Origin of the sequence: Spiribacter salilacus, assembly GCF_009649225.1 — a bacterium.
In the GTDB taxonomy this organism is placed as follows: Bacteria; Pseudomonadota; Gammaproteobacteria; order Nitrococcales; family Nitrococcaceae; genus Spiribacter; species Spiribacter salilacus.
Genome location: NZ_WJPP01000002.1, coordinates 57,672 through 170,160, shown reverse-complemented (window position 1 = coordinate 170,160; position 112,489 = coordinate 57,672). Strand labels below are relative to the sequence as shown.

Below are 112,489 nucleotides of genomic sequence, written 5' to 3'. Positions count from 1 at the left end.
CAGAAAGTTTGCTGACATCCGCATCCCAAGCAGGCAGGCGTAATGCCTCTGCGGCTTGGTCAAGCTTGCGCTCTAGGTCCCAAGCATCGGCAGCGTCAATCTTATCCTGCAACTTGGCTTGATCAGCCATTAATGCTTCAAAATCGGCATCTGGCTCGGCAAACTTGGCCGATATCTCATTAAACGCATCGAGCAGTGCCTTGGTTTCGGCAACGCCTTCTTCTACGTTGCCGCGCACATCTTTGTTGGCATCAAGCTCTGGCTCCTGCGCCAAGTAACCGATTTTGGTGCCAGCTTGCGGGCGCGCTTCCCCTTCAATATCTGTATCGATCCCCGCCATAATGCGCAGTAGCGTGGACTTACCAGAGCCATTCAGCCCCAGCACGCCAATTTTGGCCCCGGGAAAGAATGATAAGGAAATGTCTTTTAGTATATGTTTTTTGGGCGGGACGACTTTGCCGACCCGGTTCATTGTGTAGATATATTGTGCCATTCGCGTAGTTTACGGTGTCAGCGGGTGGGATTGAAGTTGTTGGCTGGGTTTTTTTAAGGGGAGGCAGCTAAATGGGAGACGCGTTTGCCGGCGCGGCCTGGTTAGTTCTTGCTGGTGACGCGGTGTTGCTCGGCATTGTGCAGCTGTCTCTGCAGGTCAGTCTGTCGGCTGTGTTTTTTGCCAGTTTGCTGGCGCTGCCCGTGGGTGCGGCGATTGCGCTGTATCACTTTCCGGGGCGGGGTGCCGTGATTGTTTTGCTTAATGCACTCATGGGGTTACCCCCCGTAGTGGCAGGTCTGTTGGTGTATTTAATGCTCTCGCGCGCGGGGCCGTTAGGCTCGCTGGGCTTGCTGTTTACGCCCGCGGCCATGGTGGTGGTGCAGGCATTATTAATCTTTCCTATTGTGGCGGCGCTTACCCGGCAGATGGTGAGTGATTTGTGGGATGAGTATCACGAGCAGCTCACCTCGTTGGGAACGAGCCGTTTGCGCGCCATTCCCACTTTGTTGTGGGATGGTCGATTTAGTCTGGTCACCACTTTGCTTGCTGGCTTTGGTCGTGCAACGGCTGAGGTTGGCGCCGTGTTGATTGTGGGAGGCAACATTGCCGGCGTGACCCGCGTGATGACAACCTCAATTGCGCTGGAAACCAGTAAGGGAAACCTTGAGCTTGCCCTTGCTCTAGGCGCTATTTTGATGACGCTCACGCTACTGATTAATGCGATGGCATTTGGCGTGGGCGAGCTGGCAAAAAGGCGGTACGAATAGTGGGTGTTCCACAAAAGACGCTGCCGATTGTATTTGAGGGCGTTACCTTTGCACCCTCGGGGGTGAGTTTACTGGGGCCGCTGGATTTTCAGCTCAACGCGGGCCAGCGCACCGTGATTGTTGGCCCAAACGGCGCAGGCAAAAGTCTTTTGCTGCGCCTTTGCCATGGGCTGCTTAAACCCACTGCCGGGCAGATTCGCTGTGGCGACGGGGCTGAAGCGAAAAGCCCTGAATATACGGCGGTGCGGCAACGGCAGGCGATGGTTTTTCAGCGCCCCATTTTGCTGCGACGCTCGGTGTGGGCAAATGCCCTCTACTCACTAAAACTTCGCGGTATACCAAAGGATCAGGCGCGTGTTGAAACTACAGCTGCTTTGTCTCTATTTGGCTTAGAGGCATTGGCAAAGCGGTCTGCCCGGCATCTTTCGGGTGGTGAGCAACAGCGGCTTGCGTTGGCGCGGGCTTGGGTTTTAAAGCCCGAGGTGCTGTTTTTAGACGAACCTACCTCTGCTCTAGACCCCGATGCCACGGTGGCAGTTGAGGCGGCGATTGATCAATTTCATGCCAACGGCAGTAAAGTGGTGATGGTAACGCACAGCGTAAGCCAAGCGCGCCGAATGGCGGATGAGTGTCTTTTACTTGAACGCGGGCAGATAGTTAAAAAAGGCCCAGTGGCAGAGGTTTTGTAGCGTGAGGCGGCGTATTTTAGGGGCGCTTGTGGGTCTTTTTTTAGCAGCTTCGGTGCCCGCCGACGATCAGAAATTTATTACCTTAGCGTCAACCACATCAACCGAGCATTCGGGGCTTTTTGAATTTATTGTGCCCATTTTTCAAGCGCAAACGGGTATTTCGGTGCGGGTTGTGGCCGTGGGTACCGGCCAGGCGTTGGCGATTGGCTGTAATGGTGATGCAGACGCAGTGCTTGTACATGCGCCGGCTGCAGAGCAGCAGTTTGTTGCAGACGGTTGTGGCATTGATCGCCGGGCAGTGATGTTTAACGATTTTGTGGTGGTAGGGCCAAAGGATGACCCCGCCGGGGTGCTAGGGGCAGACACTGTGGCAGAGGGTTTTGAGCGGATTGCTCAGGCTAAGGCGCCTTTTGCTTCTCGCGGTGATGACAGTGGTACCCATAAAAAAGAATTATTGCTCTGGGCTGACGTGGGTATTAAACCGACTGGCGCCTGGTATCGGGAATTGGGTGCCGGCATGGGCGCTGCATTGAACACCGCAGCAGCGATGCAAGCGTATACCCTAGCGGATCGTGCAACCTGGCTGAGCTTTTCAAACCGGCAAGGCCTGAGTATTGTTTTTCAGGGCGATCAGGCCCTGCATAACCCATATAGCAGCATCTTAGTGAATCCCAATCGGCACCCGGTAAAGGTTGACCTAGCAAGGGTGTGGCATGACTGGCTGGTAAGTGAGGCAGGGCAAACCGCAATTTCACAATACCAACTCAATGGTCATCAACTGTTCACACCAAACTGAATCCGCTATAATTTACGGTCTTTTCAGTACAGTTTTACTAAGGGGATAGCCAATGTTTCCGAGCAGCATGTCCGTTGCCGGGTTCGATGTCGAATTAGCCGAAGCGGTTGCCAACGAGCGCCGCCGGCAAGAAGCGCATATCGAGCTAATTGCCTCAGAGAACTACGCCAGCCCGCGCGTTTTAGAAATGCAGGGCAGCGTGCTGACCAATAAATACGCAGAAGGTTATCCTGGCAAACGCTACTACGGCGGTTGTGAATTTGTTGATGTGGCTGAGCAGCTGGCTATTGACCGGGCAAAAGCCCTATTCGGCGCAGCTTATGCCAATGTGCAGCCACATTCTGGCTCAGGGGCCAACTTAGCCGTGTTTATGGCCTTGGCAAAGCCGGGCGATACGTTGCTGGGCTTGAGTCTTGATCATGGCGGGCATTTAACGCACGGCGCGGCCCCCAATTTCTCCGGCAAACTGTACAACGCCGTGCAGTATGGCGTGACTTCGTCAACAGGCGAAATTGACTATGAAGAAGTTGAACGCCTTGCGCTTGAGCACAAGCCCAAAATTATTGTTGCAGGGTTTTCTGCCTATTCGCGGGTTATCGATTGGGCGCGTTTTAGGGCAATTGCGGATGCGGCCGGTGCTTGGTTAGTGGCTGATATGGCCCATGTGGCTGGCTTGGTGGCAGCCGGCGTTTATCCAAGCCCGGTGCCGCATGCTGATGTGGTCACAACCACCACTCACAAAAGCTTGCGGGGCCCGCGGGGCGGATTAATCCTAGCCCGCGAAAATCCTGATGTAACCAAAAAGCTGCAATCATTGATTTTCCCGGGTACGCAGGGCGGCCCGTTAATGCATGTTATTGCGGCCAAGGCCGTTGCCTTTTTAGAAGCGCAGGATCCAACGTTTAAGGCCTACCAAGAGCAGGTGATTAAAAACGCGCAGGCAATGGCCGCGGCAGTAATGGAGCGCGGTTACAAGGTCGTATCGGGTGGTACCGATAACCATCTGTTCTTAATGGACCTAATCGACAAAGGTTTAACCGGAAAAGCGGCAGATGCTGCGCTTGAAGATGCGCATATCACCGTCAATAAAAATACGGTGCCTAACGATCCGCAGTCACCCTTTGTGACCTCTGGCTTGCGCATCGGTACGCCGGCCATCACCACCCGCGGCTTTACGGAAGCAGAGAGCGCTGCCTTGGGCCACTGGATTTGCGATGTGCTCGATAACATCGACAATCCGGCGGTGATTGCCGAGGTGCGTAACCGAGTCACCGAAGTGTGTGGGCGCTTTCCAGTTTACGAGGCCTTGCAAGGGCAGTAACCGATATGCGTTGTCCTTTTTGTCAGGCCGATGATACCCGGGTTGTAGACTCTCGGCTGGCGGGTGAGGGCGATCAGGTTAGGCGGCGGCGCGAATGCACCGCCTGTGGAGAACGTTTTACGACGTACGAGGCAGCAGAGCTGGTAATGCCGCGCGTGGTTAAGCGTGATGGCACGCGGGTTTTATTTGATGATGCCAAATTGCGCACGGGCATGCTGCGCGCCCTAGAAAAACGCCCGGTTCCAACCGAGGTGGTAGAACAGGCGTTAGGTCGTATTCGGCAGCGTCTTCGCGCCTTTGGCGAGGGTGAAGTTCAGGCGAGTTTGCTCGGTGAATGGGTCATGCAAGAGCTCAGTGAGCTTGATCAGGTGGCCTACGTGCGCTTTGCCTCTGTTTACCGAAGCTTTCAGGATGTGAGCGCCTTTCGCGAGGTAATCGAAGGCCTCGAACATAGCAAATCATCGCCGCCCACCGATGATTCGGGGCGTTTGTGAGCGATTTTAGCGCGGAAGATCATGCCTGGATGGCTCAAGCCCTTGCGCTTGCGGCCCGGGGCATGTGCACAACCGATCCAAACCCACGGGTGGGTTGTGTGCTGGTGCGAGATGGGCAAAAGCTAGCTGAGGCCTGGCATCATCGCGCGGGTGAGCCGCATGCCGAAGTGTTGGCTATTGCGGCAGCGGGTGGTGATACCACCGGCGCCACCGCTTATGTGAGCCTAGAGCCATGTTGCCATTATGGTCGCACGCCCCCTTGCGCCGATGCCCTAATTGAAGCGGGTTTAGCAAGAGTGGTGGTGGCGGCTACAGACCCCAACCCTCGCGTGGGTGGGCGCGGGCTCGAGCGCTTGCGTGAAGCCGGTGTAGCGGTTGCGTTTGGGCTGTTGTCTGAGCAATCAGAGCAATTAAATCCCGGGTTTTTTAGACGGATGCGTGCCGGGTTGCCTTATGTGCGGGCCAAACTGGCGGCCAGCTTAGATGGCAGAACGGCAATGGCCTCTGGTGAAAGCCGATGGATTACCGGTGCGGCGGCGCGGGCAGATGTGCATCGTCTGCGGGCGCAGAGCAGTGCCATTGTGACTGGGGTTGATACCGTTTTAGCAGACGACCCTCAGCTAACCGTGCGTGATTTTACTGGCGATTTTTTGCCGCCGCGCCGGGTCATTATCGACTCGCAGCTCAGAACGCCACCGAGTGCAGGCATGTTAAGCGACCAGCAGGGCGTGACGATTATTCACGGTGGCACGATGCCGGGGCGTGAACCGGCATTAGTCAATGCAGGCGCAGAGCTGTGGGAGGCCACGCTGGAAGATAACGGTCATGTTGGCCCCACCGGTGTGCTGGAGGCGCTAGCCGCTGTAGAGACAAACGAGGTTCTTCTGGAGGCCGGTGCCAGATTGACGGGTGCCTGGGTACAGGCGGGCCGCGTTGATGAATTGATTATTTATTTGGCGCCGCACCTAATGGGTAACGAGGGGCGTCCGCTCCTTGAGCTGACGGGGCTTGAGCAAATGGCAGATCGCCTGCCATTAAAAATGTTAGATCAGCGAATGGTGGGCGATGATCTTCGATTAACCCTGCGGGTTGGCGATCGAGAAGAGGGCTAGACATGTTTACCGGCATCATTCAAACCATGGGCACGCTGATTGATACACAGGCGGTAGGCGGTGATCGGCGGCTACGGTTTAAAGCGCCCGACCTTAATTTAAGTACGGTTAACGCAGGCGATAGCATTGCTGTGAATGGCTGTTGTTTAACCGCGATTGATATTGATGACGACTCTTTTGCTGCCGATGTGTCTATCGAATCGTTGGAGCGCACCACGCTCGGTACGCTAAAGCCGGGGCAGGGTGTGAACTTAGAGACTTCACTAACCCTGTCAACGCCGCTTGGCGGGCATTTGGTTAGTGGGCATATTGATGGTGTGGGCCAAGTGATTAGCCGAGAGCCTGCGGGGCGCTCAGAGCGATGGGTTTTTGCCGTGCCTGCAGAACTGGCACATTACATTGCCGTTAAGGGTTCTGTGGCCGTTGATGGCATCAGTTTGACGGTTAATGAGGTAGATGGGCCGCAGTTTGCGGTTAACATCGTGCCGCATACCGCAGCGGTTACCAATTTAGGTCAGCGCCAAGTGGGTGAGCCCGTCAATATAGAAGTCGATTTAATTGCAAGATACCTCGAGCGTTTGCTCGACCGGGCGTAAGGGGCCCGCAGCACTATGGCATTTAATAGCATCGAAGAGATCGTAGCCGACTTCAGCGCTGGGCGAATGGTGTTGATGCTTGATGATGAAGATCGCGAGAACGAGGGCGATCTGATTATGGCCGCCTCGATGGTGCGGCCGGAAGATATCAATTTTATGGCCCGCTACGGGCGCGGGCTGATTTGCCTTACGCTAACGCGTGAGCGTTGCGCGCAGTTACGCCTGCCGTTAATGGTTAATCAGGCTGAAGATCAGCATGGCACCAATTTTACCCTATCGATCGAAGCGGCCAGGGGAGTGACTACCGGTATATCGGCCGCAGATCGCGCGCGCACGGTGCAGGCGGCCGTGGCACCCAATGCCGTGCCCGAAGACATTGTGCAACCGGGGCATATCTTTCCTTTAATGGCGCAGCCTGGCGGAGTTTTAACGCGAGCAGGGCATACCGAGGCCGGCTGCGATTTAGCCAGGTTGGCGGGGTTTGAGCCGGCGGCAGTTATTGTTGAGGTCTTGAATGAAGATGGCACCATGGCACGGCGTGATGACCTATTAGCCTTTGCCAAGGCCCATGACATTAAAATTGGAACAGTTGCCGATTTAATTGCCTATCGCGTGCGCAATGAGCGCACTGTAGAGCGTGTTGCAGACTGTGAATTACCCACCGAATTTGGTCAGTTCCATCTGTATGCCTATCAGGACACGGTAGATGGCGCGCTGCATTTTGCGCTGCTGCGGGGTAAGCCTGACCCAGAAAAGCCGGCCTTTGTGCGGGTGCAGGTAGAAAATACATTGTCCGACTTATTTGGTGCGGTGGCGCCAGATCAAACCTGGTCGCTAAGAGAATCGCTAAGCGAAATTTCAGAAAGCCAAGATGAAACCGTGTGTTTAGTGATGTTGCGTCGGGCCAGTAATCGCAGCGAAATTCTCATGCGGATGCGAGAATTTCAGACATTGGCGCAGACAGGGCAAGTGGCTGAAGATGTAAGCGAGCACGTTCAGTCTTTGCGGACCTATGGTGTGGGTGCGCAAATTTTGACCGATTTAGGCGTTCGCCGGATGCGTGTTCTGTCAAATCCGCGCATTATGTACGGATTGTCTGGATTTGGTATGGAAGTGGTGGACTACGTACAGTCTGCCTAAGAGAAACATCAACAAGATGGTAGAACAATGAAAATCCTTGAAGGTGACTTTACCGCCACCAATGCGCGGGTGGCGTTGGTAGCAACGCGATTTAACGACTTCATCGTAGATCGACTGGTTAGTGGAGCGCGCGATGCACTCGTTAGGCATGGGGTGGCAGAAGAAGCGCTCACCTTGGTGCGTGTGCCGGGCGCATGGGAGCTGCCGGTTGTGGCCCATCAATTAGCAGCCTCTAAAGACTACGATGCTATTGTGGCGCTAGGCTGCGTCATTCGGGGCGGCACCCCGCATTTTGAATATGTGGCGGGTGAATGCGCTAAGGGCTTGGGCCAGGTGGCAGCGCAAACCGGTGTGCCCGTGGCTTTTGGAGTGTTAACAACCGATACGATTGAACAAGCCATTGAGCGAGCCGGCACGAAGGCAGGCAACAAAGGTGCGGAGGCGGCGCTTTCTGCGCTTGAGATGATTAGCCTGCTGCGTCATTTGTGAGTAGCGCGCCTAGCCAACAACGTCGTGCCCGTGCGCGGCGGCGAGTTCTTCAGGCCCTGTATCAATGGCAACTCACTGAGGGTGATCCGCGCGCCATCGAAAAGCAGTTTTTGAATGAATATCGCTTGGGTCGAATTGATTTAGACTATTTCAGTGCCCTTTTGCGGGGTATTACTGACGGCGTTAGTGCCCTAGATGCGGTGTTTGATCCGTTTTTAGACCGCCCCGCCAAAACGCTCGACCCTGTAGAGCTTGCACTACTCAGACTGGGTACCTTTGAGCTGATGGAGCGCATTGATGTGCCTTATCGAGTGGTAATCGATCAAGCGGTTGAGCTTGCCCATGGATTTGGTGCAGAGCAGAGCCATCGCTTTATTAATGGGGTACTCGATAAGGTGGGCAAGTCACTTCCCTTACGCCAAGCTGAGCTACGTCATGCAGGGTTGCTCTGAATTCGACCTCATTGCTCGGCATTTAAGCCGCCTTGGGACTCATCGAGACGATGTTTTACAGGGTGTGGGCGATGATGCGGCCATTGTGGCCACTACCGGTGAGCCGCTGGCGATGGCGCTGGATACGATCGTGCAAGATGTGCATTTTCCGGCAGATTTACCAGCCCGCTGTGTCGGTTGGCGTGCACTTGCGGTTAATTTAAGTGATTTAGCCGCGATGGCAGCCAAGCCCTGCTGGGGGTTGCTGGGCCTCACATTGCCCGCCATGGATGAAGCCTGGGTTGAGCAGTTTGCTGCAGGTTTACACGCATTGGCCTGCCAGCATGAATTGGCGTTGATTGGTGGAGATATCACTCGCGGGCCTTTGAGCGTTACGGTGCAGGTAACAGGCCGGCTGCCTCATCAGCCGCTGCGGCGCGCGGGCGTGCAGCCTGGCGATCGAATTTGGGTATCGGGGCAACTCGGTGAGGCGGCGGCCGGCTTGGCAAGATGGCAAGCAGATGGCAGTGCCACCATTGATGAGCCCGTTGTACAGCGGTTTTTATATCCCACGCCAAGAGTTGCCCTCGGTTTAGCACTTCAGGGGTTGGCAACGGCTGCTATTGATATTTCAGATGGCTTGCTTGCTGATGCTGGGCATTTGGCAAGGCAAAGCGACGTTGCTTTGGTACTAGACTCTACTCGTTTGCTCGCACAGGTTAGCGATGCGGTGAGCTATGAAGCAGTTTTGCGGGGTGGTGATGACTATGAGCTTTGTTTTGCTGCGCCGCCGGATGCCGACAAAGCGGTTAAGCAGGCCGCGCAAGCTACCCAAACACTGGTAACCTGCATTGGTCAGGCAGATTTTGGTGCGGGTGTGTGGCTGGATAATGAGCGTGTTGATTTACGTACGGCGGGTTATCAGCACTTTTAACGAGCTTCCGGGGGTGGCGATGCCCTCTGAGGTCGCTTACCATACAGACATGCGCTTTGGTTTTTAGCAATAGGAGTGTCATGACTATCGCCGATTCCTCTGCATTCCGGGTCTCTAATCTTCGCCAAGCCTGTGCACACTGCGGTCTTAATCAGCTGTGTCTGCCGATGGCGCTGAGCGAGGCAGATATGGAGCAGCTCGACTCGATTGTAGAGCGGCGCAAGCCGCTAAAGCGCGGTAGCCATCTTTACCGCGCGGGGGATGGCTTTAAAGCGATTTATGCCGTGCGCTCAGGGTCTTTGAAAACCTTCTCTGTTACCGAAACGGGCGAAGAACAGGTCACGGGTTTTCACCTACCTGGCGAGCTGATTGGGCTCGATGCCATTAATAGCTGGGTTCATCCTTGTTCTGCATCAGCGCTAGAGACAACCAGCGTTTGTGCATTGCCGTTTGAGGAGCTTGAACAATTAGCGGCGCACATCCCCGGTTTGCAGCGCCAACTGTTGCGCTTGATGTCTAAAGAGATTTTCGCTGATCAGGAAATGCTGTTTGCCATGGCAAGAAGAAGCGCTGAAGAGCGCTTGGCGATGTTGTTATTGAGCTTTTCTGATCGATTCTCCCGCCGGGGGCTATCTGCCACGCGTTTTCGGTTGCCAATGGCGCGCAGTGATTTGGGTAACTACTTAGGTCTGGCACCGGAAACGATGAGCCGTTTGTTTCGGCGGTTTTCAGAGAATGGCTGGTTAAGCGCCGATGGGCGTGAGATACAGTTGCTTGATATTGCGGCGCTTACCGAGCTAAGCGGGCGGCCCACCGATGATGAGCCACCCGTGGGGAAGCTACATCATTCCAGTTTGTAAACGCGCGGCCTCTGACATCATTTCGAAATTCCATGGCGGGTCAAAAACCACCTCAACATTAACTTCTTCTACGGTGGGTACTTGGCGTACTTTCTCACGCACGTCGTAGGCAATAATATCGCCCATGCCGCAGCCGGGAGCGGTTAGCGTCATATCAATGTCTACGCGGCGATTGCCATCTTCCATTTCGCTGATGTCGCAGCGGTAGACTAAGCCAAGCTCGACTAAGTTAATTGGAATTTCGGGATCAAAACAGCGTCTTAACTGATCCCAAACCAGTTTTTCCACATCGCTATCTGAGGCATTGTCGGGTAGCACTGGTGTTGGCTCAGGTTCTTTGCCGATTGCATCGGCATCTTTGCCATCGATCCGAAATAGGTTGCCCTGAATGTAAACGGTATAGCTGCCACCCAGCGCCTGAGTGATCATCCCCTCCGCACCTTGCGGAATGATGCCCGTGTCTCCAGCCGGAATTAATGCCGCTTCGCAGTCCCGTTCAAAAACAACCGGTTCGTTACTTTGCATGGCCATAATGCTTATCTCTCTCAACTGCGATATCCCGATAGCATAGCATTTGGCATTGTGAATCCGTATCCTTGTAGTTGAATTCTTTTGCCAGGAGGTTTGGCATGACTGACAACGTCCACCATCTCTCACCGCTACTTCGCCAGTCCAGCGACATTGTTGTTGAACGGGCAGAAGGCGTTTACATCTATGCAGAAGGTGGCGGGAAGTACATGGATTTCTCTTCGGGTATTGGCGTGCTTAGCACAGGCCACTGTCACCCCCGCGTGGTAGAGGCTGCCAAGGCTCAAATTGACAAGGTGGTTCACGCGCAGTACGCAATTATGAAGCATCGGCCGATGATGGAATTATCAGATCGGCTATGTGAGATGTTGCCGGATGCGATTGATAGTGTGTTCTTTTCCAATGCGGGTACCGAGGCGGTAGAGGCCTCTATTCGCTTGGCAAGGCAGGCCACCGGCAAGCCCAACATCATTGCTTTTCGTGGTTGCTTTCACGGGCGGACGATGGGCTCGCTCTCAACCACTACCTCAAGCGCCGCAGTGCGCCAAGGTGTCTCACCCATGATGGGTGGCGTGGTAACAGCACCGTTTCCGGATACCTATTGGTATGGCATGAGCGAAGATGACGCGGCCGATTTTGCCCTTCGTGAGCTTGACTATATTTTGCAAGTGCAAAGCACGCCGATGGAAACCGCGGCAATGTTAATTGAGCCGATTCAGGGTGAAGCCGGCTACATTCCGGCCAATACTCGCTTTATGCAGGGTCTGCAGGAGCGGTGCAACAAGCACGGTATTTTATTGATTGCCGATGAGGTGCAGTGTGGTAATGGCCGCACGGGCCTTCAATGGGGCTATGAGCATTTTGGTGTAGAGCCCGATGTGGTGGTGTCTGCTAAGGGTGTGGCCAGCGGCTTTCAGCTCTCATTTATGGCAGCGCCTGCCGAACTAATGGCCAAGGCATTGCCAGGCTCTCAGGGTGGCACCTATGGTGGTAACGCCGTGGCGTGTGCTGCGGGCCTTGCTACGTTGGATGTGATGCGTGATGAGAAGCTCATCGAAAACGCAAAGGCTCGTGGAGAGCAACTCTGGAACCGCTTAAAAGTGCTGCAAGAGCAACATCCTGAGATTGGTAATATTTCCGGCAAGGGCCTGATGATCGGTACGCATTTGGTTGATGCGCATGGCAAGCCAGATGGTGATCGTGGTGCCAAAATGCTTAAAGCCTGTGAGCATCGTGGGTTGCTAATGATTCGTTGTGGCCCATGGGGTGGTAACGTGATTCGTTGGATCCCGCCGCTGATCGTCACGGCTGAGCAAATCGATTGGGCCGTCGATCGGTTTGAAGAGGCGCTTATTGAAACGGGCGGTGGCAGCGGCGTTCAGCCAATGCGCAGCACGGGTTAATTTAAGCTTAAATTAACCATTAACAGCGGGTAGGTTGCGCTAAGCGATCTACCCGCTGTTACGTTTTAATTGGTCCCAATAAATCCTTGCGCTTTATCTACCACATTCTGTAGCGGGTCACCGGCCTGCCAACGGTGAAAGTTCTCAATGAACTGCTCAGAGAGTGCCTTACGCCAGCCAAAAAAATCGCCGGCCATGTGCGCGGAGATGTGAACATTCTCAAAACCCCATAGTGGATGATCGGCCGGGAGTGGTTCTTGCTCAAAAACATCGAGCGCTGCGCCGTCAATCTCGCCATTTTCTAAAGCGGCCACCAGCGCTGTGGTTTGTACGATTGGCCCACGCCCAATGTTGATGAGTCGCGCACTCGGGTGCATGGCTTTAAATTCCGCCTGACCAAAGAGGCCTTCGGTTTGTGGGGTTAATGGTGCGGCAATCACCACAAAATCGTAGTCTGGCAAAATCGATAGTAGGTCTGCTTGGGCGTAAATTGCCCCAAATTCGTCATCACCCGAACGCGCGCGTCTGCCAACACCATCAACGGCCATGCCAACGGCTTTGCAAAGGCGGCCAATCTGCCGACCAATAGAACCCGCGCCAACCACCAGAACAGTACGGCCAGCCACCGGCTCGGTTTCGCGATGCACCCACTGTTGGGCCTGTTGTAAGCGCAGATTGCCGGCAAAATCCTTACAAAAACTAATGACCTGACCCAGAACATACTCTGCAATACACAGATCAAAAACCCCGCGAGCATTGGTTACGGGAATGTCACTTTCGCGCACAGGGGGGATGAGCAGAGCATCCACCCCGGCACTGGTGGCATGAATCCATTGCAGGTTATCGGCAGCAGCCCAAGCCTCGCTAAGCGCATCGGTACGAAAGTCGGTAACGCACAGCACAGCAGCGCCGGGAATGGCGTTACGCAGTGTTGAGCCATCTTCAGCCAAATGTACCTCAGCCTCTTTTTTTAGGGCTTCCATACCCTCGGGCAAGCCTTCGCCAGGCGCCGTGAGTACAACGATTTTTGCATCTGCAGTGGGCATTTTAGAGCGTTTCCTTTGGCCGGTGGCTTAATGAGTTAGACGGTACTGCTCAGCCCTACATAAAACAAGACTTGACCGGGTGGCAACGGCGGTCTAGCTTCGCGCTGTAATCGATCAATTTAACCTGTTTGTCATAGAGGAGAGGCGTTCATGGTGAATCCGGTAGAAATGGATCAGGGCGATCAGGCAGAGGCGCCGCTGTTCAGTCCGTCTTTGCAGGCTATTCCAATGCCGGGTATTCGGCGAATGATCAATACCGCTGCTGATCTTGAGGATGTGATCCATCTTTCGATTGGTCAGCCGGATTTTCCAACGCCGCCACATATCGTTGATGCGCATATTCAGGCCCTGCAAGATGGCCTGACCGGGTACACCATGGATGCGGGTTTGCCAGAGCTGTTAACAGAGCTTGCCCGCTATTACAGCAAGCGGTATGACCGTGAGTTAACAGAAGATAACTTTTTAGTTACCACTGGCGCTACCGAAGCGATGTACCTAGCGCTAACCGCTACCGCAGCCCCAGGGCGGCAGTTTATTGTGACTGACCCCACCTTTTTGCTGTATGCACCGCTCATTCGGATGAATGGGGGTGAGGTGAAAATTATTCCCACCCGCCCAGAGCATGGCCATCAGATTGACCCGCAAGAGGTGATAGACGCCATTGGTATGCGGACTTTTGCCATTGTGCTCAACTCGCCCAGTAACCCAAGCGGTGCGGTCTATCCAAAAGAGACCATCGAGGCGATTGTTCAAGAGGCGGCTTACCGCGGGGTTTATGTCTTTGCCGATGAGGTTTACGACCATATTTTGCTAGAAGAGGGGCTGGAGTTTCCGAGCGTGATTAGCTGCACCTCTGATCTTGATCATGTGATGTCAATTTCCAGCTTCTCCAAAACCTTCAGCATGGCAGGGCTGCGAATTGGTTGGCTCATTTCCAGCCAGGGTGCCATTAAAAAGCTACGCCGCTATCACATGTTTACCACCACGGTAGCCAGTACGCCCGCGCAGTGGGCCGGCGTGGCGGCCCTGCAGGGCGATATGGCCTGTGTGGATGAGATGAACGCGGAGTATCGTCGCCGCCGAGATCGGGTTGTGCAGCTGGTAAGTGAGACGCCGCATTTAACGGGCTATGTGCCACAAGGGGCGTTTTATCTCTTCCCGTCGCTACCTCCGCATACGGATGGTACGGATATCGCGCTGCGCATGTTGCAGGAAACGGGGGTATGTGTGATACCGGGTGATGCCTTTGGCGATACCTGCCGTAATGCCATTCGTATTAGCTTCTCTAACTCTATGGAGAATATCGAAGAGGCATTTGCCCGCATGCAGCCTTGGTTGGCAAAACAGAAGTTTTAACGAAGGCGGTTTAATCATCTAGCCACTGGACCCGGTAGAGGTCCAGTCGGCGGTCTTTGGCGTTCTGCACCGAGCCTTCGGCGCGGAGCTGTTTGATTTTGTCCATATCCAAATCAACAATCAGCGTCATTTCGGTATTGGGTGTTGATTCTGACACCGTTCCATCATGCGGGAAGGCAAAATCTGAGGGCGAAAATACGGCTGCCTGTGAGTACTGGATTTCGATGTTCTCAACGCGAGGCAGGTTGCCCACGCTGCCAGTAATGGCGACATAGCATTCATTTTCAATGGCTCGTGCCTGCGCGCATCGACGAACACGAAGATAAGCGTTTTTGGTATCTGTCCAAAAGGGCACAAAGAGGATTTGCATGCCCTGATCAGCCAGCAGGCGGCAGACTTCAGGGAATTCAACGTCGTAGCAGACGAGGATTCCAATTTTGCCAACATCGGTATCAAAGGCTTTAAGGACATCACCGCCCTGAACACCCCAATAAAAACGCTCATCGGGCGTGGGGTGGAGCTTGTAGTGATGATCAACATGGCCATTGCGGTGGCATAGGTAGGCCACGTTATACAACGCGTTGTCATCGTAAACCGGCATCGAGCCAGCAATAATATTGATGTTGTACGACACCGCCATATGGCTCATTTTGTCGACAATTTCGCTGGTGTATTGCGATAGCCCGCGCATGGCCTCGGCGGGGTCTTCCTGATTGAATTGAGCCAGTAACGGTGCGTTAAAGAATTCGGGAAATAGGATGAAGTCGCAGTTATAGCCTGCCATGGCGTCTACGAAGAACTCGATATTGGTCATGAGGTCTTCAAAATTGGTTACCCGGCGCATCTGCCATTGCACGGTACCAACGCGAACGGCAGATTTTCGTCCGCCAATCAGTGGCGTACGCTCACTTTCATAAAAGATGTTATCCCACTGCAAAAGCGTGGCATAAGAGCGAGAGTCTGTGTCTTCTGGCAGGTAGGCAGTAATGACGCGCCGCACATGAAAGTCGTTGGCCAGTTGAAACGAGAGAATCGGATCAAACAGCTCGCGGCGTTTGACCAGATCGATATAGTCCTCAGGCGGCATTTCGGCCGCGTGTTCTTTATAGCCGGGCATGCGGCCACCAGCCACAATGGCGCGTAAATTTAGGCTGCGGCAGAGTTCTTTGCGCGCATCATAAAGGCGGCGACCTAGGCGCATATGGCGGTAGTCAGGGTGCACAAATATATCAACACCGTAGAGTACATCACCATTGGGATCATGGTGTGTGAGGTAGCCATTGCTAGTGATATCGTTGTACTTATGCCGATCACCGAAACGATCATAGTCAACGATCATCGAGATAGCGCCGGCCACCACTTGCCCGTTGTCTTCAATGCAGATTTGGCCCTCAGCAAATCGATTGATTTGAGCGCTGAATTGTTTGCGCGTCCACGCGCCACCAAGATCTGGATAAACGGCATCCATGATCTTTTTAACATCTGAATAGTCAGACAGTTTGAGATGCCGTAACCGCAGCCGATGTTCTTCGCTAGTGTTATCGTGATCAGACATGGCGAAAGGATATCATGCGACGACCAATGGGAGAGTAGGGATGACGAATCAGCTAACCGAAGATCAACGACAAACGCTCAAGCAAGCACTTGAAGCTCATTCAGCCGCTTTGCAAGAAGAAATCCGCAGTGAACTGCGAGCAGCCGATCTGCATCGTGCCGAAGACATTATGGACCGCGTGCGAGACTCAGGGGATGAGTCAGTGGTTGATTTGCTGGCCGACATTGAATATGCCGATATCGATCGCCATGTTCGTGAATTGCAGGCTAATGAGGCGGCGTTACGCGCTTGGCACGATGGCAGATATGGCGTGTGCATAGACTGTGGTGAGCCCATTGATTATGAGCGATTGCAGGCCTACCCATCCGCGTTGCGTTGCATCCATTGTCAGGAGCGTGTTGAGCACGCAACTGGGCGTCCCCCTCAGCTCTGAGTGAAAGCAGCAGCAGCTCAATCGCGCATTGGCGGGGTGTTTCTGGCCTTTGTGTTAGTGCATGCGGCTGGAAGTGGGGTGGCGCAAGCCTCGCCGGTCACGATTGAGATCTCGGGGGTTGAGGGAGAAGCCCATAAAAATGTGCTTGCATGGCTTGATGATGGAACCGAAATTGAGTCTGCATTAGCAGCCCGGTTTTTTCGAGATCGGGCAAGGCAGCGGGTGCTTGATGCCCTGATGGCCGTGGGTTACTACCAGCCAGAAGTAGACATACAGCTCAGCCAAGAGGCAGACACATGGACGCTGCAAGTAGCCATCGAACCGGGCAATCGGGTTTCGTTGCGTGAGTTTCGCTGGCAATTGCTAGGCGATGGGGATAACGACGCTGAGTTGCTTGATCTGCTTGACGAGCTCCCCTTGCGCCCCGGCGAGGGGCTGCACCATGGCAACTATGATCAAAGCAAATCGGCCCTGCGTAATTTAGCGCAGAGCCGCGGTTATTTTGATCATGAATTTACTACCTCGCGACTAGCCATTAACCCCGATCAGGGTTGGGCGGATATCGATTGGGTGTTTGCAACCGGGCCGCGATATGCGCTGGGCGAGGTGGAGTTCTCTGCCGTTCCGTTTCAGGCGCAGTTTTTAGATCGTTTGGTGCCCTTTCAGCCTGGCACACCGTATACCTCAGAGGCCGTCGTCGATTTAAACCAACGCCTTTTAGAAAGTGGTTACTTTTCTGATGTGGTGGTTACCACGCGGCGGGATGCCGCGACCGACGGGCAAGTCCCCATCCAAGCGGAGTTAGAAACGCGCGAGCGCAATACGGTACTTACCGGTGCCGGCTATTCAACCGACGAGGGGCCGCGGGTTCGCGTGGGGTTTACGCGACATTACGTCAATAATCGGGGGCATCAATTTAACACCGATTTGCGCTTATCAGACTTGCGCCAGACGGTCAGTGCTCGCTACACCGTGCCCTTAGCAGATCCATTGCGCGATCAGTTGACCTTTGATGTGGGCTTGGAGGATGAAGCGATCGATGGCAATCGCAGTGAACGCGCACTATTGGGGGTTGGCCGGCGGCTTACCTTTCAATCAGGGTGGACACGCACACAAACCGTTCAGTTACTTGAGGAGAAATTTCGCGTTGGGCTGGATGAGGGGCGCGCCCGGCTTTTGCTGCCAGGGTTGAGCTTTGCTCGCACGCGCTCGCGTGGCGGGCTAGATCCTGACTGGGGGGATTATCAAAGTTATGAGCTGCAGCTTGCCTCACGCCAAGTGCTATCTGATATTGATATTGCCCGCTTGCAGATCACTCAGACTTGGCTGCGCAGCATTAACGAGCGACACCGCTTTCAGCTGCGTGCCCAATGGGGCGGCATTGCCACCAATAACTTTAGCGATGTGCCACTGTCACTACGCTTTTTTGCGGGTGGTGATCAAAGTGTGCGCGGCTTTGGGTTTAGGAGTCTGGGGCCACGGGATGCCAGTGGTGAGGTAACGGGCGGCCGGTATTTAGCGATCGGGAGCATGGAATACAGCCATGCGCTGCAGTCAGGCTGGCGGGCTGCGGTGTTTGCCGATGCAGGCAACGCATTTAACCGCCTCGAGGATATGGAAGTGGAGGTTGGCACTGGGTTTGGTCTGCGATGGAATACGCCCGTTGGGCCTCTGCGGATTGATTTGGCCTGGGGTGTGAGTCGGGAAGACGTGCCGATACGACTGCATCTATCAATTGGGCCTCCCTTTTAATGGCCGGGTTAGTTCGTTTGTTGATTGCACTGGTCATGCTCGGCGCATTGGCGCTGGCGTGGCTGATATCAACCACCGATGGCGCGCGCTGGTTAGCCAACCGGGCAATGGATCAGTTGCCGGCCTTGCAGGTTTCAGTGGATGCCGGCTCTGTTCTTGATGGGCTAACGCTCAGTCAAATTCGCTGGGTAGATGCTGAGCGTGATCTTGAAGTCAGCATTCAAAAAGCCTTGTTGCGGTGGCAGCCAGACTGCGTGCTCAAGCGCGAGTTTTGCCTAGATACCCTGTATTTATCAGCGGTGGATTTGCGTTTGGGTGAGCAGGCGGAGTCTATTGATTATTTAATTGCCGATGCGCACTTTAGTCTTGATGATCAGCAGATAAGTGCCGCCCTGCAAGCCGTTAAAGGTGATGAACTGGGTGCCATCCTGCAGCTGCAGGCAACGTATGACGAAGCGCTAACTTGGGAAGGCCAAATCGCCCAAGCAGAATTGATGTTGCCCTTTGGAACTTGGACTTTAGAGGGCACCCCTACGCTGCGCGTTGCAACGGCAGAACCAAGGATTGCGTTGGAGTCGCATTGTTGGGCTGGTCGGCCATTACGACTGTGTGCTGAGCCCATTGATATCACACCAGAGGCCGGTCAGGTTGATATCAGCATGGATGCGCTCCCGTTAGAGGTATTGCGCCCCTGGCTACCCGATACGCTTATTCTGCCGGGCATGATGGCAGGCTCGGCAAACCTTTCTTGGTCACCGACTGCCGCGCCGCGCGCACGGCTAACCATGGATAGTTCTGCCTCGCAGATCGAGGTGGATGTGGCTGATGATGAGCCGCCCATTACGCTTTCTTATCAGCGAGTTGTTGCTGATGTTGATATGACTGCCGCACGCGCAGGACTGCGCGTTGGTATTGCCTCACCCGATATCGGCACAGGTGGTTTTGCGTTTTATCTTAACGATCCGCTGACTGAAACAGCTGAGTTAAATGGCTCGGTTTGGTTGGATGGGGTAGATCTTTCACCGATTGCGGGCGCGCTGCCTACCGTGCGGGCGGCCTCTGGGCGATTACGGGCAACGGGAGAGCTAGGCGGCACGCCGGCAGAGCCCCAATTTAATGGGTTGTTGAGGGTGGATGATGCAACACTATTGCCGGCGCAAATCGTTAATCCGATCGAAGCGATTTCGGTGAATGTGGCATTAGAAGGTGATGTTGCGGTGCTGGATGGGCAGTTTGCAGCGGGCGCCGGGCAGGGGCAAGCCACTGGCGTGCTCGGCTGGTCTGATGGTTTGTTGCGAGGCGCAGTGCGCATTAGCGGACAGGCATTAGAAATTGATCAGGGAACGTTGGTGAAGTTATCGCTTACCCCAGATATCGCTATTCGGCTGGCGGAGGATTCGATTAGCGTGAGCGGTGAGCTATTGGTTCCGCAGGCGCGTATCGAGCTGGCGGCGCCCCCAGCTACCGCGGTTCGGGTGTCAGAAGATGCTGTTTTGGTGGATGACGCGGGCGAGCCCCTCACCCAAGCAGTGGCAACGCAGCGCACTCTTCGTAGTCATATTGAACTGCGTTTGGGCAACGATGTGCGTTTTTCAGGGTTTGGCGCAAATGGTGGGCTGACGGGGGCACTGCAGCTTCGCCAAGTGGGTGAGGCAGCCGCAGAGGCGGAAGGTATTCTTGAGCTCGTTGATGCGGCCTATGAAATTTATGGTCAGCGTTTACTCATTCGCCGTGGGCGATTGATTTTTGCCGGGCCGCTGACCGACCCGCGAGTTGACCTTGAAGCGGTGCGAGAGGCGGCCGATATTATGGCGGGCGTGCGTGTAACGGGCCAGCCATCTCAGCCGCGTATTACCCTATTTTCTGATCCGTATATGGAACAGGCCAGTATCCTGGCTTATTTGTTGACCGGGCGACCGCCGGGCGAGGCCAGTGCGAGTGAAGAGGCCTTATTGGGGCAGGCGGCATTGTCGTTGGGCATTTTTGGGGGTGGCAAATTAGGTTCAGCGCTGGCTGAGCAGTTGGGCATTCGAGACTTCCAGTTGGAAGCTCGCGGTCAGGGCGAAGACGCGCAAGTGGCCATCTCTGGCTATATTGCCCCGAATTTGCTGGTGCGCTATGGCGTGAATATGTTTCAGCCACAAAATACGTTAAGCCTGCGCTACTACCTCAACCGTCAGCTCTACCTGGAGGCGGTAACGGGCGGCGATAGCGCCGTGGATGTTATTTATTCGTTTAACTACGACTAGGCGTGGGGCGTGCGGCCAGATAAAGCCCAATCAAAATCAGCAGACCACCGCCGGCATGAAAGAGCGCGAGCGATTCGTTGAGTATTAAGCCACCGAGTAGCGCTGCAAACACGGGGATGAGATACAAAAACATGGCAGACCGCGCCGGCCCAACAGTTTGCACGCCGCGGTTCCAGAAGGCATACGCCAAAATGCCAGGAAAGATGGCAACAAATGGGAATATCCAGGCAACCTCTGTAGGGGGTAGGTACCACCCGTAGGCGGCTGACTCCCAAAGGAAAAAGGGCAAAATAAACGGCAGGCCCAAAGCAATTTGCAGTAGCAAAAAAGACATGGCAGGCAGCGGGATTTGATTACGCCGCAGCAAAATTGAAAAACTGGCCCAGCAGAGCACGGCAGCCAACATCACCAGATCACCGGTGGCAAAGTCGAGGCCCAGTAATCGTGCCGGCGTGGCTTCAGTAATAATCACCAGCATGCCGCAAAGGCCAAACAGAATGCCAATGCCCTTGCTGCGGTTGATCATATCGCCAAGAACTATCCAGGCCATCAATGCCACGGCAATGGGCAGGGTTGAATTAAACAGCGCAATATTTAGTGCGGTGGTGGTTTGGGCTGCCACATACAGTAGTGTGTTAAATGCGCCCACACTCAGTGCGGCAATGGGCAGCATGTTGCGCCAGTGCTTACGCACAATATCGCGATGCTGCAGCAGCCCCGGTAGTCCAATTGGCAATAAGATGATCAGGGCGATAATCCAGCGCCAAAACGCTAGGGTAACCGGTGGTATCTCACCGGCAGTACCCCTTGCCGCCACCGCATTGGCTGCCCAAAACAGCGGAGTTAAGGTTAGCCCCAAATAGGCTAACCAGAGCTCACGATGCGGATGCGCCATTACGCCGGGCGGGTCGTCGTCCTGGCATGCGTGCCGGTGGCTTAATGTCTGTTGCCAAAAGGCTTTCTGGCGCCATCTCTGAGGGAATTTTTTGATCGATGTACTGCTCGATATCTGGCAGCGAGTAGACATAGCTTTCGCAGGCAAAACTAATCGCATCGCCTGCTGCGCCGGCCCGTGCAGTACGCCCAATCCGATGTACGTAATCTTCAGGGTCTTGTGGCAGATCGTAGTTAATTACATGGCTGACTTCGGGAATGTGAAGCCCGCGTGCGGCCACATCGGTGGCAACCAGCACTGGCAGTTTGCCGTTTTGGAATTCACCGAGTAACTGCTCACGCTTATTTTGTGCAATATCACCAGAAATGACGGCCGCTTTGATGTCATTACCACGCAAATACCCGGTAACCTTATCGGCATCGCGTTTGGTGTTAACAAAGATCAGCGTACGCGTTGCCTCAAGCTGGCCCAAAATGCCCAGTAATAGCGGGATTTTATCGGTATTTTGCACATGATAGAGCTGCTGGCGTACCCGATCTGCGGTGATGGTCTCCGACTCAATCGTCACAGCCTCAGGCTCGTTCATATGCTCGTAAGCCAACTCACGCACGCGCTCTGATAATGTGGCCGAAAACAGCAGGTTGAGCCGCTTATCGGGTGGTGGCATACGACGAAGCAAATAACGGATATCGGCAATAAAGCCCATATCAAACATTCGATCTGCCTCATCAAGAATGCAAACCTCGATGTTATCTAACGAGAAAACGCCCTGCTTGTAAAAATCGATAATGCGCCCGGGGGTCCCAATTACAATATCGGCGCCGGCTTCCAGCGTTTTACGTTGACTCTCATAGCCAGTGCCGCCATAAATGCAAGCAAACTCCATACCGGTAAACCAGCCCAGACGCACCGCATCTTTATGGATCTGTAAAGCAAGCTCACGGGTGGGGGCCAGTGCAATGGCCCAAGGGCCTTTTTTATCGGCCGCCACGGGTGTAGTCATCAGTAAATGCATACAGGCCAGCAAAAAGGCTGCCGATTTACCGGTACCAGTTTGTGCTTGTCCGGCAATATCTTTGCGCTGTAGTGCAAGTGGCAGGGTGGCCGCCTGTATGGGGGTGCAGCGCTCAAAGCCAGCTTCTTTCAGGCCGGTGAGCAAAGACTCATGTAAGGCGAGTGATTCAAACGTTGTTTCAGAAAGATGATCTTGTTCCATGGGCGCGGAGCATACCGTATCTGGCAGAGTTTTGCCCCTCGCGTGTTTTTTTATCACCACGTACAATCAAAATAATTTTTTAAGAGGTAAGAAATTATGACGGACATCCAGCAGAGTATTCGTGAGCAAGTCGAAGGCAACCCAGTTATCTTGTACATGAAGGGCTCCCCGCAGTTTCCCCAGTGCGGTTTCTCAATGCGCGCCGCACAGGCATTGGCCGGCTGTGGAGTCGAGTTTGCTTACGTGAACGTGCTTGAGGACGAAGGCATCCGCCAGGGCATTAAAGATTATGGCAACTGGCCAACGATTCCGCAGCTTTACGTTGGCGGCGAGCTGCTGGGCGGCTGCGACATCATTATGGAGATGTACGAAAGCGGCGAGCTAAAAAAAGCGGTGCAAGCCGCAACAGAAAGCGCTGAGTAACCGTGCGCTTAACGGGGGTCGGCAGCGGGTCTGCCGGCCACCTGGTCCCATGTGTTGACGATGGTACAAAAGAGCTCTGCGGTTTTTTCTGCATCGTAAATGGCTGAGTGTGCCTCGCGTGCGTCCCACGGTAACCCCGCCGCAGCAACGGCTCTAGCCAATACGGTTTGGCCGTAGGCCAAGCCACCCAACGTAGCCGTGTCAAAGCAAGAAAATGGGTGGAATGGGTTGCGTTTAATCGGTACCCGATTAGCCGCGGCATTTAAAAAGCCCAAATCAAACCAAGCGTTATGCCCAACTAGCACCGCACGGGTGCAGCCAGTCGCACGGATTTCTTCGCGTATGGGCTGAAAAATTTGCCGCAAAGCCGCTTCTTCCGACACCGCCATTCGTAGAGGGTGATCGGGGTCAATGCCGTTAAACTCAAGCGATTTTGGATCGAGGTTGGCACCTTCAAAGGGCTCTACATGCGTGGTGTAGGTTTCGCCAGTACGCAGCAAACCGTCTTCATTCATGTGCACCATGACCGCGGCAATTTGCAACACGGCGTCTGTTGCCGCATTAACCCCGCCGGTTTCGATATCAACCACAACCGGTAGAAATCCGCGAAAACGTTGGGCGATATGGGGGGGCATTAGGAAAACTCCATTATTGAACTAATCGCCAGGCCACTTGCTCTCCGGCACGCATCGGAATGATTTGCTCGGCGCCGTAGGGAAGTGCCGCTGGAATGTTTTGTGGCACGCGCTCTAAAGTAACGGTGCTTTGATTACGCGGCAGACCATAAAAATCGGCGCCATGATGGCTGGCAAAGCCTTCTAGCCGCTCAATGGCGCCCACACGATCGAATGCCTCAGCATATAGCTCGATGGCGAGCGGGGCAGAAAATACGCCCGCACAGCCGCAGGCAGACTCTTTAGCGCCTTGTGCGTGTGGAGCACTGTCGGTGCCTAAGAAAAACCGCGGGTGCCCCGAGGTAGCAGCGGCAAGCAGTGCCTCACGATCGCGTTCTCTTTTTAAAATGGGCAAACAGTAATAATGCGGCCGAATGCCGCCGGCCAGCATGTCATTTCGATTCAGCAGTAAATGCTGTGGTGTAATCGTTGCGCCTAGTCGATCAGGACCATTGCGCACAAATTCAACGGCCGCTTGAGTAGTCAGATGCTCTAAGACCACGCGCAGATTGGGGTGATCTTCAAGCAAAGGCGCCAAGCGTTGCTCTAAAAACGCCGTTTCCCGATCAAAAATATCAGTGGTAGGCGTGGCAATTTCGCCATGAATGCAAAGCACTAAGTTATGCGCGGCGATGGCAGATAACGCGTCGTGACAGCGCTTAATATCAGTAACGCCCGAATCTGAATTAGTGGTTGCCCCAGCGGGATAAAGTTTGATGGCTTGAATGATTCCACTGGCTGCCGCTTTAGCAATTTCATCGGGCGATGTGTTATCGGTTAAATACAGCGTCATTAACGGCTCAAAAGGGCTCTGCGCCGGTAGGGCGGCCAGAATGCGCTCACGATAGGCCAGCGCGGCATCGGTGGTGGTAACGGGTGGAACCAGGTTGGGCATAATAATGGCCCGCCCAAAGCGAGCGGCACTGTAGCCCACGACATCCTGTAGCGCCGCGCCATCACGAAGATGCAGATGCCAATCATCCGGTTTTGTTAAGGTGATTCTGTCCATTTGCATAGTGTACCAGCCGGAGAGAGCTTGATTCTGCGCTTCGTGACGCCGATCATTAGGGCTTTGGGTTCGAGAGAGCATTAATGAGCGATATTAAAAAGGTGGTGCTGGCCTATTCTGGCGGCCTTGATACATCCGTAATCTTGCAGTGGCTGCGTGATCATTACCAATGCGAGGTGGTTACATTTACGGCTGATTTAGGCCAGGGCGAAGAGCTTGAGCCCGCACGGGCTAAAGCAAAGCAGCTGGGCGTGGATGAGATTTATATCGACGATTTGCGCGAAACATTCGTGCGCGATTACGTCTTTCCCATGTTTCGGGCCAATGCCATTTATGAAGGGGAGTATCTTTTAGGCACCTCTATTGCGCGGCCTTTAATTGCCAAGCGCCAGATCGAGATTGCCCGTGAAACCGGTGCTGATGCCGTTTGCCATGGCGCAACGGGCAAAGGCAATGATCAGGTGCGCTTTGAGCTTGGCTACTATGCGCTAGAGCCCGGTATCCAGGTGATTGCGCCATGGCGTGAGTGGGATTTGAACTCGCGCGAGCGACTGCTGGCGTACGCTGAAGAGCGGGGTATTCCTATTGAGGGTAAGCAGGAAGGCGGTGGATCGCCCTATTCAATGGATGCGAATTTGCTGCATATCTCTTATGAAGGCGGTGTATTAGAAGATACCTGGACGCCGGCGGAAGACAGTATGTGGCGCTGGAGCGTCAGCCCACAACAAGCCCCTGATAATCCCACGGAAATTGATATTGAGTTTAGTGGCGGTGATCCGATTGCCCTTGATGGGCAAGCCATGGCGCCGCATGACCTACTGGCCGCGTTGAATGCAATTGGTGGGGCAAACGGAATTGGGCGCATCGATATTGTGGAAAATCGCTATGTGGGGATGAAGTCGCGAGGGTGTTATGAAACACCCGGCGGTAGCATTTTGCTGCGAGCGCATCGGGCCATTGAATCGATCACGCTTGATCGGGAGTCGGCTCATTTAAAAGATGCCCTGATGCCGCGCTATGCCGAGCTGATTTATAACGGGTATTGGTGGAGCCCCGAGCGTGAAGCCCTGCAGGCGTTAATTGATCAAACCCAAACGCCGGTTAATGGCACGGTGCGCTTGCGCTTATACAAGGGCAATGTGGATGTGGTGGGGCGTCGATCTGATAATGACAACCTGTTTGATGCCAGCATCGCCACCTTTGAAGATGATGCCGGGGCGTATGACCAAAAAGATGCGGAAGGCTTTATTAAGCTGAACGCTTTGCGTTTGCGGGTGGCGGCGCGTCGTCGTCCGTCTTCTCGTTAAATTCGCAAAGGTCATAAATGGGGCAAGCACCGCAGCGTGGCTTACGAGCCACGCAAACATAGCGGCCATGCAGAATCAGCCAATGATGGGCATCCTTTAAGAAGGGTTTGGGCACAACGCGGAGCAAGCGATCTTCTACGGCACGCACGGTTTTGCCTTTGGCAATGCCGGTGCGGTTGGCAACGCGAAAAATATGGGTATCGACTGCCATCGTAGGCTCACCAAAGGCCGTGTTAAGCACGACATTGGCGGTTTTACGACCCACGCCGGGCAGCGCTTCAAGCGATGCGCGATCACGCGGAGTCTGGCCATCATGCTCGGTGAGTAATGCCTGACAGGTGGCAATAATGTTTTTCGCTTTGCTGTTAAAAAGCCCGATGGTTTTGATGTACTCACGTAAGCCAGCTTCGCCTAAGGCGTGAATGCTGGCAGGCGTATTGGCAACGGCAAACAGTTTGCGAGTGGCTTTATTGACCCCCCGATCTGTGGCTTGTGCCGATAAAATAACCGCTATCAGCAGCTCGAATGGGGTGTTGTATTCCAACTCGGTTGTGGGGCTGGGGTTAGCCGCCTGCAGGCGCTCAAAAATGGCTTGGCGCTTAGCTGCATTCATGATTGATCACGATCTGAGTTGTTATGCCGCGCTTGGCGGCGGGCGCGCACGCGTGCCAGCGCAGCTTTTGCCGTTGCTTGGCGCACCTCACGATCTGGCAGTGCCGGGCGGGCGTGACGCCCTCGGGTGGCCTCTCGGCGTTGTTTGCGCAGGCGTTGCTTGCGTGCATTAAACCGCGTTCTTGCACGATCTCGCCGGGCTTGTTGCTGCGCTTCAGATTCCTTTTCACGCTCGGTTGGGTGCATATAAATGCAATCTACCGGACAGGGTGCCAGACATAGATCACAACCCGTGCACTCTTCAGTGATCACGGTATGCATCAGCTTGCGAGCGCCTAAAATTGCATCAACAGGACAGGCCTGAATGCATTTGGTGCACCCAATACAGACCGCCTCGTCAATCCATGCCACCCGCGGGGGTTGGTGCTGGCCATGCACCGGGTTAAGTGGCTTACTGGGCAGCCCGAGTAACTCGGCCAGCGCATCGATGCCTTCCTGCCCACCGGGCGGGCATTGATTGATATCGGCACGCCCCCCAGCAATAGCCTCGGCATACGGGCGGCAACCCGGGTAGCCACATTGCTCGCACTGCGTTTGCGGCAGTAAGGCGTCAATTTGATCCGCTCGGGTCATGTGGCAACTAATGTTTCTTTCGAATCTTCGAGCATTGCCTGAATGGCGGCCGGGTCAACGCGCGTTGCCAACGGCTTGTAAGGGTTGATGGCATGCGATAGCAGCGGTTGACTGGCATCCTGCCATTGCATCGGCGGGGTGTTTAAAAAGGACTCTGCTTCTGCGCAAATGTTGGGCAATACCGGCTTGAGATACAGCATTAAAACGCGGAATAAGTTAATACCCGTAGTACAGACGGCAAGCACCTCATCTTGTTGCTCAGGGTCTTTAATGCCAACCCAAGGCTTTTGCTCGTCAATATACTGATTAGCCTCGTCTGCGAGTGCCATCACATCGCGAATGACGCGGGCATAAGCGCGGCCCTCATAAAAGCCGCCCAGCGTCTCAGCACTGGCACTAAAGTGGCGGAAGAGCTCAGGCGAATCGAGCCGCTCTCCAAGTTGGCCATCGAAATGTTTATGGATAAAGCCCGCGCATCGGCTGGCGATATTGACAAGCTTGCCAACCAGCTCGGCGTTAACCCGCTGCGTGAAGTCATCAAGGTTAAGGTCTAAATCATGAACCCCAGCCCCCAGCTTACCCGCAAAGTAATAGCGCAGGTATTCCGGGTTGAGATGCCGCAGATACGTATCCGCCATGATAAACGTGCCGCGCGATTTCGACATTTTTTGCCCATCAACGGTTAAAAACCCATGTGCGCAAACGCGAGTCGGCGTGCGAAAGCCAGCGCCTTTTAACATGGCGGGCCAAAACAGAGCATGGAAATACACAATGTCTTTGCCGATAAAGTGATACAGCTCGGCTTTGCTATCTGCACCCCAGTACGCATCAAAATCTAGTCCAATGCGATTACAGAGGTCTTTAAAGCTGGCCATGTAGCCAATTGGCGCATCCAGCCAAACATAAAAATACTTGCCCGGCGCATCCGGAATCTCAAAGCCAAAATAAGGCGCGTCACGAGAGATGTCCCAAGCACGTAGCCCGGCCTCAAACCACTCTTGCAGTTTGTTGCTGACCTCATCCTGCAACCCTTCGCTTGCGGCCCACTCACGCAGCATGGGTTCAAAGTCTTGCAGCCGAAAAAAGTAATGCTCAGATTCTTTTTGTACTGGCGTTTGACCCGAAACAACTGAAACCGGATTTTTAAGCTCATCAGGTGAGTAGCTTGCTCCGCAGGCTTCGCAATTATCCCCATACTGATCGTCAGCGCCGCAGCGCGGGCAGGTGCCTTTAATGTAGCGATCTGGCAGGAACATCCCTTCGCGCTCGTCATAGGCTTGGGTAATGGTTTGCCGCTCAATCCAACCGCCATCGCGCAGGCGGGTGTAAATGAGCTCAGCAAAATGCCGGTTTTCTTCTGAATGGGTGGTGTAGTAGTTATCAAAGCCAATGCCAAATCCGGCAAAATCGCGCTGATGCTCTTTGCCAATGCGCTCGATAAGCGCCTCAGGGGTTAGCCCGAGCTCTCGGGCTTTGAGCATAATCGGTGTGCCATGCGCATCGTCAGCGCAGACATACCAGCACTCATTGCCCCGAAGTTTTTGAAAGCGCACCCAAATATCCGTTTGGATATATTCCACAAGGTGGCCTAGGTGAATGGGCCCGTTGGCATAGGGCAGCGCACTGGTCACTAATATCTGTCGGCTCATAACGGGTATTATGCCAGAGCTGCGAGCACGGCGGTGACTGCACCTTCTTGATCGGTTTCGCCCACTGCCACGCTGATGTCTGCATAGTGCTGATAAAGCTGCTCACGCTCTTCGTAAAGATCCTCTAATGTCTGATTGGCCGCCCTTGCGATTCCGCGGGTGTCAAAGTCGGTAACGCGCTTTAGGATAACGGCCATGGGGACATGCAGATGCACGATGATGCCATTACTACCGAGTGCCGCCATTGCCTTGGCGCTGTAAACCGCGCTCCCACCCGTGGCGATAACTTGATCATGACAGTGCAATGCTGTGAGCACCTCGGCTTCTAGTTCACGCAATGCGGTATGCCCCTCACGATCAACAATATCCTGAAGGGTTTGTCCTGCCCGAGCCTGTATCAGTAAATCGGTATCGATAAACCCCTTGCCTAGACGGCGCGCAAGCAAAACACCCACGGTACTTTTGCCAGCACCGGGCATCCCAATCAGGACCACATTGGTTTTTTCTGCGGTATTCATTCGCCTAATCTGCCCGAGCAGCCCGGTGACGACAAGTCCTTGAGTATCAACCCCACAGCCTGCGTGTTTTCTGTTACGCGGCGCGCGGGTAGACTGCAGCGCTTATCCAATGGATGTTATGACAGTCGAAGGGGGTCAGGCATGGCAGCAATCACGCGTGAAACAGTTGAGGCCGCACTGGCAGAGTGGACAGAGCCAAGCTTAGGCACAGACTTGGTTAGCGCCGGGGCAGTGGAGTCCATCGAGGTTAGTGGTGAGCAAGTCAGCGTGGCGTTGCGATTGGGTTTTCCTGTTGATCGGTATCGTCCTGCTTTAATTGCCGCCGTGCAGACTGAGCTAGCACAACGTTGCGGTATCGAAAATGCCGCGGTTACGGTCGACTGGCAGGTATCAGCCCGACAAGTGCAGGGCGCGCTAAAACCACTTGAGAACATTCGCAACATTGTTGCCGTGGCATCGGCCAAAGGTGGTGTTGGTAAGTCGACAAGTGCAGTCAATTTAGCGCTCGCATTAGCGCAAGAGGGCGCGCGTGTTGGTATTTTGGATGCTGATATTTATGGCCCAAGCCAGCCTCGCATGATGGGGGTGTCTGGTAAAAAGCCAGATAGCCCAGATGGTAAAACGATTACGCCGCTTGATAATTATGGCGTGCAAGTTATGTCGATCGGTTTTCTGATTGAAGAAGACACGCCGATGGTGTGGCGTGGCCCGATGGTAACGCAAGCCCTTACGCAGTTGCTGAACGAAACGCGCTGGGAGGCCTTGGATTATTTGATTATCGACATGCCACCGGGCACAGGCGATATTCAGCTCACCCTGTCACAAAAAGTGCCGGTGGCCGGAGCCGTGGTGATCACTACCCCGCAGGACATCGCCACACTAGATGCGCGCAAGGGTGTCAAAATGTTCGAAAAGGTGAAAGTGCCCGTTTTAGGTATTCTTGAGAATATGAGCATTCATTGCTGCTCTCAGTGTGGGCATGAGGAGCATATTTTTGGCGCTGGTGGTGGGCAGCGCTTGGCCGATCAAGAGGGTGTGGAGCTAATTGGTTCGATGCCATTAGATATTTCTATTCGAGAGCAGGCGGATGCAGGGCGGCCTACGGTGGTATCAGATCCTGACTCGCGTGCGGCTGAAATGTACCGAGAGGCAGCGCGGCGCACCGCGGCGTTGCTTTCGCAACTCGACCCGGCGGGTGCAAGCCGGTTCCCTAAAATTGTGATCGATGATCAGTAAAGAGGCAGTAGGATGAGCATTAAATCGGATCGCTGGATTCGGGAAATGGCGGGCCAGGGCATGATTGAGCCCTTTGAGCCGGGGCAGGTGCGAGATGGTAAGGCGGGCCGTGCTATTTCGTATGGTACATCAAGCTATGGCTATGATGTGCGGTGTGCCGATCAGTTTAAAATTTTTACCAATATCAATTCGGCCGTTGTTGATCCGAAAAATTTTGATGAGTCGAGCTTTATTGATGTGCAGGCCGATGTCTGCATCATCCCGCCCAATAGCTTTGCACTGGCTAGCACCGTGGAATATTTCCGTATTCCGCGCAATGTGCTGACCATTTGTTTGGGTAAATCCACCTATGCTCGTTGCGGCATCATCGTAAATGTCACACCGCTTGAGCCAGAGTGGGAAGGACATGTCACGCTCGAATTTTCAAATACAACGACTCTGCCAGCCAAAATTTATGCCAACGAGGGCGTCGCGCAAATGCTCTTTTTGGAGTCTGATGAGGTATGTGAGGCGTCTTACAAAGACCGAGCTGGCAAGTACATGGGGCAGCGCGGCGTTACTCTTCCTCGGCCGTAAGGCCGGTTAAATCGCTGAGAACCAGGCGGAATCGGCGGGTGTCTGCATCCCATTGTTCTGCCTGAACCGCCAAATAGCGCAGCGCAGGTGCGGCCCAGAGGTGGGTTTCTCGCCCGGTGGTGGTGTCTTGCCGTCGCACGCGTATGGTTTCGTATTGGCCCATGGGCGTTTGTACGGTTTCTGTACCCTCAATGGTGACTTCCCAGGTTTTCAATCGCCCACCATCGGCAATTTTATAGCTAAATTGGGTGTCACCGGCTTGTCGATGATGCAAATCATGCATGACCTGTAGTGGGCCAGTCACCCGGTCGATCGTGTTGTTGGTGATGTCCATTTTCCATGGCCAGTCGGCAACATCGTTAGTAACGGTCATAGAGTAACGATCAAAAAATAGCTCACTGACACCCGCCCGAGAGTCTCCTTTGCGGTCGTAGCGGTAGTATTCTGGCTTAAAGCCCCCGTCTTCGATGCGCCCTTGGCTAATTTCCCGAATTTCTGTGTTGATAAAAAGCCGTGTGATGCCGCGCGCCCGGGTATATAAGCTGTAGCGATAGCCATTGGGCTCAACCGGCGTATAGCGCAGCGTTGCCGCTCCCACATTAATGCCGCCCTTGCGCACAAGGTATTGCGCCTCAAATTCCGGTAAATCAATTGGCTGAGCCGCTTGAGTGGCGCCGAGCAGGCCAGTTAGCAAAATAAATAATACAAACTTCATACGGTATGCGGCGCAGGCACTTGCAGCGGAGCGTGCAGCGGAGATTGATCGAACCAGACCTGATCTTCTTTCAATTCAACTCGCCCTGCGGCCAGCCAGGCCACTACCTGCGGATACAACCGATGTTCGGCCGCTTGCACCCGAGATTGCAAAGACTCAGAGGTGTCATGCGGTTGGATCGGAACTGTGGACTGAGCAATCACCGGGCCGGCATCAAGCTCTGGCGTTACAAAATGTACGCTACAGCCGTGCGTTGTGTCGCCCGCCGCCAACGCGCGAGCATGCGTATTTAAACCTCGATAGGCCGGTAGTAGCGAAGGGTGAATGTTAATTAGCCGTCCGGCAAATTGATGGGTGAATGCCGCGCCAAGTACCCGCATATAGCCGGCCAAAACAATCAATTGTGGGGCAAGATCCTGTAAATAGGCAGCGATGGCATCATCGCCCGATAACACAGCCTGCGCAATGCCAGCCTTGCGGGCGCGTTCCAGCCCAAAAGCCTCTTTTTTATTGCTAATAACCGCGCTGACTTGGCCCTGAATGCTCCCATTGTGGGTAGCATCGATAATGGCTTGTAAGTTGCTGCCATTGCCGGAAATTAAAACGGCAATGCCGTAGGCCGGGCTGCTCATGCAGCATCGCCTTTGCGGCCCACCTGACCGAGCACCCAGGCTGTTTCTCCCGCGGCCTCTAAGCAAGCTAATGCCGTTTCAACCGCGTGTGATGGAACAATGGCCACCATACCAACGCCGCAGTTAAAGGTACGTTGCATTTCTGCTGTTTCGATCTGCCCCTCTTTTTGTAGCCATTGAAAGACAGCAGGCCATTGCCAGCTGGCATGATCGATTTGTGCTTCGAGTGAATCAGGCAGTATGCGGGGTAGATTCTCGGGCAACCCGCCGCCGGTTACATGACACAGCCCGCGCACCGGTACTTGTTCGATAAGGCTGAGTAGCGCACTCACGTAAATACGCGTGGGCTGCATCAGGGCGTCGATTAGCGGTTTACCATCAAGTTCTATCGCCTCAGGATTTTCGCATTGGGCAAGTACACGGCGCACTAAAGAAAATCCGTTGGAATGCACACCCGAAGACGCAAGCCCAATCAGCTGATCGCCGGGTTGAATAGATTGCCCATTAATAATGGCGGCATGCTCAACAACCCCAACGCAGAAGCCCGCTAAGTCGTAGTCTCCATCTGTGTACAGGCCCGGCATTTCTGCGGTTTCTCCACCAATGAGCCCAGCCCCCGCTTGTTTGCAGCCTTCAGCAATGCCGCGAATCACCGAGGCCGCCACCTCAACATCGAGTTTGCCGGTGGCGTAATAATCGAGAAAAAACAACGGCTCAGCGCCGGTAACGATGACATCATTGACGCACATGGCCACCAAATCTATACCCACACTGTCGTGCCGGCCGGTTTCTATGGCGAGTTTAAGTTTGGTGCCAACCCCATCGGTACCGGAGACAAGCACGGGGCGCTGATAGCGGTTAATCGGCAGTTCAAAAAGCCCGCCAAACCCGCCAAGCCCGCCCAGCATCTCGGGCCGGCGCGTGGTTGCAACATCGTCACGAATACGCTCAATTAATGCGCTGCCGGCGTCAATATCAACACCAGCATCGCGGTAAGTTAGGCCCTGTGGTTGGGAAGATTCACTCAAAAGTGGCTACTCCAAAAATTCGGTTATCAGGTCATCACTTCGATGCACTCATGGTACCTTAAGGCAATGAATAGAGTGATGGATTTTGCCCGTAGAGGCATCTGGATCGTGCTGTTAATCGGCATTAGCTGGGGCAGTGCCACGCTTGCCGAGGTCAAAATACAGCAAGATCGGGTAGAGGTTGCCGTTGCCGATACCAGCGATGCCGAAAGACAGTCGGCCACTCAAACCGCCATTGGCGCTGTGTTAATGCATCTGACCGGCTTGCAAGGAATGGCCGAAAGCCCCTTGGCAGAGGTCATTGCGGCAGATGCCGAGCGGTACGTGCTGAATTTTAGCTACCTGACCGAAGACGATGATGAGTCGTTATGGCTTGCCTTGCGTTTAGATAGGCCGGCGCTGCGGCGTGCGCTGGTTGAACGTGGGATGCGGGTGTGGCCCGAGCGACGGCCTTTGGTTTTGGTGTGGTTAGCGGAGCAGCAGGGCGCGCGGCGCGAGTTGATTGCCGCTGAGCAGACACCCGCGTGGTTTGAGGCTCTGCAGAAGCAAAGTGATGCGTTGGGCATGCGGCTGATTTTTCCTTTGTTAGATTTAGAAGATCGCAATGCCATGAGCGCGGCAGATGTTGTGCTGGGCTTTCATGACCCGATTCGTGAGGCTTCTGATCGTTACGGGGCTGAGCGGATTTTGCTTGGCGTTATTCAAGCGGATGAAGACCCTCAGCAGGCCGCTATTCGCTGGACGTTACTCGACGAGACGATGGTCATTCAGCGCTGGCAAGATCGGGGTGCCGATGCTCTCATAACGCTCAATCGATTAATGCGCGATGATTTTGTCTATCGCCCCGATTTAGAGGCACATCAGCGGTTAGAAATTGCGATCACTAACGTGACCTCATTGGCTGACTATCAGCGTGCGGTAAGCCGCTTGAGCGATGTTGATGGGGTGGCGCAAATTCAGCCTATGGAGGTAGCGGGAGAGCAGGCGCGCTTTTCACTGGCCTTATCATTGGATCCTGCACGCGTGCGTGAAACGTTAGAGCGCGATCCGCAACTAACGGCGGAAGGTGATGACTACCGACTCCGCTGATTTGCGCACGCAGTTAGCCCTAGATTTTCGACGTGACCCCGGTGCCACCTTGGCGTCTTTTGTTGCCCTAGGCAACGAGCAGGTGGTGGCGCAAATTGCCAGCCTTGGCGCCGCACCGCGAGCGTCTTTTTATCTTTCCGGTGCACCAGAAAGCGGCAAAAGCCATCTGCTACAAGCGGCCTGTGAAGTGGTGGGTCGCCATGGAGATACGGCGGCTTACCTGCCACTCAAAGAGCGTGTTAATCGCTCTGCCGGCTGTTTGGAGGGCCTTGAGGCGCTTGGCCTGGTGGCGCTGGATGGGCTGGAGGTGATTGCAGGCAACTCAGAATGGGAAGAGGCGATATTCCATTGCTTTAATCGGCTACGTGATCGGGGTGGTGCGCTACTGGTGGCCGCAACCGGCGCACCGGAGACGCTGGGCATTAGCCTGCCCGACTTGGTTTCACGCCTGCAGGGGTTGTTGCGTTATCGGCTGCCCCCGCCTGATGATGAGCGTCGGCGCGCCATTCTCATGCATCAAGCACGCTTGCGGGGCCTTGAGCTACCCGGGGCAAGTGCAGATTATCTGCTACGGCATGAAGCGCGTGCGCTAAGGCACTTAATTACAATGCTTGATCGGCTCGATGCGGCATCGCTAGAGCAGGCGCGTCGCTTAACCGTGCCGTTTATTCGTGAGGTGTTGGCTCGTTAGGACTCGGTGGAGTTTTTGCCGCTTTATGGGCTTTTTTGCCGCGGCGTAAAAGCAACATCGTTGCGCACAGGTAAGTGAGCGCGAGAATCATTTCTAGGCTGCCAAGCCAAGCTGTGGTTTCAGGGCCGGTGGCGGCCATTATGCCGTAGACGAAATACAACAGGCTGAGCATGCCAGTCCACTGCAGTGTGTAGCGCCGGCGATGGAGAACGCCACGTAAGCCCAGTAGTAACGGCAGGAGCATGATCAGCAGCATCGGTGTTCGTAAGGCCGGCGGTGGTGGCGCAAGCCATAGGTACCAAAGCAGCAACAAGGCAATCAGCCCAACATAGCAGCCCAACGCCACCCGATAGGCGATGGAATTTGCAACGTGGGTGTCCGTTTCAAGCGAAGCATTCGGGTTGCTCATCAGTTATGCGCCCGCTGTAATTGAGTTGCTGCACGCGCCACGCGCTCGCCTAGCAAACGGCATAGCGCAGCTTCGGTTTCATCCACTTCACGTGTTGCTTCGCTGCCGGCCCAATGACTGGCACCGTAGGGTGTGCCGCCAGTTTGCGTTTCGGCAAGCGCGCTATCGGGATAGGGCAGCCCAACCAGATACATTCCATGGTGTAAAAGCGGCAGCATCATGCTTAGTAACGTAGTTTCTTGGCCGCCATGCAGGCTGGCAGTTGAGGTAAATACGCCTGCCGGCTTGCCATTAAGCGCGCCACTCATCCAAAGCCCGGCGGTTTGGTCAAGGAAGTACTTAAGTGGTGCTGCCATATTGCCAAAGCGTGTGGGGCTGCCAAGAATGAGCCCATTGCACTGCGCCAGCTCTTCTAGCGTGACATAGGGTGCACCAGATTCAGGCACTGAGGGTGCAACCGCTTCATCTACCGTTGAAACGGTGGGCACAGTACGAAGAAGCGCGCTTGCCCCATCAATCTGCTCGACGCCATGCGCAATTTGCCGCGCCATGGCGTGTGTTGCTCCATGGCGGGTGTAGTAAAGAATCAAGATTTCGCTGGCCATTCTTAATCATCCTCGCCAAAATTGATCGATGTCAACTTTACCGCATCGTCGATCCATGGAATTATATCGGCGAATTTGTCGGGCGATGGCCGACCCAGAGGAGCAACATGAAACGTTTCAGAATTGCGGCACTAGTGACCGTGTTGGCGCTGGCAGGAATGCCATTTCTTGCCATCGCAGAAGGGGAGATTGAAGCAGGGCGGATCAAGGCTTATACCTGCCTTGGCTGTCATGGTGTAGATGGATATCGCAATGCCTACCCGTCGTTTCGGGTGCCATTGCTCGGTGGCCAGCATGCCGCCTATATCGCTGATGCGCTGCGGGCCTATCAATCAGGTGATCGGCAGCATCCAACCATGCGTGCATTGGCGGCTACGTTAAGTGAGCAGGATATTCAGGATATCGCTGCATATTTTGAGTCGGCCGGAGCAAATCGATGAGTGGGCAGCATAAAATGAATCAACGCTGGTTTGTCGGTATCGCGGCAATGGTCGGTTTAGCGGTTGGTACGGCGTTTGCACAGCCAATTGGCGATGTCGATGCGGGTCGTGACAAATCTCAGGCTTGCATTGCGTGTCATAACGCCAATGGGGTGTCAGATAACCCGGCTTGGCCGATTTTAGCGGGGCAGCATGCCGATTACCTAGTGTATGCGCTTGAGGCCTACCGCAGTGGCGATCGGGTCAATGCAATCATGAATGGTCAGGCGCAGGGTTTGAGCGATGAAGACATTCGTGATTTGGCCGCGTTTTACGCAGCTCAGGATCCGGCGCTTAGTATCGTTCGTCGAGAGCGCAGTCGCCGTTAATTAAGCGCTCATAACCGCAACGAAAATCAGGATAGACCCATTGGTAGCCGCTGCGTTGCAGGCGGCTACTATCGCAGCGTCGTCCTGATTGTGCCCCGCTAACTGGGGTGGGGGCTGGGGCGCCTAATGTCTGCGCCAGCCATTGCATAACCTCGCATTGTGTAGCGGGGTCGTGATCACTGGCCAGATAACAGTCTTCAGGATGAGCCAAGTTACCAATATGCATCAGGATGCCGACGCAGTCGGTTTCGTGTATGCGATTGGTGTACAGAGGCGGTGTTGCCTGGCAGGTTGCTCCCGCTTTGACTTTTTCGATAAGCCGTTCTCGCCCTGGTCCATAAATGCCCGAAAACCGAATGCTGATAAATTCACCGGTATAGTCGTTGGCTAGTTGCTCGGCTTGCAGCAATCGCTGGCCGGAGAAGCGCTCAGGTTGGGTGGGGCTGTTTTCAGTTACCCATTCTCCGGCGCTTTGCCCATACACACTGGTGCTTGAAACAAATATCACCCTGGGTAGGCGTGTATTGCGTATTTGCATCAGGTTGAGCAGGTTGGCTAGCCCTTCAACATAGGCCGCGGCATAACCGGCATCAGTGTAGTCGCTAGGGGTCAGAATGTAGAAAATCTGATCAATCTGTTCAGGCACGACCATGCGAAGCGAGTCAGGTTGAAGTAAATCGGCCTGAATCAGTTGAATGTTTTTGGGCAAAGCGGCAGCGGTTCGCCGCAATCCAAAAACGCTATGGCCTTGTTGAGCCAGTGCTTTGCCCAGGCGTTGGCCAATACGGCCGCAGCCTGCAATGAGTATGCGTTTTTTCATCTTGCCCTTAGAATACCGGCTGCCAAGGGGATGAGGATAGGGTATTGAGCGCACAGAGATTAGCCCGCTGTCGGGCTGTGTTAAATCGGCGGCAGCCTGATTTAAGCGTTATTTTGGATCATGTGCATAAGCCGCATAATTTAAGTGCGATTATACGAACCTGTGATGCAGTGGGGGCTTATGGCGTGCATGCCGTGCAGAAAGGGCGGTCTGTGTCGGTGCATCAGCATTACGCCGCGGGCGCTGGGGAGTGGGTTGATTTAACCGCCTACGCTGACATTGAAGCGGCAATTGCGGCACAGCAAGCGCAGGGTGTTGCCGTTTATGCGGCGCATTTATCGAGTTCAGCGGTTGATTTTCGAGCCGTCGATTACATTCGACCGTGCTCGATTTTGTTAGGCGCAGAGCTTTGGGGGGTGAGTGAGGCTGCGGCTGCCGCGGTTGATCAGCACATCATCATTCCCATGGCAGGTTTTGTAGAATCGCTTAACGTGTCGGTAGCGGCTGCCGTTATTTTATTTGAGGCGCAGCGCCAGCGTTCAGCGGCGGGGCTGTATGATGCGCCGCGCATAAGCGCTCAAGACTATGAGCGCATTTTATTTGAGTGGCTGCACCCGCGGCTGGCAAAACATTTGAACGAACGTGGGGCCCCTTATCCGGCCTTAGACGAAGATGGAGATCCAATTTTTTCTAGCAACACGCCAAGCACCTCATCAACGGGTAGGTCTTGATTCTCGCTATCACATCGACCGCGGTATTCCAGGGTGCCGTTTTTTAAGCCGCGCTCCCCAATCACCACGCGATGCGGGATGCCGATTAGCTCCATATCGGCAAATTTCACGCCAGGGCGGGCATCGCGGTTATCCCAAAGAACCGAAAGACCAGCTGACTGCAGCTGATCATGAAGTTGGGTTGCTGCCTCAGATACCGCTGCTGAGCGGTCATCGCCAATGCTGATCAGGGCAACATCAAACGGTGCAAGCGGGGCGGGCCAAATAATGCCCTGTTCATCATGGTTCTGCTCAATGGCGGCAGCCACTACCCGGCTCACCCCAATCCCATAACAACCCATAATCAGTGGTTGTTGCTTGCCATCTTCATCAAGCACGCGGGCATTCATTGCTTCGCTGTACTTGGTGCCCAGCTGAAAGATATGACCCACCTCAATGCCCCGATGGATTTCAAGTTGGCCCTGATTACAGCGTGGGCAGCCTTCACCTGCTTTCACGGTGCGCAGATCGGCTTGTTTGGGTAGCGCAACATCTCGACCCCAGTTCAGGTTTACCCAGTGGTAATCTTGTCGCCCTGCGCCGGTTGAGAAGTTGATCAGCGTGGCTGCCCGGGTATCAACCCATTGGCGTAACCCGTCTGGTAAACCAATGGGGCCAATAAAGCCACGTGGCACACCGGTGGCCTGCAGTGCTTCTTCGGGCTCGGCTAGGCGAACCTCATCTGCGTTAAGCACCTTGGCCGCTTTAATCAGGTTAAGCTCGTCATCGCCAGCCACAAATAGCACTGCCGGTGAGTCATCTGCCATAACCACCACACTTTTTAGCACCTGCGCAGGCTCAATACCGAGTACCTTGCACTGCTCGGCCACGGTGTGAATACCCGGTGTAGGCTCTTCGGCAGCTGGCGCTGGAGCAACGGGGCTTTGTGGTGTGGCGAGACGGCTCGTGGCGAGTTCGGTGTTGGCCGCATACTGACACTGGCTGCAGCTGGCAATCTCATCTTCGCCAGAATCGGCAAGCACCATAAATTCTTCTGAAACACTGCCACCAATGGCACCACTATCGGCACCAACGGCACGAAAACGTAGCCCAAGCCGCTCAAAAATGCGGATATAGGCCTGCTGCATCGCATCGTAGGTGGCCTGTAATGAGGGCTGGTCTAAATGAAAGGAGTAGGCATCTTTCATGACAAACTCGCGTGAACGCATCACGCCAAAGCGCGGCCGGCGTTCATCGCGAAATTTAGTTTGAATTTGGTAAAACGTCAGCGGCAGCTGCCGATAGCTTCTTAGCTCTCGACGCAGGAAATCGGTAATGACCTCTTCGTGGGTGGGTCCAATGCAAAAGTCGCGGTCATGGCGGTCTTTTAAGCGCAGTAGCTCTGCGCCGTACAGTGACCAACGGCCAGACTCTTCCCACAGCTCAGCCGGTTGTACGGCAGGCATTAATACTTCAAGCCCACCGATGGCATCCATTTCCTCACGTACCACTTGCTCAACGCGGCGTAGCACCCGCAAACCGAGTGGCTGCCAGGTATAAAGACCTGAGCCCAGCCGTGCGATGAGCCCGGCCTTTAGCATGAGCTGATGGCTGGCGATTTCGGCGTCAGCGGGGGTCTCCTTGTTGGTGAACAAGGGAAATTGCGATGCTCGCATCAGTGTGGTTCCTGTCGCTTTTGTAAAAACTGTATTATAGGGTAGCGGACCCTGAGACCAGCGCACAGTCCTTGACGCGCCGAAGTGCGCGCGCTAGCTTTGAGCGCTTGATAAATCGGGTGCCGGGCGAAAGGGGCCATGCGACATATAATTTCCATTTTAGTCGAAAACGAGTTCGGCGCATTGTCCAGAATCGCTGGGCTATTTACTGCGCGTGGGTATAATATTGATTCGCTGACGGTCGCGCCGACTGATGATGCGACGCTTTCACGCATGACTCTGGTTACCCAGGGTGATGAGCGCATTGTTGAGCAAATTTTAAAACAGCTCAATAAACTGCTTGATGTGGTGAAAGTGGTAGACATTACCGAGGCAACGCATATTGAGCGAGAGCTCATGCTGGTCAAGGTAGAGGCGGTTTCAACAGAGTCCCGCGAGGAGTTTAAGCGCCTTGCGGATATTTTCGATGCACGAGTGGTAGATGTTACCGCAACCACCTACACCATCGAGGTGATTGGACGGGGTAGCAAGCTCGATGCATTTCTTGCGCTGCTCGAATCGAGCACTCCAATGGAAGTGGTGCGTTCGGGCGTTATAGGGATCGCGCGTGGCGATCAGTTAATTGAGGGGAGTCATGAAGGTTTATTACGATAAAGACGCCGATCTATCCATCATCCAAGGGATGAAGGTTGCCATTTTGGGCTATGGCTCGCAGGGGCATGCGCATGCCAACAACCTGAAAGAATCAGGTGTATCGGTTGTGGTTGGATTGCGTGCTGGCTCAGCCAGTGCTGAGAAGGCAAAAGGCGCGGGCCTTGAGGTGGCCGAGGTGGGTCAGGCCGTTGCCATGGCAGATCTGGTCATGCTGACATTGCCTGATGAGAATCAGGCGGCCGTGTATCGTGAGCATGTAGAGCCTAACCTTCGTGAGGGTGGTGCCATTGCGTTTGCCCACGGTTTCAACATTCACTACCAGCAAATTGAGCCGCGTCCAGACATGGATGTGATCATGATTGCACCGAAAGGGCCTGGGCATTTAGTGCGTTCCACCTATGTTGAAGGTGGTGGTGTGCCCAGTCTAATTGCTGTGCATCAGGACGCCACTGGGCGTGCGCGCGATGTGGCGCTGTCTTATGCAGCAGCCAATGGTGGTGCGCGCTCGGGCGTGATTGAAACTAGCTTCCGCGAAGAAACAGAGACTGACCTGTTCGGTGAGCAGACAGTGCTTTGCGGTGGTATTACCGCGCTGATTGAAGCAGGTTTTGAGACATTGGTTGAGGCAGGCTATGCGCCAGAAATGGCGTACTTTGAAGTGCTGCATGAAACCAAGCTGATTGTTGATCTGCTTTACGAGGGCGGCATTGCCAATATGCGTTACTCCATCAGTAACACAGCGGAATATGGCGACTTTACACGCGGTCCACGCGTTATTAACGACGAGTCGCGTCAAGCAATGCGTGAAATCCTCAAAGAAATTCAAAATGGCGAATTTGCCAAAGAATTTGTGCTGGAAAACCAGGCCAATGCGCCACGCCTTAAGGCGATGCGTCGGCAGGCACAGGCACATCAAATTGAGGAAGTGGGCGCACGTCTGCGTGGCATGATGCCGTGGATTAAAGCCAACCAGCTCGTAGACCGGGATCGCAACTAATTGCGATGCCGGCTGTGATGTTTCACTGATGAGTGAACAAACGCCAAAACCCCGCCCTCCGCGGCGGGGTATTTATTTCCTGCCCAATTTTATTACGACGCTGGCCCTGTTTTTTGGGTTCTATGCGGTTGTTGCTGCACAAAGCGGTGCCTATGACACAGCGGCCATCGCCATTTTTGTGGCAATGGTGATGGATGGCCTTGATGGGCGTGTCGCGCGGCTGACCAATACCCAAAGTGACTTTGGTGTTCAATACGATAGCTTGGCTGACATGGTGTCGTTTGGCCTAGCCCCCGCGTTAGTGGTTTACCTTTGGGCGTTAGAGGATTTATCGGCACTTGGCGTTTTTTGGGGCAAATTCGGCTGGTTGGGGGCATTTATTTATGCCGCTTGCGCTGGATTACGCTTGGCCCGGTTTAACGCACAAGCAGGCACAGCCGATAAGCGCCATTTTCAGGGGTTGCCTAGTCCAGCTGCCGCTGCTGCGTTAGCCGGTATGGTGTGGGCGGGCGATCAGCTCGATTTTGGCGGATGGCCTGCGGGGTTGCCGGCGTTGGCAATTACGTTAGTGGCGGCCATCTTAATGGTTAGCAATGTGCGCTATGAAAGCTTTAAGGATGTCGATTTTCGCTATCGCGTACCCTTTGTTTTTATGGTGCTGGGCGTGTTGGCGGTGGCATTAATGTCGGTGCACCCGCCTACGGTTTTATTTTTGCTGGCGTTGGGGTATTTGCTGTCTGGCCCCATATTTACGGTTATTCGGCGGCGACACCGCCGCAAACGACGGCAGGCAGGGTAGAATAAAGTTATCGGTTTTCTCTCCTGGAGGAGTACGCATGAGTAGCGGCGATCATTTGATCATCTTTGATACCACGCTTCGCGATGGCGAGCAGAGCCCAGGTGCGTCGATGACGCGCGAAGAAAAAGTGCGCATTGCCCGCGCCTTAGAGCGACTGCGTGTGGATATCATTGAAGCCGGTTTTCCGGCAGCAAGCCGCGGTGATTTTGAATCGGTGCGTGCTGTTGCCGAAACGATTCGTGACTCACGAGTCTGTGGCCTTGCGCGTGCAAACGAAGCCGATATTGATCGGGCAGGAGAGGCCGTGGCGCCCGCCGCAGCGGGGCGGATTCATACGTTTATTGCCACCTCGCCTGTACACATGGAAAAAAAGCTTCAGCTGACGCCGGATCAGGTGGTTGAGCGTGCGGTGGCAGCAGTGTCTCGAGCCCGTAATTTGTGCGACGACGTCGAGTTTTCGCCAGAAGATGCGGGCCGCTCCGAGCCCGACTTTTTGTGTCGGATTATTGAAGCGGCAATTGATGCTGGCGCCACCACGATTAATATCCCCGATACGGTCGGTTATAACTTGCCCGAGCAATTTGCTGGCCTAATTAAAGATCTGTTGCAGCGAATTCCAAATGCGCACCGTGCGGTATGGTCAGCACACTGCCATAACGACCTTGGGTTGGCAGTGGCTAACTCTCTGGCGGCGTTTGGTGAGGGAGTGCGGCAGATTGAGTGCACGATAAACGGCTTAGGCGAGCGCGCCGGTAATGCCGCGCTTGAAGAAATTGTGATGGCGGTGCGTACCCGTCAGGACGAATTTCCTTGTGATACCCGCATTGAGGCTAAAGAGCTTCTTCCCACCTCTCGTCTTGTGGCTAATATCACCGGCTTTCAGGTGCAGCCCAATAAAGCAATTGTGGGTGTAAACGCCTTTGCGCATGAGTCTGGCATTCATCAAGATGGTGTGCTTAAACACCGTGAGACCTATGAAATTATGCGTGCCGAAGATGTGGGCTGGGGCACCAATCGGATGGTGTTGGGTAAGCACTCGGGGCGAAATGCCTTTCGGGCTCGTTGCGAGGAGCTTGGCATTCGGTTTGATAGTGCCGGGCAGCTTAATGAAGCGTTTCAGCGCTTTAAAGAGCTGGCTGATAAAAAGCATGAAATCTTTGATGAAGACCTGCAGGCGCTTGCCACCGAAGCCGCTGTGGCGTTGGAAGAGGATCAGGCCGTTACATTGGTGGCCTTTCGTTGCTGTTCTGAAACAGGCGAGACACCGGTTGCCGATCTCACCTTGCTAGTGGACGGTAACGAGCAGCAGAATTCTGCCGCTGGCGATGGCCCGGTTGATGCAGCTTTTAAGGCCATTGACGGTATTCTTGGCGTGCGCGCTGAACTTCTGCTGTACTCGGTCAATAATATTACTTCGGGTACCGATGCACAGGGTGAAGTTACCGTTCGGTTGGAGCGCGGTGGTCGTGTGGTTAACGGGCAAGGCGCCGATACAGATATTGTGATTGCCTCTGCCAAGGCTTATCTCAATGCCCTCAATCGCCTGCGTAACACGGGCGAGCGCACTCACCCACAGGCGGAGGGCGTGTAACGCGCGCAAGAGCATGCAAGGGCTTAGCCACAGTCAGCAGGCCGCTTTAGATGCCATGGGGATTACGCGTTGGCAGCGGCAAATGGCGCCGGCGCCTGTGCCACTACAAGTTATCTCAGACGGAGTGTTAAAAGGGCCAGAGGCTAAGTTGTTAGACGCAATGCTCGCCGCTATTGGTTTGACTGTAGGCGCTGATGTGCAGATTGCCACTTCTACAGAAAAAGCGCTTGCGCAGACACCGCCCTCGCCCGTTTGGCTTGTTTTAGGTGAACAAGCCGCTGCATCGCTGCAGGGCCAAGGTCCTATTGTCTTAGTCACAAAAACACCGGCCGAACTACTGCGTGCGCCACTGGCTAAAGCGCGCGTTTGGGAGGATTTGCGTCGGCTTCGTCGAGCGTTACAGGAGGTTGCATGAGTTTGCGCCCCATGCGACTGACTGATCTCGACCGGGTGGCTGCGGTTGAGGCGGGTGCGTATCTGTTTCCATGGACTCGAAAGATCTTTAACGACTGCTTAAGGATGGGTTACGAGTGTTGGGTTGAGTTGGCCGAAGACGAGATTGTTGGGCATTTTGTTCTTTCGATGGGGCCCGGTGAAGCGCATGTCTTAAATCTCGCCGTACATCCAGATTGGCAAAATAACGGGTTAGGGCGATCTTTATTGCGTCGTGCTGTTGAGCGAGCTGATCGGCTAGGGGCGGAGTCGGTTTACTTGGAAGTCCGACCCAGCAATTTTCCGGCTGTGCATCTATATCGGACAGAGGGTTTTCGCAAAGTAGGGCGCCGGCCTGATTATTACCCGTGCGATGATGGTCGTGAGGATGCCCTGCTGATGCGTTATGACGTTCGTGAAACGGCCCCGATGGGGCGGCGATGAACGCGCAGGGCACCCGGCATGGTGCCCGGTCTTGGGCGTTTTATGACTGGGCTAATTCGGCTTTTGCCACCGTTGTGCTGGCAGGCTTTTTCCCATTGATGTTTCAAGACTTCTGGAGCCAGGGTGTTTCGGCGTCTATTGCTAATTTACGCTTGGGTTGGGCGAATGCCGCTGCGAGCCTATTAATTATTTTTATCGCGCCATTAGCTGGCTCCATTGCCGATCGGTTGGGAGCGCATAAGCGGCTGTTGTTGGGGTTTACCGCCTTAGGCGTGTTAGCAACGATTAGCTTGTCAGCCGTGGGCCCGGGTAACTGGCAGCTGGCGGCGGTGTTGTTTGTGTTGGCGAGCCTCGGGTTTTTAGCCGGCAACATCTTCTATGACGCTTTATTAGTGCACGTTGCGCCACGCGCAGAATGGGATGCCTTATCAGGTTTAGGCTTTGGTTTGGGTTATTTGGGCGGCGGACTTTTATACCTAGGTTGTGTTGTTGCGGTACTTAATCCGGCTTGGCTCGGTTTGGCATCAGCGGCGGATGCCGTTTTGCTGAGCTTTGTGGTAACGGGTGTTTGGTGGGCGGTGTTCAGTCTGCCATTGGCAGTTAATGTGACGGAGCCCGTTCGCCAAACCGCTGGTGAGTCTGCGCTTGCGGGCGGGGTAAAGCAGCTACGGGAAACCCTTAAGCACATTCGCCAGTATCGTGAGGTATGGGTGTTTTTGTTGGCGTATTGGCTTTATATCGACGCGCTGGGAACGACCATTCGCATGGCGGTGGCCTACGGTCGCTCGCTAGGCTTTGCGCAGGAATCATTAATTGTGGCGTTGCTGATTACGCAGTTTGTTGGGTTTCCGGCGGCCATTGCCATGGGTTGGTTAGGGGCGAGAATTGGCGCACGGAACGGAATTCTGCTGGGTATCGGAGTATACTTAATCATCTGCATTTGGGGCGCCTTTATTCAGGCGCCCTGGGAGTTTTATGCCATTGCTGCCTTAGTGGGTTTAGTGCAGGGCGGCGTTCAGTCACTCAGCCGATCTTATTATGCAAAACTCATCCCAGCGCATCGTGCTGGTGAGTTTTTTGGGTTTTACAATTTATTAGGTAAATTCGCCGCGCTAATTGGGCCTCCGTTGTTCGGTCTTTTTGGCGTTTGGTTTGGCGATGTGCGTTACTCGATGCTCGCGCTGATATTGATGTTTGTTGCGGGTGCAATCGTTTTAATGCGCGTAGAAAGTCAAGGAGCCACTACATGACAGAAAAGAAACTCACCACCTGGCAGGTGATTAAAAGCACATTGGCCGCCGCCTTTGGCGTACAGACAGAAGCCGCACGACAGCGTGATTTCTCTCAAGGCAGTGCGGGCACTTTTATTATTGCCGGGTTAGTTTTTACCGCCGCTTTTGTATTGATTTTGGTGGTGATTGTGCAGCTTGTCTTAAGGAGTTTGTGATGAAACAGGGATTGCGTTGGGGTTTAGGGCTTTTAGTGCTGATTATTGGCGGCGGCGTTGCGGGCATTCCTGTTTTTACCGGCAGTATGGCTGAAATGGCCTATCGATCCGGTATTGAAGATATGAATCAGCGTTTAGATGCAAACCCCGAGCTGAGCGGCCAAATTGAGATCACCCAATATGATCGCGGTTTGTATTCCTCGTCAGTGGTCACGCGCTACTCGCTGCAAAACCCCATGCTCGACTTTGATGTGGTGCAAGAGATGCAGCACGGCTTTGCCGGGGCGCGGTTTGAGGGGCATGCCATTCCTCGCGGCCGTACGCGCGAAGTGATGGAGCAGCTGGGTGGTGGCGACGACACCATTCGATTTAATGGGCGCTACGGCACAGAGGATGTCGAATTTGTTGTGATGATGGATGCGCTCAGTGGCGTTTTAGATGTTGAGCCTGATGTTCAGCTCAACCTTCAGCCGCTGCAAATTGATGGGCAGATGACGCATACCGGTGAGAGCGTTCGCGTTGACATGGATTGGGGTGGGCTGGCAATGCGCTCGCTCAGCACGCCTGATGTTATCGAGATGGGGCAAGCACGTGGGCAGCTCAATGCAAAATTGATTGCTGGTGATACCAGCTTAGGGGTGTGGGATGGCGATTTTGGTTTAGACATTGCCCGCCTTAACGCCAACGTTGATGAAGCTGAGTCTTTTGCAATAGAGGCTATTGCCTTGGCCGGTCGAACTGATGTGAATGAACAAGATCGCATTGATAGTCGATTTACACTCAGCTTTGAATCATTAACTTCCATGGGCATGGATCCCATTCGCGGTTCGGCAACGTTGCGATCTGAAGGGCTACTGGTTGAGCCGTTATTAGAGCTGGCTAATCAAGCGGAACAATTGGGTGATGATGCACCCTACGAGCGCTTACTTGCCGATGCGATTGCTCAGGGAGTTACCCTTTATTTAACGGAAGGAGAGTTGGCGGCCGGCCCGCAACGGCGGTTATCAGCAGATGCCGAGTTAGTGATTAAACCCGAGATGGCGGATCTGCTTAGAGCCGGCTTGATGAGCTTTGCCATGCTTGAGGCCATGGATTTTGAAATGAACGTTGGCCTTGATCAGGCGTTGGCAAATAGTCTGCCGCGTGAACTGGGCGTTTGGTTGGCGCAAATGCGGGCATTTGGCGTGTTACGCGCGCAGGATGACCGGCTTGAACTTAACATTCGTCTGCAAGATGGCGAGGTGTTGGTGCATGGAGAACCCTGGGGCTAAGTCGTGAGCTTACCTGCAAGTGGTTTGCCGTTATGGTTGCAGCTGGCCGGGCTGCTTGGGTTTGCGGCGGTGCTTTTGTGGGCCGGTTGGTTTGCTGGGTGGCGTGCGCTTAAAGATAATGGATTAGTGCCGGTTTGGTTTGCTGCCATCGCCTTAGTTGCGTTTCTTTGGAGCATGCAGATTGGTGTTCGTGATGGTCTGGTTTTGCATTTGCTAGGCACCGCATCATTGGTACTGATCTTTGGTCCTGCGCTGGCTATCTTGGCATTCGCGGGTGCATTGGCAATTAATATTGTGTCGGGCAATAGCGCATTGGCGCTTGCCGGTGTGCATGGTTTGTTGTTGATTGCCTTGCCAGTGTGGGTGGCCTATCAGGCACATCATCAATTACGCCGCTGGCTACCTTTGAACCCGTTTGTGTTCTTCTTAGGGAGTGGTTTTTTAGGCGGTATGCTTGCGCTGGCCGCGCCCATTTTAGTGTCTGCCGCGCTGTTATGGAGCTTTGATGTTCATCCCGGCTGGGTCATTTGGGAAGACTATTTAGCGCTACTGCCTCTAATGCTATTTCCCGAAGGTTTCATCAACGGGGCGGTCATGACCGCCCTTGCTGTTTGGCAGCCGCATTGGGTGCGTACTTTTGACGATGCAGAGTATCTGCGTTAAGCCATCTTTTGCTGCTGCTCTGCCACCCGTGTTAGGGCATCTTCAATATCCGCTAATTTTTCGCGCTCTCGTGTAACCACCTCGGCCGGTGCCTTGCTGACAAACGCCTCGTTTTGCAGCTTACCCTGAATGCGCTTAAGTTCAGATTCGAGCTTGCTTTGCTCACGGCTCAGTCTTTCAAGTTCAGCCGCTTTATCGATTAGTCCGGCAATGGGTACGCGCAGCTCAAGCTCGCCAATAAGAGCGAGTGCTGATTCTGGGGTGTCGGCGTTGGCATCAAGCACATCAACCGACTCAAGGCGGCCTAAGAAATCAAGCGCAACGCGATGCTGCTCAAGCCGCTCAAGATCCTTTGGAGAGGCATTTTTTAAGAGCACAGGCAGTGCGCGGCCGGGGGGGATGTCCATTTCTCCACGAATCCGTCGTAACCCGAGAATAAAACGCTGCACCCATTCAATCTCTGCCTCGGCTGTTTGGTCTTCAAGCTCAGCTGCTGGAATGGGATAGCGCTGGTGCATGATCGTAGGGCTATCAATGCCGGCTAGCGGTGCAATACGCTGCCAGATCTCCTCGGTAATAAAGGGCATGAACGGATGGGCAAGGCGCAAAACGGCCTCGAGCACGCGAACTAAGGTACGGCGCGTGCCGCGCTGCCGTTTGGCGTCCGTATCCTGTTGGAGTACCGGCTTGCAAAGCTCGAGGTACCAGTCACAGTATTCATCCCAAAGAAATTCATAAATGGCTTGGGCCGCTAAATCCATACGATAGGTTTCAAGCGCCTCTATGACCGTTTTTTCTGTTGTCTGCAGGCGGGAGATAATCCACCGATCTGCACTGCCAAGCATGACCGCTTCGTCATTGGCGCCACAGTCTTGCTCTTCAGTGTTCAGTAGCACATAGCGGGCCGCATTCCAGAGCTTATTGCAGAAGTTGCGATAACCATCAACCCGGCCCATATCAAACACCACATCTCTGCCGGTGGTTGCTAGGCTGGCAAAGGTAAAGCGCAGGGCATCGGTGCCATGCGGAGAAATCCCATTAGTAAATGCTTTGCGTGTTTGCTTTTCGATGGCGGGGGCCCGCTGCGGTTGCATAAGCCCTGTGGTGCGCTTTTGCACGAGTGACTCAAGATCAATGCCATCGATAATGTCAATTGGATCAAGGACATTGCCCTTCGATTTAGACATTTTGGCGCCTTCTGAATCGCGCACTAAGCCATGAATATAGACCTCTTTAAACGGCACCTCGCCGCCAAATTTCAGGCCCATCATGATCATTCGGGCAACCCAAAAGAAAATAATATCGAAACCGGTTACCAGCACATTAGTGGGGTAGAAAGTGCTTAGCTCTTGGGTGTTTTCTGGCCAGCCCAGTGTTGAAAATGGCCACAGTGCCGAAGAAAACCAAGTATCGAGTACATCAGGGTCTTGCTGTAGCGAATGGGTATCAGGTAATCCATGCTTCTTGCGCACCTCTGCTTCGCTACGACCCACATAAACCTGGCCATTATTGTCATACCAAGCGGGAATGCGATGGCCCCACCACAGCTGCCGACTGATGCACCAGTCTTGAATGTCCTCAAGCCAGTTGTAGTAGGTTTTAGTCCAATTTTCAGGCGTGAATTGGATTTGTCCTTGGCGCACGGCCTGTATGGCGGGGTCGGTAATTTCCGTCCATCCACCCGGGCGGCCATCGGGCTGGGTTTTACGCGTCAGATCAACAAACCATTGATGCGTTAGGTAGGGCTCTACAATGGCCCCGGTTCGCTCACAGCGCGGCACCATCAGCTTATGTGGGTCGATGCCATCGAGCAGGCCTGCCGCTTTTAAATCAGCAACAATGCGTTCACGCGCCTCAAATCGATCAAGCCCCTGATAGGCAGCGGGTGCGTTTTCGTTAATGGTGGCTTGGCCGGTGAAAATATTGATTGGCTCACAGCCATGCCGTTGGCCAACCTCATAGTCGTTAAAATCGTGGGCTGGCGTAATTTTCAGGCAGCCCGTGCCAAATTCCATGTCAACATACTCATCGGCAACAATGGGAATTTCCCGGCCAACGAGCGGTAGTTTGACTTTTTTGCCGATTAAATGCGCATAGCGAGGGTCGTTAGGATGAACGGCAACGGCCGTATCGCCAAGCATTGTTTCAGGGCGCGTCGTGGCAACAACCAACGACTCATCACTGTCAGCCAGTGGGTAGCGCAAACGCCAAATGGATCCTTGCTCTTCTGTTGACTCCACTTCTAGGTCAGACACGGCGGTTTCGAGCACAGGATCCCAGTTAACCAGACGCTGTCCGCGATAAATAAGCCCCTCTTCATGCAGCCGCACAAAAACCTCGCGAACGGCGGTTGAAAGCCCCTCGTCCATTGTGAAGCGCTCTCGCGACCAGTCGACCGATGCCCCGAGTCGGCGCATCTGGTTTTGAATCGTACCGCCCGACTTGTCTTTCCATTCCCAAATTTTTTCTACAAACGCCTCGCGCCCCATCTCAAGGCGGTCTTTGCCAGCCGCGTTGAGTTGCCGTTCAACCACCAGTTGGGTTGCGATGCCGGCATGATCGGTGCCCGGCTGCCAAAACGTGTTGTGACCGCGCATTCGATGAAAGCGAATCAGGATATCCATTAAGGTGTCTTGAAACGCATGGCCCATGTGCAAGGTGCCGGTCACATTAGGCGGGGGAATCATGATGCAGTAAGGCGTGCCCTGGCCGCTTGGCTCAAAATAGCCATTGTGCTCCCAACGCTCATACCAATAGGGCTCAATGCGGCTGGGGTCATACGTCTTCTGCATGGTCTATGCGTGCTCCTGATCTGCAATGTCATGAGTGTGTGGTTTTTTACCAGCACGGTGATATTCACGGTAGCGCTGGCGCCCTGCGTCTCTTATTTCAGGGTTAGCCGTAATAATTTCGGCAATACGTTGGCGCTGCTGCCAGTCCTCTGGCATATCCTGTGCCAAATTAATCAGTAAGTCACCGGGTTGGGGCGCTGTATCAATCACGATCGGGGTTTCTCCGTCGTGAGATTGTCGCCCATGCGGGATAAAACTGCTCGGTTGGGCGGTCCATAACAGCGCATCGATGGCGTCAGCCGTAGCCTCAGAGTCTGTTCTGATAAACACACGATGCCCATCGCGCCAGGCTTTGGTAGCCAGCCGGCAGCAAAAATGAGTTCTCGCCTCAGTTGTATCAGCAGCAAGAATGTAAAAATCGATGCGCGGCACTTTCGGCTCCGCAACTGTTAAAGTGATGGTCTAATGTTAAAGATTACCGCAGGCATAGGGCTGATGTCGTGGGGCTGAGTCGATTAACTCGATATTTATTACGTGAGGTCATGCTCGCATGGGCTGCTGTGACCATTGTGCTTGTCGTTGTGTTGCTCACAAATCGGCTAGTGCAATTTATGGCAGATGCTGCGCGCGGTGATATTCCGCCTGATGTCATTTTCCTGATGTTAGGGCTTAAAGCTGCCGCTAATCTATCGGTGGTACTGCCGGGCAGTTTCTTTTTGGGCGTTGTGTTAGCGCTCGGTCGTCTTTATCGCGACTCAGAGATGAGTGCGATGGCTGGCTGCGGGGTCAGTCCATTTCATGTTTACCGGGGCATTTTTGCATTGGCGATACCGCTTGCCATCGCCGTCGGCGCCTTGTCTTTATCGGTGGGTCCTGCCGCGGAGCGTCAGTCGGATGTGGTGCGAGCGAATGCGCAGCAAGAGGCGCGATTTTTGGGGGTTCAGGCGGGCCAGTTCACGCGGCTAGGCTCTGATGCCACGGTGTATGTGGCAGCGGTAGACGAGGGGGGTGGTATGGATGCCATCTTTGCTGAACGCAAAACACCGGATGGCCGAGAGATTCTGGTTGCCAACGGCGGGCGCCGCGTGATCGACGGGCTTGGGAGTGGTGAGTTTTTGGTGGTGAAGGAGGGCTTTCGCTACCGCGGCGTGCCGGGTGAGGGTGCATGGGAGATTATGCGCTATGCCGAACATGGGGTTAGGATTTCAGAGCCAAGCCCTGTGCAGCCCGGTATTGGCCGAGATGCCGTACCGCTTCAGCTACTGCTGCTCGATCGCAGTTTGGTGCATAACGCAGAACTTCAATGGCGTTTGTCTTTGCCCTTCATGATTGTCGTGCTTGCGCTCACGGCGCTTCCGCTGGCTAAGACGGATCCGCGAAGCGGGCGATACGGTCGCGTTGTTGTGGCTGTTATTTTATTTATGATCTACTTCAATCTGCTCTACGCCGCGCAAGACTGGATGATTGCGGGCGCCACGCCAGCTTGGCTGGGCCTTTATTGGGTACATGCAGTGGCCATTGGTTTGGCGTTGCTCTTTTTGCAACGGCGTTTTCAAGTCATACGACAGCGAGCAACTCGCTAATGTCTCGATTAGATCGCTACATCATGGCCACAGTGCTGAGCGGCGCGCTTGCGGGTCTGTTCATCCTGTTGTGCCTTAATTTTGTTTTTGAGTTTATTGATGAGGCGGGTGACATTGGGCAGGCCGATTATGGCTTGGGTACCGCGCTACTCTATGTGAGCTTGCAAATGGTGCATCGTGCCTACGAGGCATTTCCGATGGCAACACTCATTGGGGCGTTAGTTAGCTTAGGTGCCCTAGCGGCACGTAGCGAGTTGGTAGTTATGCGCGCAGTGGGTATGTCGGTTGCACAAATTGCACGCTCTGTGGTGTATGCCGGTTTATTACTCGCGCTGTTAGCGGCAGCGATTGGTGAGTGGTTTGCGCCGCCGGCGGTTCGTTTAGCACAGGCGGTGCAGGCAGAAGCCTTTGGGCGTTCTGTTGATGCGGGCGGCGGTGGCTTTTGGGTGAGAGATGGAGACTACTTTTTGCATGGTGAGCGTGCGCTCAGATCTGATGTTATCGAAGGCGTTGTGGCTTATGAGTTGGCTGGCAATCGCCTTGCCCGCGTAATTGCAGCGCCGCTGGCTGAGTACACCGCTGGGCGCTGGGTGCTATCGCCCGCCACAATAACCGCCTTTTTAGATGATCAAGTGATGGTCAGTGAGCAGGCAAGCGCTGCGATTGGTGGTGAGCTGAATCCAGACATGCTTGAAGTGGTGGTGGTCGATGCGGCCACACTGGCGGTTACCGAGCTGCTGCGATATATCCGTTACCTAGAAGTCAATGAGTTAGACAGCGAGGAATACCGCTTAGCATTTTGGGTCAAGCTATCGACCCCGTTGGCAACCATCGTGATGTTGTTGCTGACCGTGCCGTTGGTATTTGGCTCTCAGCGCAGCGCTGGCGTTGGGCAAAAAATCTTTTTAGGCGTGATCATTGGGCTTAGTTTTTTCTTATTAAACCGCTTTCTGAACAACGCTGGCGTTATTTACGGCCTGCCTGCGCCGGTTAGCGCGCTATCGCCAACTATTTTGTTCTTTATCATCGCTCTGATTGCGATGCGACGCGTACGCTAGCGGCGCTTTTCCTCAAGGTAGAGGTAGGTTTTTGACAGACGGTCGTGCCACGTTAGGTCGCCTTTGTCGAACATCGCCCATAAAAAACCGCCGCCCAGTGGCAGCCAAGAAAGAATAGCGGTTACAAACCGGTGGGTTGCGGCCACTAAGCTGATGCGCTTTCCATTTGCGTCAATCACCCGCAGCCGCCATGCCTGCATGCCTAGGGTTCGCCCCGCAAGGCGCCAGAAGCCCACAAAAAAAGCATAGGCCACTGCTAATAGGTAAAGGCGATAGAGCGCATCGCCAGCCGCTGCAGCTTGACCACCGCTAAAGGCAAGCCAAAGCGCGCTGGCTGCCATCCAAATGGCGATGAGCAGCATGCCGTCATACAAAATCGCCAGCAATCGGCGTAACAGGCTGGGTCTGTTCTTTGCGGGAATCGGTGATGACATTTAGGGATGGTTCCTGCGCTAGTTTGTCGTATCCTTGCCTCATAATCACTACAACAGGAATTATGCCCTATGAAACGCGTGTTAACAGCCATGGCTTTTTTGCTGGCCGGTTTTTTATTGATGGGAACAGCGCAGGCCCAACAGGCCCAACAAGCCCAAGAAGCACCAGAAGTTGAAACCACCACCGAAACTTATGGTGACTGGACGTTAGTTTGTATAGAAGCCACACCGCGGGCCTGCCGTATGGTGCAGCGGCTTGATGTACAAAATGATCAGGGCGGCGGGCGCTTGCTTGAGGTGACCTTACTGCGTAATCAGCAAGGGGTGCTGATTGTGCTAGATATGCCGTTTGGTTTGGATTTGCGCGCCGGCGTGGTCGTTCAGTTTGATGAGAATGACGAAATCACACTGCCGTTTAGCACGTGCTATCCATCCGGCTGCCAGGTTATCGCCTTGTTGGCCCCAGAGCATCTGGCCCAGTTTCGTGCCGGCACGCTCATGCGCGTTGGGTTCCGCGGCATGGGCCAGCAAGAAACGCTAGTGGCTGAAGTCTCGTTAGAAGGCAGCAGCCTTGCGTTAGCCGAGCTGCCCGAGCCCGTACAGCCGCCGACGAGTGGCGAGTGATTTTTTTGGCAACCTTGGGGATGATGCCAAAAAATATGAGATACGAGCGATAGAAAAGGCAATCCAGGAGTCCAAGCAATGAAAGAAAGTGCCTTTTACGCCAAGATTGTGGAGTGGTCTGAAGAAGACCAATGCTTTGTTGGAAGTGCCCCAGGGTTAATTTATGGAGGTTGTCACGGAACAGACGAAAAGGAGGTTTTTGCACACCTCTGCGAAATCGTAGATGAGGCTATCGACCTTTACCAAAGAGAAAAAAAGCCTCTGCCGCCCCCTACGTCTGGTCGAGATCTTGCCAACATCCTTCAGAAAATCGCATAAGCGGGTCTCGAAAAGCCTTAAAAGCGCCCCGATTGAAGTTCAGAAGCGATATGAGAAATGGAAAGACATCGTTTCCCTTTCTGGCCCCGCGGGGCTTCGTAAAATCAGAGGGTTACATGATGAGTCACTATCTGGAAAATGAGTCAGAATGACTTGGTCGAGTATGATTCAGCCGCATCTGTTGTGAAGTTTTAGACAATTGTTAGACAAGCTGGCCAGTTATATTTCGTAAGCTTTTGATTTCATTGGTGCTCCCACGGGGACTTGAACCCCGGTTTCCGCCTTGAGAGAGGTCTATTGGGGGGTTTTACTGTTCACTAATGTTCACCTAAGTATTTGTTTTTCTTGATGCGGTTTCCGCCTTGTTCTATACTGTTCGTCAATGTTCAGCGACGTATTCTCGACAGTTTTTAGACAACTTTTGGAGGCGCGCATCATGGCCAGAACAGTTAGAGACGCTAAGGTAGATAGTCGAGCGGCGCGGTCGTCGATTCCGGCTGACCTCAAAATCCGGTGGCGGGCGATCCATAGCGGGTTGCATGTTGGCTACCGCAAAGGGAGGAGAGGAGGCAAATGGCTTGCGAGGTTTTATGACCCGCAGACGCAGCGCTATGCATTGAAAAATATCGGCATCGCCGATGATATGTCAGATGCTGATGGCATTCGGGTGTTCAGTTGGTCGCAAGCCCAAGCGCAAGCCCGCACCCTTTCAACATCCCTTGCGGCAACCGCCAGCGGTAAGCATGTCGGCCCCTATACCGTCGCTGATGCAATGGACGATTACCACCGGCGGCTAGACAATGAGGGCCGTTCGTCAGGCGATAGCAGACGCCGCACAGAGCTTTATATCACGCCCGCGCTGGGTAACATCAAATTAAGCAATTTAAGCTCGGAGCGGTTGCGAGAGTGGCTTTTGAACATGGCTGAGCACCCCGGTTTTAACCAGCTTGGGCAACCAAAGCCAAAGCCGTCTTTCGACAAGCCCGAGGACGAAAAAGAGTATCAGCGCCGGCGGCGCGATTCGGCTAATCGAGTTTTGAGCGTTCTAAAAGCCGGTCTGAATGAGGCGTTTCTCGCTGGCAAGGTGCAGACCAATTCCGCATGGGCCGGAAAGCGAGTAAAGCCGTTTTCAGTTGTCTCAAAAGCCAGAGTCGCTTATTTGAACGGCGAAGAGGTTAGGCGGCTGGTAAACGCCTGCGAGCCGGGTTTTCGTGAGTTAGTGCAGGGCGCTATCTATACGGGCGCTCGATATGGCGACTTGGGCGCAATGAATGTTGGTGACTTCAATTTAGATCGCGGGCTGGTTATGTCCGGCAATTCAAAAGGCTCAAAACCGCATCCGGTCTACTTGAACAATGAAGGCATTGAGTTTTTCAAACGCCACACCGCCGGCCGCAACCCGCGTGAGCCGATGTTTGAGCACCCTGAAACCCAGAGGTGGAAAAAATCACAGCAGCTAAGGCCCATGAAAAGGGCCGCCAAGATTGCTGGCGTTGATATTACCTTTCATGGTCTGCGCCATACCTATGCCAGCCACGCGGTCATGAATGGTGTCCCCTTGCTGGTAGTGGCGCAAAACCTTGGGCATTCCGATACGCGAATGGTCGAGAAACATTATGGCCATTTAGCGGATAGTTATGTGCGAGATGCCGTACGCCAGTTGGGGCCAACTTGGGGCATTGATGCCGATGATAAAGTGGTGGCGATAAGATGAACAATGCGGATATTAAAACCCTGCTAACCAGCCGCACCCCTAGAGCGCGGCTCGAAGCCCATAAAGAGTATTGGGGCGATACTCCGCATCCTGAGATTCAGGGCCACCTAGAGACGGTCGAGCGGTTGTTAGCGTCCAAGCCCGCGTCGAGCAAAGCGATTTTGATATTAGCGAAGCTCGATAGTTTGCGACTTCTCAAGGGGTGGAATACTGACCCCGACACCATTCGAGGCGAGCGCCAGTTACAAGGTGCGAGCGCTGGCGGAAAAGCAAAAGCGTATTGGAGCCACCGCAAAGCTGAGCTTCAAGCGGCCGTTGATGCTGAGCACCGGAAAAACCCGAAATTAGGTATTAAAGAATTGAGAAAGCGAGTCGCAGAACAGGACGGCTACCCCAGCGAGTCAACTCTTAAGCGTCACACGGTAAACCCTCGAACAAAATAAAAGGGGTTCATTGCTAGCCAATGACCCCAACCCCGCTTGCGAGTCTTTCCACCGTATTCACTGACATACGCGAGGAAACGACATGAACCAAGCCGAAGTTATCGCATACAGCGTAAACGATGCCGCCCGGATTCTCGGAATCGGCCGCACCACCCTATACGGGGAGATCAAAGCCAAACGGCTGCCTGCAATCAAAGTTGGCCGGCGCACCCTGATACGTCGCAAAGATGCAGAGGCATGGATTGACCTGCATTCAGAGATGATTGAGCAGGAGGCCGTATGACTGACAAATATCAAAACGTGGTCACAATGGCTCAACGGGTTGCCCACCATGATGCGCGAAATCTGTTTAGCACTTTCCCGCAGGCTATCACGACGATAATCGAGCGCCGTTTATGGGCCGATCGCACGGACAAAAACGGCCAGCCTTTTACGTCTTTTCAGTCATTCGTTGAGCATCGGATGTGGCAGGGCTTGGAATTAACCATGCCCCGCCTGATTCGCTATTGCGAGGACGATGAAGAAGCCGTGCGGTTGATCAAGGGGGAGATGCAGCAGGCTGGAAATCGCGGAAATCCAACCGGAGCGAATCAGTACACACCGGCTGATGAGAGGAAAGCGGATAATATCCGGTTTCCAAACTCATATGGCACTAGCGTCGGCCACACCGTTGCCCGGCTCAAGCGCGACCGCCCCGATCTTGCGAAGGAAGTTATTGACGGAACGATGTCACCAAACGCCGCCGCTATTGAAGCCGGGTTCCGCAAGCGCAAGGTGCAGGTGGAGCCAACACCCGAGGCGGTTCAGAGGATGCTCGATAAGTATCTGCCCGGCTTTTCGTTGGTTTACAAAACGGGGGGCGCGTAATGAGGCAAAAAAAAAGCCCCGCCAATAGCGAGGCCAATGCAGTACACCAACAGAATACCACCTTGTCATTGGTTCAGAAACTTGAGTGGCTTCAGGCTCTGGCTAAAACTGACCCACCCCTGAGGCGATCTGAAATAACGGTGGCCATCACGCTGGCGAATATGGCTAATGCCAAAACTGGCGTCTGCTGGCCGTCGCTAAATACCTTGGCGCAATCCACGAATGCAGACCGGCGCAGCGTAGTTCGAGCCATCAACCAATTATCACGCGCTGGCTTCATTCAGGTAGAGCGCACCCAAGGGCGTTCCAATGTTTACCGGCTAAACCCCACTAGTGACACCGATGTCACCCCACTAGTGACACCCATGTCACCAACCAGTGACGCCAGTGTCACCCCACCAGTGACACCCATGTCACCCAAATCTATGAATGAATCGGATAAAGAATCGGTTAATCAATCCGAGCAACCGCAAAGTGATAAACATCCTCAGTTCTGGCAAGCAGGAGTTAAGCGGGCACAAGTTAGAGAATGTGAGCGCCGCATTGATGCCTTGGTGGCTTCCGGTGTTGAGTTGAAAACCATCGTTGATGGTGCAAACCGGTGGATGCGATATACCCGACAAAGCAATAGCCAGCCAATGACGCCATTGAAATGGCTAGATGCTGAAGGCTGGCGCGATCAATGGCAGACCGAGCCAGTGAAAAAGCGGCGAATGTTGTGATGATTTTTCATTCAAACCTGCATTCCGCTTTGTTTTTTTTCGTTTTGATTCGCCTTTTCAAGGCGGAAACGTAGACACTAACCTATTGTTCTGAAATAATAATGATTATTAGTTGTCTAAAAACAGTCAAAAAACCGAGGCGAGTTGATGGGTTTAGCGCCCTGATTCCGCCCCTGATACAGAGGGATTAAGAATGGCTAGACCGTTCGTAAAGTTGCCCCCCGGCGCACGCGCCCACCTTGAGGCAATGGCCGCAAGCGGAACCCTGACCGAGTCCAAAGCCGCCGATGCGCTGGGCATGCCCCTGACCCAGTTCCGCCGGGTGATTGTCGATGACCCGGGCAGCGCATCTATTTGGCGTGACGCGTTGGCCGTGGAGCGCGACCAGCTTTTAGCCGCCCTTTACGATCGAGCCATACAAGGCGATACAAAGGCCGCAACCACCCTGCTGGCAGTCAGGCACGGACTGAGCGAAAAAGGCTCGCAGGGGGCCGGTGAGCCGGTTCAGGTGGTGTTCAACTTGCCGGACTCGATGCCGGCGGAAAAATACATTAGTGCGCTAGGTGAGCGGCCGAAGGTTGGCACGGATGCCTAGAGAGTATGTCAGGCCCGACTCCGAGGCCTTTCGCAAATGGTGGGCGGCCCAGCAACGGAAAAGAGACCGCAAGCCGGCGGAGCAATCCGACGATGGCTGAGCAGCGTCCGGACGATCTTAGCGAGTGGCAGCGTCACGCGATGGCCGTCCCGGAATCCTTCGACTTGTGCCTAGCAGGCGGTCGCGGTGGCGGCAAAACATGGCTGTTGTTCGTTTTATTTCTTCGCCATTGTGAGAAATGGAAAGCAGCGGCTAAGTGCCTAGTAGTACGCCGTTCCTTCCCGGGCCTGTCAGAGCTTGAATCCGACCTGCACGCATTCCTGAGCGCCGTATACGGCCATCGAGGGTTTAATCATGACCGACGCACGCACAAGTTTACGCTCGGAAACGGCGCGACCATTCAACTCGACCAACTCGAATCCGAGCGGGATTTTCAAAAATACCAGGGCAAGGGTTTCTCACATATCGCGGTTGATGAAGCGGGGCAGTTTAGCAGTCCAGCGTTGGTTGATCGCTTGCGGAGTAGTCTAAGAGCACCAACCGGCATTCCGTTGCGTTTTATCATTTTGGCTAACCCCGGCGGTAGTGGCCACCATTGGCTGGCCAAGCGCTATGCAATGCGGCAATCGTGGGTTCCGTTTACGGATGCCGCCACCGGCGGGCAGTTCGTGACCATCGCCTCGACCTATCGAGATAATGATTTTATCGATCGTGACCGTTACGCGGCGAATCTAAAGGCATCCTGCGCGACTGACCCTGAGTTAGCCCGCGCATGGCTGGATGGCGATTGGAGCGTGATTAGGGGCGCGTATTTCGCCCATGTCCTCGATACAAACCGCAGCATGATCGAACCGTGGGCCTATCTGCCCAACCGCATCAACCATCGATTAAACAAACGATCCATTTACCATCATGATCCGTCGCTAGTTACAGACTGGCGGATTTTCCTCGCCCACGATTTTGGGGTAAGCGCCCCGAGCGTAACGTATTTGGTTGCGAAATCACCGGGGCACGCCGCGCCCGATGGTGTGGTGTACCCAAAAGACTCGATCATTCTGCTCGATGAAATCACCACCGCGCACCCAGATGACCAGACACAAGGCACCGGCCTCACCGTTCCAGAACAAGCCGCGGCCATCGTGGACATGTGCAAACAGTGGCAAGCGAAACCGCAAGGGGTAGCAGACGACGCGATATTTAATCGCACCGGCGGTGAGGCTGGCTCAATAGCGCAGGAATTCCAAAGAAACGGCGTGGTGTTTCAGAGAGCACACAAAGGCGGCCGTATTGCCGGCTGGCAGACGATGGCGCGGCTGTTGCAGGATGCTGGCAAGCCCGACAAGCCCGGCCTTTACGTTTCGCGTCGGTGCTCGTATTGGTGGGCCACCGTGCCAAACCTGCCCAGAGACCCACGCCGGCCTGAAGATATTGATACGACCGGCCCAGACCATGCAGCGGACGCTAGCCGGTATGCCGTGACAGCCGAGTTTCAACAATACCCACGCACCGTTATTAGGGGGGTGGCATGAGACGAGAAACCCGAACCATCCGATTTTGCATCGTCGACAGCCGAGGACAGGCAACCGGCGAGTCTTACACGTTTACCTATCAACACCCAGTGAGGACAGAAAATGAAAGCTGCACAACCTGCACTCCCAGACCTAAGCAAAGAGATACCGGCCGCACTACAAGTTCCTGAAAGTTGGGCGGAGTCATTCGGAGATGATGACCCCGACATCAATTACGCCCTGGGGAAACAGAAAAGGGTGTCAGAGGCGTTCGAGGGCCTGCTGTCGATGCGGAGCAACCGCAATCCCCACAGCACAGCCGCGGCGCATTTGCAGGAAATTGACCGCCACGCCAAGCGGGTAGCGGAGCAGTCGCAAAAACACGTTACCGAGGCCCGCGGCAAGCTGAGCGAGCGCATCGTTGCGTTGGACTCTAAGCTAACCGACGAGCTTGGCAAAGATGACCCGCACGGCCCTGAAACCCGGCAAGCGTTGCGAGAGATGGACGCGGCCCAGCGGACAGCCTATGTGCGTGAAGCGATATCAAGCGGAAACCGCCGAGTGATTTCCGCGGTTCTATCCGCCCCGGCGGTGGTGTCAGGGTTGCAGGATAAAGACCTGCCCGCGTTCAGGGCCTACGCCGCTAAGCAATTGTTCCCCAGTGTGGTGGCCGAGCGTGAGCGTCTGGAAAAGGCCGATACTTTCCTTCACGAGGTAGGCCAGCATGCGCTAGCCCTCGCAAGTAAAGCCGCGCCCAACGATGAGCAGAAAAAGGCTTTTGAAGCCGAGCAAAAGCAGCATGAGGCGAATTTGCTAAAGCTGAGCGGTCTCGACTAGTTCACAGCCGCAGGTGCTGGGCCGCGCCCGTTAAAAAGCCCGCGGGCGCGGTTTTTATCTAGGCGGGAAATATCACCCCCGCCAGCCGTTCTATTTTGTCAGGATCACCCGCCAGCATCACCGCTTCCGCAGTCTTATCACCCAGCGCCCCGTAGATCGGTGCGTCCGCATCACGGATTGAGTAACAAAAGCATGCCGCAGTCATAACCCGGGCATGCTGGGGTAACTGGCTGGGGTGGATTTTTTCAATACCAGCGTGGCTGGCTTTTAGGTATTTCATGGTTGCACCGTCGCGTTGAAATGGTGGCCCCATGCTACCGGTTAGCCCATCAAATGCCCGCTACCGTTGGTCGGAAATGTCCACAGCCGTTCAGGTTTATTCAGGGACGTATTTTAGACAGTTTTTAGACAACTTGGTCAGTCGTTTTTCGTAAGTTGTTGATTTTATTGGTGCTCCCACGGGGACTTGAACCCCGGTTTCCGCCTTGAGAGGGCAGCGTCCTAACCGCTAGACGATGGGAGCATAACTGTTGAGCGACAAGGGCTGGTATTATACGGGCTCGTTGAAGTCATACAAGAGGACTCGGCCGCTTAGTGAGCCAACTTCAAACACAGTCTATTGAGCCGACGATCGTGCCGCGTGATCGGCATGTTATCTCACGTAGTCGTATTAGCGATCATGCGCTAAAAGTGCTTTATCGTTTAAAAACAGCAGGCTACGGCGCCTACCTGGTTGGGGGCGGTGTCAGAGATCTTTCGCTCAATCGCGACCCTAAAGATTTTGATGTGGCAACGGATGCAACGCCCGAGCAGGTCAAAGCGCTATTTAGAAATTGCCGTTTGATTGGTCGGCGATTTCGCTTAGCGCATGTGCATTTCGGTCCAGAGATCATAGAAGTTGCCACGTTTCGCGCACTAACGCCGTCGGATGGCGAACAGAATAACGATCGCGTGATGGAAGATGGCATGATCCTTAGGGATAACGTGTACGGCGATATCGAAGAAGATGCGCTACGGCGCGACTTCACGGTTAACGCCTTGTATTACAACATCGCCGATTTTTCGATTGTTGATTATGCCGGTGGTATGGCAGATCTCGAGGCACGCCAGCTTCGCTTGATTGGTGAGCCAGAGGTTCGGTATCGAGAAGATCCGGTGCGAATGCTCCGCGCGGTGCGCTTTGCGGCCAAGCTTGATTTTGTGATCGATCCAGCAACGGCAGATCCTATCCCCCGGATGGCAGACTTACTGGCCGATATTCCGCCAGCTAGGCTTTTTGATGAAGTGCTCAAGCTTTTTATGGGTGGTCAGGGCGCCCAAACCATTGATGCCTTGCGGCATTATGGATTGTTTCGGTATTTGTTTCCTGCCACCGATTCAGCGCTGGATGATGACCCCAGCGGGGCTCGCTTAGCGTTTGTTAAGCAAGCGTTGGCCAATACCGATGCCAGAATTAATGATGGCCGGCCCGTAACACCGGCGTTTTTATTTGCCGCCTTGTTGTGGCCTGCCATTATGGCGCAACTACCGGGTGAGCAATTGGCCCCCGGCATTGATCCTGAATTGCTAGAGCAGGCGGTCACCGAAGCGCTAGAGCGGCAGCTACGCCGCGTTGCCATTCCAAAACGCTTCTCATTGCCAATGCGCGAAATTTGGAGTCTGCAGCCGCGGTTAGATACGCGCTCCCAGAGCAAGGCTCGGCGGTTATTTGGTCATCCGCGCTTTCGAGCGGCATACGATTTTTTACTGTTGCGCGCAGAGGCAGGCTTGGCTGATCCGGCATTAGCACAGTGGTGGACGGAGTTTCAGGCCAGTAGTGATGATGCGCCACCACCGGCACCGCCCCGCCGTCGGCGTCGTAATCGATCCCGATAAGCCGTGTGAGCAATCGCGTTTACATTGGCGTTGGCAGTAACTTGGCCGACCCTGTGTGGCAGGTGAAGGCAGGGTTTGCTGCCCTTGCAGCACTGCCTCAAACCACACTCGTGCAAACCTCTCGGCTCTATGGGAATCCACCCATGGGCCCAGTGCCACAGCCCGATTATGTGAACGCGGTGGCCGCTATCGATACAACCTATGAGCCAGAGCCTTTGCTGCAAGCCTTAAAGGCCATTGAGAATCAAGCCGGGCGAGATTTAAATGGGCAGCGCTGGGGGCCAAGGCCGCTTGATTTGGATATTCTTTTACATGGCAATAGTCAGTATCAAAGCGACACGCTGAACATACCGCATCCTGGCATGCCGGAGCGTGCCTTCGTGCTGTATCCTCTGGCAGAGATCTCAGCAGAGTTGGTTATTCCCGGTATGGGCTTGTTGAGCGATTTAATACAAAAAGTCGATGGCACTGGCATGGTGCCGATTGAGGGGTAAATGGCAGATCCGGTATTTAATCATTTGGTAGTTGAGGGCCCGATTGGTGTTGGGAAAAGCCGATTGGCCGCACAACTGGCTGAACGGCTAGATGCGGAGCTATTGCTTGAGCAAAGTACAACCAATCCGTTTCTGGAGCGGTTTTACCAGAATCCGCGTGAGGGCGCGCTGGCAACACAGTTGCATTTTTTATTGGAGCGCGCTGAAGAGCTAAGTCAAATCCGCCAAAGTGATCTTTTTGCTCCGCGGTATATCTCCGATTTTCTGTTTGCAAAAGATCGACTTTTTGCTGCCTTAAACCTGGATGATGCCGAGTTGGCGTTGTACGAACGGATATGGTCAGTGATGGCGCCGCAAGTCTCACCGCCCGATTTAGTGGTTTACCTGCAGGCCCCGGTTGATGTGCTGCAGGCGCGTCTGCGGCGTTATGGGGGCGCGCTAGAGGCACAACTTGATACGGTTTATTTAGAGCGGCTTGCCAATGCCTATATCGACTTTTTTCATGACTATGACGAATCGCCCGTTCTGATTGTTAATAGCACGGGGCTTAACCCGCTTGCCTCTGATCAACATTTGGATGTACTGGTTGAAGAGATGAGTCAGATAGGTCACGGTCGTCATTACTTTAATCCGGCAGAGTGAGTAGAGCCTTGAGAGTTACGCTAAGCACCTTACAAAAAATGCGTGCTGAACAGCAGCCAATTGTGGCGCTAACTGCCTACGATTATACGTTTGCCCAAGCCGTTGATAACGCGGGGGTAGATGTGGTGTTGGTGGGCGATTCCCTGGGCAACGTGATTCAGGGGCATGGCAGCACGGTACCGGTAACGGTGGAGGATATTGTTTACCATTGTCAGTGTGTTGCGCGCGGGTTAGACCGAGCTTTGTTGATGGCCGATCTGCCATTTCTAAGCTATGCCGACGAGGCAACCGCTATCGACAGCGCAGGGGCCTTAATGAAGCATGGCGGCGCACAGATGGTAAAGCTGGAGGGCACGCAGGACCAAGCGGCCATTGTGGAGGCACTGACAATAGCGGGCGTGCCTGTTTGTGCGCATATTGGGCTGCAACCTCAGTTAGTCGACAAGCTCGGCGGTTTTAAGGTGCAAGGTAAAGATGAGCAAAGCGCAAACCGAATTGTTGAGGATGCTTGCGCCTTAGAGGCTGCGGGCGCTGATTTGCTATTAGTAGAGTGCGTATCAGCACCGGTTGCCGAGCGTATTCGCGCTGCGGTGAACTTACCGTTAATTGGCATTGGGGCGGGTGTGAACTGTGATGGACAAGTGCTCGTGCTACAAGATGTATTGGGCATTACCCAAGGGCGGGTGCCGCGATTTAGCCGCAACTTTATGCCACAGGGCCAAAGCATACCGGGCGCACTGTCGGCTTATGCTGAGGCGGTTAGGGCGCGTACTTTTCCTGACGCTACCGAATGCTTTGAGTAAGTAGGCATGGAAGAGATCACCCAAACCGATGCATTACGTAAGCAGGTGTTGGCTTGGCGCAAAGCTGGTCTGCGCGTGGGTTTTGTGCCGACGATGGGCAATTTGCATGGCGGCCATCTAACATTGGTTGATGAGGCGCGTCGGCAAGCAGACCGCATTGTGGTTAGCATTTTTGTTAACCCAACTCAGTTTTCAGTAGGCGAGGATTTTGTTGATTATCCAAGGACTTACGAGGCCGATTGTGCCTTACTCGAAAGTAAATCGGTGGATGTGGTTTTTGCCCCAAGCGTAGAAACGCTCTATCCCAGTGGGCCAAGCTTGCAAACGCGGGTTGATGTGCCACGGCTCAACAACATCTTATGTGGGGTTAGTCGCCCCGGGCATTTTACTGGCGTGGCTACGGTGGTGGCTAAGCTCTTTAATGTGGTGCAACCTGACTTGGCTGTATTTGGACTGAAAGATTATCAGCAGTTAATGGTCATTCGGCAGATGGTAACCGACTTGGCTTGGCCTATTGAGATTGTGGGTGCTCCCGTGGCTCGGGAGCCGAGTGGGCTTGCGATGAGTAGCCGCAATGCTTATCTATCTGCAGAGCAAACTGAGCAGGCGGCAGTGATTTATCAGACACTCACGATGTTGGCAGACCGGATGACCCAGGGTGAGGCCAATTTAAACGCATTGGTGCAAGCGGGTCTAAGTCAGCTTATTGCTGGCGGTCTCAAGCCGGATTATTTAGAAATAAGACGCGCGGCGGATTTAGAAAAAGCCCAGCCGGGCGATCAGTCGCTCGTTATTTTGGTGGCGGCGCATTTGGGCCGGGCACGTTTGATTGATAATTTACCGGTGATGTTGCCCGCACCGGGCGTGGTGGAGGCGTAATGGAGAGTTTGCAAGCATGTCAGGCATGGCAGGTGCTCGCTGAAAAGCGCGAGGCCATCGCGGCGCAGTCGCTTAATGCACTGTTTGCTGCAGATCCACAGCGTTTTGAGCACTATTCGGTAGAAGCCGCTGGAATGTTGCTCGATTTCTCAAAGCAGCCAGTTGATTCGATACTGATGGCAGATTTGGTTGCGCTGGCTGAGGCACGCGAGCTTCCGCGGCATCGTGACGCTATGTTTGCCGGCCAGCGGGTTAACGAAACAGAAGGACGAGCTGCCTTACACACGGCGTTACGAGCTGCGGTTCAAGTGACCTTGCCTGAGGTCAAAGACGCGAGAGCGCGCATGGCAACGTTGGCCAAAGAGATTCGCAGCGGTGCCTACACAAGTATTACCGGTGAACCCATTAAAGATGTGATTAACATTGGTATTGGGGGCTCTGATCTTGGGCCACGACTTGCCGTTGATGCGTTAGCACCGCTTGCCGACGGGCCCCGGATCCATTTTGTTGCCAACATTGATGGCGTGGAAATGTCACGCACGCTGGCCCAGTGTGACCCACGTAGCACGTTAGTGCTGGTGGCTTCTAAGAGTTTTGGCACTAGTGAAACGCTTGCCAATGCGCATGAAGCCATGGCGTGGTTAAGACGAGACCTTGCCGATGATGCGGCTATTGCGCGTCAAGTGATCGGCATTACCGCTGACCCGGCGCATGTGCGCTCGTTGGGCTTGGATCCTGCCTCGGCTTTGCCTTTGTGGGACTGGGTTGGCGGGCGTTATTCGCTGTGGTCTGCCGTCGGTTTTTCAGTGATGCTAGCCATTGGGCCTGAGGCATTTGAAGAACTATTGGCGGGTGCCTCTGCCATGGATACGCATTTTTGCGAGGCGCCGTTAGCCCGCAATATGCCCGTCATTCAGGGTTTATTGGCGGTATTGCATGGCAGTTTATTGGGCCGACGTAGCCAGGTTGTAGTGCCCTATACCGAGCGCTTGCGTTATTTGCCTGCCTACTTGCAGCAGTTGGTGATGGAGAGCAACGGCAAATCGGTTGATCGAGCGGGGCAAGCCGTGACGGTGCCTACCGCAGCCGCCATTTGGGGGCAAACTGGTACACCGGGTCAGCATGCCTTTTTTCAAGCGCTTCATCAGGGCACAGAGGTGATGCCCGTCGATTTTATTGGTGTTGCCGCACCCGTGGCGGGTGAGCGTGGTGAACCGTTAGAGCTTGCGGCCAACTTGTTTGCCCAAAGTCAGGCATTAATGCAGGGTAATAGGGCTGATTCAGATCGACCGGCACTGCACTGCCCCGGGAATCGGCCGAGTAACACGTTGCTCTTGCATCGACTGGATCCGACAACCCTCGGCGCGCTGATTGCGTTGTATGAGCACCGAACGTTTGTGGAGGCAGTGATTTGGGGTGTTAACCCCTTCGATCAGTATGGTGTTGAGTTAGGTAAGCGATTGGCGCGGGACCTTCGCCCATTACTCAGCGGTGGTGATCCCTCGACAGAATTAGATGCTTCAACCGCAGGTTTAGTCCGCCAATTCTTGGCTTGGCGACACGGCTAAGAGCCGCTCTAACGCCCAGCGCACGTGTTCACGCACTAATTCAGAAGGGTGATCTAGGCGCTGCTGTAGCGCGTCAATGGCCTCTGAATCAGCGGGGCCATTGCCTAGCGCCACGGCAAGATTACGAAGCCATCGCTCATGGCCCAAGCGGCGTATTGCAGAACCTTCGGTTTTGTTAAGAAATTCCGCTTCGCTCCAATTAAACAGCGACACCAATGAGGCATGATCCAAGCCATGGCGCGGGTGAAAATCCTTCTCATCGGTAGGCTTAGCATAACGGTTCCATGGGCATACCATTTGGCAGTCATCACAGCCAAACACCCGATTGCCAATGGCAGGGCGCAGTGATTCAGGAATACTCCCCTGATGCTCGATGGTCAGATAAGAAATGCAACGCCGGGCATCTAGCTGTTGAGGCCCGGTAATTGCCGCGGTGGGGCAGATATCAATACAGGCACGACAGCTGCCACATAAATCATCAGGTGGGGCATCGGCGGGTAGCGGTAAATCGGTAAGCAGTTCGCCTAAGAAAAAATAGGACCCAACCTCTCGGTCAAGCAATAAGGTGTTTTTGCCAATCCAGCCCAGGCCGGCATTACGCCCCAGTGCTTTTTCAAGAATAGGGCCGCTGTCTACAAATACGCGGTAGCCAAAGGGGCCTGCAACGGCCTGTATTTTATCGGCAAGCTGCTGGAGTCGACGGCGCATCAGTTTGTGATAGTCACGCCCTAAGGCATAGCGTGCAATAAATGCGCGTCGCGAGTCATTAAGCACCGTTTCGGTGGGTTCTAAATTGGGGGGCAAGTAATTCATGCGCACGCTGATGATGCGCACGGTGCCCGGCACGAGTTGCGCGGGACGCGCGCGTTTGCGGCCATGACGGGGCATCCATGCCATGGTTCCATGGCGACCATCTTGTAGCCAGCGCAGTAAATGCGCCTCATCCGCGGCAAGCTCAGGCTTAGCGATACCGATGGAGTCAAAGCCAAGGGCTTTACTCCACTGCTTTAAATCAGTGGTAATTCGCGATAAGTCCATGATGCTCGATATACTAAGTGCATGTTGCAAGATTGTCTTCCAGTGTATACCCCCGCCCAAGTGCAGGCTCTAGATCGGCGTGCTATTCAGGAATTTGGTATTCCTGGGCATGTGCTTATGGCCCGTGCAGGCCGGGCAGCTTGGCAAAGCCTGCGTCAGCAAATGCCGCAATGTCGGCACCTGTTGGTGCTGTGCGGTGGCGGTAATAACGGCGGCGATGGGTATGTGATCGCTCGGCTGGCGGCCGACGCGGGCCTTGAGGTTACACTGTGTGCGTTAAGCCCCGTGGACCAGCTGCAGGGCGATGCGGCTGCGGCCGCGGAAGACGCGTTAGCGGTAATTCAACCGGTGGCGTTTTCAGCCGATGCGCTGGGCCAAGCCGATGTAGTCATCGATGCACTATTGGGTACGGGGTTAGACCGGCCGGTGACGGGTCATTGGGCCGATGTGATTCAGGCAGTAAATAACGCGGCTAAACCCGTATTTGCCGTCGATGTACCATCAGGCCTAAGCGCTCGCACCGGGCAGGTGTTGGGTTGTGCCATCCGCGCGCAATGGACAATGAGCTTTATTGGCCGCAAACAGGGGCTTTACACCGCTCAGGCTCCTGATTATGTGGGCCGCTTGTTATTTGATGATTTAGACGTGCCTGCTGGTGTTTTTGATCAGGCATCGAGTACAAAAGGCATCCTTCAGCAGGCGCAGTTAGCGCGTTTGCTGCCGAAAAGGCCGCCCACCGCACATAAGGGGCATTTTGGTCATGTGCTAGTAGTGGGCGGTGATTACGGTATGGGGGGTGCCGTACGTATAGCCGGTGAGGCCGCTGCCCGAACTGGTGCTGGATTGGTGAGCGTGGCAACTCGCTCAGCGCATATTGCGCCGGTGCTGGCGGCCCGGCCAGAGCTGATGGTGCATGGCATTGAGACCGAGGCGGATATGGCTGTGCTTTTCTCTCGGGCAAGTGTTGTGGCGCTGGGCCCTGGTTTAGGTCAGCAGCCTTGGGGGCAGGCGTTATTTGATGAAACTTTTGCAAGTACTGGAGCTCAGGCAACCTTAGTGATTGACGCAGATGGTTTGAATTTGTTGGCTGCTGCGCCGCGGCGTTGTGACAATGCGGTACTCACGCCGCACCCCGGTGAAGCCGCGCGTTTGCTGGGGTGCAGCGTGGCCGACATCGAGCAGGATCGGTTTGCTGCGGCTGATGCGCTGGTGGCGCGCTACGGCGGCGTGGTGGTGCTTAAAGGGGCCGGAACGGTCATTGGTGATGGAGCGCAGCAGTGTATTTGCGCAAGCTATAACCCAGGTATGGCCAGTGGTGGCATGGGTGATGCGCTGACCGGAGTAATTGCGGGGTTACTGGCGCAGGGTTTGTCGGCTTGGGAAGCGGCTAACGCGGGTGTTCTGCTACATTCACAGGCGGCCAATCAGGCTGCATTAGCGGGCGAACGTGGATTATTGGCTACCGATGTGTTGGCTCATTTACGTCAGGTGGTAAATCCTAATCATGCAACTGGTTGATGCTGCGGCAACCGAAGCACTAGGTGCTTCAATAGCGCAAGACTGCCCTGCATTTGCGTGTATTCATTTACATGGCGAGTTAGGCGCAGGTAAGACCACGCTCGTGCGTGGTTTTTTGCAGGCTATGGGGCATACAGGCGCTGTGCGTAGTCCAACCTACACGCTTATCGAGCCTTATGAGACCCCGGCCGGGAAATTTTTTCATCTTGATTTATACCGGCTGAGCGACCCTGAGGAGCTTGAGTTTATTGGCTTGCGAGATTGGGTGGACGCTGGGGTGCTGCTCATCGAGTGGCCTGAGCAAGCCGCGGGCGTGGTGCCAGCAGCTGATATTGATGTAGTGTTGCGCGTGCAGGGTAACGCTCGCGAAGCAACGCTCACTTATTTTCCTAAGAGATGACTCTATCTTGTTCTTCATGATACGCTTTTTTCTATGAAACGGCTGATCAGTATTGGGCTATTAATCGCATTAATGCCGGCAACTGTTTGGGCGCAGGCGCTGGTGGAGTCTGTGCGCTCGTTTAGCGAAGCAGAAAAAACGCGGATTGTCTTTGATCTGAATGCCGCCGCCGAGCATAGAATGTTCACGCTCGAGAATCCCGATCGAATTGTGCTTGACCTCAAGAACGCCAAACTAGCCAGTGGCGCTGTTGAACCGCCAGCCGATGCGGGGCCGGTTTCGCGCATTCGCAGTGCGCCGCGTGATGGTGGCTTGCGAGTAGTGTTTGACCTGGTTGCAAAGGCCGAGGTGAGTAGCTTTGAGCTGGCGCCATCCGGTAACCGAGGACATCGGGTGGTGTTGGATTTAGCACATTCGGGCGATGCTGCTCCAATTCCGACACCCACGCCAACCCGGCAGCGCGAAGAGTTCGTGGTTGCTATTGACGCAGGGCATGGCGGCAAAGATCCTGGCGCAATTGGCGCGGGTGGTACTCGAGAAAAAGATGTGGTGTTGGCGGTGGCCAAAAGACTGGCTAATCGCATCAATGCGGTGGATGGTCTGCGGGCAGTTTTAATTCGCGATGGGGATTATTTTATTGCACTGCGCGAGCGCACGCGCAGAGCGCGCGATGCGAATGCCGAATTGTTTATCTCTTTGCATGCCGATGCGTTTAACGATCGGCGTGTGAAGGGGTCTTCGGTTTTCATTTTGTCACAAACCGGCGCATCGAGTGAGATGGGCCGCATCTTGGCTCAGCGCGAAAACGCGGCCCATCGTATTGGCAGCGTCACCTTGCATGACAAAGATGAGCAGGTTGCCTCCGTAATAATGGATCTCTCCCGTGCAGTTACCATTGAAGAGAGCATGGGTGTTGCTGAGGTGATTCGGGGAGAGTTAGCGCGGGTTGGCGATGTACATGGCCAAAACGTAGAGCAAGCTGGCTTTGCAGTGTTGAAGTCGCTAGATATGCCTTCCATATTGGTTGAGTTGGCTTTTATCTCTAATCCTGATGAAGAGCGCCGGCTGCGCTCTACCGCTTATCAAGAGCAACTGGCAACGGGGCTTTTGCAAGGTATTCGCCGGCATGTTTCGCAGCAAAACCCAGCCTTCGCGATGGGTGATGGTCAGCATGTGGTGCAGCGGGGTGATACGCTATCGCAAATTGCGAATCGCTACCGCGTATCCATCGACGCGCTCCGTCAGGCAAATGGAATCGGTAATGACATGCTCACCGTGGGGCGTACGCTACAAATTCCTTGAATCAGGAAGCCTCCATGCCCATCCAACGTTTGTCGCCGGATTTAGTCAATCAGATCGCTGCTGGAGAAATCATCGAGCGGCCCGCATCCGTACTCAAAGAACTGCTCGAAAACGCGCTAGACGCGGGTGCACGCGCTATACATATTGAAGTGGAAACTGGCGGCGCTCGGCTCATTAAGGTGCGAGATGATGGGCGGGGCATGGATGCTGATGATCTTTTACTTGCGGTTGAATCCCACGCCACCAGCAAAATTGCCGCCTTGGCGGATCTTGAGCATATCGCAAGCCTAGGTTTTCGGGGCGAAGCCTTGGCGAGCATTGCTGTGGTGTCTAATTTGCAGATTACCTCTCGGTCTGCAGAAGCAGACCATGCATTAACACTAAAAGCCGGCCTCGGTGAAATGCCAGTGCCAGCGCCCCATCCGGTGGGTACCAGTGTTGAGGTGCGCGATTTGTTTCACTCCGTGCCCGCGCGCCGTAAATTTTTACGGGCAGAGAAAACCGAGTTGCGTCATATCCAGGGGCTTTTGCGACGTATTGCGTTAGGTCGGCCCGATGTGGGTTTTGAGCTGCTGAATAACGGAAAGCGGTTGATGCATTTTCCTGCTCAGGGCGATGGTTTGGCCGCAAATCGTATTAAAGACGTATTGGGTGATGCGTTTTTAAAAGAGTCGCTTGCGATTGATGTTGATGCGGCCGGGTTACGATTAAGTGGCTGGTTGGGCTTGCCTGTTGCCGCGCGGGGGCAGGCCGATCTGCAGTATGTGTATTTGAACGGGCGGATGATTCGCGACCGGTTGGTAACACAGGCGCTGCGGCGCGCTTATGCTGATGTATTGTTTAAAGACCGGTTTCCTGCCTATGTGCTGCAGTTGCAAATAGATCCGGCGCAGGTCGATGTGAATGTTCATCCGACAAAGCATGAGGTGCGATTTCGCGAATCAGGCTTGGTGTTTGACTTTCTGCATCGGCAAGTGGCCCGTGCATTGAGCCAGGGTGGAGCGTCTGCGGAGCAACCCGCCCTGGCATCGGCCCCAGCGCCGATGGCGAGTTCAGCATGGGCGGCGCCCCCGCCATCACGACCCGCAATGCGGCCGTTTCCGGTGCAAGAGGCGGCCGCTGTCTATTCCACCGCGCGTTTGGGGCATGCGGTAGCGCAAATTCATGGGGTTTATTTATTAGCTGAGTCGGCTGCCGGATTAATTTTGATCGATATGCATGCCGCGCATGAGCGCATCGTTTATGAAAAATTAAAAAAACAATATCTGGCTAGTGGTATTGCACTGCAGCCTTTGCTGGTGCCGGCGGTCGTTGAGGTAACGCCCGCCGAGGCGGATTTGGCTGAAGAGCAGCAGCAGACGCTGTCAGACCTTGGGCTGGATGTAGAGCGCAGTGGGCCGCAGGCGTTGCAGATTAGGGGTGTGCCCGCGTTGCTGGCCGATGCAGATCCGGCGGCATTGGTGCGCGACGTGTTGAGTGATCTGACAAAGTCGCAATCGGATGCACCGATTGAGTCGCGAATGTTAGCGCGCTTAGGAACCATGGGCTGTCATGGATCGGTTAGGGCAAATCGTCGGTTAATGCCAGCTGAGCAGGAGGCGCTGTTGCGCGAAATGGAGCAGACGCCGAATATTGATCAGTGTAATCATGGTCGACCAACATGGGTAGAGCTCCCGATGGCAGAGTTGGATCGGCTCTTTTTGCGAGGGCGTTAGTGAGTCAGGTGACGTTCTCTAAACCCCCTGTGGTCTGTCTGATGGGGGCAACGGCTACGGGTAAAACGGATCTGGCCGTGTGGCTGCATGATCAGGGGCCGTTTGACATCATTAGCGTAGATTCTGCAATGGTGTATCGAGGTATGGACATTGGCACGGCAAAGCCAACACCGGCATTGCAGCAGCAGGTACCGCACGCATTATTGGATGTTCGTGATCCAGATCAGCCCTATTCAGCGGCTGAGTTTGCCAAAGACGCGCAGGCGTTGATTATGCAAAGCCATGCGGCCGGCCGCATTCCCCTTTTAGTTGGTGGCACACGATTATATTTCTCGGCACTGCTTGAGGGATTGTCAGCCTTGCCTTCGGCAGATGTAACCACACGACAGGCGATTGATGCTGAGGCAGCGCAGGAAGGCTGGCCCGCATTGCATCAACAGTTAGCCGAGGTCGACCCTCAAACCGCAGCGCGTCTACATCCCAATGATGCACAGCGAATTCAGCGGGCTTTAGAAGTCTATCGACTCACAGGTCAGCCTCTGAGTGTGTTGCGAACTCAGATGAAGGGGGAACAAAACGCTTGGTCTTTAGTCAAAATCGGTATAGCAGCATCAGATAGGCAGCAGTTACACCAAAATATCGCCAATCGGTTTGAAACAATGCTTAAGGCCGGCTTAGTAGATGAGGTGAGAGCGTTACAAGAAAAGTATCAATTACATGCAGATTTGCCATCGATGCGCGCCGTAGGCTATCGCCAAGTATGGGATTATTTAGCCGGGGGCGTGACGAAAGAAGAGCTTAAGTTTCGGGGGGTTGCTGCCACCCGACAGCTCGCAAGACGGCAGCTGACATGGTTACGTCGTGAAGCCGATGTAAACTGGGTAGATGCGGTAGATGACGCGGTGCAAAAACAATGTCGGCAATATTTGTCTGGCATGCTAGTTTAGTGAAGAGAAATAACAATTAAGGAGCAGAATTAATGTCCAAAGGGCAATCGCTACAGGAGCCTTTCCTGAACGCCCTTCGCAAGGAAAAAATCCCGGTTTCGATTTTTCTTGTCAATGGAATTAAGTTACAGGGGCATGTTGAGTCGTTTGATCAATTTGTGATTTTACTGCGGAATACGATCAGCCAAATGGTTTATAAACACGCGATCTCAACGATCGTGCCAGCCCGCAACATTAGAACATTGTTGCAGGAGGAGCGAGATCACGACTCAGACGAAGACTGAGCCGGGGGTTGCAAACGCTGCGGCTACTACCAGCGCTGCCAATCTTTTTGAAAGGTTTGATGGCGGTGAGCGAGCCGTTCTAGTGCAGCTGGATGATGGCGTTGTTGATGTTGCTGAGGCGCTAGCGGAATTTGAGGCACTTGCCGAATCAGCGGGGGCTTGTATTGTTGATCGAGTAACTGGGCGTCGGCGCCGGCCAGACGCCCGCACCTATTTGGGTGCTGGCAAGGTCGAGGAGCTGCGAGATCAAGTGCAGGCGGCTGAGGCAAACTTGGTGCTGGTTAATCATCCCTTGAGCCCGGTACAAGAACGTAATCTTGAGCGAGCACTGCAGTGTCGTGTGCTCGATCGAACCGGCTTGATTTTAGATATCTTTGCGCAGCGCGCACGATCCCACGAAGGTAAATTGCAGGTAGAGCTAGCACAACTGCGGCATATTGCCAGCCGGTTGGTGCGGGGTTGGTCTCATTTAGAACGGCAAAAAGGCGGCATTGGCTTAAGGGGGCCTGGCGAAACACAGCTCGAGATGGATCGCCGCATGCTCAATATTCGAATTGGTCAGCTTGAGCGGCGTTTGGCACGCGTTCGAAGCCAGCGTGACCAGGGGCGCAAGGCGCGGCGGCGGCGTGATCTGCCAGCGGTTTCGTTAGTGGGATACACCAATGCGGGTAAATCAACTTTGTTTAATCGCATTGCAGACTCTGGCGTGTATGCGGCTGATCAATTGTTTGCCACGCTTGATACCACACTCAGACGTATTGAATTAGCGGGCGGTGAAGCGGCCATTTTGGCTGATACCGTCGGATTTATTCGAGATCTGCCGCCGCAGCTAGTTGCCGCATTTCGCTCGACGCTAGAAGAGGTGGTTGAGGCGAATTTGTTGATTCATGTTGTTGATGCGTCAGATCCAGCGCGAGAAGATAACGCGCGTGAGGTACAATCGGTATTAAAAGCGCTGGGCGCAGAATCTGTGCCGCAGCTGCGCGTCTATAATAAGATTGATCGACGTGATCTACCGCCTCGTATAGAGCGTGATGATGATGGTTGCATTATCGCTGTTTGGTTATCTGCGATAACGGGTGAGGGGCTTGATCTTCTGCTTCAAGCCATTGCAGAGCGGGTTAGCGATGATCAGGCAAGAGGCGTGATTGTGCTGCCTGCCACGGCGGGCCGTTTGCGTGCCAAATTCTACGAATTAGGTGATGTTTTAGGAGAGGAGCTCACAGCCGAGGGTCATATTCGGCTGGCTGTTGAGTTACCAAGGCGGGAGCTGGATCGTCTTTATCAGCACGAAGGACTTAATGCAGAGCTAATGCCGTTTGCAGCCTCCGGGTTGCCGGCAGGGGTGGCGGCTCTTTAGAATCTACCGGCTATCACACTGGAGAACACAATGGCGTGGAATGAACCTGGCGGGAATAATCGTGACCCATGGAGCGGCGGTGGCGCCGGCGGTGGGGGTCGCGGCAATCAAGGCCCGCCCGATTTAGACGAGGTTATCCGCAAATTAAAGGCAAGCCTTGCTGGATTATTTGGCGCGCGCGGTAAGCGCTCTGGCCAAGGCGGTGGCTTTGGTGGCAACAATGGCGAGCGCAGTGGCGGCGCTGGCGGCCCTAGCGCCAAGGGCGTGATGCTAATCGTCGGGCTGGTCGTTTTGGGCTGGCTTGCCTCCGGCATTTATATTGTTGATGAGGGTACACGCGGCGTTGTTACCCGATTTGGTGAATTTGAGCGTATCTCAATGCCCGGGCCGCATTGGCATATTCCCTATCCGGTGGAAGCAACAGAGCGGGTTGATGTGGCTACGCGCCGCACGGTTACAGTAGGTTATCAGGCCGTTACGGCTCAGCAGGCACGCCCCATTTTGAGCGAAGCACTGATGCTTACTCAAGATGAGAACATTGTTAACGTGCAGCTTGCGGTGCAGTATCAGGTATCAGACCCAGAAGATTTCTTGTTCAACTTTGTCGATCCTGAGCAAACGCTCAAGGAGCTGACCGAGAGTGCGCTTCGCGAAACGATTGGCAAGCGGGAGATGGATTTTATTCTGACCGAAGGCCGAGCTGATGTGGCGCAGAATACGCAGTCTCTAATTAACGAAGGCCTGGCGTTGTATCAGGCGGGCATCCAAGTGATTGAAGTAATCATTCAGGATGTGCAGCCACCCGAGCAGGTTCAGGGCGCCTTTGAAGACGCCATTCGTGCGCGAGAAGACCGGGAGCGGCTGATTAATCAGGCACAAGCCTACCGTAATGAAATTATCCCGCGTGCTGAAGGTGAGGCAGCGAGAATTCTTGAGGACTCTCTCGCCTATCAAGCGCGGATTGTGCAGGCAGCCGAGGGTGAATCTAGCCGATTTTCCCAACAATTGGCTGAGTACCTAAAGGCGCCGGCGGTAACGCGTGATCGGCTTTATCTCGATACGATGGAGCGTGTGTTGGGCCGCAGTGGCAAAGTCCTGATTGATGTCGAGGACAACGCGCCTCTGATGTACTTACCGCTGGAGCGGATGATTCGTCAGTCTGCGGCACCAAGCGGTGATGAGTCGACTCAAGGGATGTCGTCGAATAACGCCTCGAGCTTTAGTTCGAGCGGTGTTCAGGGCACCGATACAACGGCCAGTAGCCGTTTAAGAACACGGGAGACCCGCTAAATGAACCGGTTTACACCTTTAATTATCGTTTTTGTTGTACTAGCGGCGGTGGGCGTAACGTTCGGAACGTTTACCGTGCACGAAACCGAGCGGGCGATTAAATTCAGGCTTGGTGAAGTGGTGCGTGATGACTTCACACCGGGGCTGTATTTTCAGATTCCGTTTGTGAACAACGTGCGTAAAATTGACGCACGGGTGCAAACACTCGATGAGGATGCTCAACGCTTTTTGACCATAGAGCAGAAAAACTTGATCGTCGATTCGTTTGTTAAGTGGCGTGTGAATGATGTGTCTCAGTATTACATCACGGTAGGTGCAGACCCGCGCCAAGCGAATTTGCGCCTGTCTGAAATTATTCGTGATGGGTTGCGTAACGAGTTTGGTAAACGCCGGGTGGAAGATGTGATCTCAGGTGATCGCGCCGACATTATGACCATCCTCACCGAGGCAGCTGGTGAAGCAGGCCAGTCGTTGGGCATTCAGGTGCTCGATGTCAGAATCAAGCGCGTTGATTTGCCAGAGGGCGTGAGTGAGTCAGTCTTCAACCGCATGGTTGCGGCTCGTGAGCGGGTAGCACGTGAGTTCAGGGCCGAGGGGCAGGAAGAGGCAGAGCGTATTCGCTCCGCTGCCGATCGCCGGCGCTCTGAGATCTTAGCGGGTGCGCGTAGAGAGGCTGAAGAGCGTCGCGGTGAGGCAGATGCCCAGGCAACGGCAATTTACGCCCGCGCCTTTCAGGCAGAGCCCGAGTTCTATCGCTTTAAGCGCAGTCTTCAGGCTTATGAAAGTACCTTCAGCAGTAAAGAAGACCTGCTGGTGCTCTCGCCCAATTCAGAGTTTTTCCGTTACTTTGACCAGCTCGATGATTTGATTATCGAGTAGTATTGATGATTCAGGATCTCCTCACAGCCTTTGCGCTGCTGTTGATTATTGAGGGGATCCTCCCTTTTTTGAGCCCCCGAACAATGCGTAAAGCGCTGTTTAGTATTGTGCAAAACAACGATAAGGCCTTGCGCATGACCGGCCTTATGACCATGCTTGCCGGGCTTTTGCTGTTATACCTGGTTCGCTGAGTCGTTTAGGGGGGGTAAATAAAATGCATGTTGGTAAGCAAAGCGCATGGTTATTGCCGGATGCGATTGAAGAGGTACTGCCGCCTGCAGCTAAACAGCTTGAGCAGCTTCGGCAAGCCGTGCTTAAAATCTGTGCACTTTGGGGCTATGAACAAATCATGCCGCCCGCCATTGAGTTTCTTGAGTCTCTGCTTTCTGGGTCAGCCCACGATCTAGACCTCGATACCTTTAAACTGACCGATCAGCTTAGTGGGCGGATGATGGGGGTGCGCGCAGATATCACGCCGCAGGCAGCGCGTATTGACGCCCATCAGCTCAAATCAGACGGCCCAACTCGGCTGTGCTACACCGGTACTGTGCTTAAAACTCGCCCAGATGGGCTCGGTAACTCTCGCAACCCATTACAGATGGGGGCAGAGCTCTACGGGCATGCGGGGGTGGAAAGCGATGTGGAGGTGATTGCGCTGATGGTACAGGTGCTGCAGGCAGCCGGCGCTGAAAGTCTCCACATTGATTTAGGCCATGTGGGTATCTTTCGAGGGCTGGTTGAAGATGCTGGGCTTGAGGCTGATAGCGAAACACGGCTTTGGGATGCCTTGCAGCGTAAATCAGCGCCTGATTTACAGGAGTTGCTGAGCCAACTTTCCATTGGCGATCAGCAAAGAGACTGGATAACGGCATTGCCGGCACTCAATGGTGGGCCCGAGGTGCTTAAAGAGGCGAAAACCCGCCTAGCAGGTGCAGGATCCGCTGTGCAGCAGGCACTGAGCGATCTATCAGCGATCATAGATGCGCTATCGCGCTGGCTACCCAACGTGACCCTGCATTTCGATTTGGGAGAGTTGCGTGGCTATCGTTATCACACCGGTGTAGTTTTTGCTGCCTATGTTTCTGGTCGCGCACAAGAGCTAGCGCGGGGCGGGCGCTATGATGGCATTGGTGAGGTATTTGGTCGGGCGCGAGCAGCAACCGGATTTAGTACAGACCTGAAAGCCTTGCTATTACTTAGCGATGCGCCGCCGCCCAGTCAGAACGCAATCGCTGCGCCATGGCAGGATGATGCGCAGTTGCGACAAAAGGTGATGGATTTACGTGCAGAGGGCGAAGTGGTGATTTGGATGTTGCCAGATCACGAATTCACGCCAGACACACTGGGTTGTAACCGAAAGCTGATCCTAACAACCGATGCAGGCTGGCAAGTAAAGCCTGTTTGAAGAGAGATTTCTGATGGCAAAAAGCGTAGTGGTCATAGGCTCCCAGTGGGGCGATGAGGGTAAAGGCAAAGTCGTTGATTTGCTAACCGATCGGGTATCAACGGTGGTGCGGTTTCAGGGTGGTCATAACGCCGGCCATACACTGGTAATCGATGGGCAAAAAACGGTTTTGCATTTAATTCCATCGGGCATCCTGCGCCAGCATGTGTTGTGTTTGATTGGCAATGGTGTGGTGATTTCGCCTGAAGCATTACTTAAAGAAATTGCCGCGCTAGAGGCCTCAGGCGTACCTGCGCGTGAGCGCCTTCGTATTAGCCCGGCCTGCCCGGTAATTTTGAGCTCTCATATTGCGCTTGACCAAGCGCGTGAGAAGGCGCGGGGTAAAGCGGCAATTGGCACCACAGGCCGCGGCATCGGGCCGGCTTATGAAGATAAAGTCGCGCGCCGCGGGATCAGAATTGGCGATCTGTTTCATCGAGAGCGGCTTGCCGCAAAGCTCGGCGAGCTTGTCGATTATCACAACTGTGTGCTTGAGAAGTTCTATGGTGAGGCAAGGCAAGACTTTCAAGCCATCTTAGAAGAATGCCTTAAAGCGGCGGGGCAGCTCGAATCGATGGTGGCCGATATTAGTCGGCTACTGATCGAGCGGCGTAAAGCAAGCGATAACCTTTTGTTTGAGGGTGCTCAGGGCACCTTGCTGGATATTGACCAGGGTACTTACCCGTACGTGACCTCATCGAATACCACGGCCGGAGCTGCCGCTGTGGGTACCGGTATTGGGCCGCTAGAGCTCGACTATGTGTTGGGTATTACCAAAGCCTACACCACGCGGGTTGGCGCCGGCCCGTTCCCCACTGAGCTGCCTGATGGGGTTGGCGAGCATTTAGCTAAGCGAGGTCACGAGTTTGGTTCTACCACAGGCCGCCCAAGACGCTGTGGCTGGTTTGATGCGGTGGCGCTACGGCGTGCCGTAGAGATTAACAGCCTGTCTGGGTTATGTATGACAAAACTCGATGTGCTCGATGAGCTAGATGTTCTGCGAATTTGTATTGGCTATCGCTGTGGGGCACAGCGCAGCGATGTGCTGCCAACCGGTGCTGAAGCACTGGCCGAGTGTCAGCCAGAGTACGTTGAAATGCCAGGCTGGCAACGCTCAACGGTGGGCGTTCAAACCTATGAAGATTTACCCGCCGAAGCACGTGATTATTTAGAACGTATCGAAACGTTGTGTGGTGTATCAATCGATATTATCTCTACGGGCCCTGATAGAAACGAGACGATTATCAGGCGACATCCTTTCGCTTAAAATATTTACCATACTCATGGTAAGCTGACGAAAACTCACTACTTAATAGTAATGGTGGGTTAATCTAGGCTTCAAGGCGGTATACCGCTAGGTGAGATATGGAATCCTCTGAAAAACAAAACTTGATCGTTGGTGAAGGCGTGAGCCTAACCGGTGAAGTTGAAGCGCCCGGGCTTATTACTTTACACGGCACCATCCACGGTAATGCATTTGGCGATGATGTTCGCGTGGGGCCGACTGGCTGCGTTAAAGGCAGTATTGAGGGTCGAAATGTTGATATTGAAGGCCAAGTGAGTGAAAAAGTTGTCGCAAAAACACTGGCGTTGCGCTCAACCGCTGCCGTGCATGGTGATGTGGAGTACGAAACCATTGAGATTGAAGCGGGTGCAAGAATCGACGGGGTGTTAAGAAACTCCGCGCCGGCCACAGAAAATGCGCCCGCTGGATATATTGATGCCGAGCAGTTGATTGACCGTCTTTCAACATCGCAAGCAGAAGACACGGATGACAATGAGCCATAATTCCCATGATGCGGGTATCTGGCTTGCTGATATCCATAAGCAATTGCCAGAAGAAGGCTCGGTACAGCTTTTAATCCCTAGCGAAACAGGCGTTTCACACGTTTGGGTCGGCCGGCAGGATATTGATCGATACCAACAAGTGCAGGCTCAAAAAGTGCGACGGCAGCGGCGCATTTATACCCTCATTTCTGCATCTTTATTAGCGATTGCGCTAACGGTTTTTGGGCAAAGCCTGCAGCTCAATCAGCGTAATTCATCCCTTGGGGTGCGTTTAACGCAAACGCAAGACCAGCTTCAGCAGCTATCCCAAAGTGCAGACCAAGTGATAGCAGCGGCACAAACCGCAGGTGCTAACTCAACGCCAGACCTAAGCAGCGTAGCGGGTTTTATTGAAACGCAGGACGAGGCATTTTCCTTGTATGCCGAGTTTACTCGGCCATTAGCGGCGCTGCATTTAGAGTCGCTGGGAGAAGAGTTTGAGAATACCGGGATTGACTTGCCGGATATTATTACCAGCGTGGCCAGTGAGCCTAGAATTGGGTCCCCGATAGGAGCGGATGACGGCGTTAGCGCAGTCATTAATCGGTATGTCACCCAAGATGCAGCCGAACGGCTAGAGCAGATTGCACAACTTAATGTGTTTCGGGCTAACTTGCCTGATTTAGAACCCATGGTTGCTGCGCGCATGACCTCAGGATTTGGCATGCGCAAACACCCAATAACCGGTCAGGTGGTGCCGCATCGAGGCATTGATATGGTGTCTGATGAAGACAGAACCGTGTTAGCTGCGGGTGCAGGGCAAGTTACCTTTGCAGGCCGTCGTGGTCGCTACGGCAATTTTGTTGTAGTGGATCATGGGTTAGGCGTAGAAACCCGTTACGCTCATCTACAACGTATTGATGTAGCAGAGGGTGAATTTGTCGAAAAAGGGCAGGCACTTGGCGTGATGGGTGACACGGGCCGAACAACAGGGTTGCACCTGCACTACGAAGTGCGATTTGCAGGTCAGCATGTTGACCCGCGGTCAATGTTAGAGGTGGCCCGTAATGTTCAATAAAAGAAAAGATGAGCCACCTGTTCGAAGCCAAACAAGACCCTCCATTTTAAGCGAGGGTGTTGTGATTACTGGAGACATTCAGGTACCGGGCGCTATTCATTTACAGGGCACGGTCGAGGGCCGTGTTACTGCAGATCAGGTGGTGGTGGGGCAGCCTGGATTAGTTGAGGGAGAGATTGACGCGTTTTCTGTTTCATTGGCGGGTCGTTTTCGGGGCAGTCTTCGCTGTAACGAGCTCTCTATTACTCACAGCGCCAGTTTACGTGGCGATGTGAATTGCCAGTCGCTCAAGTTGCAGCCAGGTGCAATAATAGAGGGTGATATCTCGGTAGGCGAAAGCAGGGATTAACCTGAAGGCAACGATTTTTCCAAAACTCACCGGATTACTGCGGTTAGCAGGCTACTTAGGGCCGTACTGGAAGCAGGCGCTCATCGCTGGGGCAGCCCTGGTAATTGCGGCCGGCAGCGTGCTTGCCGTTGGGCAGGGGCTTCGTGTGGTCATCGATCGAGGTTTTGCCGATGGCACCGCCGCGGCCCTTGATCAGGCGCTATTGCTGGTGGGGGGCGTTGTTGTGGTAATGGCAGCTGCTGCGGCCCTGCGTTTTTATTGGGTGATGTGGATTGGCGAGCGGATGGCGGCCGATCTTAGGCAAGATGTATTTTCTCGCCTACTGACGCTAGAGCCTGGATTTTATTTACGCAACGGTGTGGCCGAGATTCAATCGCGGATGACCACCGATACCGCGTTGCTACAAAGTGTTCTGGGCTCAATTTTCTCGATGGCACTGCGCAATGTCCTGTTATTGATTGGCACTTTGGTTATGTTGATCATAACCAGCCCCGGGCTTAGCGCGATTGTGATTGCCGGCATTCCCGTGGTGGTAGCGCCCATGCTGTTTTATGGACGACGGGTGCGTCGACTTTCACGGCTCAGCCAAGACCGTATTGCCGATGTGGGGAGTTATGCCAGTGAAACGCTGGGTGGCATAGAGACCGTTCAAGCCTTCGTTCACGAAACCGAAGACCAAAGGGCGTTTCAGACGCGAGTGGAATCAGCGTTTAGCGCTGCGGTGCAGCGCATTCGTCAGCGCGCGGGGTTAAATGCGCTGGGCTTGTTGCTCGCATTTACTGGGGTTGCCTTTGTGCTATGGCGCGGGGGGCATGCGGTGTTGGCCGGCACAATGAGTGCAGGCGAGCTATCAGCGTTTATTTTTTATGCCGTGCTAGCTGCCGGTGCAGTTGGTGTTTTGTCTGAGGTTGCCGGCGAATTATTTCGCGCTTCAGGCGCGGCCGAGCGGCTATTTGAGTTACTGGATGCAGAACCAGCAATAAAAGCCCCGGCGCATCCGCTACCCCTACCACAGCCGGCCCGCGGCGAAGTGACCCTCAAGGGCGTCACCTATCGCTATCCCACCCGGCCAGAGCCCCCCGCGCTGGTGGACATCGAATTAACGGTCAAAGCGGGAGAGACGCTGGCGCTAGTGGGGCCATCAGGTGCCGGTAAGAGCACATTAATTAATTTGTTGCTGCGATTTTATGATCCAGACCAAGGTCAGGTGCTGTTTGACGGGGTAGATTTGCGAGAGATAGATCCAGCAGATCTGCGTCAAAGACTGGCACTGGTCGCACAAACTCCCGTGCTGTTTACCGGTACGGTGCGCGATAATATTCGATTTGCCGATCCTGATGCGAGTGATCAGCGCCTCCAAGCGGCTGCAGCTGATGCCAATTGCAGCGAATTCATTGCAGCGCTGCCGCAAGGAATGGACACCTATATTGGCCCAGGTGGTTTGCAGCTTTCTGGCGGTCAGCGACAGCGCATCGCCATTGCACGAGCGATATTGCGAGACCCGGCATTGTTGTTGCTTGATGAGGCAACCAGTAGTTTAGATGCCGAGAGTGAAGAGCATGTACAAATAGCACTCGCGCGCCTGATGGCGGGCCGCACTAGCGTGGTTATCGCACATCGGCTGGCAACTGTGCGTAATGCCGATCGGATTGCGGTGTTAGAAGCCGGCCGAATTCGTGCCATTGGTCCGCATGAGGCACTAACGCAATCCGATACCCTTTATGCGCACTTAGCTGCGCTTCAGTTTCAATAGCGGTAAACTACAAGTTGTTTGGTCTGTTATTTGCTGAGGTCTTATGTACCCCTTTTTGGCGCTTGCTGGTGCTCTCGGTTTGCTCTCCGTTGGCTTTGGTGCGTTTTCTGAGCATGCGCTGCAGCCGCGGGTTGATGCCGAGTCATTCCGTTATTTGATGACGGCTATTCGTTACAACCAGGTCCACGCGGTGGTGTTATTGGCTCTCTCGCTTGGCTTGGCTGCACCGATTGCATCCGACACGTGGCGTCGCCTGCGTCTGGCAGCATGGCTGATGTTTGCGGGTACGGTGTTGTTTAGCGTGAGTATTTATCTGTCGGTAATGCTCGGCATTCCCGCGCTTACCTATTTCACTCCAGTGGGCGGTGTCACGTTAATGTTGGCTTGGGCCGCTATTATTTGGGCAGGCTGGTCAGCAGCACGATAAGGTAACGGGCTCATGGGCTTTCTCAAAATTGGCGAGAAAGACAAAGACGGCCGCCAAAAACGCATTGAGCATACCGGACGATACCTGCGCGTCAGTCGTACAGGTGGTGTGGCCCTTCGTGCGCATGTTAAAGCCGGCGGTATCAACATTACCGGCAACACGCGGCATGGTCTGCGCCTGTCAACTCGGCTTGCAAAAAACACGCAAATTGCTATGCAGAATGGGCGATTTATTTTGCGTGGTCGCTACGGTTCCGATGCCGCACGCATTAACCTCTCTAAAACCGGCGTCACCGTCTCTACCAAAACACCTATTGGGGCCATTAACTGGGTAAAGCCGGGCCGCTCTTCGGTCAAAATCGCTGGCGTGCAGATGCGGGGCCAAAAAGCGGCTGTCATGCAGCTGATTTATTTGGTTTGGATGGCCGTTGCCTCGTCGCTACGCATGATTTTTGGCGGTCTCAATGCGGTAGTGCAAATGTTGCACAGCAAAGAGCGACTCGGTCTGGCATTGGATGAAGTCAAACCGGTTGGTGAGGCGCTGATACAGCAACTCAATGTTGATTTGACGCAGGAGCCAGCGCGCGATCTTTTTGCGGGGCTGGTTTTTATAGTCACAGCGCTAGGCCGCGGGCAAACGCAGTTCCAACCCAATGAATTAGGCATGCCTAAGCCGCAAACGGCTGTCGAGCATGCTTTGCTTGATGACATGACTGTTGCGGGCACGCAAATCGTGGGTTGGCTGAATGCGCGGGTTGATGATCCCTTGGCTGTCCTTGGGGTGATGCAGCAGCTTGCCGTGGCATTAGCAGCGCGCGCAGATACGGGGTTTAAAAGTGAGGCGCTGCTATCTTTAGATGACGCCTGTCTGGCCAGTGGCCCCCGCACCGTGCTGCAAGATGAAATGATCGATCTTCTTGCCGAGATTTTTGCTGTGGACTTCGCAATTGAGGGTGAGTGAGATGACACCGGGTTTTGATCAGGTGGTCTGGCTGCATGAGATGTTGATTCGTCAGGCAGATCCAGCCGCAAGCAGTGAGGCATCACACCCCGGGCGTTTAAAGCCAGCAACGGAGTGGCAGCCGCGGGTCAGTGCCATAACGCCTTATCATGCTGTTGATCCCGCACAGTTGGGCCTTTCTGGCTTTCGGGACTTTGCTGATATACCCGATGCTGCGTTAACGGCGGCTATCGAACAAGTGGTGGCTACTGAGGGGCCTGTGCATTTTGATGTGTTGGCCGACCGGCTGTTGGAGGCAGCCGGTATAAAGCGTCTGGGGCGACGTATTCGGGCAAGGATTCAAGCACAGCTGCAGGCTATTAATGAGATTAATTTCGATGGGGGCAGGGTGGCTTACGCAGAGCAAATGTTGGTGCCACCGTATCGTGATTGGCGCACAGCGCCAGATAAAACGCGTCAGCTTGAATACGTTAGTGATGCTGAGCTGATGCTCGCGCTGTTTCGCGCCGTGTTTGATGACAGGCTGACTGACGAAGATTCCATTATGAACACGGGACTTCATAACATTGGATTTATCCGCTTTACCGAGCGTGCGCGAAGCCAGCTGCAAAAACCACTTTCACGTTTGTATGCGCTTGAGATGCTGGTAATTGATAATGGCAACGTGGCGGTGGGTAAAAAGGCATTCCTTCGATGAGCACAACGGCAGGCTATCAACGGATCGTTTGCCTAACGGAAGAGACGACAGAAACCCTGTATTTGCTAGGGCAGGCCGATCGTATTGTGGGTATCTCTGGATTTACGGTGCGCCCGGCGCGCGCGCGTAAAGAAAAGCCTCGAGTATCGGCATTTACCTCGGCCAAACTTGATCGCATTCTTGATCTATCGCCTGATTTGGTTCTAGGTTTTTCTGATTTGCAGGCCGATATTGCCGCCGATTTGATTCGCGCAGGCATTGAGGTTCATGTCTTTAATCAGCGCACGGTGGCGGGCATCTTAACCATGATTCGCCATTTAGGTGCGATGGTAGAGGCCACGGTAGCGGCCGCTGAGCTTATCGAGTCGTTACAAGCTCATATTGAATCAGTTGCGGAAGCAGGGCGTGCATTGCCCTACCGCCCGTGGGTTTACTTCCAAGAATGGGATGATCCACAGATCTGCGGGATTCGCTGGGTGAGTGAGCTGATTGAAATAGCTGGCGGGCAGGATTGTTTTAGTGATCTTGCGCGCGCGCCTGATGCTGCCAGCCGAATTATTTCCGATTCAGGCGTTGTCGCCGCCCGATCACCAGAGGTTATTGTTGGGTCTTGGTGTGGTAAGAAATTTCGTCCTGAGCGGCTTTATTCTGATCCAATTCTTGCTGATGTGCCGGCGGTTCAGCGCGATGCGCTGTATGAAATCAAATCACCGTTAATTTTGCAGCCAGGGCCGGCTGCGTTAACCGACGGGCTTGATGCGTTGCAGTGCATCATTAAAGAGGTGGCGTTGCGTTTTGCCAGGTAGAGCAGTTACTCTAGAGACCTGACAGCGGGAGAGTTCTACGCATTAGCACACGGCTAAGGTAGGCGCCGAAGGAGCAACGACCCCGGAATCTCTCAGGCACACGGACCGCTGTCATGTTTGAAATTTCCGAAAAGCAGTCGCTTAGACGACTCGCCGAAGGAGCAAATAAAAGGCCGCTAGGTCTTTTATGAATCTCTCAGGCACCAGGACGGAAGGGGTACGACCCGTGCATGTGCACGGATAGTGCCATACGACCTAATTCGGAGATCAACGATGCAGAATATCGCAGTTATCGGTGGCGGCATTACGGGCGTGACCACCGCCTACGCATTAGCCAAGCGCGGCTTTACGGTTACCTTATTTGAGCGTCAACGCTACGCGGCAATGGAAACCTCCTACGCAAATGGGGGGCAAATCTCTGCCTCCAATGGTGAGGTTTGGAATCACTGGCCAACAATTTTTAAAGGGTTGCGCTGGATGCTTCGGGCAGATGCCCCATTGTTGGTTAACCCCAAACCCTCTTGGCACAAGCTAAGCTGGCTTGCCGAATTTGTGGCGGCAACAAGGCAGTACAAACAAAATACGACCGAAACGGCCCGGCTAGCCATTGCTGCCCGTGATCATTTGTATGGATGGGCGGCCGAAGAGGGTATTGATTTTAGCCTTGAGCGGCGTGGCATTTTGCATGTTTACCGAGATAAAAAAGGCTTCGATCATGCCGCAGAGGTCACCAAGCTTCTCGCAGATGGTGGGTTAGTCCGCGAGCCGGTTGGACCTGAGGAAATGCGTAAAATTGAGCCGAATTTGGCGGGTGAGTTTTACGGCGGGTTTTACACCGAAACAGACGCGACGGGTGATATTCATGAATTCACCATAGGCTTAGCCAAAGCGGCGGAGCAACGTGGCGCGCAGATGCGGTACAACACCGAAATTCTTGATGTTGGCGTCTCGGCCAGTGGTCCATGGATTAAAACCCAAGAAGGCCAAGAATCCTTTGATGGAGTTGTGGTGTCTGCTGGAGTAGGAAGTCGTGCGCTGGCAGCCAAGCTCGGCGATCGGCTGAACGTTTATCCGGTAAAAGGTTATTCGATTACCGTGGAGCTTGAAGATGAGGCATCTCAAGCAGGGGCCCCTTGGATGAGCCTTTTGGATGACGAAACCAAACTGGTCACCAGCCGTCTCGGAGCTAATCGCCTCAGGGTGGCGGGCACCGCAGAGTTTAATGGCTATAACCGCGATATACGTGCCGATCGTATTCAGCCGCTAGTTGATTGGGTGGCCGAGCTTTTCCCTCAGGTCAGCACCCGGCGCGTTATCCCTTGGGCGGGGCTGCGCCCGATGATGCCGGATATGATGCCGCGCGTGGGCAGTGGCCGCCGCAGTGGTGTTTTTTATAACACCGGGCATGGTCATTTAGGCTGGACGTTATCCGCAATTACCGCCGAGCAAATTGCCGAAACCATCGTTAGCCAAAGTGAGGCAGGGGACTCGGTAGTTGGGCAATCCAGCTTGAAGCGCGCGCACGGGTAATGGCGGTGTACAGCACCTCTCGGCGATGTTGAGGGGGCATGGTTTCAGGTAAAACAACGAGAACATCGTTAAATTCTGAGCCCTGCGACTTATGCACGGTCATTGCAAAAACGCTTTCCACCGTTTCAAGCTGACTGGGAAGAAAGAGCCGCACGCGATTATTGGATTGCTCAAAGGCAACGCGTAGACGCGGCTCTTTCTCATCAGGCAGCTGAACGGACAAGCAAATACCCACGTCACCATTCGTTAGCCCAAGCTCATAATCGTTTCGTGTGACCATAACGGGTCTGCCCTCAAACCAACCCTGGCCCTTACTAATAAGGCCTTCTGCGGCAAGGCGTTTTGCAATACGCTCATTCAGGCCGTTAACCCCCAGCGGGCCATTACGAATAACCGCTAGCACTTGATACTGATTAAAAGCATTCAGTACTTCACGAACCCATGCTGTTAGTTGCGCGTAGTCACTTTCACCGGGGCGCTTTTGAGCCAGCGTTTCTAAATAGCCGCGATAGCCCGCTAAGGCAGCAGTTTCAAGCCGGTTATCAAGGGGGTGACGGAGTTCGAGTAGCCCCGTGCTGGTGTCATCGTCTTGAAGCAGTTCAGTTAACCGTGCGCCTTGCTCGAGGCGAACTGCCTCGGCTAAGGCGCCAATACCGCTGCTGTGATTAAAGCGATGGCTTTTGCGCAGTTTGACAATGTGTTGTTGTAAATCGGTGCCGTTATCACTTTGCCATGGGCTAACATCATCGCCAGAGGCCTTAGTTAACCAAGCGCAAGTGGCCTTTGAATAGTTACCATCATCTGCGCCCTCACAAAGCTCTCCTAATACCGCCCCGGCCTCTACGGCCGCTAATTGGTCTTTATCACCGATTAAAATGAGGATGGTTTCCGCGCGCAATGCATCCAGTAACCGAGCGGTCATCTCCTGATCAATCATTGACGCTTCATCAACCACAACCACATCAGCATGCAAAGGATTTTGCCGATTGTGCTGAAACAACCGGCTATTTGGGCGTGGCCCTAGCAGTCGGTGCAAAGTCGTAGGCTCTTGTGGAATGGTTTGTCGCACCGCTTCGGGCAGCGGCAGGGCGTCAATCCCGGCGCTGATTGATTCGCCAAGCCGTGCGGCGGCCTTTCCGGTAGGGGCGGCAAGTCGGATGCGCAGCGGCTGGTTGGGGTGCGTGTCATAACGCACGGCCTGCAACAACCCTAAGATGCGCAGTACGGTATGCGTTTTGCCGGTACCCGGCCCTCCGGTAATGAGCGTAAAGCGAGAGCGGCTGGCTAAGGCACAGGCCACACGCTGCCAATCAGGCTGTTCATTCGTAAATGGGAATAAATGATCCAGCCGTTCGCGTAAATCGGATATTTCAATGGGCGGCGCCCGCAGTCGCTCATTAAGAGCGGCTTTAATCAGTTGTTCATTAGCCCAGTATCGGCGCAAATATAGGTAAGGCTTATCCCACACCAGCGGCTGTGTGCCGGTATTCAATGTTGTTTGCACGATTGATGATTCGGAAAGCTTTTTTTCTAAATCTGCCGGGTTAAGACTGGCAAGCCAGCTTAGAGGCGCTTCTCCCGTGGGCTGAATGTTTGTCAGATTTAAGCGGATATGGCCATCGCCTACTTGGCGGCTCACAATGGCTGCGAGGAGTAATACGGTCTCATCAGTTTCACCCCCTTGCTCGGCAAGTAGCGCGGCAAACGCTGCATCGGTACTGCGTACCGTTTCATTTTCAACCCATTCCTTAAGGCGCTCAGGCAACATCCGTGATTTCTCCTGTGAGCAGTTGATCTAACCCTTCGATGAGCGCGCGATCTGGTTGATCTTTAAAAACGCCGTGATCAGGGTGATTAATGCCGCGCAAAAAGAGACAGACTGCGCCCCCGATGTGTTTGTTGTAGTCATATTCCGTGCCAAGGCGTGCACGCAGCAATCGATGTAATGCCAAGAGGTAGAGGCTGTATTGTGCGTCGTAGCGTTTTCTGAGCACGGCGTCTTTTAATGAGGTTGGGTCATAATCCTGATCGCTGCTGCCCAGCACATTTGATTTATAGTCGAGCACGAAGTACTGGTCGTTATGCACGAAAATCAGATCGATATAGCCCTTTAACATCCCATGCAGTGTTGCTTCGCCCAACGCAGGCCGACTCACGCCGCCAACGGTATGCTGGCGTATCAGCTGATCAATTTGGCTAGCCCGTACAGCAGCCACGCTAATCAAGAATTCAAATTCAGCAATAAACTCACCCGAATTAAAGTCTACTAAACGGCATGGTGTATCAGTGCCAATGGATAATGGCGTGGTGGTGAGTTGTGCTAACCACTCAGTGATTAATGGATCGTGTTCCTGCCAGCGCCGGCTGCGCAGCTTCGGCCTAAGCGTGCGCTGAAAATCGGTCTGCTCCGGTGTGGGGAAGTTTGCCTCCGCTAAGCCCTGCAACAATTGGTGCATAAATGTGCCAGTGGCAGGCCCGCTGGGCAGTGAATGTATGCCTTCCTTTGGCCTATCACTCTTGGTTGTTGGTGCGGTGTTTTGTGTTTCTTCAATAAAGCGATCTTCCTCGGCGCTGCCCGGTGTCCACGCTCTTGGTCCATCTTCAATTAAGGCACTATAACTGGCAATCCACCAACGCTCTGCCTGTGGCGGGCTCGATTTAAACTCCCGTGCAATGGCCCTATTAGGGGTTTCTTCCGGCGTGGTAATGCCTGCATAAGCAGTAGGGGTAGGAGTTGCGTCAGGAACTGACTTCAGCTGAATGTTTGAATCTTTTGCTGCCAGCGCATCGAGCAGAGCCCTCAGATTTTCAGAGTCTGGCTCAGATTGGCAGCCGAGGATGTGCCCAATCGCGGTTTTTTGTAGTGATTTGACGGTGGCGAGACCAAGCCAGCAGGCATGCACTGCACGCGTGGTTGCCACGTATAACAGCCGTAATGCCTCAGCCTGCTCGGCGTCGTTAGCACTTTGTTTGTCGCCGCCGATTAAGGGCAGGAAAACGAGGGGGTATTCTAAGCCTTTGGATTTATGGATCGTTACCACCTGAATCAGGTTAGCATCGCTTTCTAAACGCAGAATTTGTTCATCGGCAGGCGTGGCTTGGTCGCTTTGGCTCATCTGTTCGTTAAGCCAACGAATTAGGGCGGCAGGTCCATCGAGGGTAACCGCCGCCTCTTGCAGTACCTCGCTAATTTGTAGAATGTTACTCAGTTGCCGCTCGCCATCGGGTTGGGAACCAAGCCGCTGAGCAACTTGATGGTCGTAAATTAAGCGGCGCAGCGCCGGTAGAACGCCGCGTTGTTGCCAAAGGCGGGAATAACCCCAAAAAGCCTCTAATAACGTCTCCCAACGAGCGTCGTTGGTAAACATGTCATGCAGCTCAGCCCAGCGGTAATTTAAAGAAGCCGTGCCGATGGCGGTACGAACGCGGCGCTCAGAGCCGGGTTGTGCCATCGCATTGAGCCAGCTCAACACATCATGCGCTTGCGGTGTTTTCAGCACATTGTCTCGATCTGACAGAAATACTGATCGATGCCCTCGGCGCTGCAGTGCCTGGCGCACAATATCTGCGTCAATGTGGTTGCGAACCAAAATCGCGATATCCGCCGCCTGCAGGGGTTTGAAAGCGCCTTGTTTCATAAACCCTGTCTGACCCGATGCCCCGGCGTTTAACAAATAATCGATTTGCTCGGCACAGTGCGCGGCCATGAGGTTTTTAAAATCTTTCTGGTTCAGCGCCGGTAAATGCTGCCAAATTGTCATAGCAGGGTGCGGTTGGCCGTTGACCTCAAATTGGGTTTTTTGCTCGGCGTGCTCCACCTCATAAAAACGGATCATTGGCTGAAGAAACTGATTGGGTGCGCTTGGCGATTGGTTAAACAAAGTATTGGTTGCCGATACCATTGCGGCCGAAGAGCGATAGTTACGGTTGAGGGTATGACGGCATTTTTCCGATACTTCGTCAGCGGCAGTCAGATAGGTTTCAAGGTCTGCACCCCGAAAGCTGTAGATGGCCTGTTTAGGGTCACCAATTAAAAATAAGCTGTGTGATGGCGAATCGGTTTGTGGATAAATTGCGCGAAAAATACCGTATTGCTCGGGGTCTGTATCCTGAAACTCATCAATGAGTGCCACCGGAAACTGCTCGCGAATGGTTTGCGCTAGATAGGTGCCCGCGGCGGGTTTTTCTAGCGCATCTAAGAGCCGCGTTAACATGTCGTTATAGCCAATGAGCCCGCGCTGTTCTTTGGTTTGTTGAATGCGGGTGTCAATCCACTGTATGGCATGGGCATAGAGACTGTCTGAGGTGGCTTTCAGGGCCTCACAGACTTCAATAAATCGATCAACGGCAGCCGGCAGCGGATGTTCGGCAATGCTGCGCGGCAGCGTTTGATTAACCCGCAGGCCATTGTTAAAGGTATCACGCGTTAGTCTGGAGAAATCAGGTTCCTTTTCTGGGGGCAGCAGCACATCGGGCTGTGCTTGCCATGCCTTTAGCGCAGGCAATGTTTTGTCTCGCCAGGTTTTTTGGTTTGGCGAGTTTTTCTTGAGCACGCCATCTTCCCACGCCTTTTCGAGAGCCACATTAAATTCGTCAAGCTGCTCAAGGGCATCGCGCACCCCTTGAATGGCCGAATGCCACTGCGCGGATTGTTTTACTAACGTGTTAGTAGGTGGCTCATTGGGAGCGGGCGGGAGGTCATCATCACCTATCATTAGCGCCTTTAGTGATTGGCGGAATACGTCTAATGAAAGTTTGGGTGCGTGCGGTTTGCGTGATACCGCCGCGCCCGCTGTCTCTAGTGCAGGCTCAGAGAGTGGGTAGAAATGTTCGCGCCAATAATCGGCTGTCGCTTCGTCCCGAATGAGTGCCTCATCTGGGCTTAGCGTTAGGTCAAACGGGCTGCCGGAACTGAATGCATGCTGAGTGAGCATGCGGTGGCAAAAGCCGTGAATGGTGTAAATGGCTGCTTCGTCCATCCAGTCTGCAGCCGCTTGTAGGTGTGCTGCGTATTGCTCGCGCGTTTTGCCGGCGGGATAGGCATCAAGCAATCCGTTAAGAACGGCATCTTGTGGGTTGGGCGTGGCATAGCCGGCAAAACAGGCGGCCGCTTCGGTTAATCGGCCACGAATGCGATCGCTCAGCTCTTTTGTGGCAGCGATAGTGAAGGTGACAACCAAAATATCGGGTGGCAGAAGCGGTTCACGGCTCGGGTTGGCGGGGTCATGCCCCAAAATGAATCGCAAATAAAGGGCCGTTAACGTATAGGTTTTCCCGGTGCCGGCACTGGCTTCAATTAAATGGCGGCCAGTGAGCGGAACTGCTAGCGGATCCAGCGGCTGTGGCTTATCCATGCTTCGCCCCCTCGGTGTTGAGATTGTCGATCAGCGGCTGAAAAAGACGCTCTCCCCAAAAAGCCAATAGCGTTTGCTCGTTCATCTTAGGTTGAAGTAACGCCGCGGCAGTTGGAAAGCTGCGCCGCCAAGCGCCGCTGTCGGCGTAGTCCACTTCGCCGGTGTTTTTAGGGCCACTCTCGTAAGTTTTGGCGAGCGCCTCTTCGGTGAGGGTAAGCGGCGCCGTTTGGCTGAGGTAGGCAAACACCGTTCTTATCGGCAGTGGCAGCGGCTGCTCTAAACCGACTATCCATGCCTGAAGTATTGAATCAAGATGGTTTAGTGCGGTGTCGATAGGCATTGGTAAAAGATGATGTTTCCCGTTATGCCCAACAATCCAACTGCTGACGTTCAAGCCACTGGCGTTGAGTACCAAATGTTGTACCCAGTCGTTAATTAGCTTTGGGTAGTGGGGGTTTTTGCCTTTTGTAACATCTCCGGCTTTGAGAACGAGTCGCGCCAGTTGCCCATCGGCGTTGCAAAATAACCCATCGGTCCAGTCTTCAATAATAAATACAGTTGAGTTGATGCAGCGCGATAAATTGAGTTCTTGGGGAGGCTTAGGGTTGGGGTATTCCTGACGTACCGTCTGCCAGCGCTCTGCAGCGCAAAGCGCTTGGCTGCGCAGGTTTTTTAATGTGAGCCGCCCGAGATTGGCGATGGGCAATTGGCCGCTACGCAACAATCGCTGCCCCGCCGCTTCAATGGCATCTGCGGGCTGGTCGGGCAAGTGTTGCCCTTGTAGTGGCATAAGCAGCGCGTTTTGAATGGCGTATGAGTCTAAGCCATCTAGGTCGAAAGGTTCATGCTCTGGCAGTGAGTTGCCGGCCTCATCAAATCGCAGCTTGAGGCGTTCACTGAAAAAATGCGCGGCTGTATTGCGTAAGAAATGGTGCAAATTGCCCATGCTAACGCTCTGCGCTGCGGAGAGCGTCGGCTGTGGCAGTGGTCTGTTGTTAGCCTGATCATCAGCGCCGACTTGCCACTCATCTGCATAAGTAAAGTACTCGTCTTGGTTAGTGTACCGACTGCTAAATGGTTGCAGGGGGTGATCGACGATAAGTGGATGATCGATTTTCCATCCACGATCAATATGGTCTTGTAACTGACTGACGAGCACTGAGGGCGGCTGCACCGTATTATCTCGCGCGCTACGGCCTACCCAGCTGATATGCAGATGCTCGCGAGCTGAGAGAAGTGCTTCGAGAAAGAGATAACGATCATCATCGCGGCGAGATCGATCGCCCGCACGGCGTTTTTTGCTGATGGCCATTAAGTCAAAATCTAACGGAGCCTGAGTGCGCGGATAATCACGATCGTTCATGCCCAGCAAACAAACAATACGAAAGGGGATGCTGCGCATCGGCATGAGTGTGCAAATATTCACTCGTCCAGCCAGAAAGCGCTGTGCTGGTCCTTCCTCTTCTAGGGCTTTAAGCCAGCTATCACGCGCAATGGTTAGCGGAATGGCGTCATTAAACTCGGCTTCGTCGCAGGCGGTAAGCCAGTTTTGCATTGCGGAAACAACTCGCCCCTCCAGTTCTAGCGCTTCGGTGTTTTGCAAATCAAAGCAATCGCTCAAAAGCGCTTCGATGCGTTGTACCCACTCCAGTGGCCGCCCCGGTTGCCTAAACGCGGTAAGGTGCGTATCAAGGGTGTCTAATAACTGCTTGAGGGGGCCGAGCAGCGCAGCATCTAGGCTGCCTATTTCTGAATAGGGTTCGATGCCCTCCCAAGCTTGTCCTGCGCCAACGGCATACCCCAACAGCATTCGCTGCAGGCCAAAACGCCAGGCGTTTTGCTCGAAAGCCGCGTTGAGATTCGCCGCCTGACGTTGTGTACTGTCTAGCCCCCAGCGTATGCCGGCATCTTCACACCAGCGCTTTAGAATGGGCAGATCATGTTCTTGAAGACCGAATTTCTGCCGAAACGCCGGGACTTCGAGTAAATCCAATACCTCACCAAGTGTCAGCCGCGCGTTGGGTAGATCGGTAAGTTTTTCGAATGCCGCGGCAATAGGTGCTTCAGCGCGGGTTCGGCGATCACCGATGCTATACGGGATATAGCGTGGATCTGTGGGCTCGAGTGTGCCGAAGACTGCTTCAATGGCCGGTGCGTATCGATCAATGTCAGGCACCATGACAATGATATCTCGCGGGCGTAGTGGTTTGCCTTTGCTTTGCGCATGTTCAAAGGCATCTAATAGCCGATCATGCAGAATCTCAACTTCCCGCTGCCGGCTGTGCGCGCGATGGAATCGAATGGATCGATCGGTATTTAATGGCCTTTTCTTATCAGGCTCCGGTAGCGGAGTTAAATCAAAAATATCCTGCTGAATTTGGGTTAGCAAAGGCATGGTTTGCCTGTCTTTATGTTCACTAACGGGCGGGTCGAAAGGGTCAATGGTTTCGAATTGGCCCCGATAGGCCTCAGGGGTGTCGTATTGCTCCAATAGCTGAATAAAGTCAGAACCTTGCTTGCCCCATGCCGCCAATAATGGATGGCTTACAGTGCCACTTTTGCGTGGGTGTCTCGGTGTGGCCACCTTTAGAAGTTCTCGTTCTTCAACAAGATCAGCCCAATACTGGTTTGACGGGTTTTGCACAAACTGCAAGATTTGGCAGTGGTTTGATAAGGCATGCAAAGCCTCTAGCACAGGGCGGGGCAAGGAGGTGATCCCAAAAACTACTAAGCGACGGGGCAGCGCAGAAAATTCTCCGGGTTCTGCTTGGTTTAACTGAGCAATAAACTGCTGTTGGATGGCTGGACGCGACAGGGTGCCTCCCGTCGCAGTAATCTCCTCATTCAAGGCAGCCCAAAGCGCAGCCTGCCATTGCTGGTCTGCTTCTAAGTCTTGCGTCATGCCCTTTGACCAATCGATTAACCAATCAGGGCGATAAACCTGATATTGGTCATACAGATCGGCCAGATGATAGGCCAGTTGATGTTGTTTGCGCTGATCGGGGTCTGTTTTTAAAAATTGCGTTAAGGGCGCAAAAACCGCTGGGTCGGTTTTTAATAATTCGGGCAGTAACCGAAAGATACGCCATTGCAGCCGTTGTTTCTCAAACGGTGATTTTTCTGGAATCAGATCAGAGCCTAAAACCGCGCGATAGGCTTGCCAAAGAAAAGACTGAGGCAGGCGTGTTTGCAGGCCAGCAGCAATACCGCAGCCTGGCGTTGCAGCCGTGGCCGGTGCTGCCAGCGCAAGTTTGAGCCACTGCGCCATGCCATTGGACTGCACCAAAACGGTTTCCTGCTCAAGGGGCGGCAGCGGATTTTGCGTGAGCCATGTCACCAAAACATCGCGCAACATCTCCATTCGGTTGCTGTGGATAACTGCCAGTCCCGTTTTGCTCATTCCATTCACTCTTATGACCCTCTTTTCACAATATACCGCGTCGCCCCGACAGCGTGTGTCGCTATCCAATCACAGGGGTTAATGTGACCCGCCTCTCAGTTTTCGTGGCGCCCGTCGCTTAAGCTTTCGCAATGACACACCACGGGCATGATCACGGTTATAAACGTTTATTTAGCCATCCGGCGATGATGGCTGATCTACTGCGGGGTTATGTTAAAGATCCTTGGGTTGAAAAGCTGGACCTTCAGACGTTGGAGCGCATGAATGGCAGTTATGTGCGGGGCGACTTGCGTGAGCGGGTTAGCGATATGGTTTGGCGGGTGCGCTGGTGTGACGACGACACGTTTATGTATGTCTATCTGCTTTTGGAGTTTCAGTCGACACCAGAGCGCTTTATGGCGCTGCGGATATTTAATTATCTAGGTCTGTTATATGAAGATTTAGCCAACCGCAATGAACTCACCGACAGTGGATTACTGCCGGCGGTATTGCCGATTGTGCTTTATCAGGGGACAAAACCCTGGAAAGCGCCCCAGGAAGTTGCTCGGTTAATTGCGCAAGTGCCGGGTGGATTAGAGGCCTATCAACCCAGATTGAGTTACCTTCTGCTTGATGCCAATCAGCCCGGCCGGACACCCTCATCAGCGCAGCAAAATTTGGTAGAGGCATTATTTTCGCTAGAGCAAAGTCGTGAACCTGCCGATATTGAGCGTATTCTAGAAAAACTCATTGATTGGTTGGCACTTGCAGACCAGCGTGAATTGCGGCGTAGTTTTACGGTCTGGATAAAACAGGTCTTGCTGCCCGCCCGGGTGCCAGGGGTAAACTTTGACCAGCTTAGTGACCTGAAGGAGGTACAAGGAATGTTGTCAGAACGCGTTAAGGAATGGACTGAAACTTGGAAAGAGCAAGGTTTGGCGCAAGGCCTCGAACAGGGCCGAGAGATTGGCCGAGAGATTGGCCGAGAGATTGGCCGAGAGATCGGCCTCGAGCAAGGCCGCCGCGAGGGTGAGGCCCTGCTGCTGTTGCGGTTGATTGAACGGCGGTTTGGCGTAGAGGCGAAAGAACACTATGAGGCACAGGTAAAGGCGGCAGACGCTGAGACTCTGGTTTTGTGGTTTGAGCGTGGCCTTGATGCCAGCGCCGTTGAGGATATCTTTTCTTAAGCCCGACCTCTTGAAAATCAGGCATGCCGCCTCCATCTCTTTAACATGGAGGTGGCAATGACTGACACAGAAACGCTTGAGCAAATGGAAGATCAGGAATCGCGCAGTTTGGTGCTGCAGCGGTTACCCGATGATGCGCTTATTATCTTACCGGTTCGGAATTTAGTGTTGTTTCCGCAGATGGTGATGCCTGTGGGACTTGGGCGCCCGCAATCTATTTTGGCGGCGCGTCAGGCGGTTCAGCAGGAACTACCCATGGGTATTGTGCTGCAGGAGCAAAGCGATGATGAAACGCCCTCGATAGCGGATCTTAAGCAGGTTGGCACCATTGCCAATGTGATGCGCTTGGTTGCAGGCAGTGGGCATCATCACTTGGTTTTGCAGGGCACTGAGCGATTTCGCATTGTCGAGCCAATCGAGGGATACCCCTTTTTGGTGGCGCGAGTTGAGCGGATTCCTGAAGTGCAGCCCGACGGGCCTGAAATTGATGCAGGTATGTTGGCGCTGCGCGACAAAGCGCTAGAGGCGCTGGAGCTCTTGCCACAGGCGCCACAGGAATTAGCAGGCGCAATAACCGCGATTCGCGAGCCCGGTGTGCTGGCCGATGCGGTAGCGGGTTATCTCGATTTGGCTGCTGCGGAGAGACAGGAGTTGCTTGAGCTAACAGATATTTCGGCACGACTAGAGCGAGTGCTCACGTTAATTGATTATCGCGTTGAGGTGCTAAAGCTCTCTCAAAAGATTACCGAACGCACCCATGAAACCATGTCTGAACGTCAGCGTGAGGCCCTACTGCGCGAGCAGTTGCGCTCAATTCAGGAAGAGCTGGGTGAGGGCGATGAAAAGGCCGAGGAACTGCGCGAATTAGAAAGCCGAATCGATGAAGCAAAAATGCCGGAGGAGGCGGAAAAGCAAGCACGTAAGGAGTTGCGCCGACTTGCACGGATGCCGGAAGGCGCGGGTGAGTACTCGATGGTGCGCACTTATATCGACTGGTTGCTTGAGCTTCCATGGTCTGTCGAGCGAGAGGAAGATATTGATATTGCTAAGGCCAGAGAAATTCTTGATGAGGATCATTTTGGTCTTGAGCCGGTTAAACAACGCATCCTAGAGCACTTGGCGGTGCGCAAACTTAATCCAGCGGGTAAAAGCCCGATTATTTGTTTTGTGGGGCCACCGGGTGTGGGCAAAACCTCATTAGGACAGAGCATTGCGCGGGCAACGGGTCGAGATTTTATGCGCGCCAGTTTAGGTGGCATGCATGATGAGGCCGAGATTCGTGGCCACCGGCGCACCTACCTAGGGGCATTGCCTGGAAAGATTATTCAGAGCATTCATAAAGCGGGATCGCGTAACCCTGTTTTGATGCTCGATGAAATGGATAAGCTTGGCGCGGGTATGCATGGTGATCCATCTGCAGCACTGCTAGAGGTCTTAGATCCGGCTCAAAATGGGAGTTTCCAGGATAACTACCTAGGGCTACCGTTTGATCTAGGTGCGGTCTTTTTTATTGCAACGGCGAATGTGCCCGATCAAATCCCGGGCCCCTTGCGTGATCGCATGGAGATGATTGAGATTCCGGGATACACGCAAGAAGAAAAAGTCCAAATTGCCCGGCGTTATTTGCTGAAACGGCAGCGAGAAAATACGGGATTAACCGAGGTGCAGTTCCAAGTCAGTGATGATGCTATTGCGGAGATTGTTGCCTCTTATACACGGGAGGCCGGTTGTCGGCAGCTTGAGCGAACGCTGGGTAAAGTGGCGCGACATGTAGCGGTGCGGATTGCGGATGGCAGTATCGAAAATGCATCAATTGAGGTAGAAGATCTGCAGGAGATCTTGGGAGCACCTCAGTTTGAAAGCGAGGTGGCCATGCGCACCAGTGTGCCCGGTGTTGCAACCGGGCTGGCCTGGACGCCGGTGGGTGGCGATATCCTATTCATTGAAGCATCACGCTCGCGAGGTAGTGGCCGTCTTGTCCTAACGGGGCAGTTAGGTGATGTCATGAAAGAAAGCGCACAAACGGCGCTCAGCTTGATTAAGTCAAATGCAGAAGCGCTGGGTGTTGACCTAGATGCCTTGCAAAGCGACGACATCCATATTCATGTGCCCGCCGGAGCCATACCAAAAGATGGTCCAAGCGCTGGCGTGGCGATGTACTCGGCGTTAGTGTCGCTGCTAACGGGGCAGTGTATTAGACAGGATGTTGCGATGACCGGAGAGATCACCTTGCGTGGACTGGTGCTTCCAGTGGGGGGTATTAAAGAAAAGGTCTTGGCCGCGCGTCGGGCAGGTATTACTACGGTTTTATTGCCAGCCCGTAATCGCAAAGACTTTGAAGAGATACCCGAGGCCGCTCGAGAGGCAATGCAGTTTCATTGGATCGAGCATGTCGATGAGCTTGCCGCTGTTAGTTTGCAGAACAGCTAACTGATGTTCGGCCCGCTGCTCTTATTGATCGGGCTGAATGTTTCGTTAGTGGGCATCTCATGGTGGTTGCCGGCAGGCGCAGCGCCCTCAGCGTTGCCCCTTCTAGCGGTTGAGATTCCGCTGTTGTGTGCTGGGCTCATGCTGCTGCGTGGCCCGCTTCAGCGTTACGGTATTGTGCTTATTGCCTGGATGCTGATGGTGGGTGTTTTGCTGGGTTTCTCTGAGCTTGGTGCTCAATGGGCCTTGGGTCGGGCGCTTGATCTATCGGTTGATTTGCCATTGCTGCTCTCTGTGATTCATTTGCTTGAAGGCGCAATGGGCTGGGTCTTTACGATAGTCGTTGTGCTATTGGGCGCGGCACTATTGCTGTTTTCTGCGTTGGCTTTGACGCGGGGGCTCAGCGGGTTGGTGCAAGGTGGGCGACCCATTTTTGCTGCGTCGTTACTACTCCTGTTCGGTGGGATTTGGTTCGTTCAAGCGAACTTAGGCGTTGGCCTGCTTGGGGCACCCATGGCGGCGCAGTTTTACAATCAGGCCAATGCGGTTATTGCCGCAGACCAAGACCGAGCACACTTCACAAAAACACTAGAAGAGCACACTGACCCCGCTGCGGATCTGTCTCAGTTAAATGGTCGCGACGTTGTGGTTGCGTTTGTTGAATCTTATGACGCCACTTCAGCGGGTACCCCGAGGGGCATTGAGTTACTGTCTGAGCAGCTGGAGGCCGCAGGTTTGGGGGTCGTCACCGCACGGTACCGATCACCGATTTCTGGGGGGCAGTCGTGGCTTGCTCACGCAACGTTTCTTAGTGGGCTAACCATTGATAGCCAGCGACGATATGAGCAGTTTCTTGATGGTAACACTCACTCTTTGATAACAGATTTTCAGCGTGCGGGCTATCAAACGGCAGCGGTTTTGCCCGCTATTGTGGGCGATTGGCCCGAAGGCGAGGCGTGGGGATTTGATGCCGTATTTGATGGTGCAAACATAGATTATGCGGGCCCCCCGTTAGGGTGGGTCACTATGCCAGATCAATTTACTTGGCATTTTTTTAGCGAATCGGTCCGTCAACCCACTTCAGCACCCCTTTTTACGCAAATTGCTTTAATTAGCAGTCATGCCCCATGGACGCCGGTTATAGAGTTAATGGACTGGGCCGAAATTGGTGATGGAAAGGGTTTCGATCGGTGGGCATCGGCAGGCCCTTCCGCACTGTCGGTGTGGAGCAACGCTGAAAAACGACGTGCTTACTACACCAAGTCGATTGATTATGCCCTCAATGCCGCTGTCGAATGGGCTATACAGGATTTAGACGATGGCGTGTTGATCTTAATGGGGGATCATCCGCCATCGCCACTGGTGGATGGCAAACGCCCCTCGCAGACGGTGCCTGTGCACATCATTAGCCAAGACGCCAGTTTGCTTGGCAAATTTGAACAAAAGGGATTTTCTGCTGGCGTGATGGCGCCTAAGCAGGCAATCGGTCAATTTTCTGATTTGCGTGGGTTGTTGCTCGAGGTGTTTTAGGGCCAAATGACGGATATGAAAGTACAACCGGTATTAGTAGTCGGCGGCGGCATGGTGGGTGCTGCACTTGCGCTCGATTTGGGGCGTCAGAATGTGCCAGTGCGCCTTTTAGAAGCTAAACCACCCGCGCCCATCGATGCCAATGAGCCACCTCGGTTGCGCGTCTCAGCGCTGAACCGTCGGTCCATTGATTATTTGCAACACATTGGCGCGTGGGAGGCGCTTAACACAGCGCGTTTGGCAGATTTTGACTCTTTGAGCGCCTGGGATATCTCTGGCAATGGCCGGCTTGAATTTTCGGCTAACGAAGTGGGGCTTGATCGGCTCGGTACTTTTGTGGAAAACGAGCATTTACAAGGTGCCTTGCTGACTAAGGCAGAGGAGCAGCCCACCGTGCAACTTGAAGCGCCGGCGCCTTCATTGACGGTTGAATGGGATGAGCATGATCTGATAGTTGCAGCGGATGGTGCCGCGTCACCTCTACGGGAAAAAGCCGGCATTGGAATATGGACGGGCGATTATGGCCAGCATGCGGTGGTAGCGACCGTGCTAACAGATCCGCCCGCTGCGCGAGAGACTTGGCAACGCTTCACCCCTGATGGGCCTCAGGCGTTACTACCCTTGGCGCAGGGGGCGGCCTCGTTAGTGTGGTACGTCAGCGCCACTAAGGCTCAGGAGTTACTCGATTTAACTGAAGCCGATTTTATTGCAGCGTTTGAGACGGCTTTTCCACCCGAATTAGGGCGCATTGATGTGCTTTACGGGCGAGGCGCTTTCCCAATCCGTCGTCTGCATGCCAAGCGATATTGGCAAGATAATGTAGTGCTGGTGGGGGATTCTGCGCATGTAATTCATCCTCTGGCAGGCCAAGGCGTAAACCTAGGGCTAAGAGATGCCCAGGCGCTGGCAGAGCAAATCATTAAAGCGCGCGATGCCGGATTGCCGCTGAGCCATCCTTCTGCTTTAGCTGCCTACGAGCAGGCTCGCCGGCCGGATAATCAGCTAATGCAATCGCTAATGACCGGTTTTCATATCGGCTTTACCGCATCGCTTGGGCCATTAGCGCCCGTGCGCAGCTGGGGGTTGAGCCTGGCGGGGCGTGGTGGGTGGTTAAAACGTGCTGTGTTGCGTTATGCGCTAAATGGCCGCACAGATGATCACCACCAGGTAGACAGGCACACGCCCACTCAGTAGAGCAGCAAAGGCCAGCAGCGCAACCGCTGCATCTTTCCAATCGTTAATGCCTTGTAAAAGCAAAGGATTAATTAGAACGGCCGCCAGCAGACCAACAACAGCGATATTAATTCCGGTGAGGGCTTGCTGAGCCCGTGGAAAATCCGTTAATCGTTGCCAAACAGGAAGCAGCGCCAGCACCAGCAATAGGCCCGGTGCAAAAATACAAATTAAAGCAAGGCCACCGGCCAAAATGGCAAGTTCGGGGTGAATTTGCGCACCAAGATAACCAGCAAATGTAAATAGGGGGCCGGGAATGGCCTGCGCAGCACCATAGCCTGCAAGAAATGCCTCTGTATCGATCAAGCCAGTCGGTACCAGGCCACTTTCAAGGAGCGGAAGCACCACATGCCCGCCACCAAAAACCAGCGCGCCGCTTTGAAAAAGCACAGACCAAAGGCCGCCATGGATTCCTGGCAGACCGAGTGTTAGCAGAAAGCCAATAATAAAAAGCAAAAAAGCACTCACGGCTAACGTTCGGCTAACCGGAATGTTAATAGCCTGGTGAGGTGTTGCGGTTGGTTTTAGTAACATCAAAGCAGCAATCGCCCCCAGTAGGAGCATGCTGATTTGCCCGAAAATGCCGGGAATCACGCTGGCCCCGATGGCACAGACCATCGCAATGGCGCCCCGTTGCCAATCGACGCAAATAGATTTGGCCATGCCATAGAGTGCGTGTGCAACCACCGCAATAGCGGCAAGCTTAAGTCCGCTGATAAAGCCCTGCGTATAGACCGTGCCAAATCCAATCATGATTACCGCAGCAGGCAGTGTGAAACCGATCCAAGCCGCAATGCCGCCGACAAGCCCACCACGATGTAAGCCAATGGCAAAGCCCGCCTGACTGCTGGCGGGGCCTGGTATGACCTGCGCTAGAGCAACAATTTGGGTATAGGCCGTATCGCTGAGCCAGCGTCGTTGTTCAACAAACCAGCGCCGAAAAAACACCAAATGGGCAATCGGGCCGCCAAAGGCAATCAGTCCCAGCCGCAGAAAGGCCCAAAATATCTCTAACGCCCGATGCACGTTGCCCCCTGAACTGTTAGCATTTGAGATGCGGAGGCGCTGGTCCCCTCGCGACGACAGACCGTGAACCCCGTCAGGCCCGGAAGGGAGCAGCGGCAGCGGTGGACTCGGGCGCCGGGGTGTGGCTGGCGCTTCCGCCTTTCCTTATACTGCACGTATGACCTATCAGGTATTGGCCCGAAAATGGCGCCCTCACAATTTTGCCCAAATGGTTGGCCAGAGTCATGTGCTACGTGCACTAGCGAATGGCCTTGCTGCAGATCGGCTGCACCACGCGTATTTGTTTACGGGAACAAGAGGCGTGGGAAAGACAACCGTGGCGCGGATTTTGGCGAAATGTCTTAACTGCGAAGCGGCAGGCGTAACCGCTGAGCCTTGCGGGCAGTGCGCTGCCTGTCAAGACATTGACGCTGGCCGTTTTGTCGATTTGATTGAAGTTGATGCCGCTTCGCGGACCAAAGTCGAAGACACGCGAGATTTGTTGGATAACGTTCAATATGCCCCCAGCCGCGGTCGATACAAAATCTATTTGATCGACGAGGTGCATATGCTCTCCAGCCACAGCTTCAATGCGCTGTTAAAAACGCTGGAAGAGCCACCTGAGCACGTCAAGTTCTTGCTTGCCACCACCGATCCTCAAAAACTGCCGGTTACCGTTTTGTCGCGCTGTTTGCAGTTTAATCTTAAGCCACTATCCCCAGCGCTTATTGCAAACCAATTACAAACCATCGCACAGGCCGAGGGAATTACTGCTGATACCGAAGCGCTGGAGCAAATTGCGGTGGCTGCCGATGGCAGTATGCGCGATGCGTTAAGTTTGACGGATCAGGCCGTGGCGTATGGCAACGGTGTGCTTAACGCAGCCGATGTGCAGGAAATGCTCGGTAGTGTCGATAAAACACTGATTAAAACCTTAGTTGAGCATTTGGCGGTTAATGATGGGCCTGCGCTTTTAGACTGTGCAAAGCAGCTTGCAGAGCGCAGCCCTAACTATGCAAGTGCACTGGCAGATTTGCAGGCAATTTTTCATGCGTTAACACTTCACCAAGTGGTGGGTGGTGGTGATGAATGGCAGGCTAAACTAGCCGAGCAGCTCTCGCCAGAAACCATTCAGCTGTATTACCAAATTGCGCTGCATGGTCGGCATGATTTGTCTATGGCCCCGGATCCATTCGTTGGATTTGAGATGACGTTACTGCGTATGTTGGCATTTACGCCTGCCGAGGCCGCAGCGCCTGCACCCTCACCCACGCCCGCGGCACCGGCGTCAAAGCCCGAGCCAAAGCCTGCGCCAAAGCCCGCGGCACCGGCGCCAAAGCCCGAGCCAAAGCCTGCGCCCCCGGCAGACACTGACTGGCACGCCCTTGCTGCGGCATTGCCGGTTAGCGGAATAGCGCGGGCGTTAGTCAACCATTGTGATTGGGTGGGGCGTGAGGCGGGTAAGGTCACGCTGCGCATTGAGCCAGGGCATGATCATTTGCTAGCAGAGGCGGCCATAACTCGGCTAACCGAAGCACTATCAGCGCATTTCGGAGAACCGGTTAAACTCGATTTACAAGTGGGGAAGCCGAAGGCAGAGACACCGGCGGCGGCCGCAGAACGTACACTGGCCGAGCGTGAAGCAGCGGCGGTTGAAGCCATTGAAAAGGATCCAACCGTTGCAGCCCTGCGTAAAACATTCGATGCAGAAATTATTCCTGATTCGATTCGACCACAGCAGTCAGATGACAATCAGCTCTAAAGGAGATCAGCGATGAAAGGTGGACTGGGTAACATGATGAAGCAGGCGCAGCGCATGCAAGAGGAAATGCAGCGCGTGCAGACTGAGCTTGCAGAAATGGAAGTCACTGGGCAGGCCGGTGGCGGTATGGTTTCGGTGGTGATGACGGGGCGACATGAAATTCGCCGCGTGACCATTGATGAAACGGTGTATGACGATCGCGAAATGGTTGAAGATCTAGTGGCGGCGGCGTTTAACGACGCGGCTCAACGCCTTGAAAAGACAACTCAGGAGCGTATGGCCGGGCTAACGGAAGGTTTGAACTTGCCTGCCGGCATGAAGATGCCGTTTTAGGCGCTGACGATGAGCGGTTCTCGACGTGTTCAACAGTTGATGGAGGCTTTTCGGTGCTTGCCTGGCGTCGGCCCTAAGTCTGCCCAACGCATGACATACACCTTGCTGCAAAGAGACCGTGAAGGGGCAAGCCGACTAGCGGATGCCCTGCTGACGGCAATTGCCGAAGTTGGTGAATGTCAGCAATGCCGAAGCCTAAGCGAAACGGCAATATGTGCACTGTGCGATAGCGAGCGGCGTGACCGGTCTGTCCTTTGTGTCGTTGAAAACCCCTCAGATGTGCAGATGATTGAGGAAGCCACAGACTTTCAGGGCCTGTACTTTGTTCTCCAAGGTCGCTTATCGCCGCTGGATGGGATTGGGCCTGCTGAACTGGGATTAGATCGGCTTGAGGCCCGTTTTGTGGCGGGCGAAGTGCAGGAAGTGATTCTTGCCATCAATCCCACGGTAGAGGGAGAGGCAACGGCGCACTACGTCGCCTCAATGGCGCGCGAAGCGCAATTATCCGTGTCGCGTATTGCACACGGTGTGCCGTTGGGAGGTGACTTGGAGTTTGTTGATAGCGGCACACTGTCGCACGCTTTTGCGGGGCGCATGCCTCTAGTCTAGCAGCTTAAACAGCGCCTGACGTTCTTCATCTGACTGGGCGGCTATGCCTTGTTCAACCACCGCTGGGGTTAAATGCGAGGCAAACGTTTGGATAAAATCGAGCATGTAGCCGCGTAAAAACGCGCCTCGACGGAATGCGATGCCTGTCGTGCTGGGTTCAAACAAATGGCTGGCATCGAGTGCAACGAGGCCATGATCACGCTCAGCCTCAAATGCCATGCTGGCCATAATGCCAACGCCCAGACCAAGCTGAACGTAGGTTTTAATAACCTCTGAGTCGGTCGCAGTAAATACGACATCGGGCTGCAAGCCAACTTTTGCGAACGCCTCATCTAGCTTAGAGCGGCCGGTAAATCCAAAGACATAGGTGACAATCGGGTAGTCGGCAATTGCCTCTAGTGTGAGCGGCTTGACCTGGCATAAAGCATGCCCCTCTGGCACAACAATACTGCGATTCCAGCGATAACAGGGCAGCATCACCAAATCTTCATAAAGGCCGAGCGCCTCGGTGGCGATGGCAAAGTCTACTTCGCCAGAGGTTGCCATTTCTGCAATTTGTACCGGTGTACCCTGATGAAAATGCAAGGTCACAGCCGGGTAGCGTTTACGAAAAGAGGATACGGCCTGGGGCAAAGCATGGCGTGCTTGTGTATGCGTGGTTGCAATAGAAAGGCTGCCACGACGCTCGTCAGAGTGTTCCTCGGCGATTGCCGCAATATCGCGGGTTTCCCCTAAGATTTTTTCGGCCACCGCCATAATTTCTCGGCCGGCCGGTGTTAGCTGAGTGAAGTGTTTGCCGCTGCGCTCAAAGATCTGTACGCCGAGCTCTTCTTCAAGCAAGCGAATTTGCTTGCTTACGCCGGGCTGCGAGGTAAATAGTGCATCGGCGGCGGCAGAGACGCTCAGCCCCCGTCGATTGACTTCGACGATGTAGCGCAGTTGGGATAATTTCATTCAGGCGGGTAGAGGGAGGGAGAGCGCCTTAGCGCTCTCCAGAAAAAGCTGCCAGCAGATGCAGCAAGCTGGTGAACAGGTTATAGATCGATACATACAGCGTAATGGTTGCCATGATGTAGTTCGTCTCGCCCCCGTTAATGATCTCTGAGGTCTGGTAGAGAATCAGCGCGCTCATTAGCACCACGAATGCAGCGCTCATGGCAAGCGAGAGGGCTGGAATGGAAAACACAATCGCAACGATAGCGCCTACAAACGCAACCAAAATACCTGCTAGCAAAAAGCCGCGTAAAAAGCTGAAGTCTTTTTGGGTGGTTAACGCATAAGCAGACAGCCCTAAAAACATTACGCCGGTACCACCAAGGGCCATCATCACTAGCTCTGCGCCGTTAGAAAATGCGCCGATGTAGAAGCTTAGAATTGGGCCGAGGGTAAATCCCATAAAGCCTGTTAAGGCAAAAACGCTGAGAATACCCCATGCACTATTGCGTAGCGCAAAAGTGGTGAAGAGCAAGCCAAAGTAGCCAACCAGTACAACCATCCAGTTTAGTGGTGGTGCCTGGGTAACCATGGCAAAGCCTGCCATTAGTGCGCTGAATAAAAGCGTTAGAGAAAGTAACGCATAGGTGTTGCGCAGTACCTTATTGGTTGAAAGGACCGAGCTTGCAGCACTAGTGGAGCGTGCTGAGGGGGCTACCCGTGTGTTCTGATCCATCGATATCCTCCGCAGATAACCATTAGGTTGAGATTCTGTTCATTAATGTGCCATTAGAGCGCGGTAATGTCACGAAGGTTCAATGAGGTTAAATCTTGCAGCCTTGGCAGAAACCTCGTAGTGTCCGCTTCCCCTGCAACTGTGCTGGAGTTGATTTGTGAAACTTGTCTGCCTAGATCTTGAAGGCGTCTTAGTCCCGGAAATCTGGATCGATTTTGCCCATCGAACCGGCATTGAAGCGCTGCGTGCCACAACGCGTGATATTGCTGATTACGATGAGCTTATGGCGATGCGCTTAGCGGAGCTTGATCGGCATAAACTCGGGCTGCCTGATATCGAGGCTGTGATTAGTGAAATGACGCCACTGCCAGGTGCCAAAGCCTTTTTAGAAGCGCTTCGTGCGAAATATCAATTAGTGATTTTATCAGACACATTTCGTGAGTTTGCCCGCCCATTAATGCGTCAGCTCGGGTGGCCCACGTTGTTTTGTCATGGCCTCCAGGTAGAGCCAACGGGGCAAATTAGCGCCTATCATTTGCGGATGCCGGATCATAAACGCGCTGCCGTCAACGCATTCCGCCAACTCAATTTTGAGGTGGTTGCTGCGGGTGATTCATACAACGACACCAATATGCTCGACGCCGCGCACGCCGGGTTTTTGTTTAATGCGCCTGATAATGTGGTGGCTGAATTTCCTCAATTCACCCAGTGCGACAGCTACGACGCGCTTGCGCAGGCCATTGAGCACGCCTAATGACTAAAACACCGTTAAAAGTGGCATTGCTTGCCGATACCCATGGTTTCCTTGATCCACGCGTGGCTGAGGTGGTGGGTGAGTGTGACATTGCCATTCATGCAGGCGATGTGGGCGGAGCGGATATTTTATTTGCATTAAACCCACGGCAAGAGGTTGTTGCGATTCGTGGCAATAACGACGACGCCGCTCATTGGCCTGAAAATGAACAAGATATCTTGGCAAATTTAGCTGCAGAGGCCAGTGTTGATTTGCCAGGGGGGCGGCTGAAAGTCGTTCATGGAGACGATGGCGGTACGGTCGAGCAGCGACATCGGCGCTATCGACGGCAGTATGCCGACTATCGTGCAGTGGTTTATGGTCATAGTCATCGCCAAAAACTCTCGTGCGATGAGGATCCATGGTTACTTAACCCGGGTGCTGCTGGTAGAACACGCACTCAGGGTGGTCCAAGCTGTCTTGTTTTAACCTGTGATGAACAGAACTGGCAGGTCGAAGCCAAACACTTCCCCAAACGGAGTTATCGGGCGCATCGCCCACGCGCGAATGACTGATCGGCAAATGCTTCCGATTCTCGAGCAGGCCGAGGCCATTCAGGAGGCGGTTGCCACGCATCAGGTGGTGGTTGTTTGCGGTGAAACGGGCTCAGGGAAAAGCACGCAATTGCCGCAGTTGATGCGGGCAATTGGGCGTGGCGTTGATGGCATAATCGGGCACACGCAGCCACGGCGTATTGCTGCCCGCGCGCTGGCAACCCGCATTGCGGAGGAAACCGGCAGCCCGTTAGGCCAACTGGTTGGCTACCGTGTTCGCTTTAGCGATCAGACAAGTCAACAAACCCGAATTAAGCTGCTAACCGATGGCATGTTGTTGGCCGAAACGTCGCATGACCCACAGCTAAAGCAGTACGACACCCTGATTATTGATGAAGCGCATGAGCGCAGCTTAAATATTGATTTTCTGTTGGGTTATCTAAAACGCCTGCTGCCTGCGCGCCCTGATTTGCGGGTGATTATTACCTCAGCCACCATCGATCCACAGCGGTTTTCAGCGCATTTTAATCAGGCACCGATTATTGAAGTATCTGGGCGCACATGGCCGGTTGAAGTGCGCTATCGCCCCCCGACAAACTTACGCGATGGGGTAATCGACGCGGTGGATGAGTTAGCCCGCTGCGGCCCCGGCGATATCTTAGTTTTCTTGCCGGGTGAGCGAGAGATTCGGCAATGCACCGATGCGCTGCGCAAGCAGCATCCACCGCATACCGAGGTTGT

General features: G+C 54.0%; 114 protein-coding genes, 1 tRNA gene, 1 other RNA gene, 1 pseudogene and 1 riboswitch (2 of these 118 only partly in view). Of the genes and pseudogenes, 86 read left to right on the top strand and 31 right to left on the bottom strand.

The features are described from left to right. Positions 1–493 carry the beginning of an energy-dependent translational throttle protein EttA gene (ettA, locus tag GH984_RS04025; RefSeq protein ID WP_153718925.1) on the bottom strand. The gene continues 1,175 nt to the left of window position 1, outside the view, so the window shows 493 of its 1,668 coding nt (coding positions 1–493); its start codon is at positions 491–493; the stop codon falls past the left edge of the window. 71 nt (positions 494–564) lie between these two features. On the opposite strand from ettA, the gene GH984_RS04020 reads away from it, so the two are divergent. The 12 genes from GH984_RS04020 to fnr all read left to right on the top strand — a co-directional run bounded on the left by GH984_RS04020 (position 565) and on the right by fnr (position 10,122). Then, positions 565–1,260, top strand: a complete 696-nt coding sequence (locus tag GH984_RS04020) for an ABC transporter permease (RefSeq protein ID WP_153718924.1) — start codon at positions 565–567, stop codon at positions 1,258–1,260. Then, positions 1,260–1,949 carry an energy-coupling factor ABC transporter ATP-binding protein gene (locus tag GH984_RS04015; protein WP_369691931.1) on the top strand — a complete coding sequence of 230 codons (690 nt, stop codon included), beginning with the start codon at positions 1,260–1,262 and terminating at the stop codon, positions 1,947–1,949. Before GH984_RS04020 ends, GH984_RS04015 begins: the two co-directional genes overlap by 1 nt. A gap of 1 nt (position 1,950) precedes the next feature. Next, the gene (locus tag GH984_RS04010) at positions 1,951–2,745 is read left to right on the top strand and encodes an ABC transporter substrate-binding protein (RefSeq protein ID WP_369691930.1); all 795 of its coding nucleotides are present in this window, start codon (positions 1,951–1,953) and stop codon (positions 2,743–2,745) included. Between the two features lie 52 nt (positions 2,746–2,797). Further along, positions 2,798–4,066, top strand: coding sequence for a serine hydroxymethyltransferase (glyA, locus tag GH984_RS04005; protein WP_153718923.1), 1,269 nt, complete (start codon positions 2,798–2,800; stop codon positions 4,064–4,066). Positions 4,067–4,071: 5 nt separating this feature from the next. Continuing rightward, complete coding sequence (gene nrdR, locus GH984_RS04000) at positions 4,072–4,560, top strand: transcriptional regulator NrdR (RefSeq protein WP_153718922.1); 489 nt, start codon at positions 4,072–4,074, stop codon at positions 4,558–4,560. Continuing rightward, complete coding sequence (gene ribD / locus GH984_RS03995) at positions 4,557–5,672, top strand: bifunctional diaminohydroxyphosphoribosylaminopyrimidine deaminase/5-amino-6-(5-phosphoribosylamino)uracil reductase RibD (RefSeq protein WP_369691929.1); 1,116 nt, start codon at positions 4,557–4,559, stop codon at positions 5,670–5,672. The genes nrdR and ribD overlap by 4 nt, the downstream gene beginning before the upstream one ends. Positions 5,673–5,674: 2 nt before the next feature. Next, entirely contained in the window at positions 5,675–6,268 is a 594-nt protein-coding gene (locus tag GH984_RS03990) for a riboflavin synthase (RefSeq protein WP_153718921.1), read from the top strand. A gap of 15 nt (positions 6,269–6,283) precedes the next feature. Next, positions 6,284–7,408, top strand: a complete 1,125-nt coding sequence (ribBA, locus tag GH984_RS03985) for a bifunctional 3,4-dihydroxy-2-butanone-4-phosphate synthase/GTP cyclohydrolase II (protein ID WP_153718920.1) — start codon at positions 6,284–6,286, stop codon at positions 7,406–7,408. A 27-nt stretch (positions 7,409–7,435) separates the two neighbouring features. Next, a complete protein-coding gene (gene ribH, locus GH984_RS03980) occupies positions 7,436–7,897 on the top strand; it encodes a 6,7-dimethyl-8-ribityllumazine synthase (protein ID WP_153718919.1) in 462 nt (153 codons plus the stop codon). Next, positions 7,894–8,349, top strand: coding sequence for a transcription antitermination factor NusB (gene nusB, locus GH984_RS03975; RefSeq protein ID WP_369691928.1), 456 nt, complete (start codon positions 7,894–7,896; stop codon positions 8,347–8,349). Before ribH ends, nusB begins: the two co-directional genes overlap by 4 nt. Next, positions 8,333–9,262 carry a thiamine-phosphate kinase gene (gene thiL, locus GH984_RS03970; protein WP_153718918.1) on the top strand — a complete coding sequence of 310 codons (930 nt, stop codon included), beginning with the start codon at positions 8,333–8,335 and terminating at the stop codon, positions 9,260–9,262. The genes nusB and thiL overlap by 17 nt, the downstream gene beginning before the upstream one ends. Positions 9,263–9,342: 80 nt before the next feature. Beyond that, entirely contained in the window at positions 9,343–10,122 is a 780-nt protein-coding gene (fnr, locus tag GH984_RS03965; protein ID WP_153718917.1) for a fumarate/nitrate reduction transcriptional regulator Fnr, read from the top strand. Here the strand turns inward: fnr and sufT are convergent. After that, positions 10,102–10,653 carry a putative Fe-S cluster assembly protein SufT gene (gene sufT / locus GH984_RS03960; RefSeq protein WP_153718916.1) on the bottom strand — a complete coding sequence of 184 codons (552 nt, stop codon included), beginning with the start codon at positions 10,651–10,653 and terminating at the stop codon, positions 10,102–10,104. The two genes, fnr and sufT, sit on opposite strands and share 21 nt — an antisense overlap. A 98-nt stretch (positions 10,654–10,751) precedes the next feature. Between sufT and GH984_RS03955 the strand changes: the two genes are divergently transcribed. Then, a complete protein-coding gene (locus GH984_RS03955) occupies positions 10,752–12,053 on the top strand; it encodes an aspartate aminotransferase family protein (protein ID WP_153718915.1) in 1,302 nt (433 codons plus the stop codon). A gap of 65 nt (positions 12,054–12,118) precedes the next feature. On the opposite strand, the gene GH984_RS03950 is transcribed toward GH984_RS03955, so the two are convergent. Beyond that, a complete protein-coding gene (locus GH984_RS03950) occupies positions 12,119–13,099 on the bottom strand; it encodes a D-2-hydroxyacid dehydrogenase (RefSeq protein ID WP_153718914.1) in 981 nt (326 codons plus the stop codon). A 150-nt stretch (positions 13,100–13,249) separates the two neighbouring features. Here GH984_RS03950 and GH984_RS03945 point away from each other — a divergent pair, with 150 nt between their 5' ends. After that, the gene (locus tag GH984_RS03945) at positions 13,250–14,455 is read left to right on the top strand and encodes a pyridoxal phosphate-dependent aminotransferase (protein WP_153718913.1); all 1,206 of its coding nucleotides are present in this window, start codon (positions 13,250–13,252) and stop codon (positions 14,453–14,455) included. 10 nt (positions 14,456–14,465) lie between these two features. Here GH984_RS03945 and GH984_RS03940 read toward each other — a convergent pair whose 3' ends face one another. Further along, entirely contained in the window at positions 14,466–16,010 is a 1,545-nt protein-coding gene (locus GH984_RS03940; RefSeq protein ID WP_153718912.1) for a bifunctional GNAT family N-acetyltransferase/carbon-nitrogen hydrolase family protein, read from the bottom strand. A 40-nt stretch (positions 16,011–16,050) separates the two neighbouring features. Here GH984_RS03940 and GH984_RS03935 point away from each other — a divergent pair, with 40 nt between their 5' ends. The 3 genes from GH984_RS03935 to GH984_RS03925 are packed head-to-tail and all read left to right on the top strand — an operon-like array spanning position 16,051 to position 20,444. Then, positions 16,051–16,443 (top strand): TraR/DksA family transcriptional regulator, encoded by a 393-nt coding sequence (locus GH984_RS03935; RefSeq protein WP_153718911.1) that lies wholly within the window; start codon positions 16,051–16,053, stop codon positions 16,441–16,443. Continuing rightward, positions 16,444–18,195: an autotransporter assembly complex protein TamA gene (locus GH984_RS03930; RefSeq protein ID WP_153718910.1), complete on the top strand. Its 1,752-nt coding sequence runs from the start codon at positions 16,444–16,446 to the stop codon at positions 18,193–18,195. Next, positions 18,195–20,444 (top strand): translocation/assembly module TamB domain-containing protein, encoded by a 2,250-nt coding sequence (locus tag GH984_RS03925; RefSeq protein ID WP_153718909.1) that lies wholly within the window; start codon positions 18,195–18,197, stop codon positions 20,442–20,444. Before GH984_RS03930 ends, GH984_RS03925 begins: the two co-directional genes overlap by 1 nt. On the opposite strand, the gene GH984_RS03920 is transcribed toward GH984_RS03925, so the two are convergent. Further along, positions 20,431–21,339 (bottom strand): DMT family transporter, encoded by a 909-nt coding sequence (locus GH984_RS03920; RefSeq protein ID WP_153718908.1) that lies wholly within the window; start codon positions 21,337–21,339, stop codon positions 20,431–20,433. The genes GH984_RS03925 and GH984_RS03920 overlap by 14 nt on opposite strands. Next, the gene (locus tag GH984_RS03915; protein ID WP_153718907.1) at positions 21,320–22,555 is read right to left on the bottom strand and encodes a DEAD/DEAH box helicase; all 1,236 of its coding nucleotides are present in this window, start codon (positions 22,553–22,555) and stop codon (positions 21,320–21,322) included. Before GH984_RS03915 ends, GH984_RS03920 begins: the two co-directional genes overlap by 20 nt. Positions 22,556–22,651: 96 nt before the next feature. Here GH984_RS03915 and grxD point away from each other — a divergent pair, with 96 nt between their 5' ends. Beyond that, positions 22,652–22,978, top strand: a complete 327-nt coding sequence (gene grxD, locus GH984_RS03910; RefSeq protein WP_153718906.1) for a Grx4 family monothiol glutaredoxin — start codon at positions 22,652–22,654, stop codon at positions 22,976–22,978. Positions 22,979–22,986: 8 nt separating this feature from the next. Here the strand turns inward: grxD and rnt are convergent, their stop codons facing one another. Beyond that, positions 22,987–23,613, bottom strand: coding sequence for a ribonuclease T (gene rnt / locus GH984_RS03905; protein WP_153718905.1), 627 nt, complete (start codon positions 23,611–23,613; stop codon positions 22,987–22,989). Positions 23,614–23,626: 13 nt separating this feature from the next. Beyond that, positions 23,627–24,661, bottom strand: a complete 1,035-nt coding sequence (gene pyrC / locus GH984_RS03900; RefSeq protein WP_153718904.1) for a dihydroorotase — start codon at positions 24,659–24,661, stop codon at positions 23,627–23,629. 83 nt (positions 24,662–24,744) lie between these two features. Here pyrC and GH984_RS03895 point away from each other — a divergent pair, with 83 nt between their 5' ends. Continuing rightward, positions 24,745–25,968: an argininosuccinate synthase gene (locus tag GH984_RS03895; protein ID WP_153718903.1), complete on the top strand. Its 1,224-nt coding sequence runs from the start codon at positions 24,745–24,747 to the stop codon at positions 25,966–25,968. Here the strand turns inward: GH984_RS03895 and nth are convergent. The 4 genes and pseudogenes from nth to GH984_RS03875 all read right to left on the bottom strand — a co-directional run bounded on the left by nth (position 25,910) and on the right by GH984_RS03875 (position 29,380). Continuing rightward, on the bottom strand, positions 25,910–26,581 hold the full coding sequence (gene nth, locus GH984_RS03890; protein ID WP_153718902.1) for an endonuclease III: 672 nt from the start codon (positions 26,579–26,581) through the stop codon (positions 25,910–25,912). The two genes, GH984_RS03895 and nth, sit on opposite strands and share 59 nt — an antisense overlap. Before the next feature lie 224 nt (positions 26,582–26,805). Further along, positions 26,806–27,201: pseudogene (gene rsxB, locus GH984_RS11130) on the bottom strand (electron transport complex subunit RsxB); the annotation flags it as partial. 8 nt (positions 27,202–27,209) lie between these two features. Then, positions 27,210–28,862 (bottom strand): methionine--tRNA ligase, encoded by a 1,653-nt coding sequence (gene metG / locus GH984_RS03880; protein ID WP_153718900.1) that lies wholly within the window; start codon positions 28,860–28,862, stop codon positions 27,210–27,212. An 8-nt stretch (positions 28,863–28,870) separates the two neighbouring features. Continuing rightward, a complete protein-coding gene (locus GH984_RS03875) occupies positions 28,871–29,380 on the bottom strand; it encodes a shikimate kinase (protein ID WP_153718899.1) in 510 nt (169 codons plus the stop codon). Between the two features lie 141 nt (positions 29,381–29,521). On the opposite strand from GH984_RS03875, the gene apbC reads away from it, so the two are divergent. Continuing rightward, positions 29,522–30,616, top strand: a complete 1,095-nt coding sequence (gene apbC, locus GH984_RS03870; RefSeq protein ID WP_153718898.1) for an iron-sulfur cluster carrier protein ApbC — start codon at positions 29,522–29,524, stop codon at positions 30,614–30,616. Between the two features lie 12 nt (positions 30,617–30,628). Beyond that, positions 30,629–31,192: a dCTP deaminase gene (gene dcd / locus GH984_RS03865; RefSeq protein ID WP_153718897.1), complete on the top strand. Its 564-nt coding sequence runs from the start codon at positions 30,629–30,631 to the stop codon at positions 31,190–31,192. On the opposite strand, the gene GH984_RS03860 is transcribed toward dcd, so the two are convergent. From GH984_RS03860 to purM, 3 genes are read right to left on the bottom strand one after another with little or no spacing between them, the layout of a single operon-like run. Then, the gene (locus GH984_RS03860; RefSeq protein WP_153718896.1) at positions 31,173–31,907 is read right to left on the bottom strand and encodes a DUF3108 domain-containing protein; all 735 of its coding nucleotides are present in this window, start codon (positions 31,905–31,907) and stop codon (positions 31,173–31,175) included. The genes dcd and GH984_RS03860 overlap by 20 nt on opposite strands. After that, positions 31,904–32,539, bottom strand: coding sequence for a phosphoribosylglycinamide formyltransferase (gene purN / locus GH984_RS03855; RefSeq protein ID WP_153718895.1), 636 nt, complete (start codon positions 32,537–32,539; stop codon positions 31,904–31,906). Before purN ends, GH984_RS03860 begins: the two co-directional genes overlap by 4 nt. Continuing rightward, positions 32,536–33,567, bottom strand: coding sequence for a phosphoribosylformylglycinamidine cyclo-ligase (purM, locus tag GH984_RS03850; RefSeq protein ID WP_153718894.1), 1,032 nt, complete (start codon positions 33,565–33,567; stop codon positions 32,536–32,538). The genes purN and purM overlap by 4 nt, the downstream gene beginning before the upstream one ends. A gap of 66 nt (positions 33,568–33,633) precedes the next feature. Between purM and GH984_RS03845 the strand changes: the two genes are divergently transcribed. Together GH984_RS03845 and hda are read left to right on the top strand one after the other, a co-directional pair. Beyond that, the gene (locus GH984_RS03845; protein ID WP_172973161.1) at positions 33,634–34,656 is read left to right on the top strand and encodes a DUF2066 domain-containing protein; all 1,023 of its coding nucleotides are present in this window, start codon (positions 33,634–33,636) and stop codon (positions 34,654–34,656) included. Next, entirely contained in the window at positions 34,637–35,347 is a 711-nt protein-coding gene (gene hda, locus GH984_RS03840; protein ID WP_153718892.1) for a DnaA regulatory inactivator Hda, read from the top strand. The genes GH984_RS03845 and hda overlap by 20 nt, the downstream gene beginning before the upstream one ends. On the opposite strand, the gene GH984_RS03835 is transcribed toward hda, so the two are convergent. Together GH984_RS03835 and wrbA are read right to left on the bottom strand one after the other, a co-directional pair. Further along, complete coding sequence (locus GH984_RS03835; RefSeq protein ID WP_153718891.1) at positions 35,322–35,756, bottom strand: DUF2069 domain-containing protein; 435 nt, start codon at positions 35,754–35,756, stop codon at positions 35,322–35,324. The genes hda and GH984_RS03835 overlap by 26 nt on opposite strands. Continuing rightward, positions 35,756–36,361, bottom strand: coding sequence for an NAD(P)H:quinone oxidoreductase (wrbA, locus tag GH984_RS03830; RefSeq protein WP_153718890.1), 606 nt, complete (start codon positions 36,359–36,361; stop codon positions 35,756–35,758). Before wrbA ends, GH984_RS03835 begins: the two co-directional genes overlap by 1 nt. 107 nt (positions 36,362–36,468) lie before the next feature. Here wrbA and GH984_RS03825 point away from each other — a divergent pair, with 107 nt between their 5' ends. Continuing rightward, entirely contained in the window at positions 36,469–36,801 is a 333-nt protein-coding gene (locus GH984_RS03825; protein WP_153718889.1) for a c-type cytochrome, read from the top strand. After that, positions 36,798–37,169: a c-type cytochrome gene (locus GH984_RS03820; protein ID WP_253939113.1), complete on the top strand. Its 372-nt coding sequence runs from the start codon at positions 36,798–36,800 to the stop codon at positions 37,167–37,169. Before GH984_RS03825 ends, GH984_RS03820 begins: the two co-directional genes overlap by 4 nt. Here the strand turns inward: GH984_RS03820 and GH984_RS03815 are convergent. Then, positions 37,135–37,989: an SDR family oxidoreductase gene (locus GH984_RS03815; protein ID WP_153718888.1), complete on the bottom strand. Its 855-nt coding sequence runs from the start codon at positions 37,987–37,989 to the stop codon at positions 37,135–37,137. The genes GH984_RS03820 and GH984_RS03815 overlap by 35 nt on opposite strands. 44 nt (positions 37,990–38,033) lie before the next feature. On the opposite strand from GH984_RS03815, the gene trmH reads away from it, so the two are divergent. Beyond that, a complete protein-coding gene (gene trmH / locus GH984_RS03810; protein WP_153718887.1) occupies positions 38,034–38,720 on the top strand; it encodes a tRNA (guanosine(18)-2'-O)-methyltransferase TrmH in 687 nt (228 codons plus the stop codon). On the opposite strand, the gene GH984_RS03805 is transcribed toward trmH, so the two are convergent. Further along, positions 38,642–40,375, bottom strand: a complete 1,734-nt coding sequence (locus GH984_RS03805) for a proline--tRNA ligase (RefSeq protein ID WP_153718886.1) — start codon at positions 40,373–40,375, stop codon at positions 38,642–38,644. The two genes, trmH and GH984_RS03805, sit on opposite strands and share 79 nt — an antisense overlap. 138 nt (positions 40,376–40,513) lie before the next feature. Between GH984_RS03805 and ilvN the strand changes: the two genes are divergently transcribed. From ilvN to GH984_RS03755, 10 genes are read left to right on the top strand one after another with little or no spacing between them, the layout of a single operon-like run. Next, positions 40,514–41,029: an acetolactate synthase small subunit gene (ilvN, locus tag GH984_RS03800; protein WP_153718885.1), complete on the top strand. Its 516-nt coding sequence runs from the start codon at positions 40,514–40,516 to the stop codon at positions 41,027–41,029. After that, positions 41,010–42,026 carry a ketol-acid reductoisomerase gene (gene ilvC / locus GH984_RS03795; protein WP_153718884.1) on the top strand — a complete coding sequence of 339 codons (1,017 nt, stop codon included), beginning with the start codon at positions 41,010–41,012 and terminating at the stop codon, positions 42,024–42,026. Before ilvN ends, ilvC begins: the two co-directional genes overlap by 20 nt. A 28-nt stretch (positions 42,027–42,054) precedes the next feature. Then, the gene (gene pssA / locus GH984_RS03790) at positions 42,055–42,825 is read left to right on the top strand and encodes a CDP-diacylglycerol--serine O-phosphatidyltransferase (RefSeq protein ID WP_153718883.1); all 771 of its coding nucleotides are present in this window, start codon (positions 42,055–42,057) and stop codon (positions 42,823–42,825) included. A 37-nt stretch (positions 42,826–42,862) separates the two neighbouring features. Next, on the top strand, positions 42,863–44,416 hold the full coding sequence (locus GH984_RS03785; RefSeq protein ID WP_153718882.1) for a 2-isopropylmalate synthase: 1,554 nt from the start codon (positions 42,863–42,865) through the stop codon (positions 44,414–44,416). A gap of 13 nt (positions 44,417–44,429) precedes the next feature. Further along, positions 44,430–44,831: a uracil-DNA glycosylase family protein gene (locus tag GH984_RS03780; protein WP_153718881.1), complete on the top strand. Its 402-nt coding sequence runs from the start codon at positions 44,430–44,432 to the stop codon at positions 44,829–44,831. Next, complete coding sequence (gene rimI / locus GH984_RS03775; protein ID WP_172973160.1) at positions 44,828–45,292, top strand: ribosomal protein S18-alanine N-acetyltransferase; 465 nt, start codon at positions 44,828–44,830, stop codon at positions 45,290–45,292. Before GH984_RS03780 ends, rimI begins: the two co-directional genes overlap by 4 nt. Beyond that, positions 45,289–46,542, top strand: a complete 1,254-nt coding sequence (locus tag GH984_RS03770; protein WP_153718880.1) for an MFS transporter — start codon at positions 45,289–45,291, stop codon at positions 46,540–46,542. The genes rimI and GH984_RS03770 overlap by 4 nt, the downstream gene beginning before the upstream one ends. Continuing rightward, on the top strand, positions 46,539–46,739 hold the full coding sequence (locus tag GH984_RS03765) for a DUF2970 domain-containing protein (protein WP_153718879.1): 201 nt from the start codon (positions 46,539–46,541) through the stop codon (positions 46,737–46,739). The genes GH984_RS03770 and GH984_RS03765 overlap by 4 nt, the downstream gene beginning before the upstream one ends. Further along, positions 46,739–48,010 carry a DUF945 family protein gene (locus GH984_RS03760; RefSeq protein ID WP_153718878.1) on the top strand — a complete coding sequence of 424 codons (1,272 nt, stop codon included), beginning with the start codon at positions 46,739–46,741 and terminating at the stop codon, positions 48,008–48,010. Before GH984_RS03765 ends, GH984_RS03760 begins: the two co-directional genes overlap by 1 nt. A gap of 3 nt (positions 48,011–48,013) precedes the next feature. After that, entirely contained in the window at positions 48,014–48,673 is a 660-nt protein-coding gene (locus GH984_RS03755; RefSeq protein ID WP_153718877.1) for an energy-coupling factor ABC transporter permease, read from the top strand. Here GH984_RS03755 and GH984_RS03750 read toward each other — a convergent pair. Both GH984_RS03750 and GH984_RS03745 read right to left on the bottom strand, forming a co-directional pair. Then, the gene (locus GH984_RS03750) at positions 48,670–51,465 is read right to left on the bottom strand and encodes a valine--tRNA ligase (protein WP_153718876.1); all 2,796 of its coding nucleotides are present in this window, start codon (positions 51,463–51,465) and stop codon (positions 48,670–48,672) included. The genes GH984_RS03755 and GH984_RS03750 overlap by 4 nt on opposite strands. Positions 51,466–51,468: 3 nt before the next feature. Beyond that, positions 51,469–51,897, bottom strand: a complete 429-nt coding sequence (locus GH984_RS03745) for a DNA polymerase III subunit chi (RefSeq protein ID WP_153718875.1) — start codon at positions 51,895–51,897, stop codon at positions 51,469–51,471. 68 nt (positions 51,898–51,965) lie between these two features. On the opposite strand from GH984_RS03745, the gene lptF reads away from it, so the two are divergent. Both lptF and lptG read left to right on the top strand, forming a co-directional pair. After that, positions 51,966–53,048 (top strand): LPS export ABC transporter permease LptF, encoded by a 1,083-nt coding sequence (lptF, locus tag GH984_RS03740; protein ID WP_153718874.1) that lies wholly within the window; start codon positions 51,966–51,968, stop codon positions 53,046–53,048. Further along, entirely contained in the window at positions 53,048–54,106 is a 1,059-nt protein-coding gene (gene lptG / locus GH984_RS03735; RefSeq protein ID WP_153718873.1) for an LPS export ABC transporter permease LptG, read from the top strand. The genes lptF and lptG overlap by 1 nt, the downstream gene beginning before the upstream one ends. Here lptG and GH984_RS03730 read toward each other — a convergent pair. Next, entirely contained in the window at positions 54,103–54,540 is a 438-nt protein-coding gene (locus GH984_RS03730; protein ID WP_153718872.1) for an RDD family protein, read from the bottom strand. The two genes, lptG and GH984_RS03730, sit on opposite strands and share 4 nt — an antisense overlap. Positions 54,541–54,609: 69 nt before the next feature. On the opposite strand from GH984_RS03730, the gene GH984_RS03725 reads away from it, so the two are divergent. From GH984_RS03725 to GH984_RS03675, 10 genes are all read left to right on the top strand, one after another. Beyond that, positions 54,610–55,164 (top strand): invasion associated locus B family protein, encoded by a 555-nt coding sequence (locus GH984_RS03725; RefSeq protein WP_153718871.1) that lies wholly within the window; start codon positions 54,610–54,612, stop codon positions 55,162–55,164. A gap of 78 nt (positions 55,165–55,242) precedes the next feature. Next, complete coding sequence (locus tag GH984_RS03720) at positions 55,243–55,482, top strand: hypothetical protein (RefSeq protein ID WP_153718870.1); 240 nt, start codon at positions 55,243–55,245, stop codon at positions 55,480–55,482. 436 nt (positions 55,483–55,918) lie between these two features. Beyond that, the gene (locus tag GH984_RS03710) at positions 55,919–57,196 is read left to right on the top strand and encodes a tyrosine-type recombinase/integrase (protein WP_172973159.1); all 1,278 of its coding nucleotides are present in this window, start codon (positions 55,919–55,921) and stop codon (positions 57,194–57,196) included. Continuing rightward, positions 57,193–57,639, top strand: coding sequence for a hypothetical protein (locus GH984_RS03705; RefSeq protein WP_153718867.1), 447 nt, complete (start codon positions 57,193–57,195; stop codon positions 57,637–57,639). The genes GH984_RS03710 and GH984_RS03705 overlap by 4 nt, the downstream gene beginning before the upstream one ends. Positions 57,640–57,721: 82 nt before the next feature. Beyond that, positions 57,722–57,922, top strand: coding sequence for a helix-turn-helix domain-containing protein (locus tag GH984_RS03700; protein WP_153718866.1), 201 nt, complete (start codon positions 57,722–57,724; stop codon positions 57,920–57,922). Then, positions 57,919–58,506, top strand: a complete 588-nt coding sequence (locus GH984_RS03695) for a hypothetical protein (protein WP_153718865.1) — start codon at positions 57,919–57,921, stop codon at positions 58,504–58,506. Before GH984_RS03700 ends, GH984_RS03695 begins: the two co-directional genes overlap by 4 nt. After that, positions 58,506–59,228, top strand: coding sequence for a helix-turn-helix domain-containing protein (locus tag GH984_RS03690; RefSeq protein ID WP_153718864.1), 723 nt, complete (start codon positions 58,506–58,508; stop codon positions 59,226–59,228). The genes GH984_RS03695 and GH984_RS03690 overlap by 1 nt, the downstream gene beginning before the upstream one ends. Before the next feature lie 193 nt (positions 59,229–59,421). Further along, positions 59,422–59,823, top strand: a complete 402-nt coding sequence (locus GH984_RS03685) for a hypothetical protein (protein ID WP_153718863.1) — start codon at positions 59,422–59,424, stop codon at positions 59,821–59,823. Between the two features lie 92 nt (positions 59,824–59,915). Then, the gene (locus GH984_RS03680; RefSeq protein WP_172973158.1) at positions 59,916–61,352 is read left to right on the top strand and encodes a phage terminase large subunit; all 1,437 of its coding nucleotides are present in this window, start codon (positions 59,916–59,918) and stop codon (positions 61,350–61,352) included. A gap of 102 nt (positions 61,353–61,454) precedes the next feature. Beyond that, positions 61,455–62,168: a hypothetical protein gene (locus GH984_RS03675; RefSeq protein WP_153718861.1), complete on the top strand. Its 714-nt coding sequence runs from the start codon at positions 61,455–61,457 to the stop codon at positions 62,166–62,168. A gap of 58 nt (positions 62,169–62,226) precedes the next feature. On the opposite strand, the gene GH984_RS03670 is transcribed toward GH984_RS03675, so the two are convergent. Both GH984_RS03670 and GH984_RS03665 read right to left on the bottom strand, forming a co-directional pair. Continuing rightward, positions 62,227–62,481: a hypothetical protein gene (locus GH984_RS03670; RefSeq protein ID WP_153718860.1), complete on the bottom strand. Its 255-nt coding sequence runs from the start codon at positions 62,479–62,481 to the stop codon at positions 62,227–62,229. 135 nt (positions 62,482–62,616) lie between these two features. Further along, positions 62,617–62,691: transfer RNA gene (locus tag GH984_RS03665), tRNA-Glu, on the bottom strand. Positions 62,692–62,762: 71 nt separating this feature from the next. Between GH984_RS03665 and pcnB the strand changes: the two genes are divergently transcribed. Genes pcnB through pgi form a run of 6 tightly spaced genes read left to right on the top strand, consistent with a single transcriptional unit; the run spans position 62,763 to position 68,429 of the window. After that, entirely contained in the window at positions 62,763–64,043 is a 1,281-nt protein-coding gene (pcnB, locus tag GH984_RS03660; protein WP_369691926.1) for a polynucleotide adenylyltransferase PcnB, read from the top strand. Beyond that, positions 64,040–64,537, top strand: a complete 498-nt coding sequence (gene folK, locus GH984_RS03655) for a 2-amino-4-hydroxy-6-hydroxymethyldihydropteridine diphosphokinase (protein WP_369691955.1) — start codon at positions 64,040–64,042, stop codon at positions 64,535–64,537. The genes pcnB and folK overlap by 4 nt, the downstream gene beginning before the upstream one ends. Then, entirely contained in the window at positions 64,538–65,179 is a 642-nt protein-coding gene (locus tag GH984_RS03650) for a deoxynucleoside kinase (protein WP_153718859.1), read from the top strand. Positions 65,180–65,187: 8 nt separating this feature from the next. Further along, on the top strand, positions 65,188–65,982 hold the full coding sequence (gene panB, locus GH984_RS03645) for a 3-methyl-2-oxobutanoate hydroxymethyltransferase (protein WP_256365595.1): 795 nt from the start codon (positions 65,188–65,190) through the stop codon (positions 65,980–65,982). 6 nt (positions 65,983–65,988) lie between these two features. Continuing rightward, positions 65,989–66,861 carry a pantoate--beta-alanine ligase gene (panC, locus tag GH984_RS03640; protein WP_153718857.1) on the top strand — a complete coding sequence of 291 codons (873 nt, stop codon included), beginning with the start codon at positions 65,989–65,991 and terminating at the stop codon, positions 66,859–66,861. Continuing rightward, positions 66,861–68,429 (top strand): glucose-6-phosphate isomerase, encoded by a 1,569-nt coding sequence (pgi, locus tag GH984_RS03635; RefSeq protein ID WP_153718856.1) that lies wholly within the window; start codon positions 66,861–66,863, stop codon positions 68,427–68,429. Before panC ends, pgi begins: the two co-directional genes overlap by 1 nt. Here the strand turns inward: pgi and queG are convergent. After that, positions 68,394–69,467: a tRNA epoxyqueuosine(34) reductase QueG gene (gene queG, locus GH984_RS03630; RefSeq protein WP_153718855.1), complete on the bottom strand. Its 1,074-nt coding sequence runs from the start codon at positions 69,465–69,467 to the stop codon at positions 68,394–68,396. The genes pgi and queG overlap by 36 nt on opposite strands. Before the next feature lie 21 nt (positions 69,468–69,488). Between queG and GH984_RS03625 the strand changes: the two genes are divergently transcribed. The 21 genes from GH984_RS03625 to GH984_RS03525 all read left to right on the top strand — a co-directional run bounded on the left by GH984_RS03625 (position 69,489) and on the right by GH984_RS03525 (position 89,973). Beyond that, positions 69,489–70,985 carry an NAD(P)H-hydrate dehydratase gene (locus GH984_RS03625; RefSeq protein ID WP_153718854.1) on the top strand — a complete coding sequence of 499 codons (1,497 nt, stop codon included), beginning with the start codon at positions 69,489–69,491 and terminating at the stop codon, positions 70,983–70,985. Further along, the gene (gene tsaE / locus GH984_RS03620) at positions 70,972–71,385 is read left to right on the top strand and encodes a tRNA (adenosine(37)-N6)-threonylcarbamoyltransferase complex ATPase subunit type 1 TsaE (protein ID WP_153718853.1); all 414 of its coding nucleotides are present in this window, start codon (positions 70,972–70,974) and stop codon (positions 71,383–71,385) included. The genes GH984_RS03625 and tsaE overlap by 14 nt, the downstream gene beginning before the upstream one ends. Before the next feature lie 33 nt (positions 71,386–71,418). Continuing rightward, entirely contained in the window at positions 71,419–72,687 is a 1,269-nt protein-coding gene (locus tag GH984_RS03615; RefSeq protein WP_172973157.1) for an N-acetylmuramoyl-L-alanine amidase, read from the top strand. Between the two features lie 14 nt (positions 72,688–72,701). After that, a complete protein-coding gene (mutL, locus tag GH984_RS03610; RefSeq protein ID WP_153718852.1) occupies positions 72,702–74,402 on the top strand; it encodes a DNA mismatch repair endonuclease MutL in 1,701 nt (566 codons plus the stop codon). Continuing rightward, entirely contained in the window at positions 74,402–75,349 is a 948-nt protein-coding gene (miaA, locus tag GH984_RS03605; protein WP_369691924.1) for a tRNA (adenosine(37)-N6)-dimethylallyltransferase MiaA, read from the top strand. The genes mutL and miaA overlap by 1 nt, the downstream gene beginning before the upstream one ends. A gap of 32 nt (positions 75,350–75,381) precedes the next feature. Next, entirely contained in the window at positions 75,382–75,633 is a 252-nt protein-coding gene (gene hfq, locus GH984_RS03600) for an RNA chaperone Hfq (RefSeq protein ID WP_153718850.1), read from the top strand. Then, positions 75,611–76,993 carry a ribosome rescue GTPase HflX gene (gene hflX, locus GH984_RS03595; protein WP_369691954.1) on the top strand — a complete coding sequence of 461 codons (1,383 nt, stop codon included), beginning with the start codon at positions 75,611–75,613 and terminating at the stop codon, positions 76,991–76,993. The genes hfq and hflX overlap by 23 nt, the downstream gene beginning before the upstream one ends. A gap of 30 nt (positions 76,994–77,023) precedes the next feature. After that, the gene (gene hflK / locus GH984_RS03590; RefSeq protein ID WP_153718849.1) at positions 77,024–78,283 is read left to right on the top strand and encodes an FtsH protease activity modulator HflK; all 1,260 of its coding nucleotides are present in this window, start codon (positions 77,024–77,026) and stop codon (positions 78,281–78,283) included. Further along, the gene (gene hflC, locus GH984_RS03585) at positions 78,284–79,162 is read left to right on the top strand and encodes a protease modulator HflC (RefSeq protein WP_153718848.1); all 879 of its coding nucleotides are present in this window, start codon (positions 78,284–78,286) and stop codon (positions 79,160–79,162) included. It abuts the gene before it with no gap. A 5-nt stretch (positions 79,163–79,167) separates the two neighbouring features. Then, complete coding sequence (locus GH984_RS03580) at positions 79,168–79,353, top strand: DUF2065 domain-containing protein (RefSeq protein WP_153718847.1); 186 nt, start codon at positions 79,168–79,170, stop codon at positions 79,351–79,353. A gap of 23 nt (positions 79,354–79,376) precedes the next feature. After that, entirely contained in the window at positions 79,377–80,567 is a 1,191-nt protein-coding gene (locus GH984_RS03575) for an ATP phosphoribosyltransferase regulatory subunit (protein WP_153718846.1), read from the top strand. A gap of 13 nt (positions 80,568–80,580) precedes the next feature. Then, complete coding sequence (locus tag GH984_RS03570) at positions 80,581–81,873, top strand: adenylosuccinate synthase (protein ID WP_153718845.1); 1,293 nt, start codon at positions 80,581–80,583, stop codon at positions 81,871–81,873. Positions 81,874–81,971: 98 nt separating this feature from the next. Beyond that, a complete protein-coding gene (locus GH984_RS03565) occupies positions 81,972–82,394 on the top strand; it encodes a bactofilin family protein (RefSeq protein WP_153718844.1) in 423 nt (140 codons plus the stop codon). Then, positions 82,384–83,451: a M23 family metallopeptidase gene (locus tag GH984_RS03560; protein WP_172973156.1), complete on the top strand. Its 1,068-nt coding sequence runs from the start codon at positions 82,384–82,386 to the stop codon at positions 83,449–83,451. The genes GH984_RS03565 and GH984_RS03560 overlap by 11 nt, the downstream gene beginning before the upstream one ends. Beyond that, entirely contained in the window at positions 83,441–83,800 is a 360-nt protein-coding gene (locus GH984_RS03555) for a bactofilin family protein (RefSeq protein ID WP_153718842.1), read from the top strand. The genes GH984_RS03560 and GH984_RS03555 overlap by 11 nt, the downstream gene beginning before the upstream one ends. Further along, positions 83,796–85,553 carry an ABC transporter transmembrane domain-containing protein gene (locus GH984_RS03550; RefSeq protein WP_369691953.1) on the top strand — a complete coding sequence of 586 codons (1,758 nt, stop codon included), beginning with the start codon at positions 83,796–83,798 and terminating at the stop codon, positions 85,551–85,553. The genes GH984_RS03555 and GH984_RS03550 overlap by 5 nt, the downstream gene beginning before the upstream one ends. A 43-nt stretch (positions 85,554–85,596) precedes the next feature. Then, positions 85,597–85,980 (top strand): DUF423 domain-containing protein, encoded by a 384-nt coding sequence (locus tag GH984_RS03545; RefSeq protein ID WP_153718840.1) that lies wholly within the window; start codon positions 85,597–85,599, stop codon positions 85,978–85,980. A 12-nt stretch (positions 85,981–85,992) separates the two neighbouring features. Beyond that, complete coding sequence (locus GH984_RS03540; RefSeq protein ID WP_153718839.1) at positions 85,993–86,940, top strand: hypothetical protein; 948 nt, start codon at positions 85,993–85,995, stop codon at positions 86,938–86,940. A 1-nt stretch (position 86,941) separates the two neighbouring features. Continuing rightward, positions 86,942–87,637 (top strand): DUF3320 domain-containing protein, encoded by a 696-nt coding sequence (locus tag GH984_RS03535; RefSeq protein WP_172973155.1) that lies wholly within the window; start codon positions 86,942–86,944, stop codon positions 87,635–87,637. Next, a complete protein-coding gene (locus GH984_RS03530) occupies positions 87,634–88,443 on the top strand; it encodes a cobalamin-binding protein (protein ID WP_153718837.1) in 810 nt (269 codons plus the stop codon). Before GH984_RS03535 ends, GH984_RS03530 begins: the two co-directional genes overlap by 4 nt. Before the next feature lie 15 nt (positions 88,444–88,458). After that, positions 88,459–88,561, top strand: a riboswitch (glycine riboswitch). A 155-nt stretch (positions 88,562–88,716) separates the two neighbouring features. Continuing rightward, complete coding sequence (locus tag GH984_RS03525) at positions 88,717–89,973, top strand: D-amino acid dehydrogenase (RefSeq protein WP_153718836.1); 1,257 nt, start codon at positions 88,717–88,719, stop codon at positions 89,971–89,973. Here the strand turns inward: GH984_RS03525 and recD are convergent. From recD to recC, 3 genes are read right to left on the bottom strand one after another with little or no spacing between them, the layout of a single operon-like run. Next, on the bottom strand, positions 89,909–91,741 hold the full coding sequence (gene recD / locus GH984_RS03520; RefSeq protein ID WP_153718835.1) for an exodeoxyribonuclease V subunit alpha: 1,833 nt from the start codon (positions 91,739–91,741) through the stop codon (positions 89,909–89,911). The genes GH984_RS03525 and recD overlap by 65 nt on opposite strands. Continuing rightward, positions 91,731–95,327 (bottom strand): exodeoxyribonuclease V subunit beta, encoded by a 3,597-nt coding sequence (gene recB / locus GH984_RS03515; protein ID WP_153718834.1) that lies wholly within the window; start codon positions 95,325–95,327, stop codon positions 91,731–91,733. The genes recD and recB overlap by 11 nt, the downstream gene beginning before the upstream one ends. Beyond that, positions 95,320–98,727, bottom strand: coding sequence for an exodeoxyribonuclease V subunit gamma (gene recC, locus GH984_RS03510; RefSeq protein ID WP_153718833.1), 3,408 nt, complete (start codon positions 98,725–98,727; stop codon positions 95,320–95,322). Before recC ends, recB begins: the two co-directional genes overlap by 8 nt. Before the next feature lie 131 nt (positions 98,728–98,858). On the opposite strand from recC, the gene GH984_RS03505 reads away from it, so the two are divergent. The 4 genes from GH984_RS03505 to GH984_RS03490 are packed head-to-tail and all read left to right on the top strand — an operon-like array spanning position 98,859 to position 105,044. Then, a complete protein-coding gene (locus GH984_RS03505) occupies positions 98,859–99,893 on the top strand; it encodes an Rpn family recombination-promoting nuclease/putative transposase (protein ID WP_153718832.1) in 1,035 nt (344 codons plus the stop codon). Positions 99,894–99,950: 57 nt separating this feature from the next. Next, on the top strand, positions 99,951–102,323 hold the full coding sequence (gene lon, locus GH984_RS03500) for an endopeptidase La (RefSeq protein ID WP_153718831.1): 2,373 nt from the start codon (positions 99,951–99,953) through the stop codon (positions 102,321–102,323). 3 nt (positions 102,324–102,326) lie between these two features. Further along, complete coding sequence (locus GH984_RS03495; protein WP_153718830.1) at positions 102,327–103,850, top strand: sulfatase-like hydrolase/transferase; 1,524 nt, start codon at positions 102,327–102,329, stop codon at positions 103,848–103,850. 6 nt (positions 103,851–103,856) lie between these two features. After that, positions 103,857–105,044 (top strand): FAD-dependent monooxygenase, encoded by a 1,188-nt coding sequence (locus tag GH984_RS03490; RefSeq protein WP_153718829.1) that lies wholly within the window; start codon positions 103,857–103,859, stop codon positions 105,042–105,044. Here the strand turns inward: GH984_RS03490 and chrA are convergent. After that, a complete protein-coding gene (gene chrA / locus GH984_RS03485) occupies positions 104,988–106,109 on the bottom strand; it encodes a chromate efflux transporter (protein WP_369691923.1) in 1,122 nt (373 codons plus the stop codon). The two genes, GH984_RS03490 and chrA, sit on opposite strands and share 57 nt — an antisense overlap. Positions 106,110–106,146: 37 nt before the next feature. On the opposite strand from chrA, the gene ffs reads away from it, so the two are divergent. The 4 genes from ffs to recR all read left to right on the top strand — a co-directional run bounded on the left by ffs (position 106,147) and on the right by recR (position 108,792). Continuing rightward, positions 106,147–106,243: signal recognition particle sRNA small type (gene ffs / locus GH984_RS03480), an RNA gene on the top strand. Continuing rightward, complete coding sequence (gene dnaX / locus GH984_RS03475) at positions 106,231–107,850, top strand: DNA polymerase III subunit gamma/tau (protein WP_369691922.1); 1,620 nt, start codon at positions 106,231–106,233, stop codon at positions 107,848–107,850. The genes ffs and dnaX overlap by 13 nt, the downstream gene beginning before the upstream one ends. Positions 107,851–107,862: 12 nt before the next feature. Next, positions 107,863–108,183: a YbaB/EbfC family nucleoid-associated protein gene (locus tag GH984_RS03470; RefSeq protein ID WP_153718827.1), complete on the top strand. Its 321-nt coding sequence runs from the start codon at positions 107,863–107,865 to the stop codon at positions 108,181–108,183. 9 nt (positions 108,184–108,192) lie between these two features. Further along, positions 108,193–108,792, top strand: a complete 600-nt coding sequence (recR, locus tag GH984_RS03465) for a recombination mediator RecR (RefSeq protein WP_153718826.1) — start codon at positions 108,193–108,195, stop codon at positions 108,790–108,792. On the opposite strand, the gene cysB is transcribed toward recR, so the two are convergent. Both cysB and GH984_RS03455 read right to left on the bottom strand, forming a co-directional pair. After that, on the bottom strand, positions 108,784–109,746 hold the full coding sequence (gene cysB / locus GH984_RS03460) for an HTH-type transcriptional regulator CysB (protein WP_153718825.1): 963 nt from the start codon (positions 109,744–109,746) through the stop codon (positions 108,784–108,786). The two genes, recR and cysB, sit on opposite strands and share 9 nt — an antisense overlap. A 28-nt stretch (positions 109,747–109,774) precedes the next feature. Then, positions 109,775–110,461 carry a Bax inhibitor-1/YccA family protein gene (locus GH984_RS03455; protein WP_153718824.1) on the bottom strand — a complete coding sequence of 229 codons (687 nt, stop codon included), beginning with the start codon at positions 110,459–110,461 and terminating at the stop codon, positions 109,775–109,777. Positions 110,462–110,618: 157 nt separating this feature from the next. Here GH984_RS03455 and thrH point away from each other — a divergent pair, with 157 nt between their 5' ends. The 3 genes in view from thrH to hrpA are tightly spaced (each overlapping or abutting the next) and all read left to right on the top strand, a layout consistent with a single transcriptional unit that may run on beyond the window. Beyond that, entirely contained in the window at positions 110,619–111,215 is a 597-nt protein-coding gene (gene thrH / locus GH984_RS03450; protein WP_369691921.1) for a bifunctional phosphoserine phosphatase/homoserine phosphotransferase ThrH, read from the top strand. Further along, on the top strand, positions 111,215–111,769 hold the full coding sequence (locus tag GH984_RS03445) for a metallophosphoesterase family protein (protein ID WP_153718823.1): 555 nt from the start codon (positions 111,215–111,217) through the stop codon (positions 111,767–111,769). The genes thrH and GH984_RS03445 overlap by 1 nt, the downstream gene beginning before the upstream one ends. After that, on the top strand, positions 111,762–112,489 hold the 5' portion of the coding sequence (hrpA, locus tag GH984_RS03440) for an ATP-dependent RNA helicase HrpA (RefSeq protein ID WP_253939112.1). It continues 2,878 nt past the right edge of the window; the window shows 728 of its 3,606 coding nt (coding positions 1–728); its start codon is at positions 111,762–111,764; its stop codon lies off the right edge, out of view. The genes GH984_RS03445 and hrpA overlap by 8 nt, the downstream gene beginning before the upstream one ends.

What these genes read in the sequence shown, in the direction of transcription:
- GH984_RS04020 (WP_153718924.1), top strand. Translation starts at nt 565, where the DNA reads ATGGGAGACGCGTTTGCCGGCGCGGCCTGGTTAGTTCTTGCTGGTGAC.
- glyA (WP_153718923.1), top strand. Translation starts at nt 2,798, where the DNA reads ATGTTTCCGAGCAGCATGTCCGTTGCCGGGTTCGATGTCGAATTAGCC.
- nrdR (WP_153718922.1), top strand. Translation starts at nt 4,072, where the DNA reads ATGCGTTGTCCTTTTTGTCAGGCCGATGATACCCGGGTTGTAGACTCT.
- GH984_RS03990 (WP_153718921.1), top strand. Translation starts at nt 5,675, where the DNA reads ATGTTTACCGGCATCATTCAAACCATGGGCACGCTGATTGATACACAG.
- ribBA (WP_153718920.1), top strand. Translation starts at nt 6,284, where the DNA reads ATGGCATTTAATAGCATCGAAGAGATCGTAGCCGACTTCAGCGCTGGG.
- ribH (WP_153718919.1), top strand. Translation starts at nt 7,436, where the DNA reads ATGAAAATCCTTGAAGGTGACTTTACCGCCACCAATGCGCGGGTGGCG.
- thiL (WP_153718918.1), top strand. Translation starts at nt 8,333, where the DNA reads ATGCAGGGTTGCTCTGAATTCGACCTCATTGCTCGGCATTTAAGCCGC.
- fnr (WP_153718917.1), top strand. Translation starts at nt 9,343, where the DNA reads ATGACTATCGCCGATTCCTCTGCATTCCGGGTCTCTAATCTTCGCCAA.
- sufT (WP_153718916.1), bottom strand. Translation starts at nt 10,653, where the DNA reads ATGGCCATGCAAAGTAACGAACCGGTTGTTTTTGAACGGGACTGCGAA.
- GH984_RS03955 (WP_153718915.1), top strand. Translation starts at nt 10,752, where the DNA reads ATGACTGACAACGTCCACCATCTCTCACCGCTACTTCGCCAGTCCAGC.
- GH984_RS03950 (WP_153718914.1), bottom strand. Translation starts at nt 13,099, where the DNA reads ATGCCCACTGCAGATGCAAAAATCGTTGTACTCACGGCGCCTGGCGAA.
- GH984_RS03945 (WP_153718913.1), top strand. Translation starts at nt 13,250, where the DNA reads ATGGTGAATCCGGTAGAAATGGATCAGGGCGATCAGGCAGAGGCGCCG.
- GH984_RS03940 (WP_153718912.1), bottom strand. Translation starts at nt 16,010, where the DNA reads ATGTCTGATCACGATAACACTAGCGAAGAACATCGGCTGCGGTTACGG.
- GH984_RS03935 (WP_153718911.1), top strand. Translation starts at nt 16,051, where the DNA reads ATGACGAATCAGCTAACCGAAGATCAACGACAAACGCTCAAGCAAGCA.
- GH984_RS03925 (WP_153718909.1), top strand. Translation starts at nt 18,195, where the DNA reads ATGGCCGGGTTAGTTCGTTTGTTGATTGCACTGGTCATGCTCGGCGCA.
- GH984_RS03920 (WP_153718908.1), bottom strand. Translation starts at nt 21,339, where the DNA reads ATGGCGCATCCGCATCGTGAGCTCTGGTTAGCCTATTTGGGGCTAACC.
- GH984_RS03915 (WP_153718907.1), bottom strand. Translation starts at nt 22,555, where the DNA reads ATGGAACAAGATCATCTTTCTGAAACAACGTTTGAATCACTCGCCTTA.
- grxD (WP_153718906.1), top strand. Translation starts at nt 22,652, where the DNA reads ATGACGGACATCCAGCAGAGTATTCGTGAGCAAGTCGAAGGCAACCCA.
- rnt (WP_153718905.1), bottom strand. Translation starts at nt 23,613, where the DNA reads ATGCCCCCCCATATCGCCCAACGTTTTCGCGGATTTCTACCGGTTGTG.
- pyrC (WP_153718904.1), bottom strand. Translation starts at nt 24,661, where the DNA reads ATGGACAGAATCACCTTAACAAAACCGGATGATTGGCATCTGCATCTT.
- GH984_RS03895 (WP_153718903.1), top strand. Translation starts at nt 24,745, where the DNA reads ATGAGCGATATTAAAAAGGTGGTGCTGGCCTATTCTGGCGGCCTTGAT.
- nth (WP_153718902.1), bottom strand. Translation starts at nt 26,581, where the DNA reads ATGAATGCAGCTAAGCGCCAAGCCATTTTTGAGCGCCTGCAGGCGGCT.
- metG (WP_153718900.1), bottom strand. Translation starts at nt 28,862, where the DNA reads ATGAGCCGACAGATATTAGTGACCAGTGCGCTGCCCTATGCCAACGGG.
- GH984_RS03875 (WP_153718899.1), bottom strand. Translation starts at nt 29,380, where the DNA reads ATGAATACCGCAGAAAAAACCAATGTGGTCCTGATTGGGATGCCCGGT.
- apbC (WP_153718898.1), top strand. Translation starts at nt 29,522, where the DNA reads ATGGCAGCAATCACGCGTGAAACAGTTGAGGCCGCACTGGCAGAGTGG.
- dcd (WP_153718897.1), top strand. Translation starts at nt 30,629, where the DNA reads ATGAGCATTAAATCGGATCGCTGGATTCGGGAAATGGCGGGCCAGGGC.
- GH984_RS03860 (WP_153718896.1), bottom strand. Translation starts at nt 31,907, where the DNA reads ATGAAGTTTGTATTATTTATTTTGCTAACTGGCCTGCTCGGCGCCACT.
- purN (WP_153718895.1), bottom strand. Translation starts at nt 32,539, where the DNA reads ATGAGCAGCCCGGCCTACGGCATTGCCGTTTTAATTTCCGGCAATGGC.
- GH984_RS03845 (WP_172973161.1), top strand. Translation starts at nt 33,634, where the DNA reads ATGAATAGAGTGATGGATTTTGCCCGTAGAGGCATCTGGATCGTGCTG.
- hda (WP_153718892.1), top strand. Translation starts at nt 34,637, where the DNA reads ATGACTACCGACTCCGCTGATTTGCGCACGCAGTTAGCCCTAGATTTT.
- GH984_RS03835 (WP_153718891.1), bottom strand. Translation starts at nt 35,756, where the DNA reads ATGAGCAACCCGAATGCTTCGCTTGAAACGGACACCCACGTTGCAAAT.
- wrbA (WP_153718890.1), bottom strand. Translation starts at nt 36,361, where the DNA reads ATGGCCAGCGAAATCTTGATTCTTTACTACACCCGCCATGGAGCAACA.
- GH984_RS03825 (WP_153718889.1), top strand. Translation starts at nt 36,469, where the DNA reads ATGAAACGTTTCAGAATTGCGGCACTAGTGACCGTGTTGGCGCTGGCA.
- GH984_RS03820 (WP_253939113.1), top strand. Translation starts at nt 36,798, where the DNA reads ATGAGTGGGCAGCATAAAATGAATCAACGCTGGTTTGTCGGTATCGCG.
- GH984_RS03815 (WP_153718888.1), bottom strand. Translation starts at nt 37,989, where the DNA reads ATGAAAAAACGCATACTCATTGCAGGCTGCGGCCGTATTGGCCAACGC.
- GH984_RS03805 (WP_153718886.1), bottom strand. Translation starts at nt 40,375, where the DNA reads ATGCGAGCATCGCAATTTCCCTTGTTCACCAACAAGGAGACCCCCGCT.
- ilvN (WP_153718885.1), top strand. Translation starts at nt 40,514, where the DNA reads ATGCGACATATAATTTCCATTTTAGTCGAAAACGAGTTCGGCGCATTG.
- ilvC (WP_153718884.1), top strand. Translation starts at nt 41,010, where the DNA reads ATGAAGGTTTATTACGATAAAGACGCCGATCTATCCATCATCCAAGGG.
- pssA (WP_153718883.1), top strand. Translation starts at nt 42,055, where the DNA reads ATGAGTGAACAAACGCCAAAACCCCGCCCTCCGCGGCGGGGTATTTAT.
- GH984_RS03785 (WP_153718882.1), top strand. Translation starts at nt 42,863, where the DNA reads ATGAGTAGCGGCGATCATTTGATCATCTTTGATACCACGCTTCGCGAT.
- GH984_RS03780 (WP_153718881.1), top strand. Translation starts at nt 44,430, where the DNA reads ATGCAAGGGCTTAGCCACAGTCAGCAGGCCGCTTTAGATGCCATGGGG.
- rimI (WP_172973160.1), top strand. Translation starts at nt 44,828, where the DNA reads ATGAGTTTGCGCCCCATGCGACTGACTGATCTCGACCGGGTGGCTGCG.
- GH984_RS03770 (WP_153718880.1), top strand. Translation starts at nt 45,289, where the DNA reads ATGAACGCGCAGGGCACCCGGCATGGTGCCCGGTCTTGGGCGTTTTAT.
- GH984_RS03765 (WP_153718879.1), top strand. Translation starts at nt 46,539, where the DNA reads ATGACAGAAAAGAAACTCACCACCTGGCAGGTGATTAAAAGCACATTG.
- GH984_RS03760 (WP_153718878.1), top strand. Translation starts at nt 46,739, where the DNA reads ATGAAACAGGGATTGCGTTGGGGTTTAGGGCTTTTAGTGCTGATTATT.
- GH984_RS03750 (WP_153718876.1), bottom strand. Translation starts at nt 51,465, where the DNA reads ATGCAGAAGACGTATGACCCCAGCCGCATTGAGCCCTATTGGTATGAG.
- lptG (WP_153718873.1), top strand. Translation starts at nt 53,048, where the DNA reads ATGTCTCGATTAGATCGCTACATCATGGCCACAGTGCTGAGCGGCGCG.
- GH984_RS03730 (WP_153718872.1), bottom strand. Translation starts at nt 54,540, where the DNA reads ATGTCATCACCGATTCCCGCAAAGAACAGACCCAGCCTGTTACGCCGA.
- GH984_RS03725 (WP_153718871.1), top strand. Translation starts at nt 54,610, where the DNA reads ATGAAACGCGTGTTAACAGCCATGGCTTTTTTGCTGGCCGGTTTTTTA.
- GH984_RS03720 (WP_153718870.1), top strand. Translation starts at nt 55,243, where the DNA reads ATGAAAGAAAGTGCCTTTTACGCCAAGATTGTGGAGTGGTCTGAAGAA.
- GH984_RS03710 (WP_172973159.1), top strand. Translation starts at nt 55,919, where the DNA reads ATGGCCAGAACAGTTAGAGACGCTAAGGTAGATAGTCGAGCGGCGCGG.
- GH984_RS03705 (WP_153718867.1), top strand. Translation starts at nt 57,193, where the DNA reads ATGAACAATGCGGATATTAAAACCCTGCTAACCAGCCGCACCCCTAGA.
- GH984_RS03700 (WP_153718866.1), top strand. Translation starts at nt 57,722, where the DNA reads ATGAACCAAGCCGAAGTTATCGCATACAGCGTAAACGATGCCGCCCGG.
- GH984_RS03695 (WP_153718865.1), top strand. Translation starts at nt 57,919, where the DNA reads ATGACTGACAAATATCAAAACGTGGTCACAATGGCTCAACGGGTTGCC.
- GH984_RS03690 (WP_153718864.1), top strand. Translation starts at nt 58,506, where the DNA reads ATGAGGCAAAAAAAAAGCCCCGCCAATAGCGAGGCCAATGCAGTACAC.
- GH984_RS03685 (WP_153718863.1), top strand. Translation starts at nt 59,422, where the DNA reads ATGGCTAGACCGTTCGTAAAGTTGCCCCCCGGCGCACGCGCCCACCTT.
- GH984_RS03680 (WP_172973158.1), top strand. Translation starts at nt 59,916, where the DNA reads ATGGCTGAGCAGCGTCCGGACGATCTTAGCGAGTGGCAGCGTCACGCG.
- GH984_RS03675 (WP_153718861.1), top strand. Translation starts at nt 61,455, where the DNA reads ATGAAAGCTGCACAACCTGCACTCCCAGACCTAAGCAAAGAGATACCG.
- GH984_RS03670 (WP_153718860.1), bottom strand. Translation starts at nt 62,481, where the DNA reads ATGGGGCCACCATTTCAACGCGACGGTGCAACCATGAAATACCTAAAA.
- GH984_RS03650 (WP_153718859.1), top strand. Translation starts at nt 64,538, where the DNA reads ATGGCAGATCCGGTATTTAATCATTTGGTAGTTGAGGGCCCGATTGGT.
- panC (WP_153718857.1), top strand. Translation starts at nt 65,989, where the DNA reads ATGGAAGAGATCACCCAAACCGATGCATTACGTAAGCAGGTGTTGGCT.
- pgi (WP_153718856.1), top strand. Translation starts at nt 66,861, where the DNA reads ATGGAGAGTTTGCAAGCATGTCAGGCATGGCAGGTGCTCGCTGAAAAG.
- queG (WP_153718855.1), bottom strand. Translation starts at nt 69,467, where the DNA reads ATGGACTTATCGCGAATTACCACTGATTTAAAGCAGTGGAGTAAAGCC.
- GH984_RS03625 (WP_153718854.1), top strand. Translation starts at nt 69,489, where the DNA reads ATGTTGCAAGATTGTCTTCCAGTGTATACCCCCGCCCAAGTGCAGGCT.
- tsaE (WP_153718853.1), top strand. Translation starts at nt 70,972, where the DNA reads ATGCAACTGGTTGATGCTGCGGCAACCGAAGCACTAGGTGCTTCAATA.
- GH984_RS03615 (WP_172973157.1), top strand. Translation starts at nt 71,419, where the DNA reads ATGAAACGGCTGATCAGTATTGGGCTATTAATCGCATTAATGCCGGCA.
- mutL (WP_153718852.1), top strand. Translation starts at nt 72,702, where the DNA reads ATGCCCATCCAACGTTTGTCGCCGGATTTAGTCAATCAGATCGCTGCT.
- hfq (WP_153718850.1), top strand. Translation starts at nt 75,382, where the DNA reads ATGTCCAAAGGGCAATCGCTACAGGAGCCTTTCCTGAACGCCCTTCGC.
- hflK (WP_153718849.1), top strand. Translation starts at nt 77,024, where the DNA reads ATGGCGTGGAATGAACCTGGCGGGAATAATCGTGACCCATGGAGCGGC.
- hflC (WP_153718848.1), top strand. Translation starts at nt 78,284, where the DNA reads ATGAACCGGTTTACACCTTTAATTATCGTTTTTGTTGTACTAGCGGCG.
- GH984_RS03580 (WP_153718847.1), top strand. Translation starts at nt 79,168, where the DNA reads ATGATTCAGGATCTCCTCACAGCCTTTGCGCTGCTGTTGATTATTGAG.
- GH984_RS03575 (WP_153718846.1), top strand. Translation starts at nt 79,377, where the DNA reads ATGCATGTTGGTAAGCAAAGCGCATGGTTATTGCCGGATGCGATTGAA.
- GH984_RS03570 (WP_153718845.1), top strand. Translation starts at nt 80,581, where the DNA reads ATGGCAAAAAGCGTAGTGGTCATAGGCTCCCAGTGGGGCGATGAGGGT.
- GH984_RS03565 (WP_153718844.1), top strand. Translation starts at nt 81,972, where the DNA reads ATGGAATCCTCTGAAAAACAAAACTTGATCGTTGGTGAAGGCGTGAGC.
- GH984_RS03560 (WP_172973156.1), top strand. Translation starts at nt 82,384, where the DNA reads ATGAGCCATAATTCCCATGATGCGGGTATCTGGCTTGCTGATATCCAT.
- GH984_RS03555 (WP_153718842.1), top strand. Translation starts at nt 83,441, where the DNA reads ATGTTCAATAAAAGAAAAGATGAGCCACCTGTTCGAAGCCAAACAAGA.
- GH984_RS03545 (WP_153718840.1), top strand. Translation starts at nt 85,597, where the DNA reads ATGTACCCCTTTTTGGCGCTTGCTGGTGCTCTCGGTTTGCTCTCCGTT.
- GH984_RS03540 (WP_153718839.1), top strand. Translation starts at nt 85,993, where the DNA reads ATGGGCTTTCTCAAAATTGGCGAGAAAGACAAAGACGGCCGCCAAAAA.
- GH984_RS03535 (WP_172973155.1), top strand. Translation starts at nt 86,942, where the DNA reads ATGACACCGGGTTTTGATCAGGTGGTCTGGCTGCATGAGATGTTGATT.
- GH984_RS03530 (WP_153718837.1), top strand. Translation starts at nt 87,634, where the DNA reads ATGAGCACAACGGCAGGCTATCAACGGATCGTTTGCCTAACGGAAGAG.
- GH984_RS03525 (WP_153718836.1), top strand. Translation starts at nt 88,717, where the DNA reads ATGCAGAATATCGCAGTTATCGGTGGCGGCATTACGGGCGTGACCACC.
- recD (WP_153718835.1), bottom strand. Translation starts at nt 91,741, where the DNA reads ATGTTGCCTGAGCGCCTTAAGGAATGGGTTGAAAATGAAACGGTACGC.
- recB (WP_153718834.1), bottom strand. Translation starts at nt 95,327, where the DNA reads ATGGATAAGCCACAGCCGCTGGATCCGCTAGCAGTTCCGCTCACTGGC.
- recC (WP_153718833.1), bottom strand. Translation starts at nt 98,727, where the DNA reads ATGAGCAAAACGGGACTGGCAGTTATCCACAGCAACCGAATGGAGATG.
- GH984_RS03505 (WP_153718832.1), top strand. Translation starts at nt 98,859, where the DNA reads ATGACACACCACGGGCATGATCACGGTTATAAACGTTTATTTAGCCAT.
- lon (WP_153718831.1), top strand. Translation starts at nt 99,951, where the DNA reads ATGACTGACACAGAAACGCTTGAGCAAATGGAAGATCAGGAATCGCGC.
- GH984_RS03495 (WP_153718830.1), top strand. Translation starts at nt 102,327, where the DNA reads ATGTTCGGCCCGCTGCTCTTATTGATCGGGCTGAATGTTTCGTTAGTG.
- GH984_RS03490 (WP_153718829.1), top strand. Translation starts at nt 103,857, where the DNA reads ATGACGGATATGAAAGTACAACCGGTATTAGTAGTCGGCGGCGGCATG.
- GH984_RS03470 (WP_153718827.1), top strand. Translation starts at nt 107,863, where the DNA reads ATGAAAGGTGGACTGGGTAACATGATGAAGCAGGCGCAGCGCATGCAA.
- recR (WP_153718826.1), top strand. Translation starts at nt 108,193, where the DNA reads ATGAGCGGTTCTCGACGTGTTCAACAGTTGATGGAGGCTTTTCGGTGC.
- cysB (WP_153718825.1), bottom strand. Translation starts at nt 109,746, where the DNA reads ATGAAATTATCCCAACTGCGCTACATCGTCGAAGTCAATCGACGGGGG.
- GH984_RS03455 (WP_153718824.1), bottom strand. Translation starts at nt 110,461, where the DNA reads ATGGATCAGAACACACGGGTAGCCCCCTCAGCACGCTCCACTAGTGCT.
- GH984_RS03445 (WP_153718823.1), top strand. Translation starts at nt 111,215, where the DNA reads ATGACTAAAACACCGTTAAAAGTGGCATTGCTTGCCGATACCCATGGT.